General features: G+C 68.8%; 98 protein-coding genes, 2 pseudogenes and 1 riboswitch (2 of these 101 cut by a window edge). Of the genes and pseudogenes, 30 read left to right on the top strand and 70 right to left on the bottom strand.

Annotated features, from left to right (window positions below; genetic code table 11):
- Positions 1–456, bottom strand: the 5' portion of a protein-coding gene (locus E3U26_RS16555; protein ID WP_499106068.1) for a LysR substrate-binding domain-containing protein. The gene continues 156 nt to the left of window position 1, outside the view; the window shows 456 of its 612 coding nt (coding positions 1–456); its start codon is at positions 454–456; its stop codon lies off the left edge, out of view.
- A 22-nt stretch (positions 457–478) separates the two neighbouring features.
- Between E3U26_RS16555 and E3U26_RS16550 the strand changes: the two are divergent.
- A pseudogene (locus tag E3U26_RS16550) lies at positions 479–1,234 on the top strand (hypothetical protein); the annotation flags it as partial.
- 64 nt (positions 1,235–1,298) lie between these two features.
- Here the strand turns inward: E3U26_RS16550 and E3U26_RS16545 are convergent.
- From E3U26_RS16545 to E3U26_RS16520, 6 genes are all read right to left on the bottom strand, one after another.
- Positions 1,299–2,081: a class I SAM-dependent methyltransferase gene (locus tag E3U26_RS16545; protein ID WP_499106067.1), complete on the bottom strand. Its 783-nt coding sequence runs from the start codon at positions 2,079–2,081 to the stop codon at positions 1,299–1,301.
- Between the two features lie 15 nt (positions 2,082–2,096).
- The gene (locus E3U26_RS16540; RefSeq protein ID WP_072461256.1) at positions 2,097–2,525 is read right to left on the bottom strand and encodes a pseudoazurin; all 429 of its coding nucleotides are present in this window, start codon (positions 2,523–2,525) and stop codon (positions 2,097–2,099) included.
- Positions 2,526–2,537: 12 nt separating this feature from the next.
- Positions 2,538–3,308, bottom strand: coding sequence for an ABC transporter ATP-binding protein (locus E3U26_RS16535; protein WP_499106066.1), 771 nt, complete (start codon positions 3,306–3,308; stop codon positions 2,538–2,540).
- The gene (locus E3U26_RS16530; RefSeq protein ID WP_499106065.1) at positions 3,305–4,354 is read right to left on the bottom strand and encodes a FecCD family ABC transporter permease; all 1,050 of its coding nucleotides are present in this window, start codon (positions 4,352–4,354) and stop codon (positions 3,305–3,307) included. Before E3U26_RS16530 ends, E3U26_RS16535 begins: the two co-directional genes overlap by 4 nt.
- Positions 4,351–5,358 carry a TroA family protein gene (locus tag E3U26_RS16525; protein WP_499106063.1) on the bottom strand — a complete coding sequence of 336 codons (1,008 nt, stop codon included), beginning with the start codon at positions 5,356–5,358 and terminating at the stop codon, positions 4,351–4,353. Before E3U26_RS16525 ends, E3U26_RS16530 begins: the two co-directional genes overlap by 4 nt.
- A 94-nt stretch (positions 5,359–5,452) precedes the next feature.
- Positions 5,453–5,651: riboswitch (cobalamin riboswitch) on the bottom strand.
- A gap of 61 nt (positions 5,652–5,712) precedes the next feature.
- The gene (locus E3U26_RS16520; RefSeq protein WP_499106062.1) at positions 5,713–7,146 is read right to left on the bottom strand and encodes a helix-turn-helix domain-containing protein; all 1,434 of its coding nucleotides are present in this window, start codon (positions 7,144–7,146) and stop codon (positions 5,713–5,715) included.
- Positions 7,147–7,280: 134 nt separating this feature from the next.
- On the opposite strand from E3U26_RS16520, the gene aceB reads away from it, so the two are divergent.
- Both aceB and E3U26_RS16510 read left to right on the top strand, forming a co-directional pair.
- Positions 7,281–8,903 carry a malate synthase gene (gene aceB, locus E3U26_RS16515; RefSeq protein ID WP_499106061.1) on the top strand — a complete coding sequence of 541 codons (1,623 nt, stop codon included), beginning with the start codon at positions 7,281–7,283 and terminating at the stop codon, positions 8,901–8,903.
- A gap of 120 nt (positions 8,904–9,023) precedes the next feature.
- Entirely contained in the window at positions 9,024–10,634 is a 1,611-nt protein-coding gene (locus E3U26_RS16510) for an isocitrate lyase (RefSeq protein WP_499106361.1), read from the top strand.
- Between the two features lie 119 nt (positions 10,635–10,753).
- On the opposite strand, the gene xrtE is transcribed toward E3U26_RS16510, so the two are convergent.
- The 27 genes from xrtE to E3U26_RS16375 all read right to left on the bottom strand — a co-directional run bounded on the left by xrtE (position 10,754) and on the right by E3U26_RS16375 (position 46,680).
- On the bottom strand, positions 10,754–12,442 hold the full coding sequence (xrtE, locus tag E3U26_RS16505) for an exosortase E/protease, VPEID-CTERM system (protein ID WP_499106060.1): 1,689 nt from the start codon (positions 12,440–12,442) through the stop codon (positions 10,754–10,756).
- Complete coding sequence (locus E3U26_RS16500; protein WP_036754346.1) at positions 12,439–12,666, bottom strand: hypothetical protein; 228 nt, start codon at positions 12,664–12,666, stop codon at positions 12,439–12,441. The genes xrtE and E3U26_RS16500 overlap by 4 nt, the downstream gene beginning before the upstream one ends.
- A 290-nt stretch (positions 12,667–12,956) precedes the next feature.
- Entirely contained in the window at positions 12,957–14,228 is a 1,272-nt protein-coding gene (locus E3U26_RS16495) for an ABC transporter permease family protein (protein ID WP_499106059.1), read from the bottom strand.
- Entirely contained in the window at positions 14,225–14,911 is a 687-nt protein-coding gene (locus E3U26_RS16490; protein WP_499106058.1) for an ABC transporter ATP-binding protein, read from the bottom strand. Before E3U26_RS16490 ends, E3U26_RS16495 begins: the two co-directional genes overlap by 4 nt.
- A 9-nt stretch (positions 14,912–14,920) precedes the next feature.
- Positions 14,921–15,397 (bottom strand): hypothetical protein, encoded by a 477-nt coding sequence (locus tag E3U26_RS16485; protein WP_499106057.1) that lies wholly within the window; start codon positions 15,395–15,397, stop codon positions 14,921–14,923.
- 67 nt (positions 15,398–15,464) lie between these two features.
- On the bottom strand, positions 15,465–17,219 hold the full coding sequence (locus tag E3U26_RS16480) for an alkaline phosphatase (RefSeq protein ID WP_499106055.1): 1,755 nt from the start codon (positions 17,217–17,219) through the stop codon (positions 15,465–15,467).
- Between the two features lie 369 nt (positions 17,220–17,588).
- Complete coding sequence (gene map / locus E3U26_RS16475; RefSeq protein WP_499106054.1) at positions 17,589–18,338, bottom strand: methionyl aminopeptidase; 750 nt, start codon at positions 18,336–18,338, stop codon at positions 17,589–17,591.
- Positions 18,339–18,571: 233 nt separating this feature from the next.
- Positions 18,572–19,180: a hypothetical protein gene (locus E3U26_RS16470; protein WP_499106053.1), complete on the bottom strand. Its 609-nt coding sequence runs from the start codon at positions 19,178–19,180 to the stop codon at positions 18,572–18,574.
- The gene (locus E3U26_RS16465; RefSeq protein WP_499106052.1) at positions 19,177–19,929 is read right to left on the bottom strand and encodes a hypothetical protein; all 753 of its coding nucleotides are present in this window, start codon (positions 19,927–19,929) and stop codon (positions 19,177–19,179) included. Before E3U26_RS16465 ends, E3U26_RS16470 begins: the two co-directional genes overlap by 4 nt.
- Positions 19,930–23,583 carry an eCIS core domain-containing protein gene (locus E3U26_RS16460; protein ID WP_499106051.1) on the bottom strand — a complete coding sequence of 1,218 codons (3,654 nt, stop codon included), beginning with the start codon at positions 23,581–23,583 and terminating at the stop codon, positions 19,930–19,932. It lies immediately after the preceding gene.
- Positions 23,584–23,767: 184 nt separating this feature from the next.
- Positions 23,768–27,088 (bottom strand): hypothetical protein, encoded by a 3,321-nt coding sequence (locus tag E3U26_RS16455; RefSeq protein WP_499106050.1) that lies wholly within the window; start codon positions 27,086–27,088, stop codon positions 23,768–23,770.
- Between the two features lie 39 nt (positions 27,089–27,127).
- Positions 27,128–30,391, bottom strand: coding sequence for a phage tail protein (locus E3U26_RS16450; protein ID WP_499106049.1), 3,264 nt, complete (start codon positions 30,389–30,391; stop codon positions 27,128–27,130).
- On the bottom strand, positions 30,388–32,928 hold the full coding sequence (locus tag E3U26_RS16445; protein WP_499106048.1) for a baseplate J/gp47 family protein: 2,541 nt from the start codon (positions 32,926–32,928) through the stop codon (positions 30,388–30,390). Before E3U26_RS16445 ends, E3U26_RS16450 begins: the two co-directional genes overlap by 4 nt.
- A 4-nt stretch (positions 32,929–32,932) precedes the next feature.
- Positions 32,933–35,365 (bottom strand): baseplate J/gp47 family protein, encoded by a 2,433-nt coding sequence (locus tag E3U26_RS16440; protein WP_499106047.1) that lies wholly within the window; start codon positions 35,363–35,365, stop codon positions 32,933–32,935.
- The gene (locus E3U26_RS16435) at positions 35,362–35,760 is read right to left on the bottom strand and encodes a GPW/gp25 family protein (protein WP_140849066.1); all 399 of its coding nucleotides are present in this window, start codon (positions 35,758–35,760) and stop codon (positions 35,362–35,364) included. Before E3U26_RS16435 ends, E3U26_RS16440 begins: the two co-directional genes overlap by 4 nt.
- Positions 35,761–35,773: 13 nt before the next feature.
- Positions 35,774–36,250 (bottom strand): hypothetical protein, encoded by a 477-nt coding sequence (locus E3U26_RS16430; RefSeq protein WP_499106046.1) that lies wholly within the window; start codon positions 36,248–36,250, stop codon positions 35,774–35,776.
- Positions 36,251–36,253: 3 nt separating this feature from the next.
- The gene (locus E3U26_RS16425; protein WP_276241794.1) at positions 36,254–36,997 is read right to left on the bottom strand and encodes a phage baseplate assembly protein V; all 744 of its coding nucleotides are present in this window, start codon (positions 36,995–36,997) and stop codon (positions 36,254–36,256) included.
- Positions 36,994–38,139 (bottom strand): hypothetical protein, encoded by a 1,146-nt coding sequence (locus E3U26_RS16420; RefSeq protein ID WP_499106045.1) that lies wholly within the window; start codon positions 38,137–38,139, stop codon positions 36,994–36,996. The genes E3U26_RS16425 and E3U26_RS16420 overlap by 4 nt, the downstream gene beginning before the upstream one ends.
- A gap of 7 nt (positions 38,140–38,146) precedes the next feature.
- Entirely contained in the window at positions 38,147–38,425 is a 279-nt protein-coding gene (locus E3U26_RS16415) for a hypothetical protein (protein ID WP_499106044.1), read from the bottom strand.
- Between the two features lie 12 nt (positions 38,426–38,437).
- Complete coding sequence (locus tag E3U26_RS16410; RefSeq protein WP_072461277.1) at positions 38,438–39,118, bottom strand: hypothetical protein; 681 nt, start codon at positions 39,116–39,118, stop codon at positions 38,438–38,440.
- On the bottom strand, positions 39,115–39,387 hold the full coding sequence (locus E3U26_RS16405; RefSeq protein ID WP_140849072.1) for a hypothetical protein: 273 nt from the start codon (positions 39,385–39,387) through the stop codon (positions 39,115–39,117). Before E3U26_RS16405 ends, E3U26_RS16410 begins: the two co-directional genes overlap by 4 nt.
- Positions 39,384–41,285 (bottom strand): ATP-binding protein, encoded by a 1,902-nt coding sequence (locus E3U26_RS16400; protein WP_499106043.1) that lies wholly within the window; start codon positions 41,283–41,285, stop codon positions 39,384–39,386. Before E3U26_RS16400 ends, E3U26_RS16405 begins: the two co-directional genes overlap by 4 nt.
- Positions 41,282–42,439, bottom strand: a complete 1,158-nt coding sequence (locus E3U26_RS16395) for a Pvc16 family protein (protein WP_499106042.1) — start codon at positions 42,437–42,439, stop codon at positions 41,282–41,284. Before E3U26_RS16395 ends, E3U26_RS16400 begins: the two co-directional genes overlap by 4 nt.
- A gap of 1 nt (position 42,440) precedes the next feature.
- Positions 42,441–43,469 carry a hypothetical protein gene (locus E3U26_RS16390; RefSeq protein ID WP_499106041.1) on the bottom strand — a complete coding sequence of 343 codons (1,029 nt, stop codon included), beginning with the start codon at positions 43,467–43,469 and terminating at the stop codon, positions 42,441–42,443.
- A complete protein-coding gene (locus tag E3U26_RS16385; RefSeq protein WP_499106040.1) occupies positions 43,469–44,185 on the bottom strand; it encodes a hypothetical protein in 717 nt (238 codons plus the stop codon). The genes E3U26_RS16390 and E3U26_RS16385 overlap by 1 nt, the downstream gene beginning before the upstream one ends.
- Positions 44,186–44,242: 57 nt before the next feature.
- Positions 44,243–44,743: a phage tail protein gene (locus E3U26_RS16380; RefSeq protein ID WP_036757981.1), complete on the bottom strand. Its 501-nt coding sequence runs from the start codon at positions 44,741–44,743 to the stop codon at positions 44,243–44,245.
- A 29-nt stretch (positions 44,744–44,772) separates the two neighbouring features.
- The gene (locus E3U26_RS16375; RefSeq protein ID WP_499106039.1) at positions 44,773–46,680 is read right to left on the bottom strand and encodes a phage tail sheath family protein; all 1,908 of its coding nucleotides are present in this window, start codon (positions 46,678–46,680) and stop codon (positions 44,773–44,775) included.
- A 497-nt stretch (positions 46,681–47,177) separates the two neighbouring features.
- Here E3U26_RS16375 and E3U26_RS16370 point away from each other — a divergent pair, with 497 nt between their 5' ends.
- Positions 47,178–47,660, top strand: a complete 483-nt coding sequence (locus E3U26_RS16370) for a pyridoxamine 5'-phosphate oxidase family protein (RefSeq protein ID WP_114536823.1) — start codon at positions 47,178–47,180, stop codon at positions 47,658–47,660.
- On the opposite strand, the gene E3U26_RS16365 is transcribed toward E3U26_RS16370, so the two are convergent.
- The 15 genes from E3U26_RS16365 to E3U26_RS16295 all read right to left on the bottom strand — a co-directional run bounded on the left by E3U26_RS16365 (position 47,644) and on the right by E3U26_RS16295 (position 61,533).
- Complete coding sequence (locus tag E3U26_RS16365) at positions 47,644–48,393, bottom strand: ABC transporter permease (RefSeq protein WP_072461284.1); 750 nt, start codon at positions 48,391–48,393, stop codon at positions 47,644–47,646. The two genes, E3U26_RS16370 and E3U26_RS16365, sit on opposite strands and share 17 nt — an antisense overlap.
- Positions 48,390–49,334 (bottom strand): ABC transporter ATP-binding protein, encoded by a 945-nt coding sequence (locus tag E3U26_RS16360; RefSeq protein ID WP_499106038.1) that lies wholly within the window; start codon positions 49,332–49,334, stop codon positions 48,390–48,392. Before E3U26_RS16360 ends, E3U26_RS16365 begins: the two co-directional genes overlap by 4 nt.
- Positions 49,331–50,482, bottom strand: coding sequence for an ABC transporter permease (locus E3U26_RS16355; RefSeq protein ID WP_499106037.1), 1,152 nt, complete (start codon positions 50,480–50,482; stop codon positions 49,331–49,333). Before E3U26_RS16355 ends, E3U26_RS16360 begins: the two co-directional genes overlap by 4 nt.
- A gap of 2 nt (positions 50,483–50,484) precedes the next feature.
- Entirely contained in the window at positions 50,485–51,390 is a 906-nt protein-coding gene (gene osmF, locus E3U26_RS16350) for an ABC transporter substrate-binding protein (RefSeq protein ID WP_499106035.1), read from the bottom strand.
- A gap of 187 nt (positions 51,391–51,577) precedes the next feature.
- Positions 51,578–52,318, bottom strand: a complete 741-nt coding sequence (locus E3U26_RS16345; RefSeq protein ID WP_499106034.1) for an SDR family NAD(P)-dependent oxidoreductase — start codon at positions 52,316–52,318, stop codon at positions 51,578–51,580.
- 4 nt (positions 52,319–52,322) lie between these two features.
- Positions 52,323–53,075 (bottom strand): SDR family NAD(P)-dependent oxidoreductase, encoded by a 753-nt coding sequence (locus tag E3U26_RS16340; RefSeq protein ID WP_499106033.1) that lies wholly within the window; start codon positions 53,073–53,075, stop codon positions 52,323–52,325.
- Positions 53,072–54,103 (bottom strand): proline racemase family protein, encoded by a 1,032-nt coding sequence (locus E3U26_RS16335; RefSeq protein ID WP_499106032.1) that lies wholly within the window; start codon positions 54,101–54,103, stop codon positions 53,072–53,074. The genes E3U26_RS16340 and E3U26_RS16335 overlap by 4 nt, the downstream gene beginning before the upstream one ends.
- Positions 54,100–55,569, bottom strand: a complete 1,470-nt coding sequence (locus E3U26_RS16330; protein ID WP_499106031.1) for an aldehyde dehydrogenase family protein — start codon at positions 55,567–55,569, stop codon at positions 54,100–54,102. Before E3U26_RS16330 ends, E3U26_RS16335 begins: the two co-directional genes overlap by 4 nt.
- 8 nt (positions 55,570–55,577) lie before the next feature.
- On the bottom strand, positions 55,578–56,276 hold the full coding sequence (locus tag E3U26_RS16325; RefSeq protein ID WP_499106030.1) for a Rossmann-fold NAD(P)-binding domain-containing protein: 699 nt from the start codon (positions 56,274–56,276) through the stop codon (positions 55,578–55,580).
- Positions 56,277–56,288: 12 nt separating this feature from the next.
- The gene (locus E3U26_RS16320; protein WP_499106029.1) at positions 56,289–57,521 is read right to left on the bottom strand and encodes an NAD(P)/FAD-dependent oxidoreductase; all 1,233 of its coding nucleotides are present in this window, start codon (positions 57,519–57,521) and stop codon (positions 56,289–56,291) included.
- A gap of 63 nt (positions 57,522–57,584) precedes the next feature.
- On the bottom strand, positions 57,585–58,463 hold the full coding sequence (locus E3U26_RS16315; RefSeq protein ID WP_499106028.1) for a dihydrodipicolinate synthase family protein: 879 nt from the start codon (positions 58,461–58,463) through the stop codon (positions 57,585–57,587).
- Positions 58,464–58,487: 24 nt separating this feature from the next.
- Positions 58,488–59,153 carry an amino acid ABC transporter permease gene (locus tag E3U26_RS16310; protein ID WP_499106360.1) on the bottom strand — a complete coding sequence of 222 codons (666 nt, stop codon included), beginning with the start codon at positions 59,151–59,153 and terminating at the stop codon, positions 58,488–58,490.
- Positions 59,154–59,171: 18 nt separating this feature from the next.
- The gene (locus E3U26_RS16305) at positions 59,172–59,834 is read right to left on the bottom strand and encodes an amino acid ABC transporter permease (RefSeq protein ID WP_072461298.1); all 663 of its coding nucleotides are present in this window, start codon (positions 59,832–59,834) and stop codon (positions 59,172–59,174) included.
- A gap of 8 nt (positions 59,835–59,842) precedes the next feature.
- A complete protein-coding gene (locus tag E3U26_RS16300) occupies positions 59,843–60,610 on the bottom strand; it encodes an amino acid ABC transporter ATP-binding protein (RefSeq protein ID WP_140847392.1) in 768 nt (255 codons plus the stop codon).
- A 95-nt stretch (positions 60,611–60,705) separates the two neighbouring features.
- Complete coding sequence (locus E3U26_RS16295) at positions 60,706–61,533, bottom strand: substrate-binding periplasmic protein (protein ID WP_499106027.1); 828 nt, start codon at positions 61,531–61,533, stop codon at positions 60,706–60,708.
- A 183-nt stretch (positions 61,534–61,716) separates the two neighbouring features.
- Between E3U26_RS16295 and E3U26_RS16290 the strand changes: the two genes are divergently transcribed.
- Complete coding sequence (locus tag E3U26_RS16290; RefSeq protein WP_499106025.1) at positions 61,717–62,424, top strand: GntR family transcriptional regulator; 708 nt, start codon at positions 61,717–61,719, stop codon at positions 62,422–62,424.
- Between the two features lie 54 nt (positions 62,425–62,478).
- Here E3U26_RS16290 and E3U26_RS16285 read toward each other — a convergent pair whose 3' ends face one another.
- From E3U26_RS16285 to E3U26_RS16260, 6 genes are read right to left on the bottom strand one after another with little or no spacing between them, the layout of a single operon-like run.
- Complete coding sequence (locus tag E3U26_RS16285) at positions 62,479–63,267, bottom strand: shikimate dehydrogenase family protein (RefSeq protein WP_036758010.1); 789 nt, start codon at positions 63,265–63,267, stop codon at positions 62,479–62,481.
- 45 nt (positions 63,268–63,312) lie between these two features.
- Positions 63,313–64,659 carry an aspartate aminotransferase family protein gene (locus E3U26_RS16280; RefSeq protein WP_499106024.1) on the bottom strand — a complete coding sequence of 449 codons (1,347 nt, stop codon included), beginning with the start codon at positions 64,657–64,659 and terminating at the stop codon, positions 63,313–63,315.
- Positions 64,656–65,744: an aminotransferase class III-fold pyridoxal phosphate-dependent enzyme gene (locus tag E3U26_RS16275; protein WP_499106023.1), complete on the bottom strand. Its 1,089-nt coding sequence runs from the start codon at positions 65,742–65,744 to the stop codon at positions 64,656–64,658. The genes E3U26_RS16280 and E3U26_RS16275 overlap by 4 nt, the downstream gene beginning before the upstream one ends.
- 50 nt (positions 65,745–65,794) lie before the next feature.
- On the bottom strand, positions 65,795–66,586 hold the full coding sequence (locus tag E3U26_RS16270; protein WP_072461304.1) for an ABC transporter permease: 792 nt from the start codon (positions 66,584–66,586) through the stop codon (positions 65,795–65,797).
- Positions 66,583–67,371 carry an ABC transporter ATP-binding protein gene (locus E3U26_RS16265; RefSeq protein WP_175562312.1) on the bottom strand — a complete coding sequence of 263 codons (789 nt, stop codon included), beginning with the start codon at positions 67,369–67,371 and terminating at the stop codon, positions 66,583–66,585. Before E3U26_RS16265 ends, E3U26_RS16270 begins: the two co-directional genes overlap by 4 nt.
- 19 nt (positions 67,372–67,390) lie before the next feature.
- A complete protein-coding gene (locus E3U26_RS16260) occupies positions 67,391–68,371 on the bottom strand; it encodes an ABC transporter substrate-binding protein (RefSeq protein ID WP_499106022.1) in 981 nt (326 codons plus the stop codon).
- 221 nt (positions 68,372–68,592) lie between these two features.
- Here E3U26_RS16260 and E3U26_RS16255 point away from each other — a divergent pair, with 221 nt between their 5' ends.
- The 5 genes from E3U26_RS16255 to E3U26_RS16235 are packed head-to-tail and all read left to right on the top strand — an operon-like array spanning position 68,593 to position 74,877.
- Positions 68,593–70,677, top strand: a complete 2,085-nt coding sequence (locus E3U26_RS16255) for a hydantoinase/oxoprolinase family protein (protein WP_499106021.1) — start codon at positions 68,593–68,595, stop codon at positions 70,675–70,677.
- Between the two features lie 11 nt (positions 70,678–70,688).
- Positions 70,689–72,425 carry a hydantoinase B/oxoprolinase family protein gene (locus tag E3U26_RS16250; RefSeq protein WP_036758014.1) on the top strand — a complete coding sequence of 579 codons (1,737 nt, stop codon included), beginning with the start codon at positions 70,689–70,691 and terminating at the stop codon, positions 72,423–72,425.
- A complete protein-coding gene (locus tag E3U26_RS16245; RefSeq protein ID WP_499106020.1) occupies positions 72,425–73,270 on the top strand; it encodes a sugar phosphate isomerase/epimerase family protein in 846 nt (281 codons plus the stop codon). Before E3U26_RS16250 ends, E3U26_RS16245 begins: the two co-directional genes overlap by 1 nt.
- Before the next feature lie 32 nt (positions 73,271–73,302).
- Positions 73,303–73,971 (top strand): TetR/AcrR family transcriptional regulator, encoded by a 669-nt coding sequence (locus tag E3U26_RS16240; RefSeq protein WP_052096120.1) that lies wholly within the window; start codon positions 73,303–73,305, stop codon positions 73,969–73,971.
- 42 nt (positions 73,972–74,013) lie between these two features.
- Complete coding sequence (locus E3U26_RS16235) at positions 74,014–74,877, top strand: EamA/DMT transporter family protein (RefSeq protein WP_499106019.1); 864 nt, start codon at positions 74,014–74,016, stop codon at positions 74,875–74,877.
- Here E3U26_RS16235 and E3U26_RS16230 read toward each other — a convergent pair.
- A complete protein-coding gene (locus E3U26_RS16230) occupies positions 74,846–76,210 on the bottom strand; it encodes a GlxA family transcriptional regulator (RefSeq protein WP_499106017.1) in 1,365 nt (454 codons plus the stop codon). The genes E3U26_RS16235 and E3U26_RS16230 overlap by 32 nt on opposite strands.
- 143 nt (positions 76,211–76,353) lie before the next feature.
- On the opposite strand from E3U26_RS16230, the gene purU reads away from it, so the two are divergent.
- Positions 76,354–77,232: a formyltetrahydrofolate deformylase gene (purU, locus tag E3U26_RS16225; RefSeq protein ID WP_499106016.1), complete on the top strand. Its 879-nt coding sequence runs from the start codon at positions 76,354–76,356 to the stop codon at positions 77,230–77,232.
- A gap of 292 nt (positions 77,233–77,524) precedes the next feature.
- Here purU and E3U26_RS16220 read toward each other — a convergent pair whose 3' ends face one another.
- The 4 genes from E3U26_RS16220 to E3U26_RS16205 form a co-directional block, all read right to left on the bottom strand.
- Positions 77,525–80,086 carry a GcvT family protein gene (locus E3U26_RS16220; protein WP_499106015.1) on the bottom strand — a complete coding sequence of 854 codons (2,562 nt, stop codon included), beginning with the start codon at positions 80,084–80,086 and terminating at the stop codon, positions 77,525–77,527.
- Positions 80,087–80,236: 150 nt separating this feature from the next.
- The gene (gene folD / locus E3U26_RS16215; RefSeq protein WP_449044793.1) at positions 80,237–81,121 is read right to left on the bottom strand and encodes a bifunctional methylenetetrahydrofolate dehydrogenase/methenyltetrahydrofolate cyclohydrolase FolD; all 885 of its coding nucleotides are present in this window, start codon (positions 81,119–81,121) and stop codon (positions 80,237–80,239) included.
- Positions 81,122–81,156: 35 nt separating this feature from the next.
- Complete coding sequence (locus E3U26_RS16210; RefSeq protein ID WP_499106014.1) at positions 81,157–82,089, bottom strand: electron transfer flavoprotein subunit alpha/FixB family protein; 933 nt, start codon at positions 82,087–82,089, stop codon at positions 81,157–81,159.
- 15 nt (positions 82,090–82,104) lie between these two features.
- Positions 82,105–82,860 carry an electron transfer flavoprotein subunit beta/FixA family protein gene (locus E3U26_RS16205; protein ID WP_499106013.1) on the bottom strand — a complete coding sequence of 252 codons (756 nt, stop codon included), beginning with the start codon at positions 82,858–82,860 and terminating at the stop codon, positions 82,105–82,107.
- Positions 82,861–83,250: 390 nt separating this feature from the next.
- Here E3U26_RS16205 and E3U26_RS16200 point away from each other — a divergent pair, with 390 nt between their 5' ends.
- From E3U26_RS16200 to E3U26_RS16180, 5 genes are all read left to right on the top strand, one after another.
- Entirely contained in the window at positions 83,251–84,333 is a 1,083-nt protein-coding gene (locus tag E3U26_RS16200) for a GlxA family transcriptional regulator (protein WP_114536817.1), read from the top strand.
- 237 nt (positions 84,334–84,570) lie between these two features.
- Positions 84,571–85,815, top strand: a complete 1,245-nt coding sequence (locus E3U26_RS16195; protein WP_499106011.1) for an aromatic ring-hydroxylating oxygenase subunit alpha — start codon at positions 84,571–84,573, stop codon at positions 85,813–85,815.
- A 4-nt stretch (positions 85,816–85,819) separates the two neighbouring features.
- Positions 85,820–86,935, top strand: coding sequence for an FAD-binding oxidoreductase (locus E3U26_RS16190; RefSeq protein WP_499106010.1), 1,116 nt, complete (start codon positions 85,820–85,822; stop codon positions 86,933–86,935).
- A 280-nt stretch (positions 86,936–87,215) separates the two neighbouring features.
- Complete coding sequence (gene fdhA / locus E3U26_RS16185; RefSeq protein WP_499106009.1) at positions 87,216–88,403, top strand: formaldehyde dehydrogenase, glutathione-independent; 1,188 nt, start codon at positions 87,216–87,218, stop codon at positions 88,401–88,403.
- A gap of 257 nt (positions 88,404–88,660) precedes the next feature.
- The gene (locus E3U26_RS16180) at positions 88,661–90,226 is read left to right on the top strand and encodes a BCCT family transporter (RefSeq protein ID WP_499106008.1); all 1,566 of its coding nucleotides are present in this window, start codon (positions 88,661–88,663) and stop codon (positions 90,224–90,226) included.
- 168 nt (positions 90,227–90,394) lie between these two features.
- Here E3U26_RS16180 and E3U26_RS16175 read toward each other — a convergent pair whose 3' ends face one another.
- Positions 90,395–91,312 (bottom strand): LysR family transcriptional regulator, encoded by a 918-nt coding sequence (locus E3U26_RS16175; RefSeq protein WP_499106007.1) that lies wholly within the window; start codon positions 91,310–91,312, stop codon positions 90,395–90,397.
- Between the two features lie 130 nt (positions 91,313–91,442).
- Here E3U26_RS16175 and E3U26_RS16170 point away from each other — a divergent pair, with 130 nt between their 5' ends.
- The 3 genes from E3U26_RS16170 to E3U26_RS16160 are packed head-to-tail and all read left to right on the top strand — an operon-like array spanning position 91,443 to position 95,130.
- Positions 91,443–92,753, top strand: coding sequence for an MFS transporter (locus tag E3U26_RS16170; RefSeq protein ID WP_072461320.1), 1,311 nt, complete (start codon positions 91,443–91,445; stop codon positions 92,751–92,753).
- A 4-nt stretch (positions 92,754–92,757) separates the two neighbouring features.
- Entirely contained in the window at positions 92,758–93,870 is a 1,113-nt protein-coding gene (locus E3U26_RS16165) for an isocitrate/isopropylmalate dehydrogenase family protein (protein WP_499106006.1), read from the top strand.
- 9 nt (positions 93,871–93,879) lie between these two features.
- Complete coding sequence (locus tag E3U26_RS16160; RefSeq protein ID WP_499106005.1) at positions 93,880–95,130, top strand: glycerate kinase type-2 family protein; 1,251 nt, start codon at positions 93,880–93,882, stop codon at positions 95,128–95,130.
- A gap of 269 nt (positions 95,131–95,399) precedes the next feature.
- On the opposite strand, the gene E3U26_RS16155 is transcribed toward E3U26_RS16160, so the two are convergent.
- The gene (locus E3U26_RS16155) at positions 95,400–95,867 is read right to left on the bottom strand and encodes a hypothetical protein (protein ID WP_499106004.1); all 468 of its coding nucleotides are present in this window, start codon (positions 95,865–95,867) and stop codon (positions 95,400–95,402) included.
- Here E3U26_RS16155 and E3U26_RS16150 point away from each other — a divergent pair.
- The 6 genes and pseudogenes from E3U26_RS16150 to E3U26_RS16125 all read left to right on the top strand — a co-directional run bounded on the left by E3U26_RS16150 (position 95,757) and on the right by E3U26_RS16125 (position 101,079).
- Positions 95,757–96,541 (top strand): annotated as a pseudogene (locus tag E3U26_RS16150) (ABC transporter permease). The gene E3U26_RS16155 and the pseudogene E3U26_RS16150 sit on opposite strands and share 111 nt — an antisense overlap.
- 49 nt (positions 96,542–96,590) lie before the next feature.
- Complete coding sequence (locus E3U26_RS16145; protein ID WP_072461324.1) at positions 96,591–97,496, top strand: dihydrodipicolinate synthase family protein; 906 nt, start codon at positions 96,591–96,593, stop codon at positions 97,494–97,496.
- Position 97,497: 1 nt separating this feature from the next.
- Complete coding sequence (locus E3U26_RS16140; protein WP_499106003.1) at positions 97,498–99,000, top strand: aldehyde dehydrogenase; 1,503 nt, start codon at positions 97,498–97,500, stop codon at positions 98,998–99,000.
- 307 nt (positions 99,001–99,307) lie between these two features.
- Positions 99,308–100,267, top strand: coding sequence for an ornithine cyclodeaminase family protein (locus E3U26_RS16135; protein WP_499106002.1), 960 nt, complete (start codon positions 99,308–99,310; stop codon positions 100,265–100,267).
- A 144-nt stretch (positions 100,268–100,411) separates the two neighbouring features.
- Positions 100,412–100,627, top strand: a complete 216-nt coding sequence (locus tag E3U26_RS16130; RefSeq protein ID WP_114536834.1) for a hypothetical protein — start codon at positions 100,412–100,414, stop codon at positions 100,625–100,627.
- A 128-nt stretch (positions 100,628–100,755) separates the two neighbouring features.
- Complete coding sequence (locus E3U26_RS16125) at positions 100,756–101,079, top strand: hypothetical protein (protein WP_499106001.1); 324 nt, start codon at positions 100,756–100,758, stop codon at positions 101,077–101,079.
- 236 nt (positions 101,080–101,315) lie between these two features.
- On the opposite strand, the gene E3U26_RS16120 is transcribed toward E3U26_RS16125, so the two are convergent.
- From E3U26_RS16120 to E3U26_RS16085, 8 genes are all read right to left on the bottom strand, one after another.
- Positions 101,316–102,086, bottom strand: a complete 771-nt coding sequence (locus E3U26_RS16120; RefSeq protein WP_499106358.1) for a pyrroline-5-carboxylate reductase family protein — start codon at positions 102,084–102,086, stop codon at positions 101,316–101,318.
- Between the two features lie 73 nt (positions 102,087–102,159).
- Positions 102,160–103,881 carry a chloride channel protein gene (locus E3U26_RS16115; RefSeq protein ID WP_499106000.1) on the bottom strand — a complete coding sequence of 574 codons (1,722 nt, stop codon included), beginning with the start codon at positions 103,879–103,881 and terminating at the stop codon, positions 102,160–102,162.
- 43 nt (positions 103,882–103,924) lie between these two features.
- Entirely contained in the window at positions 103,925–104,839 is a 915-nt protein-coding gene (locus tag E3U26_RS16110) for an aminotransferase class IV (RefSeq protein ID WP_072463447.1), read from the bottom strand.
- Between the two features lie 26 nt (positions 104,840–104,865).
- Positions 104,866–105,636, bottom strand: a complete 771-nt coding sequence (locus tag E3U26_RS16105) for an amino acid ABC transporter ATP-binding protein (RefSeq protein WP_036755495.1) — start codon at positions 105,634–105,636, stop codon at positions 104,866–104,868.
- Positions 105,637–105,655: 19 nt separating this feature from the next.
- Positions 105,656–106,321: an amino acid ABC transporter permease gene (locus E3U26_RS16100; RefSeq protein ID WP_024844347.1), complete on the bottom strand. Its 666-nt coding sequence runs from the start codon at positions 106,319–106,321 to the stop codon at positions 105,656–105,658.
- Between the two features lie 10 nt (positions 106,322–106,331).
- Entirely contained in the window at positions 106,332–106,997 is a 666-nt protein-coding gene (locus E3U26_RS16095; RefSeq protein ID WP_024844348.1) for an amino acid ABC transporter permease, read from the bottom strand.
- A 76-nt stretch (positions 106,998–107,073) separates the two neighbouring features.
- On the bottom strand, positions 107,074–107,898 hold the full coding sequence (locus E3U26_RS16090; protein ID WP_499105999.1) for a type 2 periplasmic-binding domain-containing protein: 825 nt from the start codon (positions 107,896–107,898) through the stop codon (positions 107,074–107,076).
- A complete protein-coding gene (locus E3U26_RS16085) occupies positions 107,895–108,713 on the bottom strand; it encodes a GntR family transcriptional regulator (protein WP_499105998.1) in 819 nt (272 codons plus the stop codon). Before E3U26_RS16085 ends, E3U26_RS16090 begins: the two co-directional genes overlap by 4 nt.
- A 507-nt stretch (positions 108,714–109,220) precedes the next feature.
- Between E3U26_RS16085 and E3U26_RS16080 the strand changes: the two genes are divergently transcribed.
- The 5 genes in view from E3U26_RS16080 to E3U26_RS16060 are tightly spaced (at most 60 nt apart) and all read left to right on the top strand, a layout consistent with a single transcriptional unit that may run on beyond the window.
- Positions 109,221–110,108, top strand: coding sequence for a substrate-binding domain-containing protein (locus E3U26_RS16080; protein ID WP_499105997.1), 888 nt, complete (start codon positions 109,221–109,223; stop codon positions 110,106–110,108).
- 60 nt (positions 110,109–110,168) lie between these two features.
- A complete protein-coding gene (locus E3U26_RS16075; protein WP_499105996.1) occupies positions 110,169–111,680 on the top strand; it encodes a sugar ABC transporter ATP-binding protein in 1,512 nt (503 codons plus the stop codon).
- Positions 111,677–112,654 carry an ABC transporter permease gene (locus tag E3U26_RS16070; RefSeq protein ID WP_499105995.1) on the top strand — a complete coding sequence of 326 codons (978 nt, stop codon included), beginning with the start codon at positions 111,677–111,679 and terminating at the stop codon, positions 112,652–112,654. Before E3U26_RS16075 ends, E3U26_RS16070 begins: the two co-directional genes overlap by 4 nt.
- 2 nt (positions 112,655–112,656) lie before the next feature.
- A complete protein-coding gene (locus E3U26_RS16065) occupies positions 112,657–113,598 on the top strand; it encodes a sugar kinase (RefSeq protein WP_499105994.1) in 942 nt (313 codons plus the stop codon).
- A 3-nt stretch (positions 113,599–113,601) separates the two neighbouring features.
- Positions 113,602–113,818, top strand: the start of a protein-coding gene (locus E3U26_RS16060) for a class II D-tagatose-bisphosphate aldolase, non-catalytic subunit (RefSeq protein WP_499105993.1). 1,061 nt of this gene lie beyond the right edge of the window; the window shows 217 of its 1,278 coding nt (coding positions 1–217); it begins with the start codon at positions 113,602–113,604; its stop codon lies beyond the right edge, outside the window.

Below are 113,818 nucleotides of genomic sequence, written 5' to 3'. Positions count from 1 at the left end.
GCCCTCTTCGCGCAGGAACCAGTCCGGCACGGCGCTGACGCCGCGGCCGGCCGCGACCAGTTGCAGCATCATCTCGGTCGTCTCGACGTTGCGGTGCTGGCGCGGCAGGCAATTTCCGGGCACCAGGAAGCGGGTGAAGATGTCCAGCCGCGTCGGCTCGACCGGATAGGTTATCAGCACCTCGGCCACCAGGTCGCCGGGCTCGACATGGTCGCGGCCGGCCAGCGGATGGTCCTGCGCCACCGCCAGCACCAGCTGATAGTCGAAGACCGCGGCATAGGCGATGCCCGGCAGCGCCAGCGGGTCGGGGGTGATCAGCAGGTCGATCTCGTGCCCCAGAAGCGCCGCGATGCCGCCAAAGCGAAAGGCGCTGCGCAGGTCCAGGTCCACGTCCGGCCAGGCCGCCAGATAGGGCGCGACCACCCGCATCCTCTCGCGCCGCCATGCGACGCGCATCCACGACCCGGCGGTCAAGGCGCGCCCGGTGCCGATGACGGTGGCCTGGGCGGCCCGTGCGCAGTCGCTGACCGACCGGCCGCTGAAGGGCATGCTGACCGGGCCGGTCACGATCCTGCAGTGGTCCTTTGTCCGCGACGACCAGCCCCGCGCGCGGACCTGCCGGCAGATCGCGCTGGCGATCCGCGACGAGGTGGCCGACCTGGAAGCCGCCGGGATCAAGGCGATCCAGATCGACGAGCCGGCGCTGTGCGAGGGCCTGCCGCTGCGCCGCGCCGAACGGGACGCCTATCTGCAATGGGCGGTCGAGGCGTTCCGGCTGTCGGCCAGCACGGTCGCGGACGAGACCCGGATCCACACCCATATGTGCTATTCCGAGTTCAACGGCATCATGCCCGCCATTGCCGCGATGGATGCCGACGTGATCTCGATCGAGACCTCGCGCTCGGACATGGAGCTGCTGGGCGCTTTCGGCGATTTCGACTATCCGAACGAGATCGGCCCCGGCGTCTGGGACATCCACTCGCCCCGCGTGCCGCCCGAGGCCGAGATGATCACCCTGCTGCGCAAGGCGGCCAGCGTGATCCCGGCCGAGCGGCTCTGGGTTAATCCCGATTGCGGGCTGAAGACCCGCGGCTGGCCCGAGACCGAGGCGGCGCTGAAGAACCTGGTCGCGGCGGCAAGGGCGCTGCGCAAGGGCGAACTGGCGCCCCTGCCGGTCGAGGCGAGGGGGCAGTCCCAGCCGGCCGGCTGCGGCTGCCCTGCCGCGCAGGGCTGAGACTGCCCCGACTTCTTCCCCGTTTTCGGGGACAATCGCGGCTCTCCGGTGGGCAGGCCGGCGGTCACTGTCCCGGCCCCGGCTTGCGGCCCGAAACGGCGAAGCGGTGCTGGCCAAGCGCCGCAAGCCGTGCGCGGGACCAGAGGGGCCAGCGGCGGCTGTGCATCGCCCGCAGGTTCTCGTGCCGCAGATCGGTGAAGCCCGCCCCGCCGATCAGATCGGCGGCGTCCCGCGCCCGCAGACCGGCGCCAAAGGGCAGCTGCGCCATGATCCGCCCATGGTCGCGCCATTGCGCCGGCGTCACCAGGCTGTGGCTGTCCTGCATCCTGCCGAGCAGCCGGTCGAGCCGGGGCAGGGCGCGCTCGATCAGGCTTTGGCGGGCATGGTCCCCGTCGATGACCAGAAGCCGCCCGCCGGGCTTCAGGATGCGGAACCAGTCGCCAAGCGCGGCCTGCGGCGCGGGCAGGGTCCACAGCAGGTTGCGCGCGATGATCACGTCGTAGCGGCCGTCCGGCTCCAGCGTATTCTCGGCATCGGCGGCGATGAAGCCGAGGCGGGCGCCGGCCTCCTGCGCCTTGCGGCGCGCGCGCTCGAGCATCGGGCCGGCGAAGTCGAGCCCGGTGACGGCAAAGCCCGCCTGCCGCATCAGCAGCGACATGGCGCCGGTGCCGCAGCCCAGGTCCAGCGCAAGGCGGCCTTCGCCGGGGCCGAGGTGGCGCCGGATCAGCGCCAGCCAAGCGGCGGCCTCGCGCGCGGCCATCAGGCCGTGGCCGGGGCTTTGGTCATAGGTCTCGGCCCGGTGGCTCCAATAGTCGCGGATGTCGTCCTTGACCGAACGGTTCCGCATGGTCCCGGCCGCGGCTCAGTCCGCTTTCCGCCGCTCGAGGATTTCCAGCATCCTCTGGCGAACGGCTTCGGGCAGGTCGTCGGGCAGGTCGGCCTCGGTCGCGGGCCTGTCGCCGACCTGGATCAGCATCGCCATGCCCATGGTGTAATGGGGCGAGCACTTGATGCCCCAGATGCCCTCGGCGTCCAGCGTGACCTCGATTTCCTCGTTGATCTTGCCGATGAATTTCTCGCCACCCTTTGGGATCATCCCGGCGATGGTGGCGGCGTTGTGGCCGGGGTCGGTGGCAAGGAAGCGGACCGTGTCGCCGGGCCGGACCACCAGGTAGTCCGGCTCGAACGGCATCGGGCCGGTGTCGTTGCGGTTGAGCATCCTGACCTCATGCAGTTCGGCCAGGGCGGCTGCGGGCAGCAGGCAGGCAAGAAGCGCGGCGCGAAGCAGCATTGGGATGTCCTTTCAGGCAAGGCGTTGGAAGGCGAAGACCGGCCGGCCTCCGCGGGGATGGGGGATGATCTCGGCCTCGACCGCGAAGATCTCGCGGATCAGCGCCGGGGTCAGGATTTCCATCGGCGGCCCCAGCGCCACGCAGCGGCCCGCGCGCAGCACCATGACCCGGTCGCAGCGCAAGGCGTGATGCAGGTCGTGCAGCGCGATGACGGTGGTGACGGAAAGCCGCGCGACCAGGTCGAGGATGGCGATCTGGTGATGGATGTCCAGGTGATTGGTCGGCTCGTCCAGGAGCAGGATGCGCGGCGCCTGGGCATGGGCGCGCGCGATATGGACGCGCTGGCGCTCGCCCCCCGAAAGCGAGGCCCAGTCGCGTCCCGCCATATGCGCCATGTCCACGGCGTCGAGGGCCGCCGCGACGGCGTCGTCGTCCTGGGCACCCCATGGCCGCAGCGGGCCAAGCCAGGGCGTGCGGCCCAGCTCCACCGCGTCGCGCACCGTGATCCGCTCGGCCGTCTCGGCCGATTGCGCGACCAGCGCCAGCCGCCGCGCGATCTGCCGCCGCCCCAGCCGGGCCATGGGCCGGCCCTCCAGCCGGATCTCGCCGCGGCTCGGGCGCAGCAGGCCCGCCATCAGCCCCATCAGCGTCGACTTGCCCGATCCGTTCGGCCCGATCAGGCCCAGGGTCTCGCCCGGATGCAGGCGCAGGCTGATGTCGGACAGGATCTCGCGGCCGCGCACGGCATGGCCGGCGCCGACGGCTTCCAGGATGGGCGTCATCGCTGCCGGCCCCGGATCATGACCACGGCAAAGGCGGGCGCGCCGACCAGCGCGGTGATGACGCCGATGGGCAGCACCTGGCCGGGAATGACGATGCGCGAGACCACGTCGGACAGCACCAGGAACACCGCCCCCGCCAGCGCCGTCGCCGGGACCAGCCTGGCATGGCGCGGCCCGACGAGGATGCGCATCGCATGCGGCACCACCAGCCCGACGAAGCCGATGGCCCCGGCGATCGAGACCATGATCGCCGTCGCCAGCGAGGCCGTGCCGATCAGCAGCGCCTGCGTGCGCCGCAGGTCGATGCCAAGCGACGCGGCGCTTTCCGCCCCGAAGGCGAAGGCGTCGAGCGTGCGCGCATGCCACAGCCCGATCCCCAGCGCCAGCGCCGCCATCGGCACCGCGACCCAGCTGTCCGGCCAGCGCACGCCCGACAGGTTGCCCAGCAGCCAGAACATGATGCCGCGCGCCTGCTCGGCGCTGGCCGATTGCGCGATGATCAGCGCGGTCAGCGCGTTGAACATCTGCGAGCCGGCGATGCCCGCCAGGATGATGACCCCGGCGCCGCGCATTCCGGTCCCGCCGCCGGCGGCGCGCGCCAGCGCCGCGACCAGCGCGAAGGCGGTCAGCGCCCCGGCAAAGGCGCCCGCCGACATGCTGAGCAGCCCCGCGCCGATCCCCGCCACCGCGACCGTGACCGCCCCGGTCGAGGCCCCGGCCGAAATCCCCAGCAGATAGGGCTCGGCCAGGGGGTTGCGCAGCAGCGCCTGCAGGATCAGCCCCGACAGCGCCAGGCTTGCGCCGCCGCAGGCCGCGACCACCGCCCGCGACAGCCGGTAATGCCAGATCACGCTGGCGTCGATCGGGTCGAGCGCCGCCGAGCCAAGCCCGGCCTTGACCGCCAGCACTTCGATGACGGTGGCCAGCGGAATGCGCGTCTCGCCCACCGCCGTGCCGAAGAGCAGCGCCGCGACCAGCACGGCGGGGGCCAGCCACAGCCAGCCCCGATTGCGCCCCGTGCTGCGGGTCGCGGCGCGCGCCCTCATTGCAGGTCGAACCCGGCCAGCGAGTCCGCCAGCGATTCCAGCGCGTAGATCGCGCGCACCGAGGGATCCATCGCATTGGCCGGCATGGTCAGGATGCGGTCGTTCTTCACCGCCTCCATCTCGCTTGTCACCGGGTCCGAGGTCAGGAAATCGCGCTTGACGGCGATGTCGTCGGCGGGAAAGCGGCGGCGGTTCATCTCGGCCGCGACGATGAAGGTCGGGCCGGCCTTGGCGATGGTTTCCCAGCCGACGGTCGGCCATTCCTCGGGCGAGGCGACGACATTCTGCACCCCCAGCTTGGACAGCATCCAGCCCGGCACGCCATTGGCGCCCGCGACATAGGGGTCGATCTCGATCTCGGCCGAGGAATACCAGAACAGGCCCGACACGCCCTCGGGCAGGTCCAGCGCCTGCGCCCGCTCGACCGCCGCCGCCTCGCGCGCCTTCAGGTCGGCGATCACCTCGGCCCCGCGCTCCGATACGTCGAAGATCGCCGCCAGTTCCTCGATGCCCTGGTAAAGCAGCGCGGTGTCGAACAGGACCGTGCGCGCGCCGTCCATGCTTTGCGTATTGTCCTTGCCGACGCATTCGGTCGGCATGATCCAGCTGGGGATCTGCGCGTCGTCGAACATCTCGCGCGTGCCGACCGCGCCCTGCGGGCCGATCATCCATTCATAGGCCGTGACCACCAGCCCAGGCTTCTTGGCCAGCACGCTTTCGAAGCTGGGGGCGTTGTCGGCCAGCCGCTCGACCCTGGCGTCCGCCTCGGCAAATTCGGGCAGGACCGGGTTGATCCACAGCGCCGTGCCCGCCACCTTGTCGGCCAGCCCAAGCATATACAGGATCTCGGTCGTGCTTTGCCCGACGCTGACGACGCTTTCGGGCGCCTTGTCGAAAGTGACCTCGTGGCCGCAGCTGGTCAGGGTCAGCGGGTATTCGGTGCCCGCCAGCGCCATCGGCGCCAGGGTGGACGTGGCGATGATCGCCGTGGTGAGCCTCAGCATGATGTTTCCTTCCGCTACATCATGAACAGGCCGGATGAGCGGATGGAGACCGGGCCAATGCCGGTCGCAACCCCTCCCGAGCCGACCCGCTCGGATTGGTCAAACGTCGTCGGCAGGTCTCCTGACTGGCGGGTCACGGCAGGGATGCGGCCTTCCCATGGCACGGGGCCACAGTGGCGTTCTCGCATCCTGCTCGCCGCCTACAGTTGCGGGGGCAGTTCCGGTTCGGGGCCTTGCGACCCCGGCGGATTCCCTTTCAATTCCTTGCGGAAACCGACGCGCTCTCCCTAGCTGCCGGCGCGGGCGCTGGCAAGCGTCAGCATGGGCGCCCGGCCACGGCCTGCCTGCGGGCGCCTAGCCCTCCTCGAAGCTGAAGATCGCCAGGCTGCGCTCGCGCTCGTTCACGCGCAGCCGGCGGTTGATCGGGGCATGGGCGCGGGCCGAGCAATCCGGCCGCTCGCAGAGATAGCAGTTCAGCCCGATATCCACCGGCCGGATGCGGTCCAGGTCGATGCCGTCGGCATAGACCAGCCGCGGCGCATAGGCCACGTCGCAGCCCAGCCCGATCGCCAGCCGTTGCGCCGGTGCGCCATGGGTGCCGCCGGCCCGCGCCACCGTGCGCGCGATCGAGAAATAGCTGGCGCCCTCGGGCATGCGGATGACCTGGGTCTGCACCCGGTCCGGCGTCTCGAAGGCGGCATGGATGTTCCACAAGGGGCAGGTGCCGCCGAAGCGCGAGAACGGGAACCGCCCGGCGCTGAAGCGTTTCGAGATGTTCCCGGCCCGGTCCACCCGCACGAAGAAGAACGGGATGCCCCGCGCCTCGGGGCGTTGCAGCGTCGACATGCGATGCGCGGTCTGCTCGAAGCTGGCGCCGAAGCGGTGGCCCAGCAGCTCGACGTCGTAGCGCGCCGATTCGCAGGCGGCGAGAAAGCGGGCATAGGGCATCATCAGCGCCGCCGCGAAGTAATTCGCCAGGCTCACCCGCATCAGCGCGACGGCAGGCGGGTCGGCCAGTCCCGCCTCGTCGACCAGCCGGGCGATCAGCGGCTCCTGCTCCAGCCGGGCCAGCAGCACGCCGATCTGGAAGCGGCGGCTGGACTGCGCCAGCAGTTCCGACAGCATCAGCTCGCGCCGGTGCGGGTCGAAGCGGCGCAGCTGCTCGCCCATGACCGGGGCGGGCAGGATGCGCACAGCGATGCCATGCGCGGCCAGCCGGCCGGTCAGGGCCATGTGCGGCTCGTTGCGGTGCAGCGCCAGCTCCTCGGCCAGCGCCTCGGCGGCGCGGTCCAGCGCATCGACATGGTTGCGCCGGGCATAGAACCAGCCGCGCACCGCATCGACCGGGCGCGATGTGCCGGCCAGCGCCTCGACCTTGTCGCGATCGGTCAGCGGGTTGTCGTCGGCCTGCGGCCGCAGCAGCGCTTGGCGGTGGCTGTCGTGCAGCCGCACGAAGGCCGCCGCGATCCGGGGCGAGGCTTGCAGCACCGCCTCGATCTCGGCGCGGGACGGCGCGCCCGCCTCCAGCGCCGGATCCTTCAGCGCCGCGGCGAAATCCGCCGCAAGCTGCGCGTCGGTCGAGGGCGCAAGCTCGGCGATGTTCATGTCATAGACCTCGGCCAGCCGCATCAGGAAGCGCGCCGAGGCCGGGCGCTGGTCGGCCTCGATCAGCGTGACATAGCTGGCCGAGACGCCCAGCTCGGCCGCCATCTGCGCCTGGGTCAGCCCCAGCGACTGGCGCAGCACGCGCAGGCGCTGGCCGATGAGCAGTTTCTTGCCTCGGGTCATGTGACAAACCTTACAAGTTCTGCGGCTACACGGTGACAAGATTGACCGCCACACCCGTTGTTTTCAAAGCAATAATGCACATGCAGCATGACATTACTACTGTGACATTACGCCGTGAATCACAGGAGGCCGCCATGCCGCTCGACCGCAATGCCCCACCGCTTCCGCCCGTCGTCCTGCGCGCCGTGCCGGGCGCGCATCATGTCCTGACCCCCGAGGCGCTGGGTTTCGTCGCCGCATTGCAGGCCCGCTTTGGCCTGCGGCTGCATGCGCTGATGGTCGCCCGCGCCCGCCGGCAGGAGCGCATCGACCGGGGCGAGTTGCCCGACTACCTGCCGCAGACGCGCGAGATCCGGCAGGGCATCTGGCAGGCCGCCCCCGTCCCGCCCGCGCTGGAGGATCGCCGGGTCGAGATCACCGGCCCGGTGGATCGCAAGATGATGATCAACGCGCTGAACTCGGGTGCGCGCGTCTTCATGGCCGATTTCGAGGATGCGACCGCACCCAGCTTCGCCAATGTCATCGCCGGGCAGGCGAACCTGATCGACTATCGCGACGGCACGCTGGACCATGACGACCCCGCCACCGGCAAGAGCTATCGCGTCGGCCCGAACCCGGCGCTGCTGGTCGTCCGCCCGCGCGGGCTGCACCTGCCCGAGGCGAATGTGCTGATCGGCGGCCAGCCGGTCTCGGCGGCGCTGTTCGATTTCGGCCTGTCGCTTTATCATTGCGGCCGGGCGCTGGCCGCGACCGGGCGCGGGCCGTTCTATTACCTGCCCAAGCTGGAAGCCCATGGCGAGGCGCGGTTCTGGAACGAGGTCTTCGCCTTTGCCCAGGACCGCATGGGGCTGGCGCAGGGCACGATCAAGGCCACCGTGCTGATCGAGACCCTGCCCGCCGCCTTCGAGATGGACGAGATCGTCTGGGAGCTGCGCGACCATATCGCCGGGCTGAACTGCGGCCGCTGGGACTATATCTTCAGCTATATCAAGACCCTGCGCAACCATGCCGCCTATGTGCTGCCCGACCGGGCGCAGGTCGGGATGGAGGACGCCTTCCTGGCCGCCTATGCCGCCCGCGTGGTCAAGGTCTGCCACCGCCGCGGCATCCATGCCATGGGCGGCATGTCGGCGGCGATCCCCGTCCGGGGCGATGCCGAGGCGAACGAGGCCGCCTTTGCCCGCGTCCGCGCCGACAAGCAGCGCGAGGTCGGCATGGGCTTCGACGGCTGTTGGGTCGCGCATCCCGACCTGGTGCCGGTGGCGCAGGCGGTCTTCGACGCCGCCATGCCCGGTCCGAACCAGATCCGCAAGCCGCGCCAGCAATGGCGGATCGAGCCCGCCATGCTGTTGAAACCGCATCAGGGCCGGATCACCGAGGCGGGCGTGCGGCTGAACATCCAGGTCGCCGTCGAATACCTGGCGCAATGGCTGTCCGGCCGCGGCGCGGTGCCGATCCAGAACATGATGGAGGATGCCGCCACCGCCGAGATCAGCCGCGCCCAGCTGTGGCAATGGATCCGCCACGGTGCCCCGGTCGCGCTGGAGGGCGGCGGGGAGCGTCGGCTGACCGCCGATTGGCTGGGCGAATTGATGCAGGCCGAGATCGTGTGCATCCTCGACCGGCTCGGCCCGAACGGGTTCCATCGCGGCCATTACGCCTCGGCCGCGCGCATCGTGCAAGAGGCGGCCACGGCCGAGACCCTGCCCGATTTCATCACCCTGCCGGCCTATGACCTGCTGAATGCGCTGGACTGAGGGGCCCGATGGACATCATCCGCACGCTTTCCCCCTTTGGCGGACCGCTTCCCCCCGGATGCCCCGCCTTGCCGCAAGCCGCGGCTGCCGATCCCCGAACCGACCCTGCTGAAAGGAAGCATCATGAGCAGAAAGACTTTTTCGGAAATCCATGCCGAGGTGTCGTCCCGCTACCCCTCCGGTCAAACGCCGGGTGGCGTTTCGGTCGATGACATCGTGCAGCTGCGGCTGCAGAACACCTATGACACGCATCTGGACATCGCCCGCGACATGGCCGGGGTGATGCGCGCCGACATGGCGGCCTATGACGCCGACCCCGGCAAGTTCACCCAGTCGCTGGGCTGCTGGTCGGGCTTTCACGCCCAGCAGATGATCAAGGCGGTCAAGCGCCTGCGCGGCACGGCCAGGGGCACCTATGTCTACCTGTCGGGCTGGATGGTCGCGGGCCTGCGCAACCGCTGGGGCCATCTGCCCGACCAGTCCATGCATGAAAAGACCGCCGTGGCCGACCTGATCCAGGAGATCTACGTCTCGCTGCGCCAGGCCGACGAGGTGGCGCTGAACGACCTGTTCAAGGCGCTGAAAGCCGCCACGACCGAGGCCGAGCGGCAGCAGGCCATCGCGGCGATCGACGGTTTCGAATCCCATGTCGTGCCGATCATCGCCGATATCGACGCGGGCTTCGGCAACGAACACGCCACCTATCTGCTGGCCAAGGAACTGATCAAGGCCGGTGCCTGCTGCCTGCAGATCGAGAACCAGGTCTCGGACGCCAAGCAATGCGGCCACCAGGACGGCAAGGTCACCGTCTCGCGCGAGGATTTCATCGAAAAGCTGCGCGCCTGCCGCCTGGCCTTCGAGGAGCTGGGCGTGGACGATGGCGTCATCGTCGCCCGCACCGACAGCCTGGGCGCCGGGCTGACGCAGAAGGTGCCGGTCAGCCAGCGCCTGGGCGACCTGGCCGCGGAATACATCAAATGGCTGAAGGTCGAGCCGATCACCGAAGCCAATCCGATCCGTGAGGGCGAACTGGCGCTTTACCAGAACGGCGCCTTCTTCAAGCCGGCGCGGCTGCCGAACGGGCTTTTCCCCTTCCGCGAGGGCACGGGGCGGCAGCGGGTGATCGAGGATTGCATCGCCAGCCTGACCCAGGGCGGCGCCGACCTGTTGTGGATCGAGACCGACACGCCCAACGTGGACGAGATCGCCGGCATGGTGGCCGAGATCCGCAAGGCGGTGCCGAACGCCAAGCTGACCTATAACAACTCGCCCAGCTTCAACTGGACGCTGAACCTGCGCAAGCAGGTGCGGGCGCAATGGCTGGCCGAGGGCAGCATTGCCGAGGCCGACTACCCGGACGGCAACGAATTGATGAAGCCCGATTTCGACGATACCGACCTGGGCCGCGAGGCCGACGCCCGGCTGCAGCGCTTCCAGACCGACATCTCGGCCCGCGCCGGCGTGTTCCACAACCTGATCACGCTGCCGACCTTCCACCTGACCGCCAAGTCGGTGGACGAACTCAGCCGCGGCTATTTCGGCGAAGAGAAGATGCTGGCCTATGTCAGGACCGTGCAGCGCCAGGAGATCCGCCGCGGCATCTCGGCGGTCAGGCACCAGCACGAGGTCGGCTCGGACCTGGGCGACAGCTTCAAGGAGATGGTCGCGGGCGAGCGCGCGCTGAAGGCGGGCGGCCATGCCAATACCATGAACCAGTTCGCCGCCGAATAGGCCGGATCAGGCCGCGGCCGCCTGCCTTCGGTGGATTCGCTCATCGGCCCCGGCCTGCTTGCGCCGCCCCTGGTCCTTCGGGGGCGGCGCTTTTACCGTGCCGCCCGGCACGCCCTTGTTCAGATCAATGCCCAGTTGCCGCTGGCCGCCGCGGCGGCGAAGACCGCGAGGTTCGCTGCCGCATGCGCCCATACCGCGTCGGTCAGCCTGCCGCGGCGCTTGTAGACCAGGGCAAAGGCCAGCCCGGCGACGAAGGCCGCCGTGCCGCTGTCATGGAGCAGCGCGAAGGCGGCCGAGGACACCAGCACGGCGCCTGCCTGTCCGGCCGGGCCGGGCAGCTTCAGCAGGTGGCCCAGCAGATAGCCCCGGAAGGCCGCCTCCTCGATCAGGGGCACCAACAGCACGGTGCCGGCCAGGCGCAGCACGATCCAGCTTGCCGCCGCAAGCCCCAGCCCGGCGAAGGGCGGCGGGGGCGCCTCGCCCCCCGCGGCGACGCCGGCGGCAATCCACATGACGCCGACCGCGACGCCGACCTGCAGAGGCAGCGGATCGACGCGCCAGTCGAGCCCGGCCCAGACCGGAAGGAACAGGACCAGCCCCGCGCACATCGCCGGCACCCGGTAGGGATAGGCCGCTTCGGGATTGGTGAAGAATGTCGATACGAAAAGACCCGAGAGCAGCAATACCACCAGCGGCACCAGCATCGCGCTGACCGGATCGTGCCGGAAGGCGGCCGTCCTTGCGCCAAAGGCCGGGCCGGCCTTTTCGCCCCGCCACAGCGCCGGCACCAGATGCGCCGCGCCGACCATCCCGATGCTGAGCAAGGTGAACAGCAGCCAGCCCGCGTAGCTGTGAAAGGCATTGACCGCGAGGTCGGGCGATATGCGCGCCCCGATCCAGATCAGGACCGCGATGCGCAGCACGTTCAGGCCGAAACTGGCCAGCAGCCCGATCGGCAGCAGCACCAGGGCCAGCGGCAGGCGCAGGCGCCGCCGCTCGAGCGCGATGAAGCCGGCCATCACCAGGGTGATGAGCGCAAAGCCTTGCATCCCCGAGCATGGGTCGCCCACGCGGATGAGGAAATCGTCAAAGCCGATCACCATCTCGTTCGGGGCGGCCGAGACCCTTCCCGGCAGCAGGGCAAGCAGGCGCAGCACCATCTCGAAGGTGGCGGCGGTCAGGGGCGGCCAGCCCCAGGTGCCGTTGAAAAGCCCGGTCAGTTCCGGCGAGAGCAGCGCGATCCCCATGGCCGCCCACAGCCAGGGGCCGCCCCGGCGAAGCACCGAAAGCCAGCAGGCGATGGGCGCGGTCCCGGCCAGCGCCGCCGCAACCGAAACGGCGGCGCCCGCCGCAAGGGCCAGGGCAAGCGGCGCCAGGCTGGCGGTCATGTCGCCCCAAAGCGCCGGCAGCAGCATGATCGCCAGCCCCGCCAGCATGGCGGCCGTCGCGGCGCCCGGCGACAGGCGGCCCGCACCGCTGCCGCCCGCGCCCAGGAAGCCGAAAAGCTGGGGCCGCGCGGTCATCGCCAGCCCGGTAAGCAGGGCCAGGGCAAGCAGCCGTCCCAGCCCCTCGCGCAGCGCGAGGCAGACTTGCGGCGTCTGGAAATCCGTGCATTCGATCTCGACGAGGAACTGGTAGCAGAAGGCGACGATCAGCAGCTCGCCCAGCAGCAGGGCGGCGAAAAGGCCAAGCCTGCGCCAGCCGCTTGCAAGGAACGGCGCTTTCGGCGCGGGCACTTCCGCCTGCCCGTGATCCGGGCCGGCGCCGCCAACCGCCGCCGGGCCCGAGGGGTCGGCGCTGTCGGTCACGGGTTGACCGAGCGCCGGCGCCACTCCCAAAGCAGAAGCGCGACGATCACCGCGATCATCAGGACCGACGCGCCCGCGAACAGGTCGATCTCGGGGACGCTGTGGGGCGCGGTGGGGCTTGTCGGATGGGCGGGGCCGCCATGGCTTTCCGACGGATCGGCCAGCGCGAGGTGGGTGCCGGCGGCGGACAGGGTCAGCAGGACCAAAAGCGCAACATAGAACATCGAAACGGACCCAAATACCTAGGAAACGCGACAGCCGGACAAGAGCGTCGTTGATTAAGAATTCATCATGCAAGGGAAATGGGCAACCTGTCAGAATCGCCAGGTTTCCGCGGTCTTGCCGGCCTGTTTCGGGTCAGGGCGGCAGTTCGGGGCGCATTTTCCGCAGGCGCGGCGAGCCTGCGATGGGTTCCGCCTGCGGCGGTGATGCCTTGCGGTGTCGCGGCCGGCCGGAATGATCCGCGGCAGGCCGGTCTCTGCGCTGATTGCGGGGGTTGCCGGGGTGCAGGCGCTCAGTTGCGCAGGGCGGCTGCCGGCGACTGGCGATAGGCCAGCCAGGCCGGCAGCGCCGCCAGCAGCGCCGCGACCGCGACAAGGATCGCCAGCATCGCGCCATCCTCGGGCGTGAAGCCGACCGGCAGGCTGAAGCCGCGCTGCATGGCGAAGGCGCGCGACAGCAGGCTGGCGGCCAGGTAGCCGCCGCCATAGCCCAGCAGGATGCCAAGCCCGACCAGCACGGACAGTTCAAGCCAGACGATCCCGAACACCGCCGCCCGCGGCGCGCCAAAGGCCCGCAATGCGCCGATCTGCCGCCGGCGCTGGCCGACATGGATCACCGTCACCATCAGCAGCGCCGCCGCGACCAGAAGCTGCGTCCCGGCCGCGATGACCGCCAGCACCTGCCGGGCATCGCCCAGCGTCGCGTAAAGCCCGGTCAGGACTTCGCCCGGAAAGACCGCAAGCGTCCGGCCGTCTGCGCGATAATCCTGGCGCAGCCGGTAGGCGTCGGCGATGGTCCTGGGCTTGACCAGGATCGCCGGCAGGCCGGGCAGCGCGCCGCGATGCCAGTCCTCGTCCAGGGGCGCGTCGGCATCCATGCCGTGATGTTCATGCGCCTCCTCGTCCTCATGCGCGGCGTCGTGGCCGGCGTGGTCGTGGTCGTGGTCCTGATCGGGCTCAAGGCCCATGCCATGCACATGCCAGACCGCCTGGATCGGCACCAGGATCGCCCGGTCCCAGGGCGTGCCGGTCGGGTTCAGCCGGCCGCTGACCCGATACCGGATGCCTTCGTGTTCGTGCCCGCCCTGTTCGACCTGGCCATGGGTCGGCACGACCGTCTCGCCCGGTTGCAGGGGGACGGCCGAGCCGACGACGGCCTCGCCCTCGGTCCTGAACATCCCGCCCTGGGAAAAGCCGCCCGCGGTGCCCTCGATCAGGGTGGTGGTGGTGCCGACGATCGGGTAGCCGGCATGGAAGTCGCCGAAACCCACCGGCGCGGCCCATTCCACGCGCGGGTCGTCGTTCAACTCGGCCAGCACCTCGCCCGGCATCAGGGGCAGGGCGGCCGGTTGCAGGAAGACCGCCGAAAGCACCAGCTGGGTTTCGCTGCCCGGCGCGCCGACGATCACGTCGAACTTCTCGGCGGCGCGCGCGCTGCCCAGGCGCAGCGCGCGTTCCTGCAAGCTGACGCCGACGCCAAGCGCTACCGCCAGCGCGACCAGCAGGACGATCACCACGGAACCGGCCCAGAGCCGCTTCAGGTCGGCCAGGACAAAGCGGATCATGGCCGCACCTCCGCCATGCTGTCGGACCGGACGGTGCCGTCCGCCATGGCGATCCGGCGCGGCAGGCGCGAGATCAGGCGCTGGTCATGGGTGACGACGATCAGCGTCGCCCCGGTCTGCGCGGCCAGCTCCAGCAGCAGGGTGGCGATGACCGCGCCGTTTTCGGGGTCGAGGCTGGCCGTCGGTTCGTCCGCGACGATCACGCCGGGATTGCGCAGCAGCGCGCGCGCGGCCGCGACGCGCTGCATCTCGCCGCGCGACAGGGTCTCGACCGGCTGGTCCGGCCGCGACAGGCCGACGCGGGACAGCAGCGCGGCCGCGCGCGCCCGGATGGCGCCGTCCGCCACGCGCGCCAGCCGGGCGGGCAGCAGCACGTTCTCCAGCGCCGAAAGCCCTGGAAACAGGTGGAAATCCTGCATGACCAGGCCGATATTGGCGCCGCGCCAGCGGTCGCGGCCGCCTTCGGAAAGCTGCGCGATGTCGCATTCGTCCCAGAACACGCGGCCCTGGGTCGGGCGGGCCAGGCCGGTGATGACATTGACCAGCGTGGATTTCCCCGACCCCGAGGGGCCGATCACCGCGACTTGGCTGCCGGCGGCGATGTCCAGCCGCGGGATGCGCAGGACCGGCGCGGGCAGGCCGGGAAACGAGACTTCGGCAGCGTCGAGGTGCAGGCAGGGCATGATGCGATCTCAGACCGTGGCATAGCGCGCTTCGCGCAGCCGCAGCTGGCTGACGAAGCCGGTTTCGGGGTCGATCCAGGAGCCGCGCTCGAGCCGGCCGACTGCCTCGATCATCTGGTTGGGCTGGGTAAAGGTCTGCCGCCGGTCCAGGTAGACCACGACGATGTTGTCCGGCCAGTCCGCATCGGACGAGCAGAAGGGGCAAAGCGCCATCGGGATTTCGGACAGGACGAAGAACTGCGCCTCGGCCTTCAGCGGCGGGGCCATGAAGCCGCGGATTCTGACCGTCTTGCCGGTCAGCAGCTTGACCTTGTCCGAGAACTCCAGCCCCAGCACGCCGTATGAGGCATAAAGCTCGTCGAAGGTCAGCGCGGGCGCGCGGGCCAGCGCCGGGACCGGGGCGCCCAGGGCCAGCAGCGCCGCCAGCCCGCCCAGGCAGGCGCGGCGGTCGGGACGGAAACGGATCGGGTCTTGGGGACGGGTCATCCTGCATCTCCGGCAAGGAATACGGCTCGGCCTGTCCGGGGCGGAAACCCCGGACAGGCCGCAAGGCTCACTTCTGCACGGTGCCGAGGGCAAAGGCGTCGGCCAGGATCTTGTAGACGTCGGACTGCTCCATATAGCCCTTGAACGCCTCGGCGCCGGGGCCGGCGGCCTGCAGCACGATGTCGTCCACGGCATGGACGGCGGTGTCGTTGTCCTTGGGCAGGTTGCCCTCGCGGAAGACCGCGCCGGGCAGATCCTTGTAGGCTTCGTTGGCGACATATTCGCCGTTCTCGTTCTGCACGGCCGGCTGGAACGGGCCGTCCAACTTCGGACCCCAGGTCTCGTAATGGTCGGGATAATTCGAGGCGAAGATCGCGAAGCGCCGCGTCACGTCGACCGAGTCGGGATAGCCGTCGCCATCGGCATCGACATAGTCGGGAAAGCCCGCCTCGTCATAGACGCCGACCTTCTGGCGCATTTCGTCGCCGGGCTTGCTGTCGTCGATGGTGCCGATCAGCGAGACGCCATGGGTATGGTCGCCCGTGACCACGATCAGCGTGTCGGGGTTGGCCTCGGCGAATTCGCGGGCCAGGGCCACGACCTGGTCCAGCTCGATGGTCTCGACCACGGCGCGATCCCAGTCCATCGGGTGGGACATCTTGTCGATCGAGGCGCCCTCGACCATCAGGAAGAAGCCGTCGGGGTTCTTCGACAGCTGGTCCAGCGCCGATTTCGTCATCTCGACCAGGCCGGGCTGGTCGGGGAACTTGTCGACGGTGCCCTTCTTCAGCTGGTTGCGGTCCAGCCAGGTGTCCATGTTGCCGGTGTGGAACAGGCCCAGCAGCTTGCCGGCATTGCTGCCCGCCGCCGCGGCCAGTTCGTCCTTGCTGGTCGCCAGCGCATAGCCGGCATCCTTGAACAGCTGGATATAGTCCTTGTCGTCCTTGCGCTTCGAGCCGGGGATGTCGGCCTTGAGGAAATAGGCCGAGCCGCCGCCCAGGATGACCTCGGGCTGGACGTCGTGGAACATGCCGACGATCTCGGCCTTGTCGGCGCGCTTGCGGGTATGGGCCACGACCGCCGCCGGGGTCGCGTCCTGCAGTTCCGAGGTCGAGACGACGCCGATCGCCTTGTTGGTGGTGCGGCGCAGCGCCTCGGCGATGGTTTCGACCCTGGGGTCGTCCAGGCTGTCCGGGGTGCGGTCGGCATAGACGCCAAGCGCGTTCACGCGGCTCTTGTGGCCGGTCATGTAGGCCGAGGCGGTGTTGGCCGAATCGGTGGCGATGGAATGGGTGGACGAGGTGCCGATGAAGGCCATGTGGTCCAGGTCGTCCATGGCCAGGCGGCCGTTGGCCTTGCCCTCGGTCATGCCCTTGGACATGATCCGCGCCGCGGTGCGATGCGCCACCGACAGGCCGTCGCCCAGGATGAAGATGACGTTCTTCGCCTTGGCGGTCTCGGGGGTCGAATAGACCTCCCAAGTCACCGACTTCATCTCGTTGCCGGCTTTGACGTCGACCGTGTATTGGCCCGGTTCGGCCAGCGCCAGGTCGCGCAGGATCAGGGCCGAGCCGAGGGCCGCGTCGTCCTCGCCCTTTTCCTCGGCCACGAATTCGGCCGGCTTGCCGAAGACCTCGGCATAGGGCTTGCCGTTCACGGTGACGGCCAGGTCGCCTTCGGGATGAACCTCGTCCAGCTCGATCTTGAAATCGAAGGGAGAGTTCACCAGGATCGTCGCCCGGTCGAGCGGATAGATCGTGGCGGCCTGGGCGGCGCCCGTCAGAAAGGTCGTTGCCGCAAGCATCGCAAACAGATTTCGCATGATCGCCTCTTGTGGGTTTCGAAAAAACGGAGGGTTTTCCCGCAAGGGCGGCCTAGTCCCCTTCTGTGGCGCGAACGTGACAGAATGGCTGGGTGGCGGCGCAATCTTCCCGAAAGGGGCGATTTTCAGCAAAATCCCAGCCGTTTCATTATGTTATATCATATCGATTTGGCTGAGCCGGCATGGCCGGAGAACCCGTGGGACTCGGTTTGCAGGCGGACGGGTCCGGTGGCGGATGCCGGGCAGGGGGCTGCCCCTGCGCCATCGCATCGCGGCAAGCCCGATCCGCAAAGCCATCGGTGCGCAGGATGCATGGATGCATCCGCTGCCGCAGTCCCGTCGGTTCCTGCGGAGAAGGGGTCGGGATGGTCAGCCGGGCAGGGTGACGACGATCGCCCCGCGATCCGTCGCCACCACCGTATGCTCATATTGCACCACCGGGGCAGGGGGCTGGCTGTAGAGCGTCCAGCCGTCATCCCCCTCGGTCGCCCAGAGGCCGCCGGCCGAGAGGAACGGCTCGACGGTCAGCACCAGCCCCTTGTCGATGCGGCGCTTCTCGGTTCGGCTGGGCCAGGTCGGGATGTCCTCGGGATATTCGTGCAGCGACCGCCCGACGCCATGGCTGGCCAGGTTGCGGATCAGCGTATAGCCGCGCCCCGCGGCAAAGCGGCCGATGGCCCTGCCGATCCCGGCCAGCGGCCTGTCCGCCCCGACCTGGGCGATGCCGATCTGCATGGCGCGCCGGCCGTCGCGGCACAGCCGGTCCAGCGCGGGCCGAACGGGCGCGATGCGATATGTCGCCCCGGTATCGGCGAAATAGCCGTTCTTCGAGGCCGAGACGTCGATATTGACCAGGTCTCCCGCTGCGATCACCCGGTCGCCGGGAATGCCATGGGCGATTTCCTCGTTCACGCTGATGCAGGTCGCGCCGGGAAAGCCATAGGTGGACTGCGGTGCCGGGACGGCGCCCTCGCGCTCCAGCAGCGCGCGGCCGATCCCGTCCAGCTCGCCGGTGGTCATGCCGGGTTCCAGCGCCTTCGCCATGGCCTGCATGGTGTTGGCGACGATCCGGCCGATGTCCTTCAGCCCGTCGAGTTCGTCCTGGTTGGTGATCGTCATGCAGTGGTTTCCCTTGAGACGCGGATGGATGGGCCAAGGCCGGCAGGGAAGCGCCGGCATCCCCCGCATCGCCCATCCTACGGGGCTCCGCCGAACCTCGCCAGATGCTTCCGGGAGGTCCAGGGGGAATACCCACTCGGAATGCGGGATGGCGGTTTTCGCTGCGGCCAGCCGCGCGGGCTTTGCAGGTTCCGGCCAAAACGGCTTTGCGGGTTGCAGGGGACGGGATGCCTTCAGGGCGCGCTGTGATCGAGGACGGCGCGCATCAGGCGCCGCAACTCCCCGTCCGGCTCGTCCGGCTCCGCCTTGGCCAGCGCCTCGGCCAGCACGGGCCATCCCAGGACGCGGACCGCATAGGTCGCCGTCCTCCTGTGCCCCGCCAGTGGCGAGGCGAAGGCCTTGGCAAAGGCATCGGCGACCCGCTGGTCGTAGTCCTGTCCCACGGCCGCCAGGGCCACCCGGACCAGTTGCCGCTCGCTGTCGTCACGCGCCAGCAGGGCAAGATGCTGGTCCAGCGTCCCATAGGCAGCGGTCGTGTCGAAGGCTTGCAGGATCGCGGCGGCGGCCTCGGGGTCGCTGGCCTGGGCATCGACATGGGCGATGCGGTTGGTCCGGTCGAGCGTGAGCGTCACCAGAAGGTCGGGGTCATGCGACTCCATCCAGCGGATCGCGCCCGCGGAATCCCCCGCCATGTCCGGCACCGTGAAAAGGTCCAGCGGCGTTTCCGCATTCAGCAGCCGGATCGCCTCGAACGCGCCTTGCCTGACCTTGTCGAGGTCGTCCTCGAGCGCGACATATCTGCCGAAGGAAAGCAGGTCGTCGTCATCCTGGCCCTGGGTCATGGGTATCGGCTCCTGAGGAAGGCGACCATGCTGGCGATGAGCTGCTGCGCCGCCGCCGCCTGTTCGGCCGGGGTCGAGGCGCGGCGGCCCGCGCGGCTTACGTTCGATAATGCCCATGAACGAAACGCCTGCGCAAGGTCGCGCAGGGCCTGGTCCTCGCCCAGCACCGTCATGGCGCCGGCCTGCTGCCGAAGCACCCGGTCGAGAAGCTTGAAGATATTGCCGGTGCGCCTGTGGCGGGCCTGGCGGGCACTCGCGATCTGGCCGCGGGTGAAGCTGCCCCTGTCCTGGCGGCCCCGGAAGTCCTGGTCGGCGGCGACCGAGGCGCCGCGCGGCGCCATCGGGGCGTATTCGCCGCGCGCCGCCTCGAGCCGCGGGTCGATCATGCCGCGTTCCTCCAATGAGCGGGCGGTGGCGCGCGCCGCAAGCTGGCCCGGCGCGCGAATGGGTTCCACCACGTTGCGCAGCTGGCCCGCGTCAGGGCTGTCGAGATGTTCGGCCCGGAACCCCTCGTAGGCGGGCGCATTCGCCTGGAACAGCATCGAGGAACGCCGCACGTCGCGGATATAGGCCGGCCGGCTGCCCGGCATGCTGATCGAGGCGTGGAACGGCCCCGAGAACCTGCCGAACCTTGCCCGGCCCAAGGGCAGGGGCAACTGGCCCGGAGCGGACAGGAACCGGCGCCCGGCAAAGACGACATCGGCCTCGTTCAGGCCCGCGCCGGCCGTGACCTCGCGACCTTCGCGCATCTACCGCTCAAGCTCGGCCGACTGGGCGCGAACGGCGGGATTGGACGCCCGCTCCTGCTCGAACAGCCGTTCGGCCTCGACCAGGATCGGCTCCAGCGCCCGGCCGATGCGCGCCGGGCTGAGCTGCGCGATGCGCCCCGCGGGGGACGAGGGGTTGATCCGGGCGACGATGGAATCGCCCTGCCGTTCCAGCGAGGTCAGGCGATAGCGCAGCCGCCAGAAGGTCAGCCTTGCGCCAAGGCCCAGGCGCGAGACGCCGCGCCGCGCCAGTTGCTGGACCTGCGGCTGGATCGCCCGCACCGCCCGGTCCAGCCGTTCGCGCTGGCGGCGCTCTTCCTCCTGGCGGCGGCGGCGCCGGCGGTCGGCATCGCTTTGGGAACGCTCGCGCCGGCGGTCGCGGCCGCGATCCCGGTCCCGCTGGCGGCGGTCCGCGGCGCGGCGGTCGCGGCGGGCCTGGTCGCGGGCGCGGCGGCGGGCATCGGCGCTGCCGCCGCGGTCGTCCCCGTCGTCGCGCCGCCGCCCCCGGCCGCCTGCGCGCCGGTCGCCGCTGCGCCGCCGCCGGCGCTCCATGAACTGGCGGAAACGCTGCTGGATGCGGGCGACGATGCGGCCGAAGGGCCGCGCGATGGCCCCCAGCAGGCGGCGGATCAGCGCATCGATGCCAAGGAAGGTCAGCACCATGTCCACCGCCGCCACGATGCCATGCGCCAGGGCGCGCGCGAAGGCCGCCGCGCCATTGCCGGGCGCCGCCACCTGCATGACGAATTCCAGAAAGGCGCGGGCGGCCGAGAACAGCGACTGCACCAGCGACCAGGCCGCGCGGATCGCGTCGATCACCGCCATGATCGCGCCCGCGCCGGGGATCAGCTTCAGCGCAAGCTGGGTGGCCAGCCAGATCATCGCCGCGCCCGCCATCGCGGGCATCAGCAGGGGCAGGCTTTCGGTGATCAGGCCGATCATGCTGGTCGCCAGCGCGGTCAGCATCTCGACCCAGTTCGGCGGCAGGTTCATCAGCAGCTGCAGGCCGGGAACCTTGTTGAAGAACCATTCCTTGAAGGCTTCCTTCAGCGAATCCCACAGGTGGTTCTTGACGCCTTCCTGCGCCTGCGACCCGGCCGCCGACAGGAATGCGCCGATCCCCATCCGCGTCACCCGCGCCATCAGCGCCATGAACTCGCCAAGCGCATCGGCCAGCGCCTTGATCGCCGCGGCGATGCGATCGACGAGGCCGGCGTTCTCGGCCTGGATCTCGGCCAGCTTCGCATCCATCTCGCGGATCGCGCGCTCGCGTTCGCGGTCCAGCGCGGCAAGGGCGGCGCGCTGCGTCGCCTCGATGCGGCTTTCCATCGCCTGGAACTGCGCCTGCGCGCGGGTCAGCGCCGCCTGCGCCTCGGCGTCCAGGTTGCCCTTGTTGGCCTCGACCAGCTGGTCGATGGCGGCCTTCGCCTCGGCCAGGATGGCCTTGCAGTCGTCGATGGTGCGCTGGATGCTGCCGCGGATCTCGTTCAGCAGCGCGTCGATGTCGGCGATATACTGGTTGCGGTGGCGGTCGTAGAGTGCCTTGACCTCGGGCAGGCTGTTGATCGACAGCAGCCAGTCCCGCGCGCGGTTGTAAAGCCCCTTGGCGCCGGTATAGCGCCGCGCCTTGAACGCCTCCAGATCGGCCCGGACGCCCGAGGCAAAGGCCTCCAGCCGCTGGCCCTGGCGGTCGCGAAAGCTTTGCACCGCATCGCTTTCCAGCGAGCCCAGCTTTTCGTTCACCTGCCCCTCGGCGGTGGCATAGGTCGCGTTGATCTGTTCGGCCAGGCTGCGCTGGCCGGTCTCTTCGCCCGAGCGGGTGCCGGTCTGCTCGCCGCTCACCGCCTCTTGCGCCGCCTCCCGCCCGGCCTCCATCCCGCCGACGCTTTCGGCCTCGGTCGCGGCCAGCCCCGCCGCGGCCTCTTGCGTGGCGGCGGTCTCGGTCGCGCGGGCGTCGGTCGCAGCGCCGTCCACGTTCTCGTTCAGCTCGTCCTTGTCGTCGCCGATGGCGCGCAGCGGGCCTTCCTCGGCCTTGGCCAGGGTCGCGTCGTCCACGTCATGTTCGGCCAGCGTCTCGTCGGCGGCTTCGCGGAACTCGCTTGCGTCCAGCGATTCCTCGGGCACCGCGGGGGGCGCCGCGCCGGTCAGGCCCGGCGCCGCCGTGGCCGGGGCGGCGACGGGCGCGGGCTGGGGCACGGCCGGGGGCGGGGCCGCGCCGGCCGGCGGGTCGCGCACCGCCGACATCGAGGACTGGACCGGCGCCGCCTGCTGGCCGGCCTCGGCGGCGACCTGCGCGCTGATCTGCTGGCGCGTGCCCGCGCCGCCCGGCCCGGCGAAATTGTCCAGCTCCTCGATGGTCGAGGGCGCGGCCGAGGCCAGCGCCGCCCCCGCCCTTTGCTGCGCCGCCGCCGCGTCGGGGGCGGGGATCGCGGCCTGGGCAAGGCTGCCTGCCTGCTGGCTTTGGCCATCGGCCTCGGCCGCATTCGGCGCGGGCTCTGCCGCGGCCCGCGCGGCACCGATCCGCGCATCCGCGCCCTCGTTCACCTGCAGCGCGTCGGCGCGTTCGGAAAGCCGTTCCCGCGCCTCTTCCGCCGCGGCCTCGCCGCGGTCGCCAAGGTTCTGGCCGAAACGCTTCGCGCCGCCGCCGCCGCCACCACCTCCGCCGCCGCCCTTGGCGCGGGGGCCGCCCTTGTCCTTGGCAGCCGCGGCCTTGCCCTTCTCGTCCTTTGTCCGGCGGCGATCCGCGCCGTTCCTGTCCTTTTTCTTCTGCGGGGTGCGGTCCGGCGCGGTCTCGGCCGGCGCGCCGGCGATGGCGACCGAAGGCGCGGGCTTCGCCTCGGCCGCGTTCTCGCCGCGCGCGGTTTGCGAATCGTCGGGGGCCTTGCTCGCGGGCGCGGTCGCCCCCGGCCGGCCGCCGGGCCTGGTCAGGCCCGAAACCTGCCCGCCCGCGGCCGAGACCTGCGAGGTCATCATCGGCGTCAGCACCGGCCCCGCCCCCGGCGCCACCGCACCCGGCCGGGCCGGGGCCTGCGACAGCGCGGGCGAGGCGGCGAAGGGCGCGGCCCCCGCCAGGGCGCGGCGCATGATCCGGCCGCGCAGCGACTGCCCCGCCGCCCCGACCTGCGCCCGGCCCCCGGCCAGCACCGTCGCGGCCGCCGTGTCGGCGGCGGTTTCGGCCGCATCGCCGGGATTCGAGACCAGCGATTTCGCCTGCACCGCGCCGCCGCCGCCCGAGCGGCGCTGCTGCACGACATGGGCCAGTTCATGCGCGATCAGGCTGTCGCCTGCCGTCGATCCCGGCCGATAGCGGCCCGGCGCAAAGGCGATGTCGCTGCCCGAGGTCAGCGCCTGGGCCCGCGCCCGCCCCGTCGCCTGCGCCGCCGCCCCGCCGGTATGGATGCGCACATCGGAAAACGAGGCGCCGAAGCCCGTTTCCATCCGGGCCCGCAGGCTGGCGGGCAGCGCCGCGCCGCCGACAAGGCTGCGTTGCAGCAGGTTCAGCGGTTGCGGGGCGCTGTCATGGCTGGTCGAGGCCGAAACCGGGGCCGAAACCGCGGCGGGGGCCGGGGCAGGCGCCGCCGGGCTGCGCGAGGCGTCGGCCGAACGGGTCGAAACGGGGCCGGACCTGGCCTTCATCCTGGGCCTCCCGCCTTGCGGGGCACGCCGGAAAGAGGAAGTGGACCAGGCCGTAGCAAGGTCCACTTCCAGGGACTTGAACCCTTCGGCATCCGCCGACCAGACGACTCGAACGCAGTTTCCCGGTTCGAGATCCCCTTCAGCCTAGCATTTCCGCGGGTCCGCTCCAAAGCAATTCTCCGCCTCAGGGCAGGGTCGCAGGCAAGCTGGGACTGCCCATCCCCGAATAGGCGTTGTCGGCGAAGGCGCCGATGAAGACGTCGGGGCGGCCCCAGCTCGGCTCGTCGTTGCCAAGGCTGACCCAGCGTATCCCGACCGAGGGGCCGTGGCAGAAATTGCCCCTGACCTCGACCAGCGGCCCGAACCAGCCCCACAGGCGGATGCCGTCGCAATCCAGCCCGATCGGCTGCTCGCCATCCGCCAGCGGCACATAGCCGGCGTCGATGGCCTGGTTGCCGTTGATCCGCGCCGACAGGGTGCTGCCGATCCAGATGCCCCCGCGCTGGCGGGCCTGCCAGGGCAGGCGCAGGTCGATGCGGTTGTCCTGCACCTCGACCGAGCGCAGGAAGATGAAGTTCGACCGCGACCGGCCCGAAGAGCCGGCGACGCGGATCCCCTGCGCGAAGCCCGAAACCTGGTTGCCGCGGATGCGCGCGCCCTGGCCCGGCAGGGCCAGCAGCGCGGCGACCGGGCGGGCCAGCGTCTTGCCGCGGGCCGGCCCGCGAGAGGCGGCGACGGTGATGCCGGTCCGGCCGTGGACCAGCCCGTTCGTGGCGGTCAGCCCGTCGCGCAGGGGCTGGAACAGCGGCCCCATCCCGGCCGGGATGGTGGCCGAAGAGCCCAGGCCGAAGACCGCGCGCGCCAGGTCGCGGCGAAAGTCGCGCAGGAAATCGTCCATGATCTCGGGCGGGTGGCTGGCGCCGCCGGGGGGCTGGTTGGTTTCCGCGACCCGCTCCCACAGCTCGCTCCCCAGCGTCGCATGGGTGGAGAAGCTCAGCGTGTCGCGGCCCCACATGCCGTTCGCCATGGCGATGCCGTGCCGCGCCACCACGGGCGGACCCGGCGGCGGGGCAAAGGCGAAGACCGGCCCGCCGACGAAGTCGAAGCCGCCGTCGCCGTCATGCAGGGTGATGCGGTCCAGCAGCACCTCGCCGACCGCGCGCAGGGTCTCGCCCCCGGCGGCGAGTTCGGCGGCAAGGTTCAGCGGATCGGGGCGGATGGCGATGACATTGTCCTCGATCTCGGCATGGCCGGGATCGGCGGCGGTGACGCCGCTGTCGAACTGCCCCAGGCTCAGCGTGCAGCGGCGCAGGGCGAAGCGGCGGGTCGGGCGGGCCGGCCCCGACACCTGCCGCACGGCTGCGGGGCCGGGTGCGGCAAGGCCGGCCGCGGTGACGCGGATCTGGTCCAGCCGCACCTCGCCGCAGTCGACGAAGTCGATGACCGCGCCGTCGCCCGCCGCCAGCGCCTCGGCCGCGAAGTCGCGCAGGTCGACCGAGCGGCAGCGCTCGAAGCGGATGATGCGCCGCAGGTTGCCGCGCAGGATCGTGCCCGGCCCGATGCCGCCGACGATCAGGTCGCCCTTGTCGGCGACGACGATGGTCGCGGCCAGGTCGCGCACGCCGGCATTCAGGCAGATGCGGGCGTTGCCGTCCGCGGGAATGGTGTCGATCACCGCCTGGACCGAGGCCCCCGGCGGCACCGCGATCTCGCCGCAGCCGTCCGACAGGTGCAGGAACAGTTCGTCCAGCGCCTCTTGCACGGTATCGGCCTTGGTGCCGACGCGGGCGCCGTCGTAGCCGGTGAAATCGGCCTCTTGCCGGCACAGCTTGCGGCTGCGCCTGTCCAGCCATGCGCGCAGGATCATCGGCGTCGCCGCCGCGCCCCGCTCCAGCAGCGCCAGCGGCGCGAACTGCCGCTCGGGGCCGTGGGCGGTGGTGACGGCGGGGCCGTTGGCCTGGGGCGCCAGCACGCGGGCCTCGGCCTGCCACCAGTCGCCGGGCTCGAAGGCGCCGGCGACCTCGGCGATCAGCCCGTGTTCCAGCGTCAGCGTGGCCGCGCCGGTGCCGGGCCGTTCCAGGAGGCCCGACCACAGCCGCAGCTTGAGCCCGTCGCTGCCCAGCGGTGCGGGGCTGAAGGGCGGTGCCGGGGTTTCGGTCAGCGGGTCCAGCAGCCGGAACTCGCGCAGCGAGCCGGCGACGACATCGCCGCCGTCCAGCCGGAACAGCATCCCCTGCATCCGGCGCGGGCGCAGGAAGCCCGCGGCATTGACCGCGCCGGGGGCGGCGTCGCCGCGCTCGATCGCGTCCGAGGTCAGCTCGACCAGGTCGCCCGCGCGCAAGGGATCGTTCGCGCCGACGCGGACATGGGTGACGGCCGCGCCCGGCGGCTGGTCGGGCATCAGGGTGCAGGGCCACAGCCCCGCCGCATTGTCGCGCGACCACTTGAACCGCGTGACCGCGCCGCCGCCGGTCGTGACCTCATGCACGACCAGCCGATACAGGCGGTTTTCCGTGCCGCTGTAGCCGCCCGGCACCGGCAGGTCGCAGGGATCGGCGGCGGCGGTGCCGGCGCTGGTGCCGAAGGTGACGCTGCCCGTGGGCAGGGTCAGGCGGCCGAAGGCGGCGGCGATGGCCGCGGGATCGCTGAGCCCCGTGACGGGGGCCAGCTTGACCTGGGCCACCACCTCGGAGCGGCTGGTCGTCTCGCGGCCGGGGCCAAGCGCCTGTTCGCGCAGGCCGGGATCCTCGACGGCGGTGACGACGCGCTCGGCCAGTTCCAGATAGGCCGCGACGCGCGAGCCCGGCGCCCCGGCCGAGGCGGCGCGCAACTGGTCCGCCGCGGGTCCGGTCAGGTCCGGCCAGGCGGCCTCGCGGGCATCGGCCAGCAGCCCGCCGATCTGGAAGCCGCCCGCGCACCAATGCAGCACGGCCGCGGCGGCGGCGGGGGCCTCGGTTTCGATCAGGGCGACCCAGCAGGGCTGCGCGCCGGGGGCGAAGACGGCCTGCGCCCCGTTCAGCGTGACGGCGAAGGGGGCGTAGCTGCCGGCCGCCGGGATGTTGAGCACGGTGCCCGCGACCGCCACCGTCGCCGGCTGGTCGGCGCGCATCCAGACCCGGCAGGGCGTCGGCGCGGCCAGCGGGCTGCGCAGCGGCACGGCGACGGTTCCCGCCCCGCCGCCAAGCTGAAGCCCCGGCAGCCGGTCCAGATACTTGCGCGAGAAGTCCCGCGTCGCGCTGGCGCCGCCCGCCGCCTGCGGCTGTTGCCCCAGGACCGGGTCGAACATCGCCAGAAGCCGCCCCGGCGTGACGAAGAACCCCAGGTCGGTCGAGCCGCTTTCGCAGGCGACATGCGCCAGCCCCTGCCGGTCGATGCGGTCGCCGGCGTCCATCAGCGCATGCAGGTCGCTGTCGAGGATCGGTGCGCCCTGCCGCGGCAGCACGCGCCGATAGCTGCGCCCGCGCTTGGCGTCAGGCCGGTGTCCGCGCGAAAAATCCCCTTCCATGGCCTGTCCTCCCTGTCGTTTCCGTCCGGCCGGGCCCTGTCAGGCCCGCGCCACGATTCCCGTTCCCAGCCCGGCCGGCGTATGCTCGGCCAGGCGCCGCTCCAGCCCGGCGTAAAGCTCGCCCAGCCTTGCGGCGTTGAAGGCGCCGATCTCGCCCCCGTCCGAAGCGCCGGTCAGCACCCGCCCGTCGCCCTGCGCATCCAGCCGCAGGAATGCCGGGTCGCGGCGCTCGCGGCTTTCGAAGGGCGGGCGGATCGGCTGGCCGGTCGCGGGGTCGGTTTCCAGCACGCGGTGGCGGCGCGGCGTCTGGCTGCCGGGGCCGACCAGCGAATAGCGCAGGCAGCCGCGAAACCGCTCATGCGCCAGCAGGAGCCCGGCGACGATGGTGTCGGAAAGCTCGGCCTGGCCCACCTCGATCCGGCCCAGCAGGGTGGCGCGTTCGCTGGCCAGCCGTGCCAGCGGCGCGGTCAGCGCCGGCTGGATGTCCTCGGCCGCGGCGAGGATGGAATCGGCGATGTCGATCTCGCCCGGTTCATCGACCAGCAGCGGGCCGAGGATGCAGCGCCGGATCGTCGCGCGCTCGACCCCCGCGGCCTCGAGCAGGCGCAGCCGCAGGGTGATGTCGGCGCGCAGCACGCCCAGGAAGCCCAGGAAGACCTGCTGCGCCGGGGGCAGTCCCAGCGTCATGCCGCCCGCGCCCGCGCGGGTCAGGGCGATGCCGCCAAGCGCCAGGCTGTCATAGCTGGCCGCGCCCGGCGCCGAGGAGGCGACCTGGATCACCGGCCGCTCGAAGGGCGCGGCGCGCAGTTCCAGCCGGGCGGGGCCGGCGGGCCAGGCCAGCGCCTCGGCCGGGTAGAAGCCGGAATCGACGATCTCGATGATCTCCTCGGGCTGGCCCGCGCCTGCCGCCGCCAACGCCGCCGCGACCGTGCGGTGCAGCGGCAGGCCCAGCAGATCCGGCGAGGCGCCGCTGCCAAGATGCCCCGAGGCCGAGACCAGCCGCGTCGGCGCCGGGCGCAGGCCCAGCCAGCGGCGGTGGTCGACGGGCAGGGCGCCCATGGGCATGGTTGCGCCCTCTTGCAGGTCCACCGTCACCGGGCCCGGCTCGGCGATGCCGGCGGCGGGCGGATGCGGCACGATGCCGTCGCCCGCGTTCATCGCGAAAAGCCCGAAGCGCGGGTCGATGTCCAGCCGCCCCGGCCGGGCCGGTTCCAGCACGTCGGGGCCGGATTCGCTTTGCCACGGACACAGCCGGCGCCAGCCCGCCTCGCGCCGCCGGATCGGGACCGGGCCGGGCAGGGGCGCGGCATCGCCCAGGCTGCGCCGCATCGGCGTCGTCGTCCCCGCAAGCCAGGTCGAGCCGTCCGCGCCGACCTGGACCGCCAGGCTGTGCCGGGCCAGCAGCGGGCCGCGCGGCCACAAGGCGCTGCCGTCCGGCGCCGTCTCGGCCGTCTGCGAGGCGACGAGTTCGGGCAGGTGGATCAGCGCCGCGCTGCCGTCATAGGCGGTAAAGGCGACCTCGGCCGGGGTCATGACCGCGCCGTTCAGGCCGGATTCGAAGCGCAGCGACAGCGCCAGGTCGGAAGGCCCCGCGGCCAGGATCGCGCCAAGCGCGGCGAAGCGCGCGGGCAGCGCGGCGGCGGCCAGCGGCACGCCGTCCGCGCCAACCGCCGACCAGCTGGCGACGCGCGGGTCGGGGCCGCTCCAGTCCAGCCGCAGCATCGGGGCAAAGCGGCGCTGGCCGGCGAAAAAGGACAGCGCCAGCACCAGCGCGCAGCGGGTGGCCGGGGTCGCTGGCAGCAGGCCGTTCGCCCGCAGCACGGTCCCGCCATGCAGCACCGCGGGCGCGGCGGCGGGGGCGGCCAGCGCCGGGGCGAAGGGCGCGCGCTCGGCGGTGCCCTCGGCCTCGGGCCAGACCGGCCCGACGGGGGCCGAGGCCAGCGCCCGGCCGGGCAGCGCGCCCGCCGCCAGCGGCAGGGGTTCGTGCAGCGCGCCGTCGGCGCCGATCCAGTAAAGCCTTTCGCCACTGATCCGCTGTTCGGGGATGCGCAGATACAGCGCGCCGCGCAGATAGCCCGCCAGCGCCAGCTCGGCCACCGCCGCGGCGCGGCCGGCCGAGGGCGCGCTGCCCGCGACCTCGATCACCGTCGCGCCGATCATGCGGCTGGCGGCGGGGGCCTCGGGGCGCAGGCGCAGCAGCATGGCATGGCTGTCGGGGACATCGCCCGCGCCCGGCGCGGTCCCGGCCTGGCCCGCCGGGCCGACGGTGATCTGCCCGCGCAGCTCCGCCAGCGCCAGGTCGGGCAGGTTGCCGGCAAGCGGGGCCGAGACCAGCTCGATCTGGACCGGGCCGGAATAGCGCCGGGTGTCGGCGTCGATCAGGCTTAGCACGGCAGGGCTGCGTCCCAGGATATTGTCGGCCGGATCGCGCCTGGCATTGCGCGGGACGGGCGTGGCGGGCCGGACGGCGGCGGCGGGAACGCCGGTCAGCCGCACGGCAAAGCGCCCCTCGCGCCCGAACCAGGCACCCGGTTCCTCGGCGAACAGCCCGTCGGGCACGCGGTCGGTGCCGGGGCGGTCGTCGAACCCCGAGGCGCGCACGCGCAGCGGCCGCCAGGCATTGTCCGGGTCGAAGGCAAAGCGCCGATCCCCCGCGCCTGCGGGCAGTTCATGGCAGGCCGCCCGGCGCAGGGGCTGAAGCTGCGTCGGAAAGGTCCAGTGGACCAGGTGCCGCGGATGGACATGGCCCGAATCGGGGCCGATGGGGCGCGGGTCGAAGAGCCGCATCAGCCCCGCCAAGGGCCCCGAGGCGCGGTCGGCGACCGAGGCGGGGCGCAGGTCGGCCATCACCCGCTCGGCGCGCAGCAGGTTCAGGTCCTGCGTCAGCATCAGCGCCTTCCAGCCTTCCCTCAGCGCCACCTGCCGGTCGGACAGGACCCGCGCCATTTCCTCGAGCATCGCGGGCGTGCCCTTGCGCCGCCGCCAGCCCATCGCCGCGCCGAGGTTGCGGCGGTTCGCGTCCGCGTCGCGAAACACCAGCTCCAGCCCGATCGAGGCGGCCAGCACCGGCAGCATCTCTTCGCCCGCGCTTTCGATGAACAGGTCGGCATGGAGTTCCTCGACCGATTGGCGCAGGGCGGCCAGGGGGGCGGCAAGCGCCTCGACCATGGCCAGCAGCTCGGCGGGCTCGGGCGGCTCGGCCAGCGCGGCGGCCCGGTCACGGCGCTTGTAATATTCGGGGACGAGCGCATGGAGCAGGTCGCGCGTGCGGTTCAGGTGGTCGCGGTCATAGGGATAGCTCATGGCGCGCCCCCCTGTTGCAGGCGGCCCAAGGCGCCGGGTTCCAGCACCTGGATCTCCAGCGCCGAGGGCTTCAGCCGCAGCCATTGCCGGGTGCTGGCGTGGATGATGTCGGCGACCTCGGCCGTGCCCGCCGCGGGCAGGGCCAGGCGGTAGCGCGTCGCCAGCACCGCGGCGATGCCGGGCCGATCCAGCAGCTGCGCATAAAGGCCCGACAGCGATTGCGGCGCCGAGAGTTCGCGCCCGGCAAAGCTGAACAGCCCCGGTAGGCCGCCTCCGCCCAGCAACAGCGCCTCGGCCTCTTGCCGCGCGGCCTCGGCCAGCCAGGCGCGGTCGCGTTCGATCCGCAGGGCCAGCGCGATGTCCACCGCCTGCGGGGCGGCGACGACCAGCGCCTGCCCGGTATCGCGGCGCGCATCCAGGAAGGCGGTGAAACCCGCAAGATCGGCCGGGCCGTTGCCCTCGGTATCGGCGGCGACAAGCTCGATCCCCACGCCGTCGCGCCAGCGGGCCGAGGCGCGGCTGATGCCGGGGAAAAGCAGCGCCAGGTCGGCGTGGTCCTCGATCGAGACGGCGCGGTCGAAGACCCGGACCGGGCGCACCGCCTGCCGAGCGATGTCGTCGGCCCCGGCGGGATCGGCGCCGCCGGCGATGGGCAGGGGGTTCGTCACCGCCCCGATCAGCGGCGACGCCTTGCGGATGCGGCTGAGCCGGCCGGCGCCGGCATTGCCCGCGGCCCCCAGCCCGCAGCGATAGGCGGCGGCCACGTTGCGCCGCCCCGAGGGCGGGATCGCGCCCCGCCCCTCGCCGCCGAAGCGGATGCGGACCTCGCCCGCCGCATCGGTCTGGGCCAGATGGACCCGCGCGTCGGGGCCGGCGCCATGGAAGTCGGGGGCCAGATCCCACAGCACGCCGTCGACGCGCACCTCCAGCGCCATGCGGCTGCCGAGCGCGCCGGGCAGGCGGGTGACGGGGGCGTTCTTCAGCGCGAATTCCTGGTGCGGCGTCACCCCGTCCGAACTGCCCAGGATTTCCTGCTTCGCCTCGCCATGGCTGACGCGGACGACATTGCCCAGCACCTCGACATCGCCCATCGGCCAGCCCGCGGGAAAGCCGCCCGGCACTTCCAGCCGCAGGGTCCAGCCCTCGCTGCCGGCGGCCGGCGCCTTGATGGCGGCGAAGATCGCCTCGCGCGCCTCGCCGGTCGAGACGCGGCGCAGGATCGCCGGGCGGCCGGGGCGCATGGCAGAGAAGTCCGCCGCGACCGCGAACTCGGGCTGGAGCGGCGCCGGGTTCGGGATGGCGGGCAGGAGCTCCAGCACCTCGGACCAGCCGGTCAGGACATGGGCGTCCAGCGGAAACTCGGTCCATGACCGCAGCGGCCGGGCGGGCGAGGGCATGGCCAGCCCCAGCGTGGTCGCCCGGCCGGAAAGCGCGGTTTCGGTGACGGTTTTTTCGGTCGTGACCGACACCACGGCCGCGCCCGCCGCATTGGTCGAGGTCGCGACCTTGGGCTGTTCGGTCACTTCGCCGCGCAGGAAGGTCACGACCGTCTCGGCCAGGGTTTCCAGCCAATAGACCTCGGCCCGGTCCGGGAAAAGCACCACGGCCGCGTCGCCGGGCGCGGGCGGATCGTTCAGCGCTTCCGCAAGCAGCAGGGCATTGCCGAGCGCCGCGGGCGAGACATAGCCGAAGGCGGTGGTGCCCGCGGGCTGGGTGGTCGGCGGGCTGGCATAGGGTTGGGCCGCGGCCAGCGCCCCGGCCGGCCAGAGCGCGCCCGGAGCGTTCCAGCCGAACAGCCGCGCGTCATGGCGCGGCCGGGCCAGGATGCGATAGCCGGCCTGCCAGTCCGCGCCGGTGCCCGCCTCGGCAAAGGCATGGCCGCCGATGTGCCGCAGCCCGATCTGCGGCGGCCTGCTGCCCTCCATCGCCTCGGCGACGCGAAAGACGCCGAGCCCGCGCGCGCCGTCCAGGACGACGATCTCGTCCTTGCCCAGCCCGTGGCGCTTTTTCAGGCGCAGCACCAGATGCCCGTCGCTGGCCTGCACGGGGTCCGGGATCTCGGCCCCGGCGGGGCGGATGGCGTTCCATTGCGCGTCGAGCTGCGCCTCGGCCAGGGTCCCGAAGGTCTGCGCCCTGGCCTCGCCCAGGGGCGAGGTCTGCAAGGCGAAGCCCTGCGGCAGGCTGCCCGACAAGCCGGGCTTGACGGTGAAGGCCGCAAGCCCGGTCGCCGCCGCGCCGGGGCCGGGGCTGTAGGCCAGCTTGCGGGCATGGCGGGTCAGGTTTTCGGCCAGCCGGGCCGAGCCGAGGCAGGCTTCGCGCGCATAAAGCCCCTGATGCTCGCCCAGGATATGCGCGACCAGCGCCGGCAGTTCGATCAGCGTGCGGGCAAGGCCGCGTCCCTTGGCCGGGATCTCGATGCCGTGGCCGTCGCGGGCGACGGCTTCGGCCAGCGCGACCAATGCGTTGAAATCGGGCCCGAAATAGCGGCTTTCGCCGCGGGGCGAGGGGCTGGGGCGATGGATCGGCGGGCGCGACATGGCTTTACCCCGTGCTTGCGGGTTCGGGTGCGGGGCCGGCCACGACGAAGCCCTGGCCGGGCGGCGGCGTGTCGGTGCCCATGACGGTGACGGTCAGCCGGCCCCGTTCGGGCCGCGCCTCGTCGCCGGAAAATTGCGCGATCTCGGTCGGGCCCAGCTCGATCGCCGGCAGGACGGCGGGCGCGCCCGCGCGGCGCAGCGGGCGGAAGGTCGCGGCCTTGACCGCGCCCACGCCGGGCGCGCGGGCGGCGGCGGCCAGCAGTTCGGACAGCAGCACGGTGTCGCCGAAGCCCCGGCGCGAGGGGTGGAAGAAGCCCGGCCGCGCCGCGCTGCCCGGCGCCAGCGCCTCGCGCAGGGCGCGGCGGATCGCCGCGGCGCCGGCGCCCGCGCGCGGGCAGACGACAAGATGCAGGTCCAGCGCCACGTAATCCGGCGCGCCCAGCACATGCTCGCGCCCCGCCATGCGCAGCGCGTCGAGATGGGCGTGGACCGCCGCCGCCGTCGCCGCGTCCAGCCGGTCGCCCTGGTCGGGGGCGCAAAGGACCAGGATGGTGTTGAACACCCCTCCCAGCGGTTTTGCCGCGGCGCGGGCGACGCCGGGGATGTCCTCGGCCGCGCGGGCGTAGTCGTCGGCGGTGACGCAGCGGGCGCGGGCGGGGTTGCGGATCGATTCCGGGATCAGGTCGCGGGCGACGGCGGTCGAGACCCGCGCCCGCCCGCCCGCCGCCGGCAGCAGGTTCGTCGCGGCGACCGGCGCCAGCGTCGCGAAATCCGCCGCCGCCCCGGCATCGCCGCCGCCCGGCGGGCGCGCGCCGGTCAGGGCGAAGGCGCCCAGGTTTCCCGCCTCGGCATCGCCCTGCCGCCAGTCCAGCCTTATGCGCTGGTGCGCGGGCTGGTTCGCCAGCGCCCGCGGCCCCGACCCCGGCGGCAGGGGCAGCGCCCGGCCGCGATTGCCGTCGCCGAACATCAGCCAGACCGCGCCGTCCTCTTCCGTCTCGGTGGTGAAATGGCGGTCGAAGCCGGCCGAGTTCATCAGCGTCGGCTGCCATTCCCATGGCTCGGCCCCGACATGCAGCCGGACCGAGGGGCGGCCGTCCCCGTCCGTCAGCACCTGCGGCTGCGGCGTCCTGAGCGCGCGGATCGTGACTGCCCCGGTCAGCAGGTCGGTCGCGGTGACGACGTCCTGCCGGCCGGCGCCCAGGCCCATTGCCGCGCCTTCCTCGTTCGCGGCGCTGGCGGGGTCGCCGTGGATCGCCTCGATCAGGTTCGCGGTGATCAGCAGCGGCGCGCCCTCGGGGTCCGACCAGGGCCGGAAGGGCAGGGGCAGCGGCTCGGCCAGTTCCAGCCGCGTCAGCTCGCGCGGCAGCGTGTGGGCGGGGTCCGAGGGGTCGGCGGCCCAGCCCGGCCGGCTGATCTCGGCCAGGGCCGCGATCCGGGTGACATGGGCGGCGCGGCCCTGCACCAGCGCGATGCGCTGGCCCGGCAGCAGATGCGCGCCCCAGCCCCACAGCAGCAATTCGCGCGCGCCGGCGGGCAGGATCGCATCGGGCGCGCCGGGCCAGGCCGCCGGCCGCAGCAGGCCGCGGTCGGCATCGCGTTGCAGCCCGGCATTCCAGGCGGCGTCCAGCATGGCGGGGGCCCGGCTGGTGAAGGTGGCGGTGATCCGGCCCATGCCCTCTTCGCGCACGAAACGGGTGCCCGCGGGCAGGAAGCCCGCCCGGCCGGGCGGCAGGTCTACGGCGACGACGGCAAGGGCCGAGTCGCCCTCGTCCAGCGCCAGGCCGAGCGCGGCGGCATGGCGGCTGAGCGAAAGCCGCTCGCGCGCGGTGTCGACGAACGCCTCCTGCGCGACGCGGTCCTGGTGCAGCGACAGCATCTCGGCATGATGGGCCAGCAGTTCGACCAGCATCGCCTCGGTCGAGGCGGGGTTGGTGCCGGCCCAGTTCGGATCGGTGGCGGCGGCCCAGTTCTGCATCACCGCAAGGAAGCCGGTGAAATCCTTGGTCGCAAGGTCGATGGCGGGCTGCACCCCCGGCGGCGGGGGCGGCGCGGCGGGTTCGCGGCAATCGCCCGCCGGGCAGGCGACGAAGAAATCGAAGCCGGCCTCGGCGAAGAACGGGTCGAGCGGGTCGTCGCCGCCCGAAAGCAGCCGCACCAGCGTCCGGCCGCGCGGCCCCTGCTGGACGAAGCGGACGGTGATGGTGCCGTCGCCATCCGCGACCGGCATCACCTCGGCCTCCAGCGGCAGGCCGCCGGGCGCGGTGACGGCGATGTCCTGGGGCGCAAGGCCCGCGGCCGGCTTGGCCAGCCGCACCGACAGGGCCACGGCAAAGCCCGGCGGTGGCGGTTCGGAAAAGCTCAGCGCCGCGATTCCCTGCCAGCCCGGCCCGATCTCGGCCTCGCCCCATTGCAGTCCGAAGGCGCCCGGCTCGCTCATAGCACCACCTCCAGCCGGTGGGGCGTGCGGTCGGCGCGCAGGGCGTAGTCGATCGAGACCAGAACCGTGCCCTCGTCGCCGCCATCCTCGACGGTCAGCTCCTCCAGCGTGACCTCGCCGGCGAAAACCGCGTCGAGGCTTTCGCGGATGCGGTATTCGATGGCCGACAGCGCCAGCGGAGAGATGTTCTGGAACACTTGCGCATCCAGCCCGGCGCCGAAGCGCGGGCGCATGACGCGCTCGGCCGGGCGGGTGAACAGCACCGCCATGATGCGGTCGCGGACATGGATATGAGCATCCTCGGTCTCGGCCAGCCCCTCGCGGCGCAGCCGGGTGCCGGCGCGCACCAGCGGCGGGCCAAGGGCGAAGGGATCGGCGATATGTCGGGCGGCCATCCTGTCTTTCCTTTCAGGTGACGGGCGCGGGGGGCATGGGCGGCGGAAAGGTCACGATCGCGGACAGGGCCTGGGCATGCAGCGCCGCCGCGATCCGGTCGGCGCGCGAGGATTGCGCGGCGCCGGTATCGGACAGGGCCGCCGTGATCGCCGCCCCCGCGGCCGCGGTCGCGACGGGGGGCGCGGCCACGCCGGGGCCAAAGGACTGGCCGGCGACATAGGCCATGAAGGACAGCGCGATCCCCTGTCCCGCCGCCGCAGCCGAGCCGGCTTGCAGCACGGGCGTCAGCTGCGCCTGCAACTGGCCCTTGCGCGCCGCCGCCGTCGCGCAGGGAACGCCCGCCGCCATCGCCATGCCGAACCAGTCGGCGACGGCCCCCGCCAGGGCCTGCGCCGAGGCCGAGGCGTCGTCCTTGAAATCGCCGTTCTCGTCGCGCGGCAACCATTGCGACTGAAGCGATTGCGAAAGGGCAGCGGGGACAAGCGGCATGGTCTATTCCGTCTTCGAAACCTGGCTGAGATGGCTGGAGCCCATCGGCTGGGCGGGCGGCCCCGAGGGGCCGACGCCGGTCGGATGGGTATGGCTGTTGAAAAGCTGCATGAAGGCGTCGCCGAGGATCAGCGATTCCGAGGCATTGGCCCCCAGCTTGATCGTGTCGGCGGTGATGGTGATCTCTCCCTGCCCCGAGATGCGCAGCTCGGCGCCCGAGGCCTCGGCGATGACGACGACCTCGCCGTCGTCGTCCAGGCTGACGACATGGCCGGCCCTGGTGCGCAGGATGACCAGGCCGGGGGCGGCGGGGCCGTCAGGCCCCTCGGGCGCCTCGGTGCCGGTGTCGGTTCCCAGGTCGTCCTGCCCGCCGCTGCTTTCCGGCGCGCCCCAGAAGGTGCCGGCCCAGATCGGGCGCATCGGGTCGCCGGCCTCGAACTCGATCCAGACGGTGTCGCCGACCTCGGGCAGGGCGAAAAAGCCGCGGTTGTGGCCGCCGCCCCAGGGCAGGCAGGGCAGCGCCCAGCCGGTTTCCTGGTCCTCGCCCAGGACTTCGGGGACGCGGGCGCGGATGCGGGCGATCTTCTTGGGGTCGTCGCGGTCGGTGACGATGCCGGCATATTTGCCGTAGAAGGCCGGCCGCCCGGCCTCGCCCACCAGCGCGGCCAGCGCGCGCAGCAGGTCCGAGGACAACCCTTCCGTCGCCAGCATCCGCCCGAAATCCGCCCTTGGTCCGTTGCCGCTCATGCCGGAGGCTCCTCTTCCGCCGATTGCCCGAAACTTTCGCCGCCGCGCCGTCCCAGGGCGTTCGACAGCGCCGAGAAGCGCTGGACCAGCATGCCCTCGGCCATCTCGGTCGTGACCTCGCGGATATACCAGGTGCCGCTGAGCCGGTCGCCGACGCCCTTGATCAGCGCGGTGCGATGCGCCCGCAGCAGGCCGCGATAGCGCGCGGGGTCGAGCTGGCCCCTTGCCTCGATCGCCAGGTGGTCCCGGACCCCGCGCCCGCGCGCATGGGCGCCCATCGCCGCGTCGCGGGGCAGCGCGCCGCGCAGGAAGCGGACCGAGCCGGTCGCCCCGGCGCGGGCCAGCCCTTCAGCGGCCTCGGCGGCGAAAAGCGCCTGCCCCAGCAGCTCGTCCTGCGCCTCGCCGTCGGCCCGGACCATGCGCTTGGCCACCGCGTCGATGCCGTGGGCCAGGCGCTTTTCCGGGCGCTCCAGGCTGGCGGCGAAGTCGATCCAGTCCAGGTTGGCATTCTCGCGCAGGATGGTCAGGTCGGCCTGCGGCTGGCCCCCCAGGTCGCGCGGATGGAAATGGCAGGTCGGCTGGCCCGAGGCGGGATCCGGTTCCAGATAGGTGACGAAGCCGTTGCGCGCCGCCAGATGGCGCAGGAACGACCAGTCGTCGGCGCGCTGGATCAGCAGCATGTCGTCGGCGGCCAGCTTGGCATCGGTGTCCTGCGCCTCGACCTGCAGCCCGTAGCGGCCGGCGATCTCGCGCGCGGCGTCGGAATCGCCGGCGTCGGGATAGCTGGCCACGCGTTCCTCCGCGGCCATCAGCATGGCGGCGTCGGCGGCCAGAACCTCCAGCCAGGAATTGGCCTCGGGTTCCTCGAAATGCGGGCGCAGATGCGACAGGTAGCCGGAGAACATCACCTGGTCCGCCCCGCCCGGCGCGGCCAGGGTCAGGCGGATCTCGGCGCCCGGCTCGAAGGGGCCGTCGTCCAGCACGTCATAGGTGCCGTCCGCCCCCTGCCGCAGCCCGATCCGCAGCGCCAGGCGCGCGGGCTGGTCGTCCGCCTCGGTCAGTTCCAGCGCGCCGACCCGGCCAAGCAGCGCCCCCGGAAGCCGGGTTCCGTCGATCTCGATGGAAAAGCGCGGCGTGGCCATGGCGTCCTCACTTGTCCGGGGGGATCTGCACGGGCGTGCCCGGCACCACCGCGTCGAAGGGATCGAGCGCGGGCGATGCGTCGGCGATGCGCCACAGCTTCAGCGGATCGCGGTAATAGCGGGTCGCCAGCGTATCCAGCCGGTCGGTGTCGGTGGCCACGGCGGCAAAGATCGCCGCGCGGGCGGAGCGCGGGGTCAGGCCGATCAGCTCGACCTGCGAGCCGTCCGCCCGCACCCAGGCCACCCGGCCGGATTTCGCGTAACGGCTTTTCTTGTCGACGGCCATCGCTGGTTTCCCCTATTGCGGCAGGTTGATGCTGGTGCCCTGGTCGGCGGTCGTATCGAGATAGAGCCGCGCCATCTTGCGGCGGTTCGCGGCGGTGAAGTTCAGCGAGGACTGGACGCGGGTGTTGTCGCGGGCCTCGGCCTCGCCCAGCACCTCCAGCCCGACCTCGATCTCGGCGCGGACGGGATAGAGCTTGCCGTTGAAGAAGGTCTCGGCGATCGCCATGCCGGTGATCTTGACCGGCACCACGCGCCTTTCGCCCCAGATGAACAGCACGATCGGGCGGCGGCCGCGGGCGCGCACCGGCTCGCTGCCGTCGGAAGGCGCCTCGGTCTCGCTTTCGACGGGATAGAGCAGTTCCTCGAGCGCCGAGATTTCCGGCAGTACGCCGAATTCCACCGGCAGCGAGGAATGCGCCTCGACCCGGTCGGCCAGGTCGAAGCGCAGCACCACCGAGAAGCTTTCCTTGAGCGCGCCGGACGAGGCGTCGGCCCCCTGTTCCCCGCTGCTGCCCCCCGAGCCCTGGGCGCCGGGCTCTGCCCCGCCCTCGGCCCCCTGCGCCTGTTCCAGCTGCAATTGGCGGGTCAGCGATTCCGGGTTGAAGCGGAAGGGGATGAAGCTTGCCATGACGGCGGTGTCGTCGGGATTGTAGACGGCAAAGGCGCCCTGGGTGAAATTGATCGCGTCGCTCATCTTGCGGCCTCCCATGCGGCGCGGATGGCGATCTCCAGCCTGCGGGCCAGCGCGGTCTCGGCGCCGGGGGCCAGCAGGTCGCGGACCTCGGCCAGCTCCAGCCGCAGGTCGCCCAGGGCCCCGGCGCCCGCCGCCAGCCCGGCAAGGCTGCGCGCGGCCTGGGCCAGGGCGCGTTCGATCACCGCGCGCAGGCGGGCGGCGTCCTGGGCCGAGGCGCTTTCGACGCTGATTTCGCCGATGTCGATGACCAGATCCGCGGCGGTGTTCATTGCGCCTCCTCCAGCCAGCGGGCCAGGGGGCCCAGGTCGTCGGCCCCCCTTGGCAGCCCGGATTTCTCCAGCTCGCGCAGGACGGCGCGGGCAAGGTGGCGCGGGGCCAGCCGGGCATTTTCGGCGGCGGCCAGATGGGCTGCGGCGACGGCGGCGTTGCGGATATTGCCGCCGGCAAAGCGGAACCGCTCGGCCAGCATGGCGATGTCCAGCCCGTCCTCGCACCAGTCGGGCCGCGGCAGGTTGCGGCGCCACAGCTGTTCGCGCTCGGCCTTTTGCGGCATGGGAAAGTCGATGACGAACTGCATCCGCCGGGTAAAGGCGGGATCCAGGTTCGCGCGCAGGTTCGTCGCCAGCACGACGATGCCGCCGAAGGTCTCCAGCCTTTGCAGCAGGAAGCCCACCTCGATATTGGCATAGCGGTCATGGGCGTCCTTGACCTCGGAGCGCTTGCCGAAAACCGCGTCGGCCTCGTCGAAGAACAGGATGCCGTGGCCGGCCTCGGCATCGTCGAAGATGCGCGAGAGGTTCTTTTCCGTCTCGCCGATGTATTTCGAGACGACCTGCGACAGGTCGGTGCGATAGAGGTTCAGCCCAAGCGCATTGGCAAGGCAGCGCGCGGCAAAGGTCTTGCCGCCGCCCGGCGGGCCGGAAAACAGCAGCGCCAGCCCTTGCGATTCCCCCGCGTCCACGGGCACGCCCATCTCGGTCCAGACCCGCCGCTGCGCCTCGCGCCAGGCGATGGCATCGGCCAGGCGGCTGCGGATCTCGCTGCCGGCGACCAGGTCGTCCAGCGTCACGTCCGAGCGGATATTGGTGACGAAGGGGCCCATGCGGCGCGCGCCTGCCGCGCAGATCGCCGCCGCGAAGCCCGCGGGATCGGGCCGGTCGCCGGGCGCATCCCCGGCAAGGCTGGCCAGGATCTCGGCCTCGTGCCGCGCGGCGAGCAACTCGGCCAGCGTCAGCTGGAAGCGGGGGGCGAGCCTGTCGGCGATGGCCGCGTCGATGCCGGCGGCGTCCCATGCCGCGCGTGCCTCGGCCGGGGTAAAGGGCGGGGCATCGACCGCGCGCAGCCGCCCGGCGTCGAAACGGTCGGGGGCCAGCAGGACCAGCGCGCCCGCGCCTTGCCGCGGGGGGATGCGCGGCGGCGCCTCCAGCGCGAACAGGTCGACGGCCAGCGGCGGGGCGTCGTCATCGGGCAGGGGCAGCGGCTCGCCGGGGCGCAGCGCGACCAGATCGAAGCCCCGCGCCGGCAGCAATGCGGCAAGGTCCGCGGCCAGTTGCAGCGCCATGCGCCGCGAGGGGCTGCGCAGCCACAGCACGCCGTCGGCGGCGAGGATGCGGGCCGCGGCGCGGGCCGGGCGCAGCATGACCGGGCGGTGGGTGGCCGGGACGAAATCGCCCTGCATGCGGGGCTGGCCGCGGAAGCTGCGGGCCAGCCCTTCGGGCGTCAGGCGCAGGCCCCATTGCGCCGAGGGCAGGCAGGCGCCCGGCGGCTGGGCCAGTTCCAGCCGGGGGTTGTCCTGGGGCGCGACCAGCGCCGCGGCCAGCGCCGCGTCATGGTCGAGGCCCAGCCCGGCCACCGCGATCCGGGCAAAGACCGCGGGCGTCGGCAGGTGCAGGCCGGCATTGTCGGCAAGGATGGAAAAGGCGGCGGCGGCGTCCGGGAAGCGTTCCGCCGCGACGGCGGCCGCCTCGATCCAGGCGGCGGGCGACAGCGGCAGCTCGGCGGCGCGCAGGGCCAGCGGCCGCCAGTCCTCCGCATGGTCGGGCCAGCCCGCGCGCGGGTCGTATCCCGTCTCGGCATCGCGAAGGTGATGGGCGACGGCCAGCAGCGCCGCCTCGCGCATCCAGTCCGCGGGCCTGCCGCCTGCCGCGCCGATCCCCATCGCGGTCATGGCGTCACCTCGACCGGAACGGCGGGGGTGAAGCGGTTCGGGCCCATGCGCAGCGCCGCCAGCATGGGAATGGCGCGCAGCCCCGCCGCGTCCAGCGCGGCGCGGGCCACCACCACCTGCGCGGGCGTCGCCGACGTGGGCGCAAGCTCGATCACCTCGAGCGGCGACAGGATGCCGCGCGCGGGCCACAAAAACACCTGCGCGGCCCCGGCAAGGTTGCTGCCGGTCAGCACCAGGTCCGCCCCGGGCGCCAGCGCCGCCGCGGGGGCATCCAGCGCGGGCCGGCCGGTGGTGACGGACAGGGCGTGCCGCTCTGATCCGCCCTCGGGCGCGACCAGCACGAGGTCCAGCGCGCCCGGATCGGCCCCCGGCGGGCAGGTGACGAAGATGCGGCCCAGGGCGTCGGGCCGGGCGATCTGGCCGGGGCCGAGCGGCGGGTCGGCCAGGGCGAAGCTGTGCGGGCCAAGGTGCAGCTCGGTCGCATTCGCCGCCTCGGCCGTTTCGATGCGCAGGCGGCGGCCCGCGCCCAGCGGGTTGGGCAGCGCGCCGATGATCGCGGGCCGGGTGATCGGCCGCGGACCGGCCAGCCGCACGCCCCCCGGCGCGACGATGTCGGGGGCGGGCAAGGGCAGGTTCAGCCGTTCCAGCTGCACCGGCCCCAGCTCGACCAGCGCCCAGGGCCGGTGGCGCATCTGCAGGGGCGTGAAGATCTTTTCCATCAGGTCCGCCGCGACCGGGACCAGGGTCGCCGTCATCCGCCCCTCGCCCTGCACCGGGTCGATGTCGGCCGAGGCGGGGATCGGCAGTTCGATGACGGGATCGGTCTCGATGGCCTGAAGCGCCTGGCCAAGCCGGTTGATCGCCTGCACCGGCTCGCCGGCGGGCGAGGTGCCATAGGCGGTGATGACGAAGAAGGCCGAAAGCGACAGCGGCGGCGGACGGCGCTGGCCGTCGTCGCCGATGAACCATTCGTCGTTGCGATGCGTCGGTTGCGGCGTCACCCACAGCAGCGATACCCGGATCGCCTCGCCCTGCGCGGTCGGGTTCTCGATCGGCGGGCCGGCGGCGATGTCGGGCAGCAGCGGCGCGATCCCCGCCTTCAGATGGGCGGCAAGGGCGCGGCCGGCATCGTGCAGGTTGACGAAGCGCGCCATCTCAGCCTCCGTCCGGGCGGGGGATGGAATGGCCGCGCGGCGCGCGCCGGGACGGCTTGGCGAGCAGGGTCTTGCGCGCGGCCGCGGGCCGTTCGGCGGGGTTGCGCGTGACGATGGTCAGCGCGCCGATGCGGATGCGGACCTGCGGCGCCGCCTGCGGCGGTGCGGCGGGAAGCGGCGCCTGCGGCTGGCGCGCGGGGCGCAGGGCGGGGCCGGCAGGCGTCGCGCGCAACTTTTCGGGCGCGGAGGGCGCGGGCTGCGGTCGCGGTTGCACCGGGGGCTCGGCGGGCTTGGCCGGGGCGGCGCGGGGCGCCACGCCGGTTGCCGGCTGCGGCGCGGCAGGCTTCGGGGCCGGTTTCCGCGCCAGGATCTGGGGCGCGTGCCGCGCCGGTGCGGGCGGGTCAGGTGCGCGCAGTTGCAGCCGTTCGGCCGTCGCGGCCAGGCGTTCGGGGTCGGTGGGCAGGCTTGGCGCTTTCGCCGGGGCCGGGGCGGCGGGTTGCGGCTGCTGCGTCCTTGGCGGGGCGAGGTGGCGAAAGCCCTTCAAGACCACCCGCGCGGTGACGGGGGCCGGCGGGTTGCCGGGCCTGGGCGCAGGCGGCGGTGCCGGCTCGGGCCGCTGGGCCTTGGGCGGCGCGGCCTGGGACTTGGCTGCGGGCTTGCGCGGTCGCGGGCGCGGTGCCGGCTCGGGCCGGGCGGCGGCCAGGGGCGGCCTTGCCGGTGTCGCGGCCCTTTGCGGCGCGGGCGTCCGGTCGGGCGGCGGCGGTGCTGCTGTTGCCTTGCCCTTTGCCGGCCTGGGCCGCGGCGCGGCGGGCTTGGGCGGCGATGCCGGCTGGGGCTGGGGCGGCGGGGACGTGGGCGCGCGCGGCGGCGAGGGGGGCGCTGCCGGGGGCAGGGGCGCGGCCTGCTCCATCACGGGAATCCCCGCGGACTCGGGCGCCGGTTGCGGCCCGGTGGCGGGGCGCAGCCGGGGCTGGGGATCGCCCGCACCGGCGAGGGGACCGACCAGCGATGTCAGCCTGGGCGCGCGCATCACGGCTCCTCCGCCAGCGTCCGCGCGGCAAGGATGCGGCGCAGATAGTCCTGCCGGCGCGAAACGGGCAGGGCGAGGATCTCGGTCTCGGACCAGTGATAGCTCATCGCGATCAGGTGGATCTCGTCCAGCAGCGTTGCCGCGCGGCTGCGCAGCTCGGTGTCGAGGAACTCGGCCACATCCAGCGGCAGGACCAGCGCCGTGCCGCAATCCGTGCAGGCGGTGCCGATTTCCAGCCCCAGCCCGGCGACCGCGCTTTCCAGCGCGGCGATGACGGTTTCGCGGTCGGGACCGGCCAGCCGCGCCTCGGCCTGGGCGGGCTCCATCCCCGCCGCCAGCGAAAGCAGCGCGGCCAGCGCCGCCTCTCCGCGAAGCCCCCGCCGTTCCAGCGCGATGAGATCGCCAAGCCGCAGGAGCCTCAGCGGCACGCCGTCCAGCGGCAGCGGCGCCGCGGGTTCGCGGGGCAGGTCGTCCAGGGAAAAGGCCAGCGCATTGCCGGCGCCGCAGCCGGTGCAATCGGTCTCGGATTCGATGTGCGGGCCGATCAGGGCGCGGCGCAGGGCCAGCAGCGCCTCTTCCCATTCGGGCAGGGTCAGGGCGGACAGCGCCTCGATTCCGCGGCCCCCGACCGCGGCGGCCAGCGCGGCCAGCCGCCCGTGGGGCCCGTCCGCGGGGGCGTGGAAGGCGATTTCATCCTGTCCCGTCAAAGCGCGCACGGCTTGCTCCTTTCCCGGCGGTCCAGTCTTCCGGTGATCCGGTGATCCGGTGGCCGGTCAGGTTTCGGCAGGCTCGGTCACGGCCTCGTCGAGGACGAAGTTCTCGTATTCGACCTTCAGCGTCTGGATGGCGACGGCGTTGGCGTTGGCGTCCATTTCCGGCAGGGCCTGGAATTCGCTGGCCCAGGCCCGCATCAGGTTGAAGGCCATGACCGGGGCGCCCTGCATGTTCAGCACCTCGACCCGGACGGATTTGCGATAGTTGACCAGGCTGTTGGCCGCCTCGCCCTGCGGGTTGTTGACCTGGTTGGCCCATTCCAGGAACTGCCGGTCATGGGTCAGGCCGGATTCGAATGTCACCGGCTCGAACTTGGTGCGGCCGGGCATCTTGCGCACGATGCCGGCATCGGCGGCGACGCGCCATTCGATCGCCTCGGTCGTCTTCTTGATCGCCGACATCTTGGACAGGGCGGCGACGACGCGCCCGTCCCATGTCACCCGGAAGCGGAAGTTCTTGTAGGGGTCGATGCGATGGGCGTTCACGTTGAACATCGGCATGGGCTGCCTCCTTTTCGATCAGCCCGCGCCTAGCGGCGGGTCATCTGGCTGAGTGTTACGATGACGAATTCGGCCGGGCGCAGCGGCGCGAAGCCGACCTGGACATTGACCACCCCCGCCGCCTGGTCGTCCGGCGTGGTGGTGTCGCTGTCGCATTTGACGAAATACGCCTCGCGGCTGGTCGCCCCGGCAAAGGCGCCGTTGCGGAACTGGGCCTCCATGAAGGCGCCGATGGTGGCGCGCAGCGCGGCCCAGAGCCGTTCGTCATTGCCCTCGAACACGGCCCATTGGATGCCGTTGAAGATCGACCTGCGCAGGAACATCGCGGTGCGGCGGACGTTGATATAACGCCATTCCGTGGTCGGCCGCCCGGTGCGCGCGCCCCAGACCACGCGGCCCGCGCCCGGCACCGTGCGCAGCGCATTCAGCCCGTGCGGGTTCATGCGGTCCTGGTCGCGGTCCAGCACCTGGAAATCCAGGCCCACCGTGCCCGACAGCGCGGCTTCCAGTCCCGCCGCCACCTTCCAGACGCCGCGCCGCCCGTCGGTGCGCCCGTAAAGCCCGGCGACATGGCCGGCCGCCGGGATCGCCCGCACCGGATCGCGGCCAAGGCCCGCGGGATCGGGAACCACGATCCGCGGCCAGTAGAGCGCCCGGAAATCCGAGCCGGTGATGCCGTTGCGCGCCTGGTCCACCGCATTGCCTACGGGATCCTCGGCCGCGGTCGAGCGCGGCGCATCGGCCACCAGGAACAGGTCGCGCTGCGGGCGCGCCTCGACATAGGCCAGCACGGCGTTGACGAAGCCCGCATGCTGCGCATTGGTCGTCGCGCTGAGCAGCCCGTCCGAGGCGCAGACGATCAGCGCCGCATCGTCGATCCCGTCCAGCGCGGTCAGCGCCGCGCCGTAGCCGGCCGCGGGAAAGGTGGCGTTGCCGCCGGTGCCCCCGGCCAGCGCCGTGCCCGGCGTGGCCCCGGTCAGCGCCCCCTGGTTGCGCGGGCGGAAGGCGATGGGCGGCTCGACATCGGCCCAGGCCAGGTAGGCCGAGCGGGCAAGCTGGTCCAGCATGTATTTCTCGTCCGCCGGATCGGGGGACAGGCCCTCGAACCGCTCGACCTCGGCAAAGTTCGCCTCTCCGACGGGGCGGTAGAAGACGACGAGGTTGAAGCGGGCGGGGTCGGCATCGGTGCTGTCGGCGATGGCCACGCGCAGCGCGTTGCCCCAGGCCCCCGCGCCCCGCGCCCGCAGGGTCGAGCCGGCCGTCGTGCCGCCCGCGCCCAGCAGGATGCCCTCGGGGCCGGCGGGCATGTTGACGGGCCGGATGGCCGGGCCGGCCCAGCGGATGTCGGGGTCCGCGGCCAGCCGGGTGATGACGTTGTTGGGGTCGCCGTCGGCGGTCGTCAGGTTGGTCAGCGTCGGGTTGGGCGCGCGGTTGGCGAAACTCGCGCCGTTGTTGGTCGATACGCGGACCGTCAGGTTGAAATGCGCCGCATCCCCGTCGGCCGCATTGGCGATGACGACCTGGATCTGCTCATCCGCGGCGGGCGCGCGCGCCTGCACGATCCGCGCCGTCGCCCCGCCCGCATCGCTGACGGTGATCGCGCGTTCGGCATCGACGGGCAGGCTGGCCACGGTCGCCGGCGCATTGCCGATGCCGGCGGCCAGGCGCAGGACATAGGCGCGGGGACCGCCGTTCTCGAAAAAGCCCTTGATCGCATAGGGCAGCAACAGCCGCGCCGTGCCCGCGTCGCCTTCGTTGCGGAAATAGCCGCCGAAGATGCGCTGGAACTGGATCTCGGACGAGATCGGCGTCGGGCCGGTCGGGCCGCGTTCGGTTTCGCCGACAAGGATGGTGACGGCGGTCGGCGCGGCCTCGATCGCGCGCGCGCCGCCGGGCGCCTCGCGAACATAGACCCCCGGCGTGAGAGGCGTAGTCATGATGCATGATCCTTGCTGCTTGTCGGCAGCGGTCCGGGGACAGAATATTCAGAAGCGGAGACTGTCTCTCCACCTGTCCGCGCCGTTCCCGACCCAGAGAAATTCGATTGTCCGGCCTTGCTTTCCGACCCAGGGGTCGGGCGCCTGAAAAGCAGTCCTTCCGGCCGGCGCTTGCGCGGAAGCGTGATCGGCGGTCTTCCGGTGTCCCGGAGCGGCCGAAGCACTTCATATCCTGTCGTTTTCGGGGCAAGGGCCCCAGAATGATGGCCCCAATGGCAGAGGGTGTCGTTCCCCGTCCATTATCACGATTACGATAGCTCACGGCCCGATTCTGTCAAGCCCCGGCGTGGGTTTGGCAGGGAGGTTGGCAGGGGCAAGAGGGGCCGATCGCCATCGCGATCCGCCAATCCCGCCGGCGCGCGCAGAAGGGGCGGCGCGCATCCCGGCAGGAACATTTCCCGATGCCCTTCGTTGTCCGGGATCAACAGGAGGCGAGCATGACCGACCATGACGATCACGTGGAGAAATTCTGGAGCCGGCTCGGGGGCATCAACTCCGGCATGCTGGGCCTGACCGAGGACGCGCGGCTCGTGCCCATGTCGCATTATGCCGACGCGGAAGCCGGCAGGCTGTGGTTCATCACCGCCAAGGGAACCGACCTGGCCCGTTCCCTGGCCGCCGGCGGCAAGGATGCCGTGCATGTGGTCGCCGACGAGGGGAAGGGGCTCTTCGCCCGCATCCACGGCACGCTGTCCCTGTCCGACGACCGCGCCAAGCTTGACGAGCTGTGGAACGCCGTGGCTTCGAGCTGGTTCGAGGACGGCAAGCAGGACGAGGATGTCCAGCTTCTGCGCTTCGACCTTGCCGATGCCGAGGTCTGGGTGACGGGGGGCAGCCTGTCCTTTCTCTACCAGATGGCCAAGGCCAAGATCACCGGCGACAAGCCGGACATGGGAGAGCATTTCAGCCTCGGCTTCTGATCCTTGCCGTGGCCGCGGGCCGCCTTGCCGCAAGAATCAGCAGGCCGAAGACATCATAGACCAGCACGGCGATGCAGCCGGTCAGCACCCCGCCCTGGATGACGAAGGCCGGGTTGTTCGAGGTCAGCCCGGCGATGATCACCTCGCCCAGGCTGCGCGCGGCTACGGTCGAGCCGATGGTCGCCGTGGACAGCGCGATGACGACCGAGATGCGGATGCCCTCCAGGATCAGCGGCAGGGCCAGCGGCATCTCGACCTGCACCAGCATCTGGCGCGGGGTCATGCCGACCGCCCTGGCGGACAGCAGGACCGAGCCGGGCACCCCCCGCAGCCCCGCCAGCGCGTTCTCGAAGATCGGCAGCAGGCCATAGAGAAACAGGGCAAGGACCGTCGGCCGGGTGCCGAAGCCCAAGAGCGGCACCGACAGCGCCAGCACGGCGACCGGCGGGAAGGTCTGGCCGATATTGGCCAGCATCCGGGCGGTAGGCAGGAACTCGGCCCCGGCGGGGCGGGTGACGAGGATGGCCAGCGCCAGCGCGATGAGGGTCGAGGGCACCATCGCCAGCATCACCAGCGCCAGATGCGATGCGGTCAGTCCGGCCAGCGTGGCGCGGTCGTAGATGACCGGCCCGCCGGCGGGCGCAAAGGGGCGCAGGACGGGCTCGAACAGGGCGGGGAACAGGACCAGCGCGCCCGTCATGCCGACCAGAACGATCCAGCGCAGCGCGGTCATGCCGGCGGGGCCTGTCGGCCCGCGGCCAGGATGTCGTCGCGCGTGACGATGCCCAGCCCTTGCCCCCGGCCGTCCACCACCGGCAGCCGGTCGCGGCCGGTCCAGATCATCTCGGCCAGGGCGTCCGAAAGCGAGGCGGCGGCATCGAACGGATCGCCCTGGGCCTGGCCCGCGCGCAGGAGCGTGCCGACCGGCTTCAGCGCCAGCAGGCGCAGCGCGCGGCCCGTCTCGCCCACCAGGTCGGCCACGAAGGGGGTGGCAGGGGCGCGGACGATGTCGTCGGGCGGGCCGAACTGCTCGAAGCGTCCGTCGCGCATCACGGCGATGGCGTCGCCCAGATACAGCGCCTCGTTCATGTCATGCGTGACCAGCACGACGGTGGTGCCCAGCTGGCGGCGGATCCGCGTCAGGTCGCGCTGCGCCTGCCGGCGGATCAGCGGGTCCAGCGCGCCGAAGGGCTCGTCCATCAGCAGCACCTCGGGCCGGGCGGCCAGCGCGCGTGCGACGCCGATCCGCTGCGCCTGCCCGCCGGACAGCTGATGCGGATAGCGGGGGCCGATCTCGGCCGGGTCCAGTTGCAGCATGTGCAGCAATTCCTGGGTGCGGGCCTTGATCCGCGCCCTGGGCCATCCCAGCAGGGTGGGGACGACGCCGATATTGCGCGCCGCGGTCCAGTGCGGGAACAGCCCGTAGCCCTGGATGACGTAGCCGATGCCCTGGCGCAGCGACACCTCGGGGATGCGGGCGACGTCCTTGCCGTCGATCAGGACCCGGCCCGAGCTTGGCTCGACCAGGCGGTTGATCATCCGCAGCAGCGTCGTCTTGCCCGAGCCCGAGCTGCCGACGATGGCGGTCAGCGTGCCGCGCGCAAAGCGGGCGGTGACGCCGTCCACGACGGGCCTGCCGCCGTAGGTCTTGGTCAGGGCCTCGATCTCGATCATGGCGGCTGCATCCTGAAGGAGGCGATCACCAGGTCCAGCACCGCCGAGGTCAGGAAGGCCAGCGCCACCGTCGGCAGCACGCCCAGCAGGATCAGGTCGGTCGCCGTCTGGCCGATGCCCTGGAAGATGAAGGTTCCATACCCGCCCGAGCCGATCAGCGCCCCCACCGTGGCCAGCCCGATATTCTGCACCAGCACGATCCGCGCGGCGGCAAGGATGACGGGCAGGGCCAGCGGCAGATCGACCATCCGCAGCCGCTGGGCGCCGGTCATGCCCATGCCGGCCGCGGCCTCGGCCACCGCCGGCGGCACGGCATCGACCCCGGCCACGGTATTGGCGACGATGGGCAGCAGCGAATAGAGAAACAGCGCCACCAGCGCCGGCGCCATGCCGATGCCCCTGATCCCGGCCTCGGCCGCGGCGGGGACATGGGCGGCGATCCAGGCCAGCGGCACGATCAGCATCCCGAACAGCGCGATCGAGGGGATGGTCTGGATCAGCGTCAGCAGGTTCAGCACCGGGGCGCGCAGGGCCCTATGGCGCTGGACGGCCAGCCCTGCCGGCAGGCCCACGGCCAGCGCGGCCAGGAACGAGCCGAAGGCCAGGACCAGGTGATCCGCCGTGGCCTTGTGGAAGGCGGCGGCGCGCAGCCGGAACTCGGCCGCGACCGAAAGATCGGCCAGCACCCCGGAGCCCAGAAGCGCCGCCACCGCCGCCAGGGTGGCGGCCAGCAGCGCGGCGCGGGGCGCGGGGCCGGGCTGCATGCGCGCAAAGGCGTCCACCAGCAGCAGCACCAGCACCCCGGCGGCCAGCCAGAAGCCCAGGCCGGGCGAGACCCGCGCCGCAGGGGCCGCCTGTTCCAGCAGGATGGCAGCGCCCCGTCCCAGCATAAGGATCAGCCCGGCCAGCGCCGCGGCCAGAAGCAGCATCCGCAGTCCCGGCCGGCGCAGCAGCAGCAGCGCGACCACGAGCAGCAGGGTGCCGGCGGCAAGCGCGGCGGCCGTGGGCGCCCCGAACGCCTCGGCCCAGCCAAGGGCCTGGGGCTGCGCGATCCGGTTGGGCCGCAGGCCGAATGCCGAAAGCGCCGGCGCCGCCAGCAGCGGCAGCGCCAGGACGGCCGACAGCCGGTCGATGCGCGGCCTGGGCATCCTCAGTCGAGCAGCCCGGCCTCGGTCAGGTAGGCCTGCGCCACCTCGGCGGCGGGCAGGCCCTCGACCTGGACCTGGCCGTTCAGCCTTTGCAGAACCTCCAGGTCCAGCCCGGCGAAGGCCGGTTCCAGAAGCTCGGCGATCTGCGGATATTCGGCCAGGATCTCGGCGCGGACGATGGGCGCGGGCTGGTAGACCGGCTGGACGTTCTTGTCGTCCTCAAGCACTGTCAGCCCGGAAAAGGCAAGGGCGCCGTCCGTGCCATAGACCATGGCCGCGTTGGCCCCGCTGGTCCCGTTCGCCGCCGCCTGGATCGTGGCGGCGGTATCGCCGCCCGACAGCACCAGCAGCTGGTCCTGATCCAGCGTAAAGCCATAGGCCCGCTGGAAGGCGGGCAGCGCCGGGGCCGAGTTGACGAATTCGGCCGAGGCGACCAGCTTGACCTCGCCGCCGCCCGACACCCATTCGCCGAATTGCGAGAAGGTGCTGACCCCCGCCTGCTCGGCCACCTCCGAGCGCAGGGCGACGCCCCAGGTGTTGTTGGCGGGCGCGGGGGCCAGCCAGACGATGTCGTTGGCCTCTTCGTCCAGCTGCCTGGCGGCCTGGTATCCGGCGGCGGCATCCTGCCAGATCGGCTCGTCGGCGCGATTGAAGAAGAAGGCGGCGTTGCCGGTATATTCGGGATAGATGTCGATCTCGCCGGCCAGGATCGCCTCGCGCACGATGGGGGTGCCGCCCAGCTGGATGCGGTCGCGGGTCGGGATGCCGGCGTGGTCCAGCAATTGCAGGATGATCTGGCCCAGCACCCCGCCTTCGGTGTCGATCTTGGACGACACGACGACTTGCGCATGGGCGGTGCCAAGACCGGCGGCAAGGGCGATGATTGCCAGCGGGACAGGTTTCAGCATGTCGTTTCCTTTGCAGTGAGCGCGCAGCCGGTGCATGGATGCCGGCCCGCATCGGCCCGGTCGGCTTGTTCGGTTTCCCCGCTGCCAGGACGGGAAACCCGCAAGCCTTGGTTCCAGTTCCGTGCGCGCCGCGGGTTTGCCGCGAATGCCGCCCGCCTGCTGCAAGGGGCCTTGCCCCTGGCGGCCGTCAGGCCACGGCCTGCGCGCCGGTGATCTCGACCAGCGAGCCGCACATGAACGCCGCCTCGTCCGAGGCCAGGAAGGCCACGAGCGCCGCCACCTCCTCGGGCTTGCCGATGCGGCCGAAGGGCACCAGGCGGTCCAGGTCGGCGATGGTGCGGCCCGCGCGCCTGACCCCCGCCTCGAGCATGGGCGTGTGGATCTCGCCGGGGCAGACGGCGTTCACGCGGATCTTGTCGGGGGCGTAGTCGCGGGCCAGGTTCTGGGTAAAGCTCGCCACCGCCGCCTTGGTCACGTTATAGGCGATGTGGTTCGGCGCCGGGTGCAGCCCCCATTGCGAGGCGGTGTTGACGATGGCGCCGCCGCCGGCCGCGATCATATGCGGCAGGGCGGCCTGGCACAGGTGGAACATCGCATCGACGTTGATGGCGAAGGACAGCCGCCAGTCCTCGGGCGTCAGCGCCAGCAGGTTGCCGCGCCGGTTGATGCCGGCATTGTTGCACAGCACGTCGATGGCGCCTTCGGTGGCGATGACGTTTTCGATGATCGCCCGGCAACCCTCGGGCTGCGAGATGTCGCTGGCCAAGGCCCGGCTGCCGGGGATGGCGGCGGCGGTCGCCTGGGCCCCTTCGGCGTTCACGTCGGTGATGACGACGCGGGCGCCCTCGGCGGCGAAGCGCCGCGCGATGGCCGAGCCGATGCCGCCCGCAGCGCCGGTGGCGATGACGGTTTTGTCCTTGAAGCGCATGGTTTTACCTCAGATAGCTGCCGCCGTTTATATCCAGAACCGCACCGTTCAGCGATGCCTGCGAGGGACGGAAGGCAAAGGCGGCGAGTTCGCCGATCTCCTCGGGCGCGGCCATCCGGCCGATGGGGATGCCGGCCAGCGCCGCTGCCTCGCCGTGCCGGGCGACATAAGCCTCGGCCATGTCGGTGCGCACCCAGCCCGGCGCCAGCGCGACAGCGGTCACGCCTTCGTGGCCATGGCTTTGCGCGATGGATTTGGTCAGGTTGATCAGCGCGGCCTTGGAGGCGCCATAGGCCATGGCATTCGAGGCATAGCCGCGCTGGCCGGCGCGGCTCGCCATGTTGAGGATGCGCCCGCCGCCATTGTCGCGAAAGTGCGGGATCGCCAGCTTCGACAGGTCCACGGCCGACAGGAAGTTCACCCGCATCTCGCGCGCCCAGACCCGCTGCCATTCGTCCATCGGCGCATCGACCGCGACCTCGGAACGGATGCCGGCATTGTTGACCAGCCCGGTCAGCCGGCCCGCCCCCGCCGCCGCCCGATCCCAAAGCGCCTGCGGCGCGGTGGGGTCGGACAGGTCGGCCGGTAGGCACCAGCCCCGCCCGTCCAGCGCGGCCAGCAGCGCCTCGGCCGCGTCGCGGTTGCGGCCGTAATGGATGACGACCCGCGCGCCTTCGGCGACCAGCGCATGGCAGATCGCCCGGCCGATGGCGCCGGTCGCGCCGGTGACGAGGATGGATTGCCCGGAAAGCGTCATAGCTCACCCACCTGCGGGCCCCAGGTGTCCGACAGGGCAAAGCCCTGGGCAAAGGGATCCTGCGGGTCCAGCCGCAATTGCTGGCGGCCGAAGACATAGCCCTGCCCGGTGATGCGGGGCAGGATGGCGGGGCGGTCGCCGACGGTGGTCTCGCCCAGGATCTCGGCGGTGAAGGTGCCGCCGATGATGCTGCGCGACAGCCGCCTGTCGCCGGTCCTGGCCAGGCCGCGCGCATGCAGCACCGCCAGATTGGCCGACGAGCCGGTGCCGCAGGGCGAGCGGTCCACCCGTCCCGGCTTCAGCGTGGTGCAGGTGACGACCGAGCCGTCCGGCCGGTAGTCGCGGAACATCACATAGGCGATCTCGTCCAGGCTGGGGATCTCGGGGTGCTGGACCGCGACCTGCTCGGCCAAGAGCGCCTTGATCTCGGTCCCGGCCTCGGCCAGGGCGCGGGCCGCCTCGGGGACGATGCGCAGGCCGACCTGGTCCACGTCGATCTGGGCATAAAAGACGCCGCCGAAGGCGATGTCGGCTCGGATCGTGCCCCATTGCGGGGTCGAGACCGGGGCGTCGAGCTGCTGGACGAAGGCCGGCACGTTGTCGAGGCTGACCGACAGGCAGCGCCCGTTCTCGCATTGCGCGCGTGCCAGGATCAGCCCGGCGGCGGTGTCGAGCCGCACCACGGTTTCCGGCTCGACCATCTTCACCCGCCCGGTTTCCAGCAGCGCCGTCACCACGCAGATGCAGTTCGAGCCCGACATGGGGTGGGCGCGATCCGGTTGCAGCACGATGAAGCCCGCATCGGCATCGGGTCGCGTCGGCGCCAGCAGCAGGTTGGTGGTATGGACCACCTGCGCGCGGGGCTCGCGCGTCAGGAACAGCCGCAGCGAAGGGTCCACATGATTGAGGTGGTTCATCTTGTCGAGGATGGTGGCGCCCGGAATCTCGGGCGCGCCGCCGACCAGCACGTTGCCGCTTTCGCCCTGGCAATGCACCAGCAGGATGTCGAGGGATTTCTCGAAGCTCATTTCAGATACCACCCCCAGGGTTCCTTGCTGACAAAGCTGGTGATCTGCTTGGTTTCCAGATAGTTATCCAGGCCCCAGCGGCCCAGTTCGCGGCCGATGCCGGATTGCTTGTAGCCGCCCCAGGGCGCCTCGGTGAAGGTGGGCTGGCTGCAGTTGATCCAGACGATGCCGGCGCGGAAGGCGCGGGCGACGCGCTCGCAGCGCGTCTCGTCGGCGGACATCACCGCGGCGGCCAGGCCGAAGCGCGAGTCGTTGGCCAGCCGGATCGCCTCGTCCTCGGTGTCGAAGGGGCGGATGCAGACGACGGGACCGAAGATCTCCTCGACCCAGGCGTCGCTGTCCAGGGCCGTGTCGGTCAGGATGGTGGGCGCGACCCAGAAGCCCTTGTCGAAGCCGTCATGCCGGCCGCCACAGGCGACGGTGGCGCCTTGTTCGACGGCGCGGTCGATATGGCGCAGGACGTCCTCATACTGGCTCTTGTTGACCAGCGGGCCGAGCAGCGTGCCCTCGTCCAGGCCGTTGCCGATGCGGATCTTCTGCGCTTCCTCGACCAGCCGCTCCAGCAGGCGGGGATAAAGCGGCGCCTCGACCAGCACGCGCGAGGTGGCCGAGCAGACCTGGCCCTGGTTCCAGAAGATGCCGAACATGATCCATTCGACCGCCTTTTCGATCTCGCTGTCGGCGAAGACGACAAAGGGCGACTTGCCGCCCAGCTCCAGGCTGATGCGCTTGATGTCGCGGGCGCCCGTCGCCATGATCCGCGAGCCGACCGGGCCCGAGCCGGTGAAGGCCACCTTGTCGACCTGCGGATGCTCGACCAGCGCCTGGCCCACGACCGAGCCCTTGCCGGACAGGATGTTCAGCACCCCCTTGGGCAGGCCCGCCGCCTCGGCGATGGCACCCAGTTCCAGCGCGGTCAGCGAGGTGGTCTCGGCCGGCTTCAGGATCATGGTGCAGCCTGCCGCCAGCGCCGGGGCGACCTTCCACGAGGCCATGAGCAGCGGATAGTTCCAGGGCACGATGGCGACCGCGACGCCCAACGGCTCGCGCACCGCCTTTGCGGTGAAGCGGTCGTCGGCCAGCGCGATCTCCTCGACCTCGCCGTCCAGTTCCTCGGCCAGATCGGCGTAGAAGTCGAAGCAGCCGGCCGCATCCGACAGATCCCATTCGGATTCGGGCAGCGGCTTGCCGTTGTCGCGCGTCTCCATATGCGCCAGTTCCGGCAGCCGGTCGCGGATGCCCTGGGCGATGGCGCGCAGGTATTTCGCGCGCTCGGCGCCGGTCAGGCGCGGCCAGGGGCCGTTGTCGAACGCCTCGCGCGCGGCGGCGACGGCGGCCTCGGCATCGGGGGCGGTGGCGGCGGGGATGTGATGGAACACTTCCTCGGTCGCCGGGTCGATGACCGGCAGCGTCCCGCCTTCGGCCGGGGCCACCCATTCGCCGTTGATATAAAGTCTGGTCTGCATCTTGTTCCTCACATGTGCCGGGTCAGACCGCCATCGACCCGAAGGCTTTGGCCGGTGATGTAGCTTGAATCGTCGGTCAGCAGGAAAGCGGCGGCCTTGGCCTGTTCCTCGACCTTGCCGATGCGCTTGAGCGCCGTCAGATCGCCGAATTTCCCGACGTCCAGGCTGTCGGTGAAGCCGGGCAGCAGGCAGTTCATGCGGATGTTGTCCGGGCCGTAGCGGTCGGAATAAAGCTTGGTGAAGGACGACACCCCGGCGCGATAGACGCAGGAGGCCGGGAACCACAGCGAGGGCTCGAAGGCCGCATAGGTGGTGATGTTGACGATGGCGCCGCCCCCCTGCGCCTGCATGATCGGCGTCACCAGCCGCGCCATGCGGACGACCGACTTCACGATCATGTCGTTGGCGAGATCCCAGTTTTCATCCGTGATCTCAAGCAGGTCGCCTTTCGGCGGATGGCCGGTGTGGTTCAGAACCGCGTCGATGCGGCCATAGCTGGACATCGCCAGATCGACGATGCCCTTGAGGTCGTCGGCGCTTTGCGCGACCCCGCGCCGGGCCACGCCGTCCAGTTCCGCCGCCAGCGTCTCGCAGCTGTCCGAGGGCGACATCAGCGCCAGCCGGTAGCCGCGAGCATGCATCTCGCGCGCCACCGCGGCGCCCATGCCGCGGCCGCCGCCGGTGATCAGACAAACCTTCTGGGTCATGGGAACTCCCTTTCAGAAACGGTCGATGCGATAGGGGCGCATGTCGATGGGCGGGGGCGCCCCGGTGATCAGGTCGCCCATCAGCCTTGCATTGGTCGCGGCATAGGTCACGCCCAGGTGGCCGTGGCCGGTGGCGTAGAACACGCCCGGCACCCTGGCCGAGGCCGACATGACCGGCACGGTATCGGGGAAGGCCGGCCGGTGGCCCATCCATTCGGTGAAATCCTCGCAAGCCAGGTTCGGCAGCGCCTCGCGCGCACGCTTCACGGTGATCTTGCTGCGCCGATAGTCGGGGGCTGCGTCCAGCCCCGCCATCTCGACCGTGCCGCCGACGCGGATGCCGCCCGCGGTGGGCGTGACCATGAAGGCGCGGGCGGGCCAGATGATCGAATGCCGCATGGCGATGCCGGGCGCCATGATCTGGGTGTGATAGCCGCGCTCGGTCTCCAGCGGCATCGGCTCGCCCAGCAGTTTCGACAGCCGCGCGCTATGGGCGCCGGCGCAGATCACCACCTCGGCGGCAGGGATGGTGCGGCCGTCCGCCAGCCGCACCGCGGTGACGCGGTCGCTGCGGTCGAAGCCCGCGACCTCGCCCCGCTCGATGCGCCCGCCCAAGGCGGCGAAGCGGTCGGCAAGGGCCACGACCAGCCGATACGGGTCGCGCAGGCTGCGGTTCTGCGGAAACAGCACGGCGATGCCGATGCTGTCCGACAGTTCCGGCTCCAGTTCGCGCGCCTCGGCGCCGGTCAGGCGTTGGTGCGGAAAGCCGAAGCGTTCGAGGATCTCGATATGCTCGCGGTCGGCGCGGAAATCGGCCTCGTCGCTGTAAAGCGACAGGCAGCCTTCCTCGGTCAGCTCGCCGATCAGCCCGGTCTCGTGCAAAAGCGGCAAGAGGTCGTCATAGACGCGCAAGCACAGCGCCGCGCCCTGCGCCTCAAGGGCGCGCAGCTTCGAGGGGCGCGAGGCGGCGACGAAGCGGGCGAACCAGGGCACCAGCCTGGGCATGTAGGAGGGGCGGATGCGGACCGGACCTTCGGGGTCCAGCATCCAGCCGGGGATCTGCCGCCAGACCGAGGGGCGCGACGCGGGCATGAATTCCGTCACCGCGATCGAGGCCATGTTGCCATAGGAGGCGCCGCGCCCGACCTCGCCCTTGTCCAGCAGGACGACCTGCCGGCCGCGCTTTTGCAGCTCATAGGCCAGGCTGGTCCCGATGATGCCGGCGCCGACAACCACGGTGGTCATGCTGTGTCCCTCTCCCTTGATCTCGTGGCGGCCGGGCGGTGCTCGTCGCCCGGCCAGGTTGGCTTACCAGTTCAGGATCGGCTCCATCGCGGCGCGGAAATCGGCCTTTTCCTGGTCGGTCAGCGGACCCAGCGGCGCGCGGCATTCGCCGACCGGCATCCCCTGGATCTCGCAGCCGTATTTCAGCTTCTGCACGAACTTGCCCGATTCCAGGATGTTCATGGCAGTATAAAGCGTCGCCATCTGTTCGCGCGCCTTGTCGAGATCGCCCGAGCGATAGCTGCGGTCCAGGTCGCAGACCGCCCTGGCCATGCAGTTGGCCGGGCCGCAGATCCAGGCGTCGGCGCCCCAGAACATGAAGTCCAGCGCGATGTCGTCCGAGCCCGAGACCAGCTGAATGCGGTCCTTGTAGCGGGTGGCGATGCCGATGGCGCGCTGCAGCGAGCCCGAGCTTTCCTTGATGCCGATGACGCGCGGATCGTCGGCCAGCGCGTCCAGCACCTCCCAGCCCAGCTCGATGCCGTCCTTGTCGGGATAGCTGTAAAGCACGATGGGCATGTCGGTGGCGTCCAGCACCGCCTGGAAATGCCGGATCAGCTCGGCCTGGGTCGGCTTGGTGTAGAAGGGCGTTGCCAGCAGCACGGCATCATAGCCCATTTCCTTGGCGCGCAGCGTATTGGCGATGACGCCGGCGGTCGAGGGGGCGTTGGTGCCGGCGATCAGGATCTCGCCCGGCTTGGCGAAATTCTTCACGAATTGCAGCACGCTGTCGCGTTCTTCATCCGACATGAAGTTGTATTCGCCCGACGAGCCGCAGGGCACCCAACCCGAGACGCCGGCTTCGCGCAGGTTGGTCAGCAGTTTCTCGAAAGCGGCGAAGTCGATCTTGCCGGCCGCATCGAAGGGCGTGACCAGCGCGGGCATGACACCTTGCAGTTTCATGGCGTTTCCTTTCTTTCCAGATAATTATGCAGAGAATTTGCGAAGCAGCTTCTGCTCGACCACGGTGACGGCTCGCGTCAGGGGGAAGGCGATGACGAAGTAGATGGCGGCGACCACGGTCAGCACCTCGACCGGACGGGCGGTGTTGTTCGAGATGTTCTGGCCGATGAACATCAGGTCGGCCATGCCCACGGCCGAGACCAGCGCGCTTTCCTTGAACAGCGAGACGGCGTTCGACAGCAGCGTCGGCACGGCGCGCAGCACCGCCTGCGGCAGGATCACGTTGACGATCTGCGCCCGGCGCGGCAGGCCAAGCGCCACGCAGGCATCCATCTGCTCGCGCCCCACCGAACGCAGCGAGGCGCGGAAGGTCTCGGAGGTGATCGCGCCCATGTAGAGCGTCAGGGCGATGGTGGCCGAGACGAAGTTCGAGAACTCGACCCCCAGGATCAGCGGCAGGCAGAAGAAGATCCAGAACAGCTGGATCAGCACCGGCGTGCCGCGGAACAGCTCGACATAAAGGCCCAGCAGGCCGCGGGCGACGGCATTGCCGCTGCTGCGCAGCAACCCGATGACGAAGCCCAGCGTGGTGCCCAGGACGATGCACAGCAAGGTCAGCCTGAGCGTCGTCCACAGCCCCAGCGCCAGCGCGTCGGTAAAGCGCAGCAGGATCGAGAAATCCAGTGTCATACCCATGACCCGTCCCCCTTAGGAATAGCTCTGCCGGCGCTCGAGCCAGTTCACGAACTGGCCGACCGGGTAGGAGATGGCGAGATAGATCAGGGCGACGACCGTGAAGGTCTCGATCGGGCGATAGGTGGCCGTGGCCAGCGTCTTGCCCTGATACATCAGGTCGGCCACGCCGACGATGGCGACCAGCGCGCTTTGCTGGAAGATGCCGATGCCGTTGGTCAGCAGCACCGGCACGGAATTGCGCAGGGCCTGCGGCAGCACGATGTTCAGGATCCGCTGCGTCGGCGACAGGCCAAGCGCGATGCCGGCATCCAGATGCTCGCGCGGCACCGCCTGGATCGAGGCGCGATAGGCTTCGGCATTGAAGGCGGTCAGGTTCAGGCCCAGGGCGACGATGCCCATGAAGACCGGGCCCCAGAACACGTTGAAGATCATCGGCACGCAATAGAAGAACCAGACGATCTGCACGATGGCCGGGGTGCAGCGGAAGAATTCCACGAACAGCATCGCGGGAAGCCGCAGGACGGCAAGCTTGCTGGTGGTCAGCAGGGCCAGCGCGAAACCGGCGACGACGCCGATGGCATTGGCGGCCAGCGTCAGTTGCAGCGTCACCCAAAGCCCGTCCATGAGCGGGCCCATGTTCCGGGTCACCGCCCCCAAGTCGAGTGTGTAATCCATGGCGCGCCTCAGGCCTTGATGTGGAAGACGCGGTTGATGAACTCGCGGGTGCGCTCTTCGCGCGGGTCGCCCAGCACCTGTTCGGGCGGGCCGTCCTCGACCACCACGCCGCCGGCGCAGAAGATCACCCGGCTGGCGACGTTCCTGGCGAACCACATGTCATGCGTGACCATCATCATCGGCATGCCGCTTTCCGCGAGTTGCAGGATCACCGCCTCGACCTCGGCCACCAGTTCCGGGTCGAGCGCCGAGGTCACTTCGTCGAACAGCATCAGCTTGGGGTCCAGCATCAGCGCGCGGGCGATGGCGACGCGCTGCTTCTGGCCGCCGGACAGCTGGCTGGGATAGGCGTCGGCCTTGGCGCCCAGGCCGAAGCGTTCCAGGATCTTCTGGCCGCGTTCGCGGGCCGAGGCGCGGCTTTCACCGTGGACCTTGCGCGGGGCGAGGATCAGGTTTTCCATGATGCTGAGGTGCGGGAACAGGGTGTAGTGCTGGAAGACCATGCCGATCTGCTTGCGCAGCTCGGTGTCGATGACGGTCTTGTCGCCCTTGGCCGAGATATAGGGCTTGCCGCCGAAGCGGACCGAGCCGCCCTGGATCTGCTCCAGCCCCATGACCACGCGCAGCAGGGTCGACTTGCCGCCGCCCGAGGGGCCGATCACCACCACCCGCTCGCCCGGCATCATCTGGATGTCCAGGCCCTTGAGAACCTGGATGTTCGGACCATAGCTCTTGTGAAGGTCGCGGATCTCGACCAGCGCAGACCCGTCCCGCATATCCGCCATAAGCCTTACTCCCGAATATGGCTTTTCCGCGAACCGCCGCCTCCCGCGCCGGTTCGTTGAGCAGTTCTTGTCGTGTGGGGCAGGTCTTAGTTCCCGGCCGCGGCCAGGACCTCGTCGGCCGCCTTCGAGATCAGCGCATCGACGGCGCCTGTGGCGACCCTTTCCTCCAGGAAGATGTCCACGACCGCCACGTCCGAGGCGCGCAGGTTCAGCGGCAAGCCGAAGGACACGCCCTGCTTGGCCAGCGCCGGTTCGGGGTTCAGGGCGACCGCCCAGTCCGGGTTCGCCTGGGTGAAGAGCAGGTTGGTGTCCGAGGCGTCCACGATGATGTCGGCGCGGCGTGACTGCACCGCGAGGCGGGTCTCGTCGGCCGAGGGTAGGCGCAGGATGGTCGCGTTCTTGACCGCCGCCGAGATCGCCTTGTCCTGGGCGGTGCCGGACATGACCGCCATGGTGACGCCGGCCACGTCGACATCGGCGACCGAAACCGGGTTCGCGGGGATCTTGGGGTTGTCCTTGTTGTAGACCAGCGAGATCTGGTATTCCATCGCCGGGATCGAGAACTGCACCGCCATGGCGCGCACCGGCGTGCGGTTCAGCGCCAGCGACATGTCCCATTTCCCGGCCTGAAGCCCGGCCACGATATTGTCCCAGGTGGTGTCGATGAACTCGGGCTGCACCTCCAGCACGGCGGCGAATTCGCGGCAGAGATCGGCATAGAAGCCGGAATATTCGCCCGTCGCCGGGTCGCGCATCACATAGGGCGGGGCGACGGCGGCGCCGCAGCGCAGCTTGCCGGCACTTTGAACCTTCTGCCAATAGCCGCCCGCCTCCTGGGCAGGGGCAGCGCCCGCCGAGAGCGCGACGGCCAGGGCCATGATTGTCGCAGGTTTCGAGATTTTCTTCATCAGCATGTCAGTCTCCCGGTGTGTTGGTCTTTGGCTTGTCGTCTCTGCGGCATTCTTTTTGTCAACATTGTGCCGACATGAATCCAGCATGACGACACAATGACGACACGTCAACAAAAACTTTGTGTCGACATCGGCTTTCGCCTGGCCCTATCATCGGGTGCAGAAAACACCGGCAGGAGAACGCGTTTGGCCGACGAAGCTGAGATCAGGCATGCCAAGGGGACGGGCTGGCGCTTTGTCTACCAGACCTTGCACGACGAAATCCTGTCCCTGGTCCTGGAGCCGGGGGCGCTTCTGGACGAGACGACCTTGGCCGAGCGATTCGGCATGTCCCGCTCGCCCATCCGCGAGGCGCTGATCCGGCTGTCGGGCGACGACCTGGTGGTGACGCTGTCGAACCGCTCGACCATCGTGGCGCCGATCGACGTGCTGAGCTTTCCGAAATATGTCGAGGCGCTGGACGTGGCGCAGCGCATGAACACGCGCCTGGCCGCCGAATTGCGCAGCGAGGCCGACCTGAAGGCCATTGCCGCGCGCCAGGCCGAGTTCGAGGCGGCGGTCAAGAACGGCAACCACCTGCTGATGTCCGAGGCGAACAAGCAGTTCCACATGGCCATCGCCAGCGCCGGCCGGAACCTCTATCTGGCCGCCTTCTACGAGCGGCTGCTGAACCAGGGCCGCCGCATGCTGCACCTGCATTTCGACTATATCGAGCGCAGCAACGACAGCTATTTGCTGACGGACGAGCATAGCGAGATGCTGGAGGCGATCCGGGCGCGGGACGTCGAGCGGGCGGATGCGCTGGCCCATGCCCATACCCGGCAATTCCGCGACAACTTCATCGAGTTCATGAAGGAAAACTATTCGCAGAACTTCTCCTTCGTCGGGAAATAGCCGTCCGGCCGGGGGTGACGCCTGGCGGGGGGCTTTGATGCCGCAGAGGCCGGCTCAGAGCCCGAAGAACTCCAGCATCAGCTCAAGCTGGCAGTCGAGCATGGGCGCGCCATGGCGGACCTGGCAGCCCTTGTCCTGCGCGGCGCGCAGCAGCGGGGTTTCGCGCGGCTTCATGATGATGTCGGCGACCAGGATCTCGGGGCGCAACCGGGACAGGTCGACCGGCGCCGGGTCGGTTTCCGGGTGCAGCCCGCAGGGCGAGGCATTGACCAGCAGGTCGACCCCGTCCAGGTCGTTCGGCCCTGCGCTGACGCGCAGCTGCGGATAGCCGGCGGCGATCCTGTCGGCCAGCGATTGCGCGCGGGCCGCGTCGGGGTCATGCACGCGCAACGAGGCCACGCCGCTGCGGGCAAGGCCGAAGGCGATGGCCCGCCCGGCGCCGCCGGCGCCCAGAAGCAACGCCTCGCGCCCCTGGGCATCGGCGCCCCCGCCCAGCAGCCCCTGCAGGAAGCCGCGGCCGTCGAAATTCTCGGCCACCATGGTTCCGTCTGCTTCGCGGCGGACGGTATTCGCGGCCCCCAGCTCCTGCGCCTCGGCGCCGACGCGATCGGCCAGTTCAAGCGCCTGTTCCTTCAGCGGCACGCTGACCACCATGCCGCCCAGGTTGCGCATCCGCTTCATCGCCTGCCAGGCGGCGGCGAAATCCGCAGGCGCATAGTGGACCGGCACCATGACCGCGTCGATGCCCCGCGCCCTGAACAAGGGGTTCAGGACTTCGGGGGTGCGGACATGGTGGATCGGGTCTGCAAGCATGAAGAAGATCCGGGTGTTGCCGGTGATCATCTGTCCTGTTCCCTTGGGCTCGTCCCTGCCGCCTGCGGCGCTTCGTCAGATCGCGGCCAGCGTGTTGCGCGTCTCGGTCAGCAGCCGGTCCACGTCGCTTTCCGAGAATACCAGCGGCGGACGGATCTTCAGCGTATTGGCGTGATGGCCGGTGGCCGAGATCAGCACCCGCCGCTGCCGCAGGCCGTCGACCACGGCCAGGGCCGTGGCCGAATCCGGTTCCTTGCCGTCCCGGTCCTTGACGAATTCGACCCCGATATAAAGGCCCGCGCCGCGCACGTCGCCGATGCGCCCGTCCTCTTGGGCGATCTCGCGCAAGCCGTCCTGGATCATCGCGCCGATGCGGGCGGCGTTTTCCTGCAGCCTGTCGTCGCGGATCACATCGAAGGTCGCCTGCGCCGCGGCAATGGCCACGGTATTGCCGCCGAAGGTGTTGAAATAGCGCATCTCGCTGCCGAAACGCTCGACCACCTCGCCGCGAACGGCCACCGCCGCGACCGGGAAGCCGTTGCCCATCGGCTTGCCCATGGTGACGATGTCGGGGTGCTGGCCGTGGCGCTGGAACCCCCAGAGCCGGTCGCCCGAGCGGCCGAAGCCCGCCTGCACCTCGTCGGCGATCACGACGCCGCCGGCGGCATGGACGACCTCGGCGATCTGCTGGAGGATGTCGGTCGGATGGGCATAGATCCCGTCCGAGGAGAACAGCGAATCCGCGATGAAGGCGGCGATGCCTTCGCCGCGACGTTCCAGCTCGTCGATCTCGTGCCGGACCTGGCGGGCCAGGAAGGCGCCGATCTCGGAGGGCTCCATGCGATAGGAATCGGGCGCGGGAATGCGGCGCACCCATTGCCCCAGCGGGCTTTTCCTGCCCAGCGAGGGCGACAGGCCCGCCGTCAGGTGCGAGTTGCCGGTATAGGCTTCCGAGGTGATGACGATGCCCTTGCGCCCGGTCTGGTGCATGGCGATGCGCAGCGCTAGGTCGTTCGCCTCGGAGCCGGTGCAGGTGAACATGACATGTTCGATCGGTGCGCCAAAGGTCGGCACGATCTGCTCGGCGAATTCCAGGATGCCGTCCTGCACGTAGCGGGTATGGGTGCAGAGCGTCTGCATCTGCCGATGCACCGCCTCGACCACGCGCGGGTTACAATGGCCGACCGAGACGACGTTGTTGTAGGCGTCCAGATATTCCTTGCCGTCGCGGTCCCACATCTTCGTGCCCTGGGCACGGCTGATCTGCACCGGATCGGCATACATCAGGCGATAGGCCGGGCCCAGCAGGCTGCGGCGCCGGCGGATCAGATCCTGCATCGCCGGATCGAGCCTGTCCATGTCGTCCGGGTCGAAGCCGTTCACCATGCCCACGTTGATCCGGGGCTTGTCCTGCGCATTCATATCCGTGCTTCCTCTGTCTTGCGGGCCGCCTGGCTTGCGGCGCCTGGGGCGAATGTCCGGCTGATCTGGTCCGGCGGCAGGCTGAGGAACTGCCGAAGCTGCTGCCAGCCCTGATGGGTGTTTCGCATGATATAGGGCTCATTATCCGGGAATTGCCGGGCCCGCCATGTCGTGATCAGCGTGCGGGCGATGACGCGGGCCATGACCAGATGCGGCAGGACTTCCAACTCGTCCGGGGTCAGGTCGGCGACCGAGAGATAGCCGGCCAGCAGGTCGCGGCCGCGGTCGAACATCGCCGGCCCGCCCTCGGGTTCGAGATAGGCCAGCAGCGCGGTCGAGAGGTCGATGACGATATGGGTGCGCACGGCATCGCCGAAGTCGATCACCCCGGTGACGAAAGCCGGGTCGCTGCGGTCCACGACCACGTTCGAGCGATTGAAATCGTTGTGCAGCACCTGGCGCCGGCAGGTCCGCAGCTTGCCTTCGATCTGGCGAAAGCGCGCCATCCCTTCGGCCAGCATGGCGTGGTGGTCGGGATCGGTCACGCCGTCCAGCAGGAAGGCGAGCTTCGGCAGGTGCTGGACATCCCATGCGATCTCACGCGCCTCGTGCGGATGCGAAAATCCGGCCATGGCCAACCGCAGCCGGGCAAGCGTGGCACCCAGCCGAAAGCGCTCCTCCGGGGTGGGATCGATCCGGTCCAGCGGCGTGCCCTCCAGATAGGTCAGCATCCGCACCATGCGCGGCTGGCCGTGGCTGTCCGTGACGGTGAAGAAGCCCAGGCCGTCGCGGCTGCGCACCACGCGCGGCACCGGCAGGCCGGGATCGACGCGCGCCAGATGGTCCAGCAGGTCGGTTTGAAGCGACAGCTCGGCCGGATCCTCGTCGGGGTTCGAGAACTTGGCGATGAAGCGTTCCCCCCTGGGCGTGGCCAGCCGGAAGGTGTCGTCCTTTTCGGTGTCCAGGCGTTGCAGGGTGCCGGTCAGGCCGTAATGCGTCTCCAGCACCGCCAGCGCCTCGTCGGCGGGGATCGAGCGGAACGGCGTGGCAAGGCCGCCGGCGCATAGCAGATTGGTTGAGGACATGGGATGTCTTTCGGATCGGCTGGGAAAAGGGGGCTGGACGGCCCCCTGGCTCAGGCATTGGGCTGGCGTTGCGAGCTGTGCCAGGGCAGGGCGATCCGCTCCATCACGTCGACGGCATAGAACAGGATCGTCCCCATTACTCCCAAGAGCACCAGCGAGACGAAGACGCGCGTGGTGTCGAACTGGCCCTGTGCGGTCAGCACCAGGAAGCCCAGGCCGCGGCCGCCGGCGACGAATTCTCCGACGATGGCGCCGACCAGCGCGAAGGAGATGCCCACTTTCATGCCCGAGAACAGCGAGGGCAGGGCGTTCGGCACCCGGATCTTGTAGATGATGTCGAATTTCGAGGCCCGCGTCGCCTTGGCGAGGTTCAGCATGTCGGGATCGACCGAGCGCAGGCCCAGGACGGTGTTGATGACGATGGGAAAGATCGCCAGCATCACCGCCACCGCCAGTTGCGAGGATACGCCGGTGCCCAGCCAGATCACGAACAGCGGCGCCAGCGCCACCTTGGGCACCGAGTTGATGGCGATGAGCAGGGTGTAGACCGTGCGCTCGAGGAATTTCGACTGCACGATGCCGACGGCCATGATCACGCCCAGCACCACCGAGATGACGAAGGCCAGGCCCGTGGTCATCAGCGTATAAAGCATGTTGCGGATGAACACCCAGGGGCTTTGCATGAAGGCCGCCCAGATCGCCGAGGGCGCGGGCAGGATGATGGCCGGCGGATTGAACAGCCGCACCCCCAGTTCCCACAGCAGGATCGTTCCCAGCAGCACCAGGACGATGTCGAGCGAGCGATTGTCCCGCATGATTTTCGCGATGAGGCTGTCTTTCATTCCTTGAGCACTCCCAATTCGGCGAAATGATGGCGGATACGCTGGGCATAGACGCCGAAGGCATCGGATTCGCGCACCGACAGCGGGCGCGGCCGGGGCAGGTCCACGTCGAAGACATCGACGATGCGGCCCGGCCCGCGCGACATCATCACCACGCGGTCGGCCAGAAAGACCGCCTCGGAGATCGAATGGGTGATGAAGATCACCGTCTTGCTGGTCTCCTGCCACATGCGGGCCAGCTCGACGTTCAGGTCGTCGCGGGTCATCGCGTCCAGCGCGCCGAAGGGCTCGTCCATCAGCAGCAGGTCGGGATCGCACAGCAGCGCCCGGCAGATCGAGGCGCGCTGCCGCATGCCGCCCGACAGCTCCCAAGGATGGCGCTTTTCATAGCCCTTGAGCCCGAAACGTTCCAGCAGCTGCAAGGCGCGGTCGCGGTATTGCTCGCGCGGGTGGCCTAGGAATTCGGCCTGCAACAGCACGTTGTCCAGGATGGTGCGCCAGTCCAGCAGGACGTCGCGCTGGAACACCACGCCCATGCGGTCCGGCGGCCCGGCCAGCGGCTTGCCGGAAACGGTGATGCCGCCCGAGGTGATGTCTTCCAGCCCGGCAAGGCATTTCAGCAGCGTGCTCTTGCCGCAGCCGCTGGGCCCGACGATGCTGAGGAACTCGCCCGGACGCACGTCCAGGTTGATGTCGCTGAGCGCGACGACGGGCCCGTGCTGCGAGGGGTAGGTCTTGCCCGCCCCCTTGATGCGCAGATAGGTGTCGGGGGTGGTGCCGGCCATCATGTTCATGCCCACCGCCTCATTCCTGGATCAGGTCGTTGGTGAAATAGTCGGCGACCTGCCAGCCGGGATTGACCACGCCGGCACGCTCCATGCCCTTCAGCGCGGCTTCCCAATCCTCGTCCGCCTGCCAGCCCAGCGGCTTGCCCTGGGTCGCGGGCGTGTCGAAATATTCCACGGTCAGGCGGATCTGTTCGCGCAGCACGTCCGGGTTCAGCATGGCATCGGGACGCTGGGCCTGCATCGCCTCGACGCCCAGGTCGGGATTTTTGGCGATTTCCGCCCAGGCGCGCTGCTGGACCGCGACCAGCTTCTCCAGCGCCTCCGCCCGGTTGGCGATCGTGTCGTCCGAGGCGACCAGGCCGTAGCTGGGAAAGAACAGGTCGGCCGAATCCGAGGTCAGGCATTTCGACGGCCGCTGCGCCTCGGCCAACGGCAGGGCCGAGGCGACGGTGGACATCATCCCGTCCGCCCGCCCCGAGGTATAGGTGCCCCACAAGGCCGAGGCATCGACGAACTCGATGGGGGTGTTGTTGCGATCCAGCCCGCCGGCGGCCAGGAAGGTGTCGATATAGGGCGCCCAGGGGCTGGCGGCGAAGACGACGATCTTCTTGCCCTTGAGATCCGCGATCTGCTCGACCGGCGCATCCTTGTCGACCAGCACGCAAAGATCGGTGCGGCGGTCCCAGCCGGCGATGCCCTTGACCTTGGCGCCGCCCTGGCGCGCCGCCGGGACCAGGCCCAGCTGGATCTGGCCGACATCGACCTGGCCGGCGTTGACCAGCTGCAAGGTATTGCCCGAGCCGCGCCCGTCCTGCACGTCCACATCCAGCCCGGCTTCCTTGAACCAGCCCTGCTGCTGGGCCAGGTGCATGGCGGCATGGCTGCCCCATGGCGAGAAGTCCAGCCGCACGGTCAGTTTGTCCTGCGCCCAGCCGGGCCCGGCCAGGATCAGCAGCGCAGCGGCGGCGGCTGGCGGCAAGATCTGCATCTTTCTCATTCGTCCTCTCCTGTTGTGCGGCCTGCGGCGAATCGCCCGCGGGTGTTCTTGTTTCCAAGATGATTAATAGCACTACTAGTCCAATTGTAATCAAGTTTCTTTAGCGTATCCGGCAAAAAACATCAGTAATATACTGGTATATATAGAATAAAAAATCGCTTGTCGGTTCGGAAACCTGCGTGTTACTAAACTAACCAACTAGTACAACAAGGATGGGAATCATGACGGTTTCAGCGACCAGAACTGCGCGAATCGGCGTCGACATCGGCGGCACCTTCACCGATCTCGTGATGATCGAGGGCGACGGGCGGCTCTATCATGCCAAGGTGCCCTCGACCCCCGCGGCCCCCGAGGAGGCGGTGATCGCCGGCATCTCGGACCTGGTGCGGGATTCGGGCATCTCGGTCGCCGATGTGCGCGAGATCGTGCATGGCACCACCGTCGGCTCGAACACGCTCTTGCAAAAGGTCGGCGCGCGGGCCGGCCTGATCACCACGGCCGGATTCCGCGACGTGCTGGAGATCGGCCGGCTGCGCACGCCGAACATGTTCGACCTGCAATGGGACAAGCCCGCGCCGCTGATCCCGCGCCGGCACCGGCTGGAGGCGCAGGAACGCATCGCCGCCGACGGCACCGTCATCACGCCGCTGGACGAGGCAAGCGTCATCGCCGCCGCCGCCGCCCTGGTCGAGGCGGGGGTGGACTCCATCGCCGTCTGCTTCCTGAACAGCTATCGCAATCCCGTCCATGAACAGCGCGCCGAGGAACTGATCCGCGCGCGCTTCCCCAAGGTCCAGATCACCACCTCGGTCTCGGTCCTGCCCGAGGCCAAGGAATACGAACGCACCAGCACCACGGTCGTGAACGCCTATGTCGGGCCGGTCCTGGCCGCCTATCTGCAGCGCCTGCAGACCGGCATCAGAAGGCTGGGCGTGAATGCGCCGCTGCTGGTCAGCAACTCGAACGGCGCGCTGGCCTCGGCCGAGACCGCCTGCGAGAAGCCGGTGTTCTTCATCTCGTCGGGACGGGCGGCCGGCGCCGTCGGCGGCGCCCGCCTGGGCGAGGCGCTGGCCCAGGAAAACCTGGTCATCTTCGACATGGGCGGCACCACCGCCTCGGCCACGCTGGTCAATGGCGGCGAGTTGAGCCGGGTCAGCGAATACGAGTTCCGCGCCGGGATCTCGACGCCTTCGCGCTTCATCAAGGCCGGGGGCTACATGATGAGCGTGCCGACCGTCGACGTGGCCGAGGTGGGCAGCGGCGCGGGCTCCATCGCCGCGCTGGACAGCGCCGGGCTGATCCGGGTCGGGCCGCTTTCGGCCGGGGCTGATCCGGGGCCGGTCTGCTACGGCCTTGGCGGCGACGCGCCCACGGTGACGGATGCGAACCTGGTGCTGGGCTACCTGCCCGAGGAACTGGCCGGCGGCGCGCGCCACCTGGACAAGGCCGCGTCCGAGGCCGCCATCGCCGCCCGGCTCGGCGACGCGCTTGGCCTTGAGGCGACCGAGGCCGCCCATGGCATCCGCGAGGTGGTGAACGCCAACATGGCCCGCGCCATCCGCGCCGTGACTGTCGAGCGCGGCGTGGACCCGCGCGACTTCACCCTGGTCGCCATCGGCGGCTCGGGCCCCGTGCATGCCGCCGCCATCGCCTCGCTTCTGTCGATGGACAAGCTGCTGATCCCGGCCACGCCTGGCGTCTTTACCGCCATGGGCATGCTTTCGGGCGACATCGAGCGCTATTTCACCGCCCCCATCGGTCGGGTGGTCGAGGATGTGGACCTGCAAGACCTTGCCGCCGCGACCGCGGATCTGCGCCGGCAGGCCATCGCCAACCTGCGCGAGGAGGGCATCCCCGAGGAGGCGATGGAACTGCTGCCCGAGGCGAACATGCGCTTTCGCGGCCAGGAAATGTCGCTGGCGATCCCCTTTGCCGAACCCTTCGATCCGGCCCGCGTGCGCGAGGATTTCCTGGAAACCTATCGTTCGATCTACAGCTATGTGTCGTCCGACGCGGTCGAGGTGGTCGGCATCCGCATGACCGGCCGCGGGCTGCGCCAGGGGCGGCTGGATTTCCGCAAGCTCTCGGCGCCGGATCACGAAGAGGCGGGGCCGGTCTCGCGGCGCAAGGTCTATTTCGGCAAGGATGCCGGCTGGATCGAAACCCCGGTCTATGACCGCACCCGCTCGCCGCGCAAGCTGACCGGCCCGGTCGTCCTGGAATCGAACGACTCGACCGTGGTCGTTCCGCCGGATGCCACGGTCGAGCGCGACGACTTCCTGAACCTTCACATCCGCCTTTCGTAAGGAGCGCCGTCATGGCCGAGATTTCCGCCAACGACCCGATCACCTTCGCCGTGCTGAAAAGCGCCGTCGAATCCATCGTCGACGACATGGCCTATACGGTGATGCGGACCGCGCGTTCGCCCATCGTCCGCGACGTGCTGGATTATTCCACCACCATGTGCGACGCCAAGGGCCGCATCCTGGCGCAGGCCAAGACCGTGGCGCTGCACCTGGGCGCCGTGCCCGACGCGATGGAGGCGCTGCTGGCGCGGTTCCAGGGCGACCTGCACCCCGGCGACGTCATCATCTTCAACGATCCCTATGAAGGCGGCATGCACCTGCCCGACATCTTCATGTTCAAGCCGATCTTCCATGGCGACGAACACCTCGGCTTCTCGGTGGTGATCTGCCACCATTGCGACGTGGGCGGCCGCGTGCCCGGCTCGAACGCCAGCGACTCGACCGAGATCTTCCAGGAGGGGCTGCGCCTGCCGCCGCTGAAGCTTTATGACCGCGGGGTCCGCAACGACATCGTTTTCGACATCATCGGCCGCAACGTGCGCCTGCCGGACCTGGTCATCGGCGACATCGAGGCGCAGCTGGCGACCTGTGCGCTTGGCGAGCGCGAATTGCTGCGCATCGTCGACAAATACGGCGCGCCTGTCTTCAACCAGTTCCTTGCCGACTTCCTGGACTATGGCGAGCGGCTGACCCGCAACGAGATCGCCAAGTGGCCCGATGGCAGCTACGAGTTCACCGATTACATCGACGGCGACGGCTTCGACCCGGCGCCGATCCCGATCAAGGTGACGATCACCGTCAAGGGCGACCATCTGGAGGTGGACTTCACCGGCAGCTCACCCCAGGTCAAGGGCGCCATCAACTCGACCCTGTCCTTCGTGAAATCGGCGACCTACCTGGCGATCCGCTGCACGCTGGACAGCGAGGTGCCGAACAATTCGGGCATGTATCGCGCCATCGACATCGCGGCGCCGAAGGGCTGCTTCCTGAACCCGCATTTCCCGGCGCCGGTGGCGGCGCGCGCCCTGACCGGCTATCGCGTGGTCGATACCGTGCTTGGCGCGCTGTCCAAGATCGTGCCGACCCGCGTCGCGGCGGCGGGCGAGGGCGGCAATTCGGTGGTCTGCCTGGGCGGCTATGACAGGCAAACCCGCCAGCCATTCGTCATGGTCGACATGATCAACGGTGCCCTGGGCGCGCGTGCCACCAAGGATGGCATCGACGCGATCACCAACCCGTCGCAGAACATGTCGAACATGCCGGTCGAGCTGATGGAATCGACCTATCCGATCCGTATCGAGGAATATTCGCTGCGCACCGATTCCTGCGGTGCAGGCAGGCAGCGCGGCGGCCTGGGCGTCGTGCGCCAATACCGCTTGCTGGCCGAGGATGCGGTGCTGCAACTGCGCGCCGACCGTTACCAGCATCGGCCCTATGGCCTCTTCGGTGGCAATCCGGCCGCGTCCTCGCGCAACCTGCTGAGCCTGAACGGCGGCGCGTTCGAGCTGCTGGACAGCAAGGTCACGCGCAATGTCACCAGGGGCGACGTGATCCGCCACGAACAGGCCGGCGGCGGCGGCTATGGCGACCCGTTGCAGCGCCCGCTGGAGCAGGTGCTGGAGGATGCGCTGGACGGCAAGATCACCCCGGCCTTCGCCCGCGAGCATTACCGCGTCGTGATCGAGGATGGCCGGATCGACGAAAAGGCGACGGCCGAGCTGCGCAATCTGCAACCGGAGATGGCCTGATGCCCGATCTGCGCCGCTTTGCGATCAACCAGATCACCACGCGCGACTGGACCCTTGAACAGGCGGTCGATGGCTATGCCCGCCAGGGGGTGGCCGGGATCGGGGTCTGGATGGATTATCTGGACGCCGCCGGGGTCGGGCGGGGCGCCCGGCTGATCCGCGATGCCGGGCTGTTCGTGCCCTGCCTTTGCACCAGCGCCTGGGTCAATATCGCGGAGAAGGCCGGCTTTGCCGCCGCTCTTGCCGAAAACCGCCGTCGTCTGGACGCGGCGGCCGAGATCGGCGCGCCCTGCCTTGTCGTGGTGCCGGGCGGGCTGGCCACGGGGGAAAAGGATCTGGCGGCGGCGCGGTCGCGGGTGATCGGCGCGCTGGAAGAGCTTTTGCCCCATGCCCGGCAGGTCGGGGTCAAGCTGGGCCTCGAGCCCCTGCATCCGATGTATGCCGCCGATCGCAGCTGTCTCAACAGCTTTGCGCATTGCCTGGATCTTTGCCGCAGCCTGGGCGACGGCACGGGCATCGTCGCCGACACCTATCATTGCTGGTGGGACGCCGGTTTCCTGCCGGGACTGCGCCAGGCGGGGCCGGAAAACATCCTCACCTTCCATCTGTGCGACTGGCTTGTGCCGACCCGCGATCTATACCATGACAGGGGCATGATCGGCGACGGCGTGGTCGACTTCGCGGGGTGCAAGGCGCTTCTCGACGAGATCGGCTATGACGGTCCCTTCGAGATCGAGCTGTTCTCGAAGTTCGACTGGTGGTTGCGCGACGGCAACGAAACGGTCGCCGTTTCGGTCGAGCGTTGCGCGCCCTTTGTGAGGGAAAGGCAGAAGGTGCCGTGCTGAACGGCCCTTTGCCGGAAGGGGTAGGAGGGCAGATGGCGGAGAAACCCGCTATCCGGGATGCGATACGGACGCAGGAAAAGATCCTCGCGGCGGCGCAGGCCGAATTCGCGCGCCGCGGCTATGACGGCGCGCGCGTGGACGCCATCGTGGCGCGGGCCAAGGTCAGCAAGAACCTGCTCTACCACTATTTCCGCGGCAAGGAGGATCTGTATATCCGCATCCTCGAACGCACCTACGAGACGCTCCGCCGCCGGCAAAGCGACGTTCCGGTGAACGGGCTCGACCCGCTCAGCGCGATGATCCGGCTTTGCGAGAACACCTTCCGGGTCTTCGTCGAAGAGCCGGACGTGATCGTGATGCTGAACACCGAAAACCTCTATCGCGCCCGGCATATCGCCAAGTCCACGATCATCCGCAGCATGTATGACCGGCTGTCGGAAAACCTGCGCGAGATCCTGCGGGCCGGGGAAGAGCAGGGCGTGTTCCGCAAGGGCGTCGATCCGGTCGAGCTGTATATCTCGATCTCGGGTCTGGGCTATTTCTACCTGTCGAACCAGCACACGCTGTCGATGCTGTTCAACCGAAAGCTGAGCGCGCCCGAGAATATCGAGCATCGGCAGGCACATCTGGTCGACATGGTGATCAGCTACCTGACCCGCCAGCCCGAGCCCGGAGACTGGACGCCGGAACTGGCGCGCTGACCGGCGCGCTGGCAAGGATCATCCCGACCGCGAGGATTGGCCATGGCTGACCACAATGCCGGCCGCTTCATCGGCACCGCCATCGGGCCGATGCTTTGGGGCACGACCTATGTCGTCTTCGTCCAGGCATTGCCGACGGATCACCCGGTGCTGATCTCGGCGCTGCGGGCGTTGCCGGCGGGGCTCTTGCTGCTGCTTCTGGTCCGGCGCCTGCCGCCGCGCCGCATCCTGTTTCCCGTCACCGTGCTGGCGCTGACCAATATCGGCCTGTTCTTTGCCTTGCTGCTGATCAGCGCGGCCCGGCTGCCGGGCGGGATCACCGCCACGCTGGCCGCCTGCCAGCCCTTGCTGGTCGCGTTCCTGGCATGGCCGCTGCTGGGGCGGCGGCCGGGGATGGGCCAGATCGCGCTGGCGGTGCTGGGCATGGCCGGCGTCGGGCTAATGGTGCTGAACGGCGGCCTCGCCTTCGACCCGGCCGGCGTCCTGGCGGGTATCGGCGCGGCATTGTCCATGGCGCTCGGCATCGTGCTGATGGAGCGCTGGCGCGATCTTGCGCCGCCGGTGCAGATGACGGCATGGCAATTGCTGATCGGGGGCGCCCTGATCCTGCCCATTGCCCTGCTGGTCGAGGGCCTGCCCGCGCATTGGGACATGCGCAACAGCCTGGGCCTGGGCTATCTGGTGCTGTTCGCGACCGCCCTGGGCTATTGGCTCTGGGTCGGCGGCGTGCAGCGGCTGGGCAGCCGGGTTTCGGTGCTGGCATTCCTCAGCCCGGTGGTGGCATTGCTTCTGGGCATCGGCCTCATGCACGAGACGCTGGACGCGCAGCAGGGGCTGGGCGTGGCGATGGTGTTCCTGTCGATCGGGCTTTCGGTCAGGGCGTCCCTTTCCGGCGGGAAGGCGTGATCCCGTCCGGCTCATTCTTCCTGATCCCGGCGCCCTTGCGTGCCCTGTGGGGCGAATGGCCGTAAAAATCCCGATAGGCCTTGGAAAAATGCGAGGCCGAGGAAAACCCGCTTGCCATGGCGATGTCCACGATCGGGGTATTCGTCTGGTGCAGCAGAAGCCTGGCGCGTTCCAGCCTGAGCTTCATGTAATACTTGGCGGGGGAAATATGCAGCTCCTGCTGAAAGATCCTTTCGACCTGGCGGCGCGTCAACCCGATGCCCGACAATATGTCCTTGACGGGAATCGGATCGGTCAGCGATTCCTGCATTCGCTCGATCAAGGTTGTCACGACCTGGTTTTGCCTGTTGACATGCGACGTGAGAATGGACCTTTGCCGGTCCCCCGGATTGCGGATGCGGTCGACAATCGCGCGCTCGCAGATCGCGGCGACGATTTCCTCGCCATGTTCCTGCTGGATCAGGTAGAGCATCATGTCGAACGCGGCCATCCCGCCGGCGCAGGTCGCGATCCCGTTGTCGATCTCGAACAGGGCGGCACGGACCGAGGCGTCATGGAATTGCTCGCCGAAGCTGGCGGCATTTTCCCAATGGATGACGCATTTCCTTTCACCCAGAAGCTTGGCCTGGCCCAGGATATATGCGCCGGTGCAAAGGCTTCCGATCATGCAGCCGCTCTGCTTGCATTCGCGCAGCCAGGACTCGGTCGCCCTGTCGGAATGGATCTGGATATTCAGGCCGCCGCAGACGATGATCGTCGAATCGCGGATCGAGGCATTCACCGAGCGACGCAAAGCCGCGACCGAGCTGTCGCAATGGATTTGCACGCCGCAACTGGACTGGACCTCGTCCCCTTGGGGCGCGACGACCTTCCAGGTATAGACATCGTATCCAATGGCGGCATTCGCCATGCGCAGGGCTTCGACGGCGGATGAAAAGGCAAGCAGCGTGAATTCCGGCATGAGCAGGAATATGAACGCTTTCTCTTTGTTAGCCAACTTGTTCATGTGAAGCGCTGCCCCGTGGCCACGGCAACCCCCGCATATGCAGATGCCGGGCCAGCCAGGACAAGGGAGGTAATTTAACGGCGGCATGGGTCCAATAACATCTGCGACGGCGTGCCGGTAATTTTGGGACGTGTCGAACCGGATGGCGATCACGGTTCGGCGGGGCAAAGCGGCAAGGGCATTTCCCACCCATATCGCGCAAAAGCGCGGCGCAATGTTACGTTTCGATGACGCAGTTGTTCTTTCGCGAAATTCGGACAGGTCGTAACCATTTCGGACACGCCATAACCATCGGGTCGCGACATGCCATGTTTCGAAGCATTTCATGCCTTGCTTCATGGCGTCGCGCGGCTTGCGCCGCGGCCTGGGGCGAAACCGACGCAGCACGATCTTGAAATGCTTCGAAATCAAGCAGGGCGGCATTCCCGCGGATTTGCCCGGCTCTTGATTTCCGGGGGGAGAGAAAAGATATGACCAATCACGTGATGAAAGTTTCCTGTCCGACGCGCGCGGGCATCGTTGCCGCCGTATCGGGCTATCTGGCCGCTGCCGGCTGCGACATCCAGGACAGTTCGCAATTCACCGATCAGGAAAACGGCCGGTTCTTCATGCGGCTGCGCTTTCAGTCGGATCGGGACGGCGAAGGGCTGGCGCAGGGCTTTGCCGCCACGGCCCGAGAGTTCCAGATGGATTGCGAAATCCGCGACCTGTCGCAAAAAGCCAGGGTCGTCCTGATGGTGTCGCGTTTCGGCCATTGCCTCAACGACCTTCTGTATCGGTCGCGCATCGGGGCACTGCCGGTCGAAATCGTTGCGGTGATCTCGAACCATACCGATTACCAGAGGCAGGTGGTGAACGAGGACATCCCGTTTCACTGCATCCGCGTCACGCCTGAAACCAAGCCCGAGGCCGAGGCTGCCATCATGCAGGTGGTGCGCGACACCGGGGCCGAGCTGATCGTGCTGGCGCGCTATATGCAGGTGCTGTCGGACCAGATGTGCCGCGAAATGTCGGGCCGGATCATCAATATCCACCATTCCTTCCTGCCCAGCTTCAAGGGCGCCAACCCCTACAAGCAGGCTTATGAGCGCGGGGTCCGGCTGATCGGGGCGACGGCGCATTACGTGACCGCCGACCTGGACGAGGGGCCGATCATCGAACAGGACATCATCCGCGTCACCCATGCCCAAAGCGCCGCCGATTATGTCAGCCTTGGCCGCGACGTCGAGGCGCAGGTGCTGGCTCGCGCGGTTCATGCCCATATTCATCACCGGGTTTTCCTGAACGGAAACAAGACCGTTGTCTTTCCCGCATCGCCGGGCGAATATGCCTCGGAGCGCATGGGATAATGACGAAAAGGGCCAGGGAGCGACGCGGGATGATCCGCTCGTTTCTCTGGCCTTGACGGTTCCGTCCAGCGCCCGGCTTGCGCAAGAAATCAAACGCGGGGCTCAGGTCCAGATCGCGGCAACCGAATGAAAGACCGGCCCGGTGCGCAATGCGCCGGGCCGGTTTTCGTCATGCCGTCTTGGGTCCGTCCGATACCCCCCCCCGGCAGATATTCTTTTGCCCGTTCGCGCCGAATAGGGGTCGGGCGATCAGGGGACCGGGCATGCGCCCGGTCCTTCTGCTTGGCGCGTGTCAACTTCTGGGCTTCAGGTTCTCGGGGTCGTAGAGGGGCTTGTAGCCGACGGCGGCGACCTCGACCGGGAAGGTTTCGCCCATGTATTCGACCGTCAGCTTGCGGCCTTCCTGGCAATGCGACCAGGGCAGGTAGGCCAGCGCGATGTTCCTGCCGATGGTCGGGCCGTAGACGATCGAGCTGGTCCAGGACCGCCGGCCCAGGGTGTCGACCAGAACCTCGCCCGTCTCGGCATCCTGCACCGGCAGGATGCCGACCGGATAGCGGGCGATGCCGTTGCTGTCCACGTTGTCGGTCATGACCAGGGTGCAGAGCATCGCCGGCTGGTGGTCGCGGGCGCGATATTCCAGGTGCTTGGCCTTGCCGCGGAAATCGGCCTCCTTGACCTTGGGACGGGCCAGGCCGGCCTCGTAGAGGTTGTATTCCGTGCGCAGGTCGGCGTTCTGCAGCCGCAGGCTTTTTTCGAGCCGGCGCGAGTTGGCGTAGGTCTCGACCCCCACCGCGATCACGCCCGTGGACCGCAAGGCGTCCCAGACCACCAGCCCGTCCTCATAGGCCATGTGCAGCTCCCAGCCCTGCTCGCCGACATAGGAGATGCGGAAGGCGGTCACGTCGCGGCCGGCGATGCGGATCGGCTTGATGGCGGCGAAGGGGAAGGCGTCCTTTTCCAGCCCCGCCGGATCCTCGACCACCTTTTGCAGGTTCACCCGCGCGTTCGGACCCCAGATGCCGATGGTGATGAACTGCTCGGTCACGTCGGCGATGGCGACGTCCAGGCCCCGGTCCTGCGCCACGCGGCGCATGTAGTTCAGGTCGCGCGGCCCGGCATCGGCGCCGTTGACCAGCCGGCAGCGGTCGGCCAGGCGGAACACGGTGAAATCGGCGCGCACATTGCCCTCGTCATCGAGGAAATGCGTGTAGATCCCCTTGCCGATATTGCCCTCGCCGCCGATCTTGGCGGCGCAGAGCCATTCCAGCAGTTCGACGTGATCGGGGCCGGCAATGTCGGTCATGTGGAAATGCGACAGGTTGATGATGCCGCAATCCGCGCTCATCTCCAGATGCTCGGCATTCGAGACGCGCCAGAAATGGCGGTTGTCCCATTCATGCTCGCGCACCGGCACCTGGTCGGCGTATTTCTCCAGCAGGTGTTCGTTGGCGGCATAGCCATGGGCGCGTTCCCAGCCGCCCAGCTCCATGAAGTAGCCGCCCAGCTCCACCTCGCGCTCGTAGAAGGGCGAGCGGCGGATGCCGCGGCCGCCGGCGAAGGGTTCGCGCGGGTGGACCGGCGGGTTGTAGATCTTGGCCGCCGTCTCGATGCAGCGTTCCTCTATGAACTTTTCCTGCAATGCGAAGGGGTTGAAGCGCGAATAGTCGATGCTGGCATGGTCGATGCCGGTGCGCCCGTCGGTGATCCAGTCCACCACCAGCTTGGCCATGCCGGGCGCGTCCTTGACCCAGATCGCCACGGCATACCACAGCCCGCGCACCTTCTGGCTTTCGCCGATGGACGGCCCGCCGTCGGTGGTGGTCTGCAACAGCCCGTTGAAGGAATGGCTTTCGTTATAGCCCAGCTCGCCCAGGATCGGGGTCAGCTCGATGGCGCGTTCCAGCGGCGACAGCACATCGTCCAGCTCCAGGTCGCGCTGCGAGGGCGACAGGCGGGCGTATTCCTTTTCCAGGATGTCGCGCGGATGGCAGAGGCGCGGGTCCGATTCGTAGTAATAGCCCCATTCGATCTGGCCGCCCTCGGTGGTCTTGGGGTCGCCCGTGTCGCGCAGATAGGCCGAGTTGCCCTGGTCGCGCAGCAGCGGATAGCCGATCTCCTTGCCGGTATTGTCGAACTCGTCGTAGGGCCCGAAGAAGGTCAGCGGATGGTCGACCGGAAAGACCGGCAGGTCCTCGCCCGCCATCTCGGCGATCAGGCGGCCCCAGAGACCGGCGCAGACGATGACCAGGTCGGCCATGATGGTGCCGCGCGGGGTGACGACGCCCCGGATGCGCCCGTCCTCGATCACCAGCGAGGTGGCCGGGCAATTGGCGAAGGCCCGCAGCTTGCCCGAGGCCACGCCCTGGTCGACCAGCTTGCCCGCCACGGTCTGCGAGCGCGGCACCACCAGCCCCGCGTCGGGATCCCACAGCGCGCCCTGGATCTGGTCTTCCTCGACCAGCGGGAATTTCGCCTTGACCTCGGCGGGGCTGATCATCGTCGCCCGCGTGCCGAAGGCCTTGCCCGAGGCGACCTTGCGCTTGAGCTCGTTCATGCGCGTCTCGTCGCCCACCCGCGCGACCTCGATCCCGCCGACCTTGGCGTAATGGCCCATCTTCTCGAAGAAATCGATGGAATAGAGCGTGGTCCAGGTGCTGAGGAAATCGTGGCTGGTCGCAAAGCAGAAATCCGACGCATGCGCGGTCGAGCCGATATCGGTCGGGATGCCCGACTTGTCGATGCCGACGATATCGTCCCAGCCGCGCTCGATCAGGTGATGCGCGACCGAGGCGCCCACGATGCCGCCAAGGCCGACGATGACCACCCGCGCTCTATCAGGAAATCCCGACATGTTCTGTCCTCTCGATGTCTGAAGGGAGATTGTGACGAAAGGGTTCCCGTGACCGCCAGCAGGCGCAGTCGGGCCGCCCAAATGCGACGGCATGGCCCGCAAAGCGGGTCATGCCTTGTCCAGTTGTCGATGCATGTGCCGTCAGGGCCGCTACCATAGCCGTGGCTCGGCCAGCGCCTTGCGCCGACAGGCGGCAAGCAGCGTATTGTGCATCAGGCACATGATCGTCATCGGGCCGACGCCGCCGGGAACCGGGGTGATCGCCCCCGCGACCCCGCGGGCCGAGGCGAACTCGACATCGCCCACCAGCGTCTTCCGGCCGTCGCGGACGATGCGGCTGGTGCCGACATCGATCACCGTCGCCCCCGGCTTGATCCAGTCGCCCTTGATCATCTCGGCCTGGCCCGCGGCCGCGACCACGATGTCGGCCTGGCGGATCTTTCCCGGCAGGTCGCGGGTGCGGGAATGGGCCATGCTCACGGTGCAGTTCTCGGCCAGCAGCAGCTGCGCCATCGGCTTGCCCACCAGGATCGAGCGGCCCACCACCACGGCATCCAGCCCCGAAAGGTTGCCAAGCTGCGACCGGAGCAGCATCAGGCATCCCAGCGGCGTGCATGAGACGAGGCCGGGCAGCCCCGACACCAGGCGGCCCGCGCTGGACGGGTGCAGCCCGTCCACGTCCTTGGCGGGATCGATCGCCTCGATCACCGGCAGGGAATCCAGGTGCGCGGGCAGCGGCAACTGGACCAGGATGCCATCGACGCTGTCATCGGCGTTCAACTGCGCGATCAGGTCCAGAAGCTGTTGCTGGGTGGTAGCCTCGGGCAGGATATGCTCGAAGCTTGCCATGCCCAGCTTGCGGGCCATGCGGCCCTTGCTGCTGACATAGACCTCGCTGGCCGGATCGGTGCCGACCAGGACCACGGCAAGGCCCGGCGGCCGGCCCGTCTGTTCCCGAAAGGAGGGGATGGCGCCGCTGATCCGGGCGCCAAGGCCGTCGGCATGGGCCTTCCCGTCGATTGTCTGTGCCGTCATGGGCATCCTCCTCGTGCCAAGCGATCCGGCGGGGGTCAGAGCGCGCGCTCCAACTCCGGCAGCGCATCGAGAATGTCGGCGACCAGGCCGTAATCGGCAACCTGGAAGATCGGGGCGTCCTCGTCCTTGTTGATGGCGACGATGACCTTGCTGTCCTTCATCCCGGCCAGGTGCTGGATGGCGCCGGAAATGCCGCAGGCGACGTAAAGCTCGGGCGCGACCACCTTGCCGGTCTGGCCGACCTGCCAGTCGTTCGGGGCATAGCCCGCGTCCACAGCCGCGCGCGAGGCGCCGACCGCGGCGCCGAGCTTGTCGGCGACAGGCAGGATCACCTGGCGGAACCTTTCTTCCGAGCCCAGGGCGCGGCCGCCCGAGACGATGATGCGGGCCGAGGCCAGCTCGGGGCGCTCGCTTTCCGAGAGGCGGTTTTCGACAAAGCCGGACAGGCGCGGGTCGGCGGTCTCGCCAATGGTTTCGACCGGGGCGCTGCCCCCCTCGGCCTGCGCCGCCTCGAAGCCCGAGGTCCGCACGGTGATCACCTTCTTGCCGTCGGTCGCCTGCACCGTCTGGATGGCGTTGCCGGCATAGATCGGGCGCTTGAACGTGTCGGCCGAGACGACTTCGACGATTTCCGAAACCTGCATCACGTCCAGAAGCGCGGCCACGCGCGGCAGGACGTTCTTGCCGGTGGTGGTCGCCGGGGCGATCACGGTGTCGTAGTCGCCGGCCAGCGAAACGATCAGCGCGGCGGCGGGCTCGGCCAGGCGATGCTCCAGCGCATCGGCTTCGGCCAGCAGGATCTTGCGGACCCCCTGGAAGGCCGAGGCGGCCTGGGCCACGGCGGCGGCGCCCTTGCCGGCCACCAGGATGTCGATCTCGCCGCCGATCCGGCGGGCGGCGGTCAGCGTGCGCGCGGTCTGGTCGGACAGGGCAGCATTGTCGTGTTCGGCGAAAAGCAGGATGGCCATGGGATTTCTCTCCGATCAGAATTGCAGAACGCCGGCTTCGTTCTTCAGCTTGTCCAGCAGCTCGGTGACGCTGGCGACCTTGACGCCGGCCTTGCGGGTGCCCGGCTCCTCGGTTTTCAGCACCTTCAGGCGCGCGTCGACGTTCACGCCGTAATCCGCCGGGGTCTTTTCCTCGAGCGGCTTCTTCTTGGCTTTCATGATATTGGGCAGGCTGGCATAGCGCGGCTCGTTCAGCCGCAGGTCGGCGGTGACGACCGCGGGCAGGGTGACTTCGATCACCTGCAGGCCGCCGTCGACCTCGCGCGTGACACGAGCCTTGTCGCCCTCAAGCGCGACCGCCGAGGCGAAGGTCGCCTGCGACCAGCCCAGCAGGGCCGACAGCATCTGCCCGGTCTGGTTGGCGTCGTCGTCGATGGCCTGCTTGCCCAGGACGACCAGCCGCGGGCCTTCGGCATCCGCCACGGCCTTCAGCAGCTTGGCGACGGCCAGGGGCTCGACCATGTCCTCGACCTTGATCAGGATGGCGCGATCCGCGCCCATGGCCAGGGCCGTGCGCAGCGTCTCCTGGGCTTGCGCCGGGCCGATCGAGACCACGACGACCTCTTCGGCCTTGCCCGCCTCTTTCAGGCGGATCGCCTCTTCCACGGCGATTTCGTCGAAGGGGTTCATCGACATCTTCACGTTCGACAGATCGACCCCGGTCCCATCGGCCTTGACCTGGATCTTGACGTTGAAGTCGACCACCCGCTTGACGGGCACCAATACTTTCATCTTGCGGTCCTTTCCCAGATGTTGAGGCAGAGGAGGGTGGGGCAGGCGCCCCTTGCGGCAAGCCTGGCCGGCCCCGCGGCGGCGGCCGCCGGCCCGGACGGCTCGGCCACGGGATAGGGTAGAAGCCTGTAGCGCAAGTGTTCCCCCTTTGCTGCGCATTCCCGACCGCCGCGGATTCCCCTTGCTTCCCGACGGCTTCGGAAGCTAAGCGGCACCCCGTCGCCGGCCGGGCCTGCCTTTCGTGCAGAATCCCCTGTGGCGGCCGTGGCGTTCCCGGCAATGTTCGTCGGACTATTGCGACGAAAACAGGGATCGAGAAGAACAATTGCGCCGGTCAAGCAAGATGGCTACGACAAACCCAACCATAGGGCGCATCATCGGAGATCGAAGATGGGTGTCGGCGTGAGAGAAGGGCATTCCCGTTCCTACCCTGTCGCCAAAGGATCCCTGCGGCCAAGGGAGGCTGGTCCCCGGCTTTCGGTCGGCTTCCTCCTGACCCGGCAGTTCACGCTATGCGCCTTTGCGAACTTCGTCGACGTGCTGCGGCTGGCCGCAGACGAGGGGGACCGCAGCCGTCCCATCCTGTGCCGCTGGTCGGTGCTTTCGGACACGATGGACGTGGTGATGTCCAGTTGCGGCGTCGCCGTGCAGCCGCACGAGAAGCTGGGCGACCCGACTCGATTCGACTATATCGCCGTGGTCGGCGGCCTGACCGACGGGCTCGAGAACGTCAGCCATGCCTACAAGACCTATCTGCACCGGGCGGCCGCCGCCGGCGTGCCGCTGATCGGGGTGTGCTCGGGCGCCTTCGTGCTGCATCGGGCGGGATTGCTCGATGGCTACAAATGCTGCGTGAGCTGGTTCCACAGCGCGGATTTCCTTGAACAGTTCCAGGGCCTGGATCACGTCTCGGACCAGATCTTCGTGGTGGATCGCGACAGGCTGACCTGTTCCGGCGGGGCCAGTTCCGCCCATCTTGCGGCCTATCTGGTGGAAAAGCACGTCGGCCGCTCGCAGGCGAACAAGAGCCTGCACATCATGATCATCGACGGCGTCCTGCAGGCGGACAAGCCCCAGCCGGGCATCCCCATCGGCCTGCGCACCGATGATCCGCTGGTCCAGCGCGCGCTGCTGATCATGCAGCAGCATATCGACACGCCGCTTTCCGTGTCCGAGATCGCGCAGCGCATGGGGCACAGCAAGCGCCGGCTGGAACGGCATTTCCGCGCGGCGCTGGACACCTCGCCCCAGGCTGCGTTCATGGGCCTCAGGCTGGCGCTGGCCCGGCACCTGCTGGTGTCCAGCAACAAGACGATCGCCATGATCTCGGTCGAATGCGGCTTTTGCGATTCCTCGCACCTCAGCCGCATGTTCCGCCGCCTCTACGGTTGCACGCCCCAGGACGTGCGCAGCATGGGCCTGGGCGAGGCACCCGAAGGGGACGGCCCCGCGCATGTTCCCAAGGGGCTCTAGCCGCGCCGCCTTGCTGCCGCGCGCTTTCGGCGAATCGCGGCCGGGGCGGATAAGGGGCGCTGATATGTTTGCGCCGGACTTGCGTCGTTAAGATGCCAACCTGCCGATTCCGTATCGGGTAAGTTCCCTTCCAGCAGCCAGCGAATGAACCGCGCCGCTCGGGGGAATGCAAGCTCGTGTCGGGATTTACCCATTGCATGCGCTTGCGGGAATGGTCGTGCAGGGAGAAGCCACGATATGGATATACGAAGTGAAATGCTGAACATGATCCGAATGCACCAATTCGGGTATTCCTTGCCCCAGGCCTTTTACAAGGATCCCGGGTTTTTCCAGATCGATCTTGAGATGATCTGGTATCGTGACTGGCTGTTTGCCGGCCATAACTGCGAAATTCCCAAGCCCGGCAATTATTTCACCCTGCAGATCGGGTCTTATCCGGTCGTCGTCGTGCGCGACCGCAACGGCGACATCCGTGCATTCCACAACGCCTGCCGCCACCGCGGCAGCCGCGTCTGCACCCAGGCCAAGGGGACTGCGGCCAAGCTGGTCTGCCCCTATCACCAATGGACCTACGACCTGGACGGCAAGCTGCTTTTCGCGCGCCAGATGGCGGAAGGCTTCGATACCTCGGCGCATTCGCTCAAGCCGGTCGCCTGCGAGACCGTGGCCGGCTACATCTTCATCTGCCTTGCCAAGGAGCCGGCCGACTTCCAGCCGTTCCGCGCGCTGATGGAGCCCTACTTCGCCCCCCACAACCTGCTGGAGGCGAAGGTCGCGCATGAGACGACCATCATCGAGGAAGGCAACTGGAAGCTTGTGTGGGAAAACAACCGCGAATGCTATCATTGCGCGGCCAACCACCCCGAGCTTTGCCGCACCTATCCCGAGGCGCCGAACGTCACCGGCATATCCGGCGGCGCCGATGACCCGGAAATGGCCGCGCATTGGGACAAATGCGAGGCCGCGGGGCTGCCCGCGCGCTTCCACATGCATGAAAGCGGCCAGTTCCGGGCGATCCGGTCGCCGCTGCTGCGCGATGCGGTCAGCTATACCATGGACGGCAAGCCCGCCGTCGGCCGCACGCTGTCGGATGTCCGGGCCGATCATATCGGCGCGCTGATGCTGTTTCATTATCCGACGACCTGGAACCATGTCCTGATGGATCATGCGGTGACGTTCCGCGTCACCCCGATCGGCCCGAACCAGACCGCGGTCACGACCAAGTGGCTGGTCCACAAGGATGCCGTCGAGGGGGTGGACTACGACGTCGAACGCCTGACCCATGTCTGGACCTACACCAACGACCAGGACCGCCAGATCGTCGAGGAAAACGCCCGCGGCATCGAATCCCCCGCCTATGAGCCGGGCCCCTATTCCGAATTGCACGAGGGCGGCGTCATCCAGTTCGTCGAATGGTACAAGACCTTCATGGGATCGCGTCTGGAAGGCAGCGACCCGAGGCCCCTGAAGAGTGTCGCATAACGTGATGCAGGCAGGCCAACCGACGGATCACCACGTCTATCGTCACCTCGACGAGATGACGCCGTGGAACGACCGCCTCCAGGTTCTGGAGGTGGTCAGCGTCACCGACGAGGCGCCGGAGGTGAAGACCTTCACCTTCCGGTCCGATGCGCAGACCTGGTTCAAATACAAGCCGGGACAGTTCATCACCCTTGATCTGCCCGCCGACGACGGTCCGCTGATGCGGACCTACACCTTGTCGTCCACGCCCTCGCGGCCGTTTTCGATTTCGGTCACGGTCAAGGCGCAGCCGACCAGCATCGGCACGCGCTGGATGTTCCAGAACCTCAAGCCCGGCAGCCTGGTCAAGGCCTATGGGCCGGCAGGGCATTTCACGCATTTCGCGCATTCCGCCTCGAAATACCTGTTCATCTCGGCCGGTTCGGGCATCACGCCGATGATGTCCATGCTGCGCTGGCTTTCCGATTGCGCGCCGGGCACCGACGTCGCCTTCGTCAATTGCGCCAGGCGGCCCGAGGAGCTGATCTTCCGGCAGGAGCTTGAGCTGCTCAGCCATCGCATGCCCGCCCTGTCGCTTGGCTTCATCGTGCAAGAGCGGTCGCTTCACAAAAGCTGGGCCGGGCACCTGGGCCGGATCGACGCGGTCCGCCTGCCGCTTTTCGCGCCCGACCTGCTTGAGCGCGAGGTGTTCTGCTGCGGCCCGGAACCCTTCATGCAGGATATCCGGGATCTGCTGCGCGATGCCGGTTTCGACATGGCGCATTATCACCAGGAAAGCTTCGGCGAGCCGCCCAAGGAGGCCCCCACCGAGCCGGTCGTCTTCACGCCCGATGGCGTGGACGGCGTCGAGGGCACGGGCGTCACCGCGGTCAGCTTCACCATGTCCGGGGTCGAGGGCGAATGCCTTCCGGGGCAGACCGTTCTTCAGGCCGCGCGCGCGGCGGGCGTGCGCATCCCCGCCGCTTGCGAATCCGGCCTTTGCGGAACCTGCAAGATCCTGAAGCTCTCGGGCGAGGTGGAAATAAACCACAACGGCGGGATCCTCGACGAGGAAATCGAGGAAGGCTACATCCTTGCCTGCTGCTCGCGGCCGCTTGGAAAGCTAGAGGTCGAGGCGTGAAGGTGGCCGATGCCGCGCCGAAGGTCGCCGGATGGGTTCCGGCCCGCACTTCGTGGCGGCGCGGGCGAACATGCGGCGGCTGCGCCAGGGATCGCCGGCAGCGCGAGAATTCCAGATTCGCGAAATTCGACTTCGCTATCGTGATAGCCGCCGGCCCGTGGACTGTGGTCACGTAACGACATTCGGCGCGCGCATTTCCCGGCCTTGGCGGGCGTGGCCTGACGCTGCGCGAGAGGAGAGGTGCCGCCGCAACCCTGGATCAATGGAGGAGTGGGCGATCATGAGCAGAAATCGGGGTGTCGTTTACATGGAACCCGGCAAGGTCGAGGTTCAGGACATTGCGGACCCAAGGCTGGAGGCGCCCAACGGCCGCCGCATCGAGCATGGCGTGATCCTGAAGGTCATCTCGACCAATATCTGCGGCTCGGACCAGCATATGGTGCGGGGGCGGACGACCGCGCAACCCGGCCTGGTCCTGGGCCACGAGATCACCGGCGAGGTGATCGAGAAGGGCGGCGATGTCGAGATGCTGGAGATCGGCGACATCGTCTCGGTTCCCTTCAACGTCGCCTGCGGTCGCTGCCGCACCTGCAAGTCGCAGGACACGGGTGTCTGCCTGACGGTGAACCCCGAGCGCGCCGGCGGCGCCTATGGCTATGTGGACATGGGCGGCTGGATCGGCGGGCAGGCCCGCTACGTGATGGTGCCCTATGCGGACTTCAACCTGCTGAAGCTGCCCGATCGCGACCGGGCGATGGCCAAGATCCGCGACCTGACGATGCTGTCGGACATCCTGCCCACCGGCTTTCACGGCGCGGTCAAGGCCGGCGTCGGCGTGGGCTCGGTGGTCTATGTGGCCGGTGCCGGTCCGGTCGGGCTGGCGGCGGCGGCCTCGGCCCGGATCCTTGGCGCGGCGGTTGTGATGATCGGCGATTTCAACCCCGACCGCCTGGCCCATGCCGCCAAGGTGGGCTTCGAGCCGATCGACCTGGGCAAAAGCGACCGCCTGGGCGACCTGATCGCGAATGTGGTCGGCACGAACGAGGTGGACAGCGCCATCGACGCGGTGGGCTTCGAGGCGCGCGGCCATTCCGGCGGCGAGCAGCCGGCCATCGTGCTGAACCAGATGATGGAGATCACCCGCGCCGCCGGCTCGATCGGCATCCCCGGCCTCTATGTGACCGAGGATCCGGGCGCGGTCGATAGCGCCGCCAGGCAGGGCAGCCTGTCGCTCCGCTTCGGGCTGGGCTGGGCCAAGGCGCAGTCGTTCCATACCGGGCAGACCCCGGTGCTGAAATACAATCGCCAGCTGATGCAGGCGATCCTGCATGACCGCCTGCCGATTGCCGACATCGTCAATGCGAAGATCATTTCCCTGGAGGATGCGGCCCAGGGCTATGAAACCTTCGATCAGGGCGCGGCCGTCAAGTTTGTCCTTGATCCGCATGACATGCTGAAAGCGGCCTGAAGGCTGAATAAAATTGAAGGAGGCTGCGTTTCCATAAGCGAAGCGCAGCCTTTTCATGCCCATATTGCCTTGCAGCCATGAAACGAGTTCAAGCGAGAGAGAGGGCGAAATCCAAGGATTCGGATCTCCCAAATAGGTGCGACGCAACAGCCGTAAAACTGCGACGAAACGGCCGGTAAGGCAGGAAAATTTATCGATTTTCGTTCAGGAAGTGGGGGTGGGCAAGAAATCGTTGCTCAGTTCTGGAGGAGGAAGCTATGCATCCAAGTGGATCACGAAGGATAAACCCTGGCGTGTTCTGGCCAGCGTTGGCCGTCGCGGGAGGATTCGTGACGTGGGGAGTCCTGGGTCCAGACAGCCTGGCTGCCGTCGCATCTGCCACATTGAATTGGATCATCCGCGTTTTCGGCTGGAGTTTCGTGATTTCCACGGCGTTTTTCCTTGCCTTTGCGATATTCCTGGCATTCAGCCGATTTGGCCGGATCAAGCTGGGCCACGATGACGAAAAGCCCGAATTCTCGACCCGATCATGGGTTTGCATGATGTTCAGCGTCGGAATGGGCATCGGCCTCATGTTCTGGGGCGTGGCCGAGCCGATCAGCCATTTCGGCGCGCCCCCGCACGGCCTGGCCGAGCCCCAGACCCAGGAAGCCGCGCTGGTGGCCATGCAATACGCCTATTTCCATTGGGCCCTGCACCCTTGGGCAATCTATGCGATGGCTGGATTGGCAATGGCGTATTTCAGCTATCGCCGCGACCTTCCCACGCTGGTTTCCAGCGCTTTCCACCCCTTGCTGGGGGACCGCATCCATGGGCCGATCGGGCGCATGATCGACATATTGGCGATCATCGCTACCTTGTTCGGAACCGCGACATCCCTTGGCCTTGGCGCGCAGCAGATCAACAGCGGAATGAACTATCTGTGGAATACTGGAGAATCCCCGACCATTGCGCTGACCATCATCGCGGTCCTTTCCGTGCTGTTCATCCTGTCCGCGGTCTCCGGCGTGGGCCGAGGCATCCAGTTTCTCAGCAATATCAACATGGTCGCGGCGCTTATGTTGCTGCTGTTCCTGGCGGTGCTGGGGCCGACGGTCTTTATCCTGGATACGTTGATCGAGGCGATGGGCCTTTACATGAGCGATCTGGTTTCCATGTCCTTTCGAACCTCGGCCTTCAGCGACAGCAAATGGCTTGCAAGCTGGACGATTTTCTACTGGGCCTGGTGGGTTTCCTGGGCGCCCTTTGTCGGCGTATTCATCGCCCGGATTTCTCGCGGCCGCACCATCCGGGAATTCGTGGTCGGGGTTCTGTTGATCCCCAGCGCCGTGACCTTCGTCTGGTTCACCGTCATGGGCGGCAGCGCGCTTTTCTCGGAACTGACCGGGCCGGGCGGGCTGGTCGAGGCCATTGCCGGAAAAGGCGAGCAGGTTTCCCTTTTTGCCTTGCTCGAGCAATATCCGCTGCATGCCTTTACCTCTTCCGTGGCCATGTTCCTTGTCGCCATCTTCTTCGTATCGGGCGCCGATGCCGCTTCGGTCGTGATGGGAATGCTGTCCTCGTTCGGGACGATCCATCCGCGTGCCGACATTGTCGTGCTTTGGGGATTGCTGGCCGGCGCGTCGGCCTCGATCCTGCTGGTCGTCGGCGGGCTGGGCGGCCTGCAGACCGCTTCCATCATCGCGGCCGCGCCATTCCTCGTGGTCATGGTCGGGCTTTGCGCATCGCTGTGGAAGGGGCTGTTGGACGATATCGAAGTGCATGGCCATTTTGAGGAAATAGACCCCCATACCGGCGGCTTGAAGGAACGCCATCATCCATAATCGGTTGCCCGGACCCTGTCGGAAAATCATTCTGGCATGGTCCCTTTCGGGCAAGCCCTGCGATCCATATTGACCTGCACCCCATACCGAGAAGCGCTACCCGCTTCCCGGTATATGTCTTTGCCGCCGCATGGTGCATTCGAAAGCGAGCCTGCCGGCGAAATTCGCCTATGCCTTCCCGGCGTAACGGTCCACCAGCGAAAGCAGGGTCTCGACCACCGCGTCCCTGGTGGGATCGCGGACATCCCGCGCCCAGACCACATGCAGCGGCAATTTCAGCCGCAGGCTGTCGTCGGGCAGGGCCAGCGCGCAGACATGAACGTCGCGCGGCACGAACCCGGACCACCAGCGCGGCACGATCGCCGCGCCGATCCCCGCGGCGACCATGTTCATCATCGTCTGCTTCTCGTCTGCGTTCTGGACGATGCGGGGCTCGACCCCGGCATGCTCGAAAAGCGCCAGGACCAGATCGTGGCTATGCGGGCGCGAGCGGCGATCCGGCACGATCAGCGGCACGTCGTGCAGGCTGGGAATATCGACCTCCTGCCGGGCGGAAAGCGGATGGCCGGGCGGCAAGACGACGACCGAGGATTCGTTAAGCAGGAAATGCCCGCGCAGCCGGCGGTGAAACGGCTTCAGCCCCGGCCGCACCAGCGCCAGATCCAGATTGCCTGCCAGCAGCCGCGGGATCAGCTTGATCGAGCGTTCCTCGGCCAGCTGGATCCTCAGGTCCGGCAGGATGGCATGCACCGCCTGGAGCAGGCCGGGCACCAGGCCGCTGGCGGCGGTGTCGATGGCCCCCAGCCGCAGGACCTGGCCGCCCTTGCGGCCCAGCCTGCGCCAGCGTGCCTGGGCCGCGTCCGCCTCGGCCAGCAGGGCGCGCGCCTCCTTGATGACGCGCATGCCTTCCGCGGTGATGACGACCGAGCGCGTCGTGCGCTCGAAGATCTGCACGCCCAGGCTGTCCTCGAGCTGGCGCACGGCGCGGCCAAGCGCGGCCGGCAGCATCTCGAGCCGGGCGGCGGCGCGCCCGAAATGCATCTCGTCCGCCACCGCGACGGCGCAGCGCAACTGTCGAAGCTCCATGCCGGCCTCATCCCAATTGTTCCATTTTATTATATAATCAACGAACGATTGAGAACAGCGCCCCCACGCCCGTAATTTTCCCCGAGGCGCGGAGGAGTGCGCCTTTACCGGTGACATCGGGGAGGATCAGATGGGCGATGCGCTCGAAAAGCGCGTCATGAGGAAGATCTCGTGGCGCATCATACCCTTCATCATGCTGCTTTATTTCATCGCGTTCCTCGACCGCGTGAACGTGGGCTTCGCGGCCATCCACATGAACGAGGATCTGGGCCTGTCGCCCGCCATCTTCGGTTTCGGCGCCGGGCTGTTCTTCATCGGCTATTTCCTGTTCGAGGTGCCCTCGAACCTGGCGCTGGAAAGGTTCGGCGCGCGGATCTGGATCGCCCGCGTCATGCTGACCTGGGGCCTGATCTCGGGCGCCATGGCCTTCGTGCAGGGACCGACCAGCTTCTATATCCTGCGCTTCCTGCTGGGCGCGGCCGAGGCCGGCTTCTTTCCGGGCATCATCCTGTATCTCAGCTACTGGTTCCCCGCGAAAAGCCGCGCGCAGGTGACGGCGCTGTTCATGGCCGCGGCGCCGATCTCGGTCGCGCTCGGTTCGCCGATCTCGGGCGCGCTGCTGGAGATGGAGGGGCTGATGGGCTGGCACGGCTGGCAGTGGATGTTCGTGCTCGAGGCGGCGCCGGCGCTGATCCTGGGCGTCGTGGTGCTGTTCTACCTGACCGACCGGCCGGAAAAGGCGAAATGGCTGGCAGCCGACGAACGCGCATGGCTGGCCAGCACCATGAACGCCGAGCGCGCGGCCAAGGACAAGGCCGGGGCCAGCCATTCGATCCTGAAGGGGCTGACCGATCCGCGCGTGCTGGCGCTGGCGCTGGTCTATTTCGGCACCTCGGCCGGGCTTTACACGCTGGGGATCTGGGCGCCGCAGATGCTGCACGGGCTGGGCCTGACCTCGTTCCAGACCGGCCTTGTCAACGCCATCCCGCCGATCTTTGCCGTCGTCGCCATGTATCTGTGGTCGCGCCATTCCGACCGCACCGGCGAGCGCACCTGGCATGTGACGCTGGCCTGCATCGCCGCCGGGGCGGGCCTGTTCTTCGCCGGCTTTGCCGTCTCGCTGGCCGCCGTCGTCCTGGCGCTGGTGGTGGTGAATGCCGGAGTCAGCGCCGCCAAGCCGCCGCTGTGGTCGATGCCGACCATGTTCCTGTCCGGCTCGGCCGCGGCCACCGGCATCGCCACGATCAACTCGCTGGGCAACCTTGGCGGTTTCGTCGGCCCCTATGTCATCGGCCTGATCAAGCAGGCGACCGGCAGCTTCGAATGGGGCCTCTATTTCGTCGCCGGCCTGCTGATCCTGTCGGCCGTCGTCACCCTGATCATCGCAGGCACGGCGCGCCGCTCGGCCGTCCTTTCGTCCAACGCCATCCAGAAAGGCTGAACCCATGACCATCGCACAGAAAGCGTCGGAGCTGACCACCGAATCCCGCACCTATCGCATCGCCGCCATTCCCGCCGACGGGATCGGCCCCGAGGTCATCGCCGCCGGCCTGCAAGCGCTGGAGGCGCTGGCCAGGCGCGACGGCAAGTTCAGCTTTGACGTGACCGAGTTCGACTGGGGCTCGGACCGCTACAAGAGGACCGGCGCGCTGATGCCCGAGGACGGGCCGGAGCAGTTGCGGGCCTTCGACGCCATCTTTTTCGGCGCGGTGGGTGCGCCGGACGTGCCCGACCATATCACGCTTTGGGGCCTGCGCCTGCCGATCTGCCAGGGTTTCGACCAATATGCCAACGTGCGCCCGACCAAGATCCTGCCCGGCATCCGGTCGCCGCTGGAAAGCGTGGGCCCCGGCGACCTGGACTGGGTGATCGTGCGCGAGAACTCCGAGGGGGAATATTCCGGCCATGGCGGCCGTGCCCACAAGGGCCTGCCCGAAGAGGTCGGCACCGAGGTCGCGATCTTCACCCGCGTCGGCGTCACCCGGATCATGCGCTATGCCTTCAAGCTGGCGCAGTCCCGGCCGCGCAAGCTGTTGACGGTGGTCACCAAGTCCAATGCGCAGCGCCATGGCATGGTGATGTGGGACGAGATCGCGGCCGAGGTCTCGCGGGAATTTCCCGACGTGACCTGGGACAAGATGCTGGTCGATGCGATGACCGTGCGCATGGTCAAGAACCCGCAAAGCCTCGACACCATCGTCGCGACGAACCTGCACGCGGACATCCTGTCGGATCTGGCGGGCGCGCTGGCTGGCAGCCTGGGCGTGGCGCCCACCGGCAATATCGACCCGGAACGGCGCTATCCCTCGATGTTCGAGCCGATCCACGGCTCGGCCTTCGACATCACCGGCAAGGGCATCGCCAACCCGGTCGCGACCTTCTGGACCGCGGCGCAGATGCTGGAGCATCTGGGCGAGGCTGATGCGGCCAGGCGCCTGATGACGGCGGTCGAGCAGGTCTGCGCCGATGGCGTGATGACCCCCGACGTGGGCGGGACGGCCACTACGCAGCAGGTCACGGAAGCCGTCTGCGCGGCCATCCGCGGCGCCAATATCTGAGGCAAGGCGATGGCTCGCGACCCCAGGAATTTCCTGCTGCGCCTGTTTTCCGCGGCGGTGGACAGCGCCGATCCGGCGAAGACGGTCGCGCGCCATCTGCCGGACCCGCCGCGCGGCCGGGTCGTCGTGGTGGGGGCGGGCAAGTCCGCCGCCGCCATGGCCCGCGCGGTCGAGGAGGCCTGGCCCGGCGTGGACCTGTCGGGGGTGGTCGTCACCCGCTACGGCCATGCCGTGCCCACCCGCCGGATCGAGGTGATCGAGGCCGCGCATCCCGTTCCCGACCGGAACGGCGCCCAGGCGGCGCGGCGCATCCTGGATGCGGTCGGCGGGCTCGGCCCCGAGGATCTGGTGCTGGCGCTGATCTCGGGCGGCGGCTCGGCGCTGATGACCGCGCCTGCGCCGGGGCTGACGCTGGACGACAAGATGCGGGTGAACCGCCTGCTTCTGGCCTCCGGGGCGCCGATTTCGGTGATGAACCGGGTGCGGCGGCGGCTATCGGCCATCAAGGGCGGGCGGCTGGCGCTGGCGGCGGCCCCGGCGCGGGTGGTGACGCTGGCGATCTCGGACGTGCCGGGGGACGATCCGCTGGCCATCGCCTCGGGACCGACGGTGCATGACCCGGATGCGGGGGCGGACCTGTCCGAGGTGGTGCGGATGCTTGGCCCCGTCCTGCCCGAGCCGGCGCGCCGCCTGCTGCTGGAAGCGCCCGAGCCCCTGCCGGCATTCGGGGCGGATTACCGGCTGATCTCGACCCCGATGCTGGCGCTTGAGGCGGCGGCGGCCCGCGCCCGCGCCGAGGGGGCGACGCCCCTGATCCTCGGCGACGCCATCGAGGGCGAGGCAGCCGCGGCGGGCCAGGTCATGGCCGGCATCGCCCGATCCGCCGCGCTGCATGGCCAGCCGATCCGGGGCCCGGCCGTGCTGCTGTCGGGCGGCGAGACCACCGTCACCATCGGCGCGGCCAGGCCCGGACGCGGCGGGCGCAATACCGAGTTCCTGCTGGCCATGGCGCTGGCGCTGGACGGCACCTCGATCCACGCGCTGGCCTGCGACACCGACGGCATCGACGGGACCGAGGATGCGGCGGGCGCGATCATCGCCCCCGACACGCTGGCCCGCGCCCGCGCGGCCGGGCTGGACCCGGCGGCGGTGCTGGCGGGCCATGACAGCTATGGCCTGTTCGCGCGGCTCGGCGATCTGGTCAAGACCGGGCCGACCCTGACCAATGTCAATGACTTCAGGGCGGTATACATTCCATAAACCCAACCCCTGGCGCCGGGGGTCGGGGCGGCCGTGGCGCTGGACCTCGTCCCCGTGCTGCGCCGCTGTGCGGTCTGCGGCCCTGATCCTGGCCCTGGCTGCATCCGTGTACCCTGGGATGACTGCCCCGGTCGGGCCCAGGGCTTCGAACACCCCGCCCTTCCGCTTTCGATGAGCGGCAGCTATTCGGCGGTAAGGTTCGCCGCCTCGGCGCGGGTCGCGCGGTCGAGGATCAGCGGCATGAGCCCGCCTTTCGCCAGGTCTCGACCTCAAGGCTCGTCTCGATGGCGGCTCGCCTCGAACGCCTCGACCCTGCCCGAGGCGCGGTGGATCGCCACGCGGACAGGCCCGCGCGGTTCCAGCCGCGATGGATCGAGCGTGATCCCGACCCGGTCCTCGACCGTCAGCGCCAGCGACTGCGGCGTCGTTCCCGCAGGCAGGCGCAGCGGCAGGATGCCCATGCCGATCAGGTTCGAGCGGTGGATGCGCTCGAAGGCCTCGGCTCGGCGCTGGCGGCGGTGTTGCTGGTGCTGGTCGTCGGCCTGATCTGGATCCTGTCGCGGATCGTCCGGCTCGATCGGCTGCTCTGATCCATTCCCCGTCGCTTCCAGCCAGAAAGAGCCACCATGCGCAACGATCAACCCGGCCGGATCAGCACCCTTTGCGTTTATGCGGCGATGCTGTTTCTGATCGCGCCGCTGCTGGCGATGATCCCGATCTCGTTCACGCCCAAGCATTTCCTGTCGATGCCGGACGGCGACTGGTCGCTGCGCCATTACCAAGAGCTGATGTCCAGCGCGCAATGGCACGACGGCATCCTGACCAGCGCCTTGGTGGCGCTGCTCGCCGCAGGGCTGGCGACCGTCTTCGCGACGCTGTTCTGCATTGGGATCGGGTATGCGAAATCGCGCTACGGCGCGGCTTTCATCGGCATCGTGCTGGCGCCCCTGGCGGTGCCGCCGATCATCTCGGCGCTGGCGCTCTATTTCCTCGTCACCCCACCAACACCTTCGACACGTTGCCGGGGGTGGTGATCTCGCATGCGGTGATGTCGGTGCCCTATGCCGTGGTGGCGCTCCTGGTCACGCTGAGCCAGGTCGACCGCCGGATCGAACTTGCCGCGCGCAACCTCGGCGCCTCGATCTGGCAGACGACCTTCTGGGTGCTCCTGCCCAACATCCGCTTCGGCGTGCTGACCGCCGCCTTCCTGTCCTTCGTGATGTCATGGGAGGAAATCGCGGTCACGCTGTTCGTCATCTCGGTCAAGATCGTGACCCTGCCGCGCATGATCTGGGCCGGGCTGCGAGACAACGTCGATCCCGTCATCGCGGCGATCTCGGTGGCGCTGATCCTGCTGACCCTGTTCGGCATGGTCGCCAAGCTGATCGTGTCGCTGCGCCCGAAGGCATGAACCTTGCCCGGCGTCGATCGCGAGCCATGGAAAGCAAAGGAAGACTCGCATGGTTCTTGAAGGCATTTACACGCCTGTGATCACGCCGTTCCAGGGGGATGGCTCGATTGATTTCGACGCTTTGGGCGATCTGGTCGAGCGGTTGGTGGCTGCGGGGGTGCACGGGTTGATCTCGGGCGGCTCGACCGGCGAGAACTATGCCGAGACGGTCGAGGAGCGGCTGGAGCTGGCCCGCTTCATCACCGAGCGCGCCGACGGCCGGCTGCCGGTCATCGTCGGCACCGGCGCCATGCGCACCCCCGATTCCATCGCGCTGGCCCAGGGCGCGCGCGAGATGGGGGCGGATGCGATCCTGCTCGGCACGCCGCCCTATTCGGTGCCGACCGAGGCCGAGAACGCCGCCAACGCGCTGGAAATCGACCGCGCCGCCGGCCTGCCGGTGATCCTCTACAACTACCCCGGCCGCATGGGCGTCAGCATGGGGCGCGCGTTCCTCGACATCGTCGGCCAGTCGCCGAACGTCATCGGCATCAAGGAAAGCTCGGGCGACGTGAACCGCATCCACACGCTGGCCTGCGACTATCCGCAGATCCAGCTGAGCTGCGGCATGGACGACCAGGCGCTTGAATTCTTCGCCTGGGGCGCGCGCAGCTGGATCTGCGCCGGCTCGAACTTCCTGCCCGAGGAGCATGTGGCGCTTTACGAAGCCTGCGCCGTGCGCGGCGATTTCGCCCAGGGCCGGCGCATCATGACGGCGATGATGCCGCTGATGGCGGTGCTGGAACAGGGCGGCAAGTTCATCCAATGCGTCAAGCACGGGGTCGAGACCACCGGCCTGCGCGCCGGGCCGATGCGCCCGCCGCTGCAGGGGCTGAACGACGGCGAAAAGGCCGAGCTGGAAGGCGTCATCGCCACGCTGAAGACCGCCGTCCAGGCCATCGTGGAAGGGAAGTGAGATGACCGATCTGCTGAGCACCGAGGATTACAGGGCCATCGCCGCCGGGCTGTCTTTCCCGACGCAGGCCTTCATCGACGGCGCCTTCCGTCCCGCGCTGTCGGGCAGGACCTTCGCCACCACCAACCCGGCGACGGGCGCGGCGCTGGCCGAGATCGCCGCCTGCGATGCGCAGGACGTGGACCTGGCCGTGGCCGCCGCCCGCGCCGCCTTCGAGGACGGGCGCTGGTCGCGCCTGCACCCCGGCGAGCGCAAGGAGGTGCTGTTGCGCCTGGCCGCGCTGATACAGGAACACGCCCGCGAGCTGGCGGTGCTGGAAAGCCTCGATGCCGGCAAGACCATCTTCGACTGCGAAACCGTCGACGTGCCCGAGACGATCCATGTCATCAAGTGGCACGCCGAGCTGATCGACAAGATCTACGACCAGGTCTCGCCCGCCTCGGACAACCATATCGCCATGGTGGTGCGCGAGCCGGTGGGCGTGGTCGGGCTGGTGCTGCCCTGGAACTTCCCGCTGCTGATGCTGGCCTGGAAGATCGGCCCGGCGCTGGCCGCCGGCTGCTCGGTGGTGATGAAGCCCGCGGGCGAGACGACGCTGACCGCGCTGCGGGTGGCGGAACTGGCGGCCGAGGCCGGGCTGCCGGCGGGCGTTTTGAACATCGTCACCGGCTCGGGCCGCGAGGTGGGCGAGCCCTTGGGCCGGCACGCGGACGTGGACATGGTCAGCTTCACCGGCTCGACCGCGACGGGTCGGCGGTTCCTGAACTATTCGGCCGACAGCAACCTCAAGGAGGTGGTGCTGGAGCTGGGCGGCAAGAACCCCTGCATCGTGCTGGACGATGCCGAGGACCTGGACGCGGTGGCGGCGCATGTGGTGAACGGCGCGTTCTGGAACATGGGGCAGAACTGCTCGGCCGCCAGCCGCCTGATCGTGCAGCGCGGCATCAGGGACCGGCTGCTGGAGAAGGTCCGGGCCGAGGCGGCCGGCTGGCTGGTGGGCGATCCGCTGGATCTGGCGAACCGCGTGGGTCCGCTTGTCTCGAAGGCGCATTTCGACAAGGTCAGCAGCTATCTGGATGCGGCGAAATCGGAAACCGTGCTGGTCGGCGGCAAGGTGGTGGCCGAGGGCTTCATCGAGCCGACCATCGTGGAAGCCGCGCGCGATTCCCGGCTGGCGGTGGAGGAGATCTTCGGCCCGATCCTGACGGTGATCGTGGTGGACAGTTTCGAGGAGGCGATCGCGGTCGCCAACGACACCGACTACGGGCTTGCGGCCTCGATCTTCTCGGCCAACGGCAAGCGGGCGTTGCGCGGGGCGCGGGCCTTGCGGGCGGGCACGGTGACGGTGAACAGCTTCGGCGAGGGCGACGTCACCACCCCGTTCGGCGGCTACAGGCAATCGGGCTTCGGCGGCCGCGACAACAGCGTCCACGCCCATGACCAGTACACCCAGCTCAAGACAATCTGGATCGACCTCAACCAGCAAGACGTGAGCCTGGGCTAGCGCTCTCCCAAGCCACCCGCTGCTTGGGGACGGGTGGCTTGAAGTGACTGGGTGAAAAGCTTTTCAGGGATCCTGGTGCATCGAAAGAGGCTTGCCCAGGATCGGGAACTTCGGGGCGGCGGCGTCGCATATCGCCGCTCGCCCAGGCCCAGGCATATGCTTCCTGCTTCGGCGACTGGACGAAGGAGCATGTTGCCCGTTATCAGTTGCGTCAGCGCAATCCGTGCCGGCCCGGCCCGGCCCGGCCTGGGCGTCACCATCGACTGTTTCGGCGCCCCGGTCGCCAGCTTTTCGGGAAGGAAAGACCATGCTTCCAGCCGTGCTGACCTATGAGGCAAGCGTCCATGCGCTGGGCTGGCCGGGTGCGATAGACGCCCTGCGCCGTGGCCACCGGCTGCCGCGGCCCGAGCAGGGCGACCTGCTGCTCGGCTCGGGCGATGCCAGGCTGCTGAACCGGGCCGCCCGGATCGAGGGCCTCGGCTTCGCGATCAAGGGCGACAGCATCTTTCCCGGCAATGCCGCCAAGGGCCTGCCCACGGTGCATGGCGCGGTGCTGCTCTACGATCCCGATTGCGGCGCCGTGCGCGCCGTGCTCGACAGCCAGCTGGTCACGCAGGTGAAGACCGTGGCCGACAGCCTGCTGGGCGCGCAATGCCTGGCGCGCCCGGACAGCCGGCACCTGCTGATCGTCGGTGCCGGCGCGGTGGCGGCGACGCTGGCGCGCGGCTATGACGCGGCCTTCCCCGGCATCGAGCGGATCTCGATCTGGTCGCGGCGGACCGAGCAGGCCCAGGCGCTGGCCGCGACGCTGGGCGATCTGCGGGCCAAGGTCGCGGCTGTCGAGAACCTGCCCGAGGCCGTGGGCCAGGCCGACATCGTCTCGGCCGCCACCATGGCGCGGCAGCCGGTCCTGCTGGGCGAATGGGTGCGGCCGGGCACGCATGTCGACCTGATCGGCGCCTTCACGCCGGAGATGCGCGAGGCCGACGACGCGCTGATCGCCTCGGCCCTGGTCTACGTGGATTTCGTCGACACGGTCGTGGACCGGATCGGCGAGATCATGCAGCCGATCCTATCGGGCGCCATCAGCCGCGGCCATGTGCAAGGCGACCTCTACGATCTGGTGGCGGCGGACGGGTCCAGCCGCCGGTCCGATGACCAGGTCACGCTGTTCAAGAACGGCGGCGGCGCGCATCTGGACCTGATGATCGCCAGCTATGTCGTCGAGGCGGTCGAGGCGTCAAGGATCTGTTCCACGGATGGATAGGCCCGCGCCCCGGACGCGGATCTTGTGGCTTGTCATGCGCCCAGGTTTTCTTGGCAGGCCCGCCGCATGACCGAGCGACCCAAAGCGGTTGCCAAGGCAGCGGGTGAGTGACACGGCCCACAAACAGGGGCGAAGGGGATCGTCGTGGCCAAAGCCGAGCCGCTGGGAAGCCTTGTCGCGCGGATCGCGCATTGGTTGCCCGGCCGCGTGATCGTCGCGGATGCCGCCATCGGTCGCACGCGGATCCGCGGCCTTTTCGACATTTCCGACCCCGAGCGCGCGCTGGACGCCGCCGTCCGCCCGACCGGCGGCCGGTTGCGCCGGGTCTCGGGTCTGTTGGCGGTCATCTCCAGCGTCTGAACTTTTTTCGGCAATCGACCGAGTGAATCGCCCGCCCGGTTGTCTTAGTCATAAGGTTGGGCAATGCCTACAACCACAACAAGAACGTAAGGCATGGCGCGGTTTATCACGCCCTGACCCCGCGGCACATGCTGAAGCTGTGGACGGACTACACCCTGCCGGGCGTATACTTCCGATGGACCGTCGGCGGCGGCGTGACGGTGAAAGGCCGCCATGGCACCTCGGGGACCGCGCGGATCGGCGGAGCGAGCCAGGACTACCGGATCCGGCAGGGCGGTCATGCGGTTGGGGACGCGCATGTCAGCTGCCGGATCGACGATCCGTGGCAGATGATGCTGAACGTCAACGATGTCTTCGACAAGCCCTATTATTCGGTGCTGGGCCCGCCCACCGGCGGCAACGGGTATGGCGAGCCGAGGAACGCCACGCTGACGCTGCGCGGGCGGTTCTGACCTTGCCGGGCCGTCGCCGATCCGTTCGGCGATACCGCGCTGCAAGGCGGGGCCCGGTCGGGAAGGCTCAGCCTTCCGCTGACTCCCTTCGCGCTGGCCTTCTGCCGGCACCGGCTTGCAGGCGCAGGCCCGGTCCGCGCGGGTGGACGGGAAGGGCGGTGGAGATGGTGGAAACCGGCAAGGCGAAGGTCGCTTGCCGGCGGCTGCTTACCGGAGCCCCGTCCTGCCGGGAGCGGCTATTGCCGGGGGCTTTCCGGCGTGGCGGTTCGGGAAAGCTCTCGCGCCCGCTGCGCGGCGGCGGCGACGGCTTTCAGGCAAAGTTCCGGCAACGCGCCTTCTGCTTCGAAGACGGCCAGACCGGCCTCGGTCGTGCCCGCCTTGCTGGTCACGGCTTTCTTCAGCTCTTCCGCCGTCCGGGGATCGGCATGCATGAGTTCGGCCGCGCCGCGGAAGGTTTGGCGCACCAGCAGGTCGGCAAGCGCGGCATCCATGCCCGACGCCACGGCCGCTTCCATCATGTATTGCGCAAAGGCGAATATGTAGCCCGGCCCGCTGCCCGCGACCGCGGTTGCCGCATCGATCAGGGTTTCGTCCGAAAGCCAGCGGAACTGGCCGACGGCCTCGAACAGGGTCGCGACCATGCGCCGGTCGGCCTGGGTCAGCCCATCCGCGGCAACTCCGACGGTCATCGCCTGGCCGACAAGGGCGGGCAGGTTCGGCATGGTCCGCGCGATCCTTTCGCTGCCGAGCCGTGCTGCAAGCGCGTCCAACGTGACGCCCGCCATGATCGATGCGATGGCGCCGGAGCGGATCACCGAAATCGCCAAGGCGGAGAGCTCGGCAAATTGCTGCGGTTTCACGCAGAGGATGCCGAGATCGAACCTGGCCTCCCCGAGCTTTGCGAAGTCCGGGTGGGTCTCGACCGCCATGCCGGCGGGCAGAAGCGCCTTTGCCCGCTCGGGCGAGGGGTCGACGACGGTGATCCTCGCATCGGGGATCGCCCGCATCGCGGCAGAGGCGATCGCGCCACCCATGTTGCCGCAGCCGACAAACAGAAACCGTCTCATGTCCTGATCCTTTCTAGCCGCGCTGGGGATAAAGCCGGCGGTTGACCTCGTTCGAATAGCGCCGCAGGCAATATTGCTCGTTCAGCGTGCCGAGAACCCGGTGGTCCGCGTCCAATACCGCGAGCGTATCGGCCTCGTGGCGGCCGAATGCCAAGATCGCCTCGCGCACCGTCTGGTCGGGCCGCAACCATGCCGATGTCTGGTGGGCGATGGAGGCAAGCGGCATCTGCGGGTCCAGCCCTTCGCCATAAAGTTCGCTGGTGATGCACAGCCCGGCATAGCGGCCGGCGTCGTCCACCATCGGCACCGCCTTGGTCGAGCCCGGCGGAAACCGGCGCCGGGCCTCTGCCAGCTTCATCGATGCCGGTGCCTCGGACGCGACGCGACGCATCATCTTTCCGACGCTGAGTTCGCGCACCCAGCCGATGTCCGCGGCCGAACGGATCGTTTCCCCCCGGATATGGAAACGCCAGGTGGAAAAGCTGAAGCCGAAGAACTGCCGCACGATTGCCGTGGCGATCAGCGCGGCAAACAGCACCGCAAGCGCCAGCGGCAGGCTCTTGGTCGTCTCGAGGGCAAGGAAGCACATCGCCAGGGGGGCGCCGATCACCGCCGTCGCCAGGGCGCACATGCCGACCACGGCAAAGACGACGATGGGCAGTTCAAGGCCAAATGCGATCAGCCAGACGATGCCGAGGATCTTGCCCAGGATGGCCCCGAGCAGAAGCGACGCAAAGAACAGCCCGCCCCGGAAGCCCGACCCGATGGAGATGACCGAGGCGAGCGCCTTCAGCACGAAAAGCAGGACAAGGGCACCCAGCGTCAGGTTGCTGCCGAACACCACGTCCATCGCGCCATGGCCGGAGGACAGCACGCGCGGCGTCGCCAATGCCAGCAGGCCGACGCAAAGCCCGCCGACAACCGGCTGGCTCCATCCCGGCAGGACGCTTTTGCGGAACGTGTTCTCGGTCGCGGAAACGGCGCGCATGATCAGGATGCCGACCACGGCAGAGATGACGGCAAGCACCGCGATGGGGATGAAGGACGGTGCCGGGATCTGGCCGGCGAAATAAAGGTCCAGCCCGTGATGCCCGCCGACAAGGCGGGTGACGGCCGTCGCGGAAATCGCGGCGGCAAGGACGGGCAGAAGCGCGGCGACCGTATAGGAGGCCAGGACAAGCTCGAAGGCATAGAACGCCCCGGTCAGCGGCGCGTCGAAGGCGGCGGCAATCGCGCCCCCGGCACCGGCGGCGACCAGCTGGCGCAGGTCTTCCCGGCGCAGGCGAAGCTTTTGGCCGCCCCATGAGGCGAGGGCCGAAGCGGCCTGGGTATAGGCCGCCTCCATCCCGACCGAGGCGCCGAACCCGCTGGAAACCATGGTCTGCCCGGAAATGAACAGGCTGCCGGGCACGGCGATCTTGCCGCCGGTCACGGCATTGGCCTCGATCGGGTCGGCGACGCGCCGGAACCAGCGCTGGCCGATCAGATAGGACGCGCCGAGCAGGATACCACCGGCCAGCGGGCCGGATAGGGCGCGCAAAGGGTTCACGCTTTCCGCGCCGCTGACCTCGCCGGCGGAATCGAAGATCAGGACGGCCATGAAGGTCACGGCTTCCTGCATCAGGACCACCGCGCCGCCGGCGACGATCCCGATCACGGCCGCGATCACCGTATAGGCGATCTCGCTGCGGCGGACCAGCGCGCGCAGGCGGAAGGGGGCGAGCAGGCGCCGCAACCGATGGCGCCTGCGATTGAATCCGGTTCGCTTTGCCACCGGCTTACTGCGAAATATACTCTTGGTAGAGTTGGTTGATCCGGGCGGTGCGGGCGCCGGGCTTCCCGTCCCCGATGGGGCGACCGTCGATCATCGCGACCGGGGTGATCCCCCCAAGCGTGCCGGTGACGAAGGCCTCGTCCGCGGAATAGACCTCGGCCAGGGTGAAAGGCTTTTCGCGCACGGTGAAACCCGCTTCGCGCCAGATATGGATCGCCTTTTTCCGGGTGATGCCGTTGAAGCAGGTCAGCCCTTCCGAGGTCCAAAGCTCGTCGCCCCGGAAGATGAAGAAATTGGTCGAGTTGCAGGAGGCCACGAAACCCCGGTCGTCGAGCATCAGCGCCTCGTCCGCCCCCATGTTGATCGCCTGGATGAGGGCCTGGATGAAATTCAGGCGGCTGTGCGAGTTCAGCCGCAGGTCGAACACGTCCGGCGTCGAACAGCGGATGGTGGAGGTCATCAGCTTCAGCCCCTTCTTCTTCAGTTCGGGGTTCGGCTGCTTGTATTCGGCGACGATCACGATGGTCGCGCCGGCGACGACGAAGCGCGGATCCTGGTTCGGCGTCGACTTCAGCCCGCGCGAGATCATCAGCCGGATATGGACGCCGTCCTCCATCCCGTTGTGGCGCAGGCATTTCCAGACCTCCTCGACCAGGCCCTGCTTGGAAAGGCCGATGTCCAGCTGGATCGAACGCGCGCCTTCGAAGATGCGGTCCATATGCTCGTCGATGGCCAGAAGCTTGCCGTTGACCAGGCGAAGACCTTCCCACACGCCGTCGCCAAGGACGAAGCCCGCATCGAAGATCGACACCTTGGCCTCGTCGCGCTTGTAGAACTGGCCGTTGACATAGATCTCGACGGATTCGTTGCGCGGATCCTTGACATAGCTTTGCGACGAAGCGCTGCTCTGCGGAGTCATTTCAGTGTCCTTTGATATGTGGAAGCTCAGAAGGCGAATTCGCCGAAACGGCGCAGGAATTCCTGCGTGCGGGCTTGCCGCGGGTTTTTCAGAACCTCGTCCGGCGTGCCGACCTCGTGGAACACGCCGTCCGCCAGGAAGATGACCTTGGTCGCGAAATGATAGGCGAATCCAAGCTCATGCGTGACCAGAAGCATGGTGCGGCCTTCCTCGGCAAGGTGATTGATCACCCGCAGGACCTCGCCCACCAGTTCCGGGTCGAGCGAGGATGTCGGTTCGTCGAAAAGCAGGATCTCGGGTTTCATCGACAGGGCGCGGGCAATCGCCACGCGCTGCTGCTGGCCCCCGGAAAGGCGGCCGGGCCAGGCATCGACCTTTTCCGACAGGCCGACCTTGTCCAGTTCCTGCAGGGCGATTTCCCGTGCCTGCTCCCTCGCCATGCCCTTGACGGTGACAAGCCCCTCCATGACGTTCTGAAGCACGGTCATATGCGGGAAAAGGTTGAACTGCTGGAACACCATCCCGACGCGTTCGCGCACCGCGCACAGCTGGCGTTCCGGGTAGGTGACCTGGCCGTTCCTTTCGGTGCCGATGCGCTTGCCATCCAGCCAGATTTCGCCCTCGCTCAGCGTTTCCATGAAGTTCATGCAGCGCAGGAAGGTGGACTTGCCCGAGCCCGATCCGCCGATGATCGCGATGCGCTCTCCCGCTGCGACGGAAAAGTCGATGCCCCTGAGGACGTGGTGGTCGCCGAACCGCTTGTGCAGGCCCTTGATCTCGAGAATTGGCTTTTGCATGGGGTATCCTTTCCTTTGCTCAGGACGACCGCGCGAGGCGCTTTTCCAGACGCCCTGCCAGGAAGGTGCCGGGATAGATCAGCACGAAATAGATGAAGGCCACCGCCGTCAGGATCTCGAACGGGCGGTAATAGGTCGAGGACAGAAGCCGGCCCTGATACATCAGCTCGTGGACCGAGATGACCGAGGCGAGCGAGGACATCTTGGCGACCTCGATCATCCGGTTGGTGAAGGCGGGAAGCATCCTCTTGACCACCTGGGGCAGGATCACCCGCCGCATCGCCTGGGCATGGGTCATGCCGATGGCCTTGGCCCCCTCCATCTGGCCGCGATGGATCGACTTGATGCCGCCCCGGAAGATCTCGGCCGAATAGGCCGTCGTGTTCAGCGTCAGCCCCAGCAGGGCCGCGGTGAAGGGGGTCAGCTGCACGCCGATCAGGATCGGGAAGGCGTAGAAGAACCAGATCAGCTGGATCAGCACCGGCGTGTCGCGGAACAGTTCGACATAGACCAGGCTCGGGATCGAGAGCCAGCGGCGCGACGACAGCCGGGCCTGCGAGATCAGGAAGCCGCCGATCAGCCCCAGCGCGATCGAGGGCAGCCAGATCTGGATCGTCACCCAAAGCCCGCGGGCAAGCACGGGCCAGTTGTCCAGGACGACGCTGAAATCGGGGGAATAATTCATCATTGGCCTCTTACTGATAGGCGGTCAGCCGCGCCTCGGCGAGGCGCGCGAGCTGGCTGGCGGTGACCAGCAGGACCAGATACATCAGCGCGATGGTCGTATAGACCTCGAGGGGCCGGAAGGTTTCGGCATTCACCATCATCGCCTGATAGAGCAGGTCCGCATAGGCGAGGGTCGAGGCCAGCGCCGTGGTCTTCAGCAATTCGAAGCTGCGCTCGATGAAGGGCGGGACCATGCGCGAAATCGCCTGCGGCACGATTATGCGCCGCATCAGCGCGGCATGGGTCATGCCAAGCGCGCGGGCGCCCTCCCACTGGCCGCGCTCGATCGAGACGATGCCGCCCCTGAACACCTCGGCATAGAAGGCGCCGGATTGCGTCGAAAGCGCCAGGACGGCCGCGACATAGGGATCGAGGCTGACGGACAGAAGCACCGGCAGCGCATAGAAGAACCAGAAGAAATGCACGATCGGCGGCGTATTGCGGTAGAACTCGATGAAGATCGCCGCGGGCCAGGAAAGCCATTTGCGCGGCGAAAGCCGCATCAGCACCAGCACCAGGCCGACGACGACGCCCAGAAGGATCGACACGATCGCGATCTTGATCGTATTCAGGAAACCGATCGCAAGCATGTCGAAACGGGCAATGACCGGGCCGAAGTCCCAGGAATAGTCCATCTGACATCTTTCGCTTGGGGGGAAGAAGGCCGGCGCGCCCGGTCACGGGACCAGGCGGCGGGCCGTCCGGGGTGGTCTACCAGCTCTCTTTCACGAGGCCCGGAATGCCGGTCGGGTCGATGTTCTTGCTTTCCAGATAGGCACTGAAGATCTGGTCCGGGACGCCTTCTTCATAGAATTTGGCGAAGGTTTCCCCGACCCAGGTCCTGAAGCTGTCGTCGCTTGCCTTGCGCATCCCGGCCGAGGTGGCGACAGGATCGACCGGCGTGGGCAGCACGACCTTGCCCATCTTCAGCCGCGAATATTGCACGACAAGCGCCGGATGGAACTGCACCACCGCGTCCACGCGGCCGGCGGCAAAGGCGGCGATCGCCTCGTCATTCGAGGAGAAGCGGTTGATCGCCGCACTCTTCATCATCTCGGTCACGTTGCGGTCTAGCGAGGTGCCCAGGGTCACGCCCAGCTTGGTTTCCGGCGTGTCGAGGTCGGCCCAGCTTGCGACGGCGGAATCCTCGGGGACGAGTGCCCCCATGGCATAGTAGAACAGCGGCTGATCCGGGAAATCGACGGCGTTCCGACGCTCTTCGGTGGGGTCGAGGACGAACATGATGTCGAACTGGTTGGCTTGCAGCCCCGCGACGGCATTGGCCCAGCTCGTCTCCACCGGGACCATCTCGACGCCCATTTCCTGCGCCATGCGCTCGCCCATGGCGATGCCGACGCCGGTCCATTTCTCCGTCATCGGATCCTTGAAGAACCAGGGCTCGGCCGAGGTCACGCCGATGCGCAGCTTGCCGCTGGCCTTGACCTGCGAAAGCGTATCGTTGTCCGCCGCAAAGGCGCGCGCATAGGGCAGGCAGGACGCAGCCGCCCCTGCGATCAGGAACATCCGTCGTTTCATTTCGTTCTCCCGTTGGGTGATGTTTGCCGCCTTTGCTCGTCGAGGGACTCGACGAAGGCCTTGGTCTTGTCGAGACCGCGCCGCATATGGCTGTGGATCTCGTTCTTCATCGCCTCGAGGCTGTCACCGCAGGCGAGGCGAATATAGTCGTCATGGCTTTCGCGCAGCGGCCCGGTGATGCCATGGGCGCGGTGATGCGCCGCCCAGTAAAGTTGCAGCCGGCCGCGAACCGCATCCCAGCTGCTGAGCAGCAGCTTGTTGCCGCACCATTCATAGGCCAGCCCGTGCAGGTCGAGTTCGGCGTCGATCGCCCGGACATCGTCGCGGGCGTCGATCGCCTCCAGCAGCTTGTGGTGGCGTTCGGCCATCTCCCCCCGGAAGGCCGCATCGCGCCGGTCCCAGGCCTGTTCGAAGGCAAAGATTTCCAGACAGATCCGCATCGAATAGATGTCGTTGATGTCGGCGGTCGACAGATCCAGCACGCGCGTGCCGGTATAGGGGACGGTGACGAGCAGGCCCTGGTCGATGAGGTGCCGCATCGCCTCGCGCATGGGCCCGCGGCTGACGCCGAAACGCAGCGCCAGCGCCGTCTCGGTGACCGGCTCTCCGGGCGCGAATTCACCGGACAGGATCGCCGACCGCAGCATGGCCACCAGCTGGGCCCCCATCGTTTCACGTCTTATCGACTGCGCAGCCATGGTTCCCGTCCCGCTGTCCGAATCCCTGATTGCAGATTGTCTACAATGAAAGCGTGAGTCGGAGGAGCAGAAAATGCGACCGGCATCGCAGATGGATGTCTTGTCGTTGTTTGTCATGGATATTTTTATCTATTTCCTGGCGGAATGATGGCGGGGGGAGGCCGCTTCAGGGACAGGGTCGCCAAGGGGAGGGGGCATCGGTGGCTGGCCGCGGGCCTTTGATTCGATGCGGAGACGCGGGCGTTCGGGCCGAGGTTTCTGGAAGCCGTGCCGGCATCGCTGTTTCAAGCAACGGCACAATCCCTGCCGGCCCCCGGATGAGGCCGGCAAGGCCATGTCGCCTTTCACGATTCGCCGGTTGCTGCTTACGCTGTCCGGCTTGCGTGGTCTTTGGGGTCGAAACCCTTCCAGAAGGCATCCGGCCTTGCCTCGCGCTATTACAATTTGAAATCAATTCGATAGGTTTGATGCGCTCGCAAAATATCTTCGCGAACAAACTTTAAATTTGACACGAGTAAAATATATAGCTAGCGTCCCCTGAGCCGCCATAGGGGGAGGAGCTTCGGCGGACGGCCGGGACTTGCCGGCACCATCTCCTCGAAATCGAGATCCTGGGAGGACTCCATGACCTTCAAGAAAGCGCTTTCGGCGCTGTTGACGACTGTTGCCTGCGGGGTGGGCGGGGCGGCCCATGCCGATGGCATCGGCGCCTCGCTGCTGACCCAGCAGCATCCGTTCTACATCGAGCTTGCCGATGCGATGAAAGCCCAGGCGGAAGCTAGGGGCGTGCCGCTGGAAATCAGCATCGCCAACCAGGATCTGAACAAGCAGCTGGCCGATGTCGAGGATTTCATCGTCAAGGGCGTCGATGTCATCGTGATCTCGCCGGTGGACAGCCAGGGGGTGATGGCTGCCATCGCCAAGGCGGATGCGGCGGGGATCAAGGTCGTCACGGTCGACGTGCCCGCCGCCGATGCCAAGGTGACGTCGCATATCGGCACGGACAACTACACCGGCGGCGTGAAGGCCGGCGAGCTGATGGCCGAGGTTCTGGGCGGCAAGGGCAAGGTCGCGATCATCGACTATCCGACCGTGCAATCGGTCGTCGCGCGGGTCGAGGGCTTCAGGAAGGCGCTGGAGGCGCATCCCGAAATCGAGATCGTCGCCCAGCAGACCGGCATCACGCGGGCCGAGGCGCTGGCCGTCGCGCAGAACATGCTCCAGGCCAATCCCGACATCTCGGGCATCTTCGGCTTCGGCGACGATGCCGCGCTGGCCGCCGCCGTCGCGGTGAAGTCGGCGGGCCTTCAGGACCAGGTCAAGGTGATCGGCTTCGACGGCATGGAGGAGGCCCGCAACGCTGTGGACGCCAACCCGGTGATGGCCGGTGTCATCCAGCAGTTCCCCGACCAGATGGGCAAGACCGCGGTGGATACCGCCGCGATGGTGATCGAAGGCCAGGACGTGCCGGCCGAGCAGCCCATCGTCCCAGGCGTCTACGTCAAGAAGTGACCGCTGCGCCGCAGGGCTTCGGCGATGCCTTGCGGCGTGACCACGGGGGGAGGTGAACGGATGAACCAGCCAGCGGAATTCGTGCTGTCCTTGCGCGATATCAGGAAGAGCTTCGGCCCCGTCGAGGCGCTGAAGTCCATGCGGCTGGATGTCCGGCCGGGCCGCGTGCATACCATCCTGGGCGAGAACGGTGCCGGCAAGTCGACCTTGATGAAGATCCTGGTCGGCGTGCATCCGCCTTCGGGTGGCGAGATGATGCTCGACGGCCGAGCCTATGCGCCGCAAAGCCCGAAGGACGCCGCCGCCCAGGGGCTGGCGATCGTCTTTCAGGAACTCAGCCTGTGCAACAACCTCAGCGTCGCCGAGAACATCATGGCGACGCATGAACCGGCGCGCTTCGGCTTCATCAACGACCGGACGCTGCGGGCGAATGCCAGGGCGCTGGTGCGCGAGCTTGGCCTGCCCGTGGACGTCACCGCAAAGGTCGGGCGGCTGTCCATCGCGCAGCGCCAGCTTGTCGAGATCGCCAAGGGGCTCAGCCGGCCCGCCAAGGTGCTGATCCTGGACGAGCCGACCTCGTCGCTGTCGGATTCCGAGGCCGAGATCCTGTTCCGCATCATCGACCGGCTCAAGGCGCGGGGCACGGCCATCATCTACATCTCGCACCGCATGGAAGAGATCATGCGCCTGTCCGACGACATCACCGTCATCCGCGACGGCGCCTATGTCGCGGCACGCGCGCGCGACGAGACCTGCATCGAGGAGCTGATCGCGCTGATGGTCGGCCGAAGGATGGACGAGATCTATCCGCCGCGGCTTTCGCCCGTGCCCGGTGCGGATATGCCGCCGATGATTGCCGTGCGGGGCCTGTCCTGCGCGGGCCGGTTCCGGGATGTCGGCTTCGAGGTCCGGCCGGGCGAGATCCTCGGCTTCTTCGGCCTGATCGGCTCGGGCCGCTCGGACGTGATGAATGCGCTGTTCGGCATGCGCCAGGCGAGCGGCGAGATCCGCATCGACGGCAAGCCAGCCAGGCTGCGCAATCCCGCAGACGCCATCGCCGCCGGGATCGGCTTCGTGACCGAGAACCGCAAGGAGGAAGGGCTGGCCCTGGGCGCCCCGGTGCGCTCGAACATCTCGATGGCGGCGCTGGACGGCTTTGCGGGAAAGGGCGGTTTCCTGCGCTTCGGCAGCGAACGCCGCGCGGCCAGGGCAGAGGTGCAGCGCCTGGGGGTCCGCACCAATTCGCTTGAAACGCTTGCGGGCAAGCTGTCCGGCGGCAACCAGCAAAAGATCGTGCTGGCGAAATGGCTGCTGACCCGCCCGCGCGTCCTGATCCTGGACGAGCCGACGCGCGGCGTCGATGTCGGCGCGAAATTCGAGATCTATCGCATCATCCGCGAACTTGCCGCCGAGGGGACCGCGATCCTGCTGGTCTCCTCGGAACTGCCCGAGGTGCTTGGGCTGGCGGATCGCATCGCCATCCTGGCCGAGGGGGAGTTGAGGGCCACCTTGGCCCGCCGCGACCTGACGCCCGAGCTTGTCATGGCCCATGCAACGGGAACGCATCAATGACCCAGACAACCGACACGACCCTTGGCGCCGGGCGAGAGCAGCTGCGCGCCGCCTTGCATCAATACGGGGGCATCCTCGTCTCGCTTATCCTGCTTTGCGTGATCTTCACCGTCCTGAACGAGCGGTTCATGACGGTCGCGAACCTGACCAACATCCTGCAACAGGTGGCGGTGGTCGCCATCGCCGCCTTCGGCATGACCTGGGTCATCCTGCTGGGCGAGATCGACCTGTCCATCGGCTCGATCATCGCGGTGGCGGGCATGGCGGGCGCGCAGGCGCTGGCCTTTGGCTGGGGCTTTGCCCCCGCGCTGCTGTTCACGCTTCTGGCCGGCGCGGCGATGGGGCTGGTGAACGGCGTGCTGACCGCCCGGCTGATGCTGCCGTCGTTCATCGTCACGGTGGCGACGATGGGCATCTATCGCGGCTTGGTCAGCCTGCCGACCAACGGCGCGCCGGCGATGATCTCGGACCCGGCCTGGACGGCGATCGGCAGCGACAGCTGGCTCGGCCTGCCGATCATCATCTGGATCGTCGTGGCGCTGTTCCTGTTCAACCATGTCCTGCTGTCGCGCACGACCTTCGGCCGGCGCGCCTATCTGACCGGCGGCAACCGCGAGGCGGCGCTTTATTCCGGCATCAAGGTGGACCGGCTGAAGATCGCCATCTTCACCCTCTCGGGCGTGATGGCGGCGGTGTCGGGGATCCTGCTGTCCTCGCGCCTCTATTCGGCCCAGACCAATGCCGGGATGAGCTACGAACTCGACGCCATCGCCGCGGCGGTGCTGGGCGGCACCAGCCTGGCGGGCGGCGTCGGCACCATGGTCGGCACGCTGATCGGCGCGCTGATCATCGGGGTGATGAACAACGGCATGAACATGCTGTCGGTGCCCTATTTCTACCAGCTCATCGTCAAGGGCCTCGTGATCCTGGTCGCGGTCTGGCTGGACGTGCGCGCCAAGCAGAAGCGGGGTTGAGCATGAACAAGGTTCTGACCATCGGCGAGGTTCTCGTCGAGATCGTGGCGACCACCCGCGGCAACGGCTTTCTTGCGGCGCAGCCGCTGGTCGGCCCCTTCCCCTCGGGCGCGCCCGCCATCTTCATCGACCAGGTCGGCAAGCTGGGAACGCCTTGCGCCATCATCTCGCGCGTGGGCGACGACGATTTCGGCCGGGTGAACCTTGAAAGGCTGCGGGCCGACGGGGTGGATGTCTCGGGCATCGAGATCGCGGCGGGCGAAAGCACCGGCAGCGCCTTCGTCCGCTACCGCGAGGATGGCAGCCGCGCCTTCGTCTACAACATCCGCCACGCCGCCTGCGGCAAGCTGCGGCCGACCGCGGCATCCGAGGCGCTGATCGAAAGCTGCACCCACCTGCATGTCATGGGCTCGGCCTTCTCGGCGCCGGAGCTGGGCGGGATGGTGATGGACGCGGCGCGGCGCATCAAGGCGCGCGGCGGCACCATCTCGTTCGACCCGAACCTGCGGCCGGAACTGTTGGACGCGCCCGGCATGCGCGCGGCGCTGGATGCGGTGCTGGCGATGACCGACCTGTTCATGCCCTCGGGCGAGGAGCTGTTCCTGTTCGATGCGGGCCGGGATGAGCCGGCGGTGATCGCCAGCCTGCTGGATCGCGGCATCCGCACCGTGGTCGTCAAGCGCGGCGCGGGCGGCGCCAGCCTGTTCCAGCGCGGCCTGCGCGTCGATGCCAAGCCGCTGGCGGTCGAGGAGGTCGATCCCACGGGGGCCGGCGACACCTTCGGCGGCGCCTTTCTCAGCCTGTGGCTGGCCGGGTCCGACCCGGCCGAGGCGCTGCGCCTGGCCAATGCCGCGGGCGCGCGCGCCGTGACCCGGCTGGGGCCGATGGAGGGCACCTCGACCCGCGCGGAACTGGACGCGCTGCTTTCGGAACAAAAAGGCTGAAGTATGACCTATAATCCTCTGAAATCCATTGCGGAATGGCGCGACGGTCACGGCCCCTCGGGCATCCCTTCGATCTGCACCGCGCATCCCATGGCGATCGAGGCGGCGATGCGCTGCACCCTGCCGACCCCCCTGCCGCTGCTGATCGAGGCGACCTGCAACCAGGTCAACCAGGACGGCGGCTATACCGGCATGACCCCCGCCGATTTCCGCCGCTTCG

It is taken from the genome of Paracoccus ferrooxidans, assembly GCF_029909815.1.
Taxonomy (GTDB): domain Bacteria; phylum Pseudomonadota; class Alphaproteobacteria; order Rhodobacterales; family Rhodobacteraceae; genus Paracoccus; species Paracoccus versutus.
Note: the sequence above shows the minus strand (reverse complement) of the source record. Positions and strands in the feature narration are given on the sequence as shown.

Coding starts and splice junctions, on each gene's coding strand:
- E3U26_RS16520 (WP_499106062.1), bottom strand. CDS start 7,146: ATGACCCGAGGCAAGAAACTGCTCATCGGCCAGCGCCTGCGCGTGCTG.
- E3U26_RS16295 (WP_499106027.1), bottom strand. CDS start 61,533: ATGCTGATGAAGAAAATCTCGAAACCTGCGACAATCATGGCCCTGGCC.
- E3U26_RS16320 (WP_499106029.1), bottom strand. CDS start 57,521: ATGACCACCGTGGTTGTCGGCGCCGGCATCATCGGGACCAGCCTGGCC.
- E3U26_RS16370 (WP_114536823.1), top strand. CDS start 47,178: ATGACCGACCATGACGATCACGTGGAGAAATTCTGGAGCCGGCTCGGG.
- E3U26_RS16540 (WP_072461256.1), bottom strand. CDS start 2,525: ATGCTGCTTCGCGCCGCGCTTCTTGCCTGCCTGCTGCCCGCAGCCGCC.
- E3U26_RS16465 (WP_499106052.1), bottom strand. CDS start 19,929: ATGCGCGAAGGTCGCGAGGTCACGGCCGGCGCGGGCCTGAACGAGGCC.
- fdhA (WP_499106009.1), top strand. CDS start 87,216: ATGAGCAGAAATCGGGGTGTCGTTTACATGGAACCCGGCAAGGTCGAG.
- E3U26_RS16095 (WP_024844348.1), bottom strand. CDS start 106,997: ATGGACTATTCCTGGGACTTCGGCCCGGTCATTGCCCGTTTCGACATG.
- E3U26_RS16190 (WP_499106010.1), top strand. CDS start 85,820: ATGCAGGCAGGCCAACCGACGGATCACCACGTCTATCGTCACCTCGAC.
- E3U26_RS16500 (WP_036754346.1), bottom strand. CDS start 12,666: ATGTTCTATGTTGCGCTTTTGGTCCTGCTGACCCTGTCCGCCGCCGGC.
- aceB (WP_499106061.1), top strand. CDS start 7,281: ATGCCGCTCGACCGCAATGCCCCACCGCTTCCGCCCGTCGTCCTGCGC.
- E3U26_RS16490 (WP_499106058.1), bottom strand. CDS start 14,911: ATGCCCTGCCTGCACCTCGACGCTGCCGAAGTCTCGTTTCCCGGCCTG.
- E3U26_RS16365 (WP_072461284.1), bottom strand. CDS start 48,393: ATGACCGCGCTGCGCTGGATCGTTCTGGTCGGCATGACGGGCGCGCTG.
- E3U26_RS16525 (WP_499106063.1), bottom strand. CDS start 5,358: ATGCTGAGGCTCACCACGGCGATCATCGCCACGTCCACCCTGGCGCCG.
- E3U26_RS16205 (WP_499106013.1), bottom strand. CDS start 82,860: ATGAAAGTATTGGTGCCCGTCAAGCGGGTGGTCGACTTCAACGTCAAG.
- E3U26_RS16180 (WP_499106008.1), top strand. CDS start 88,661: ATGCATCCAAGTGGATCACGAAGGATAAACCCTGGCGTGTTCTGGCCA.
- E3U26_RS16280 (WP_499106024.1), bottom strand. CDS start 64,659: ATGAATGCGCAGGACAAGCCCCGGATCAACGTGGGCATGGTGAACGGC.
- E3U26_RS16155 (WP_499106004.1), bottom strand. CDS start 95,867: ATGCTTGGGCGTGAACGAGATCGGGATCATCGCCAGCAGCGGCGCGAT.
- E3U26_RS16450 (WP_499106049.1), bottom strand. CDS start 30,391: ATGAGCTATCCCTATGACCGCGACCACCTGAACCGCACGCGCGACCTG.
- E3U26_RS16195 (WP_499106011.1), top strand. CDS start 84,571: ATGGATATACGAAGTGAAATGCTGAACATGATCCGAATGCACCAATTC.
- E3U26_RS16375 (WP_499106039.1), bottom strand. CDS start 46,680: ATGACTACGCCTCTCACGCCGGGGGTCTATGTTCGCGAGGCGCCCGGC.
- E3U26_RS16440 (WP_499106047.1), bottom strand. CDS start 35,365: ATGAGCGAGCCGGGCGCCTTCGGACTGCAATGGGGCGAGGCCGAGATC.
- E3U26_RS16085 (WP_499105998.1), bottom strand. CDS start 108,713: ATGACAAACAACGACAAGACATCCATCTGCGATGCCGGTCGCATTTTC.
- E3U26_RS16275 (WP_499106023.1), bottom strand. CDS start 65,744: ATGTCCTCAACCAATCTGCTATGCGCCGGCGGCCTTGCCACGCCGTTC.
- E3U26_RS16250 (WP_036758014.1), top strand. CDS start 70,689: ATGGCCGAGATTTCCGCCAACGACCCGATCACCTTCGCCGTGCTGAAA.
- E3U26_RS16330 (WP_499106031.1), bottom strand. CDS start 55,569: ATGCAGACCAGACTTTATATCAACGGCGAATGGGTGGCCCCGGCCGAA.
- E3U26_RS16405 (WP_140849072.1), bottom strand. CDS start 39,387: ATGAACACCGCCGCGGATCTGGTCATCGACATCGGCGAAATCAGCGTC.
- E3U26_RS16545 (WP_499106067.1), bottom strand. CDS start 2,081: ATGCGGAACCGTTCGGTCAAGGACGACATCCGCGACTATTGGAGCCAC.
- E3U26_RS16380 (WP_036757981.1), bottom strand. CDS start 44,743: ATGCCGATGTTCAACGTGAACGCCCATCGCATCGACCCCTACAAGAAC.
- E3U26_RS16160 (WP_499106005.1), top strand. CDS start 93,880: ATGGCTCGCGACCCCAGGAATTTCCTGCTGCGCCTGTTTTCCGCGGCG.
- E3U26_RS16200 (WP_114536817.1), top strand. CDS start 83,251: ATGGGTGTCGGCGTGAGAGAAGGGCATTCCCGTTCCTACCCTGTCGCC.
- E3U26_RS16400 (WP_499106043.1), bottom strand. CDS start 41,285: ATGACCGCGATGGGGATCGGCGCGGCAGGCGGCAGGCCCGCGGACTGG.
- E3U26_RS16255 (WP_499106021.1), top strand. CDS start 68,593: ATGACGGTTTCAGCGACCAGAACTGCGCGAATCGGCGTCGACATCGGC.
- E3U26_RS16460 (WP_499106051.1), bottom strand. CDS start 23,583: ATGAAGGCCAGGTCCGGCCCCGTTTCGACCCGTTCGGCCGACGCCTCG.
- E3U26_RS16535 (WP_499106066.1), bottom strand. CDS start 3,308: ATGACGCCCATCCTGGAAGCCGTCGGCGCCGGCCATGCCGTGCGCGGC.
- E3U26_RS16410 (WP_072461277.1), bottom strand. CDS start 39,118: ATGAGCGACGCGATCAATTTCACCCAGGGCGCCTTTGCCGTCTACAAT.
- purU (WP_499106016.1), top strand. CDS start 76,354: ATGACCAATCACGTGATGAAAGTTTCCTGTCCGACGCGCGCGGGCATC.
- E3U26_RS16480 (WP_499106055.1), bottom strand. CDS start 17,219: ATGCGAAATCTGTTTGCGATGCTTGCGGCAACGACCTTTCTGACGGGC.
- E3U26_RS16340 (WP_499106033.1), bottom strand. CDS start 53,075: ATGACGCTTTCCGGGCAATCCATCCTCGTCACCGGCGCGACCGGCGCC.
- E3U26_RS16220 (WP_499106015.1), bottom strand. CDS start 80,086: ATGTCGGGATTTCCTGATAGAGCGCGGGTGGTCATCGTCGGCCTTGGC.
- E3U26_RS16175 (WP_499106007.1), bottom strand. CDS start 91,312: ATGGAGCTTCGACAGTTGCGCTGCGCCGTCGCGGTGGCGGACGAGATG.
- E3U26_RS16355 (WP_499106037.1), bottom strand. CDS start 50,482: ATGCCCAGGCCGCGCATCGACCGGCTGTCGGCCGTCCTGGCGCTGCCG.
- E3U26_RS16245 (WP_499106020.1), top strand. CDS start 72,425: ATGCCCGATCTGCGCCGCTTTGCGATCAACCAGATCACCACGCGCGAC.
- E3U26_RS16240 (WP_052096120.1), top strand. CDS start 73,303: ATGGCGGAGAAACCCGCTATCCGGGATGCGATACGGACGCAGGAAAAG.
- E3U26_RS16435 (WP_140849066.1), bottom strand. CDS start 35,760: ATGGCCGCCCGACATATCGCCGATCCCTTCGCCCTTGGCCCGCCGCTG.
- E3U26_RS16105 (WP_036755495.1), bottom strand. CDS start 105,636: ATGCAAAAGCCAATTCTCGAGATCAAGGGCCTGCACAAGCGGTTCGGC.
- E3U26_RS16170 (WP_072461320.1), top strand. CDS start 91,443: ATGGGCGATGCGCTCGAAAAGCGCGTCATGAGGAAGATCTCGTGGCGC.
- E3U26_RS16120 (WP_499106358.1), bottom strand. CDS start 102,086: ATGCGGGCGATCCCCGATGCGAGGATCACCGTCGTCGACCCCTCGCCC.
- E3U26_RS16100 (WP_024844347.1), bottom strand. CDS start 106,321: ATGAATTATTCCCCCGATTTCAGCGTCGTCCTGGACAACTGGCCCGTG.
- E3U26_RS16420 (WP_499106045.1), bottom strand. CDS start 38,139: ATGGCCACGCCGCGCTTTTCCATCGAGATCGACGGAACCCGGCTTCCG.
- map (WP_499106054.1), bottom strand. CDS start 18,338: ATGACGATCACCAACCAGGACGAACTCGACGGGCTGAAGGACATCGGC.
- E3U26_RS16270 (WP_072461304.1), bottom strand. CDS start 66,586: ATGAAAGACAGCCTCATCGCGAAAATCATGCGGGACAATCGCTCGCTC.
- E3U26_RS16075 (WP_499105996.1), top strand. CDS start 110,169: ATGAACCAGCCAGCGGAATTCGTGCTGTCCTTGCGCGATATCAGGAAG.
- E3U26_RS16300 (WP_140847392.1), bottom strand. CDS start 60,610: ATGCGGGACGGGTCTGCGCTGGTCGAGATCCGCGACCTTCACAAGAGC.
- E3U26_RS16335 (WP_499106032.1), bottom strand. CDS start 54,103: ATGAGCTTCGAGAAATCCCTCGACATCCTGCTGGTGCATTGCCAGGGC.
- E3U26_RS16485 (WP_499106057.1), bottom strand. CDS start 15,397: ATGACCCGTCCCCAAGACCCGATCCGTTTCCGTCCCGACCGCCGCGCC.
- E3U26_RS16390 (WP_499106041.1), bottom strand. CDS start 43,469: ATGCGCGCGCCCAGGCTGACATCGCTGGTCGGTCCCCTCGCCGGTGCG.
- E3U26_RS16260 (WP_499106022.1), bottom strand. CDS start 68,371: ATGAGAAAGATGCAGATCTTGCCGCCAGCCGCCGCCGCTGCGCTGCTG.
- E3U26_RS16165 (WP_499106006.1), top strand. CDS start 92,758: ATGACCATCGCACAGAAAGCGTCGGAGCTGACCACCGAATCCCGCACC.
- E3U26_RS16080 (WP_499105997.1), top strand. CDS start 109,221: ATGACCTTCAAGAAAGCGCTTTCGGCGCTGTTGACGACTGTTGCCTGC.
- E3U26_RS16235 (WP_499106019.1), top strand. CDS start 74,014: ATGGCTGACCACAATGCCGGCCGCTTCATCGGCACCGCCATCGGGCCG.
- E3U26_RS16530 (WP_499106065.1), bottom strand. CDS start 4,354: ATGAGGGCGCGCGCCGCGACCCGCAGCACGGGGCGCAATCGGGGCTGG.
- E3U26_RS16455 (WP_499106050.1), bottom strand. CDS start 27,088: ATGGAAGGGGATTTTTCGCGCGGACACCGGCCTGACGCCAAGCGCGGG.
- E3U26_RS16425 (WP_276241794.1), bottom strand. CDS start 36,997: ATGAGCGGCAACGGACCAAGGGCGGATTTCGGGCGGATGCTGGCGACG.
- E3U26_RS16395 (WP_499106042.1), bottom strand. CDS start 42,439: ATGGCGCGCTTCGTCAACCTGCACGATGCCGGCCGCGCCCTTGCCGCC.
- E3U26_RS16470 (WP_499106053.1), bottom strand. CDS start 19,180: ATGACCCAGGGCCAGGATGACGACGACCTGCTTTCCTTCGGCAGATAT.
- E3U26_RS16345 (WP_499106034.1), bottom strand. CDS start 52,318: ATGCGCTTCAAGGACAAAACCGTCATCGCCACCGGCGCTGCGGGCGGC.
- E3U26_RS16495 (WP_499106059.1), bottom strand. CDS start 14,228: ATGATCCGCTTTGTCCTGGCCGACCTGAAGCGGCTCTGGGCCGGTTCC.
- E3U26_RS16360 (WP_499106038.1), bottom strand. CDS start 49,334: ATGATCGAGATCGAGGCCCTGACCAAGACCTACGGCGGCAGGCCCGTC.
- E3U26_RS16285 (WP_036758010.1), bottom strand. CDS start 63,267: ATGATCACCGGCAACACCCGGATCTTCTTCATGCTTGCAGACCCGATC.
- E3U26_RS16210 (WP_499106014.1), bottom strand. CDS start 82,089: ATGGCCATCCTGCTTTTCGCCGAACACGACAATGCTGCCCTGTCCGAC.
- E3U26_RS16065 (WP_499105994.1), top strand. CDS start 112,657: ATGAACAAGGTTCTGACCATCGGCGAGGTTCTCGTCGAGATCGTGGCG.
- E3U26_RS16140 (WP_499106003.1), top strand. CDS start 97,498: ATGACCGATCTGCTGAGCACCGAGGATTACAGGGCCATCGCCGCCGGG.
- E3U26_RS16430 (WP_499106046.1), bottom strand. CDS start 36,250: ATGCCGCTTGTCCCCGCTGCCCTTTCGCAATCGCTTCAGTCGCAATGG.
- E3U26_RS16445 (WP_499106048.1), bottom strand. CDS start 32,928: ATGTCGCGCCCGCCGATCCATCGCCCCAGCCCCTCGCCCCGCGGCGAA.
- E3U26_RS16310 (WP_499106360.1), bottom strand. CDS start 59,153: ATGACACTGGATTTCTCGATCCTGCTGCGCTTTACCGACGCGCTGGCG.
- E3U26_RS16090 (WP_499105999.1), bottom strand. CDS start 107,898: ATGAAACGACGGATGTTCCTGATCGCAGGGGCGGCTGCGTCCTGCCTG.
- E3U26_RS16265 (WP_175562312.1), bottom strand. CDS start 67,371: ATGGCCGGCACCACCCCCGACACCTATCTGCGCATCAAGGGGGCGGGC.
- E3U26_RS16230 (WP_499106017.1), bottom strand. CDS start 76,210: ATGAAATGCTTCGAAACATGGCATGTCGCGACCCGATGGTTATGGCGT.
- E3U26_RS16325 (WP_499106030.1), bottom strand. CDS start 56,276: ATGACCCAGAAGGTTTGTCTGATCACCGGCGGCGGCCGCGGCATGGGC.
- E3U26_RS16070 (WP_499105995.1), top strand. CDS start 111,677: ATGACCCAGACAACCGACACGACCCTTGGCGCCGGGCGAGAGCAGCTG.
- osmF (WP_499106035.1), bottom strand. CDS start 51,390: ATGCTGAAACCTGTCCCGCTGGCAATCATCGCCCTTGCCGCCGGTCTT.
- E3U26_RS16415 (WP_499106044.1), bottom strand. CDS start 38,425: ATGGCCGTCGACAAGAAAAGCCGTTACGCGAAATCCGGCCGGGTGGCC.
- E3U26_RS16145 (WP_072461324.1), top strand. CDS start 96,591: ATGGTTCTTGAAGGCATTTACACGCCTGTGATCACGCCGTTCCAGGGG.
- folD (WP_449044793.1), bottom strand. CDS start 81,121: ATGACGGCACAGACAATCGACGGGAAGGCCCATGCCGACGGCCTTGGC.
- E3U26_RS16110 (WP_072463447.1), bottom strand. CDS start 104,839: ATGACTCCGCAGAGCAGCGCTTCGTCGCAAAGCTATGTCAAGGATCCG.
- E3U26_RS16305 (WP_072461298.1), bottom strand. CDS start 59,834: ATGGATTACACACTCGACTTGGGGGCGGTGACCCGGAACATGGGCCCG.
- E3U26_RS16135 (WP_499106002.1), top strand. CDS start 99,308: ATGCTTCCAGCCGTGCTGACCTATGAGGCAAGCGTCCATGCGCTGGGC.
- E3U26_RS16125 (WP_499106001.1), top strand. CDS start 100,756: ATGCTGAAGCTGTGGACGGACTACACCCTGCCGGGCGTATACTTCCGA.
- E3U26_RS16315 (WP_499106028.1), bottom strand. CDS start 58,463: ATGAAACTGCAAGGTGTCATGCCCGCGCTGGTCACGCCCTTCGATGCG.